This is a genomic window from Micromonospora sp. NPDC003944 (genome assembly GCF_053605225.1).
The window spans coordinates 1-104,180 of the sequence record NZ_JBSGIV010000019.1; the positions used below are offsets into that span (position 1 = coordinate 1).

General features: G+C 72.4%; 100 protein-coding genes, 3 tRNA genes and 1 pseudogene. 73 read left to right on the top strand and 31 right to left on the bottom strand.

Translation table 11 applies throughout. From position 1 onward, the window contains the following. Positions 1 to 143 precede the first annotated feature (143 nt). Positions 144 to 1,121, bottom strand: a complete 978-nt coding sequence (locus ACWER9_RS12095; protein WP_452301937.1) for an endonuclease/exonuclease/phosphatase family protein — start codon at positions 1,119 to 1,121, stop codon at positions 144 to 146. Between the two features lie 341 nt (positions 1,122 to 1,462). Between ACWER9_RS12095 and ACWER9_RS12100 the strand changes: the two genes are divergently transcribed. The 9 genes from ACWER9_RS12100 (at position 1,463) to ACWER9_RS12140 (ending at position 8,413) form a co-directional block, all read left to right on the top strand. Further along, positions 1,463 to 1,969, top strand: coding sequence for a hypothetical protein (locus ACWER9_RS12100; protein ID WP_452301859.1), 507 nt, complete (start codon positions 1,463 to 1,465; stop codon positions 1,967 to 1,969). 197 nt (positions 1,970 to 2,166) lie between these two features. After that, a complete protein-coding gene (locus ACWER9_RS12105) occupies positions 2,167 to 3,216 on the top strand; it encodes an AAA family ATPase (protein WP_452301860.1) in 1,050 nt (349 codons plus the stop codon). Further along, positions 3,213 to 4,238, top strand: a complete 1,026-nt coding sequence (locus ACWER9_RS12110) for a DUF58 domain-containing protein (protein WP_452301861.1) — start codon at positions 3,213 to 3,215, stop codon at positions 4,236 to 4,238. The genes ACWER9_RS12105 and ACWER9_RS12110 overlap by 4 nt, the downstream gene beginning before the upstream one ends. Continuing rightward, positions 4,235 to 5,194, top strand: a complete 960-nt coding sequence (locus ACWER9_RS12115; protein ID WP_452301862.1) for a VWA domain-containing protein — start codon at positions 4,235 to 4,237, stop codon at positions 5,192 to 5,194. The genes ACWER9_RS12110 and ACWER9_RS12115 overlap by 4 nt, the downstream gene beginning before the upstream one ends. 38 nt (positions 5,195 to 5,232) lie before the next feature. Further along, positions 5,233 to 6,087: a S1C family serine protease gene (locus ACWER9_RS12120; RefSeq protein WP_452301863.1), complete on the top strand. Its 855-nt coding sequence runs from the start codon at positions 5,233 to 5,235 to the stop codon at positions 6,085 to 6,087. A 99-nt stretch (positions 6,088 to 6,186) separates the two neighbouring features. Then, positions 6,187 to 6,483: a hypothetical protein gene (locus tag ACWER9_RS12125; RefSeq protein ID WP_452301864.1), complete on the top strand. Its 297-nt coding sequence runs from the start codon at positions 6,187 to 6,189 to the stop codon at positions 6,481 to 6,483. 34 nt (positions 6,484 to 6,517) lie between these two features. Next, positions 6,518 to 6,943, top strand: a complete 426-nt coding sequence (gene arfB / locus ACWER9_RS12130) for an alternative ribosome rescue aminoacyl-tRNA hydrolase ArfB (RefSeq protein WP_452301865.1) — start codon at positions 6,518 to 6,520, stop codon at positions 6,941 to 6,943. Between the two features lie 32 nt (positions 6,944 to 6,975). Then, entirely contained in the window at positions 6,976 to 7,698 is a 723-nt protein-coding gene (locus ACWER9_RS12135; protein ID WP_452301866.1) for a helix-turn-helix domain-containing protein, read from the top strand. A 55-nt stretch (positions 7,699 to 7,753) separates the two neighbouring features. Next, on the top strand, positions 7,754 to 8,413 hold the full coding sequence (locus tag ACWER9_RS12140; protein WP_452301867.1) for a dihydrofolate reductase family protein: 660 nt from the start codon (positions 7,754 to 7,756) through the stop codon (positions 8,411 to 8,413). Positions 8,414 to 8,445: 32 nt separating this feature from the next. Here the strand turns inward: ACWER9_RS12140 and ACWER9_RS12145 are convergent, their stop codons facing one another. Further along, positions 8,446 to 9,312 carry a 3-methyladenine DNA glycosylase gene (locus ACWER9_RS12145; protein ID WP_452301868.1) on the bottom strand — a complete coding sequence of 289 codons (867 nt, stop codon included), beginning with the start codon at positions 9,310 to 9,312 and terminating at the stop codon, positions 8,446 to 8,448. Positions 9,313 to 9,346: 34 nt separating this feature from the next. Next, a complete protein-coding gene (locus tag ACWER9_RS12150; protein ID WP_452301869.1) occupies positions 9,347 to 10,753 on the bottom strand; it encodes a hypothetical protein in 1,407 nt (468 codons plus the stop codon). Positions 10,754 to 10,927: 174 nt separating this feature from the next. Between ACWER9_RS12150 and ACWER9_RS12155 the strand changes: the two genes are divergently transcribed. The 4 genes from ACWER9_RS12155 (at position 10,928) to ACWER9_RS12170 (ending at position 12,355) form a co-directional block, all read left to right on the top strand. Then, positions 10,928 to 11,731: a fumarylacetoacetate hydrolase family protein gene (locus tag ACWER9_RS12155; protein ID WP_357351752.1), complete on the top strand. Its 804-nt coding sequence runs from the start codon at positions 10,928 to 10,930 to the stop codon at positions 11,729 to 11,731. 108 nt (positions 11,732 to 11,839) lie between these two features. Next, a tRNA-Gln gene (locus tag ACWER9_RS12160) sits at positions 11,840 to 11,911 on the top strand. Between the two features lie 134 nt (positions 11,912 to 12,045). After that, positions 12,046 to 12,118, top strand: a tRNA-Glu gene (locus ACWER9_RS12165). Positions 12,119 to 12,282: 164 nt separating this feature from the next. Further along, positions 12,283 to 12,355, top strand: a tRNA-Glu gene (locus ACWER9_RS12170). Positions 12,356 to 12,522: 167 nt separating this feature from the next. On the opposite strand, the gene ACWER9_RS12175 is transcribed toward ACWER9_RS12170, so the two are convergent. Next, a complete protein-coding gene (locus ACWER9_RS12175; protein WP_007456408.1) occupies positions 12,523 to 13,209 on the bottom strand; it encodes an IclR family transcriptional regulator in 687 nt (228 codons plus the stop codon). 49 nt (positions 13,210 to 13,258) lie between these two features. Between ACWER9_RS12175 and leuC the strand changes: the two genes are divergently transcribed. The 4 genes from leuC to ACWER9_RS12195 all read left to right on the top strand — a co-directional run bounded on the left by leuC (position 13,259) and on the right by ACWER9_RS12195 (position 18,306). Continuing rightward, positions 13,259 to 14,704, top strand: a complete 1,446-nt coding sequence (gene leuC, locus ACWER9_RS12180; RefSeq protein WP_452301870.1) for a 3-isopropylmalate dehydratase large subunit — start codon at positions 13,259 to 13,261, stop codon at positions 14,702 to 14,704. A 14-nt stretch (positions 14,705 to 14,718) separates the two neighbouring features. Beyond that, entirely contained in the window at positions 14,719 to 15,306 is a 588-nt protein-coding gene (gene leuD, locus ACWER9_RS12185; protein WP_452301871.1) for a 3-isopropylmalate dehydratase small subunit, read from the top strand. Positions 15,307 to 15,478: 172 nt separating this feature from the next. After that, positions 15,479 to 16,162, top strand: coding sequence for an HU family DNA-binding protein (locus ACWER9_RS12190; protein WP_452301872.1), 684 nt, complete (start codon positions 15,479 to 15,481; stop codon positions 16,160 to 16,162). 161 nt (positions 16,163 to 16,323) lie between these two features. Further along, positions 16,324 to 18,306 (top strand): endonuclease/exonuclease/phosphatase family protein, encoded by a 1,983-nt coding sequence (locus tag ACWER9_RS12195; RefSeq protein ID WP_452301873.1) that lies wholly within the window; start codon positions 16,324 to 16,326, stop codon positions 18,304 to 18,306. Positions 18,307 to 18,334: 28 nt separating this feature from the next. Here the strand turns inward: ACWER9_RS12195 and ACWER9_RS12200 are convergent, their stop codons facing one another. From ACWER9_RS12200 to cofC, 5 genes are read right to left on the bottom strand one after another with little or no spacing between them, the layout of a single operon-like run. After that, complete coding sequence (locus ACWER9_RS12200) at positions 18,335 to 19,213, bottom strand: NUDIX hydrolase (RefSeq protein ID WP_452301874.1); 879 nt, start codon at positions 19,211 to 19,213, stop codon at positions 18,335 to 18,337. After that, a complete protein-coding gene (locus ACWER9_RS12205) occupies positions 19,201 to 20,721 on the bottom strand; it encodes a CYTH and CHAD domain-containing protein (RefSeq protein ID WP_452301875.1) in 1,521 nt (506 codons plus the stop codon). Before ACWER9_RS12205 ends, ACWER9_RS12200 begins: the two co-directional genes overlap by 13 nt. 24 nt (positions 20,722 to 20,745) lie before the next feature. Beyond that, a complete protein-coding gene (locus tag ACWER9_RS12210) occupies positions 20,746 to 23,100 on the bottom strand; it encodes an RNA degradosome polyphosphate kinase (protein ID WP_452301876.1) in 2,355 nt (784 codons plus the stop codon). Between the two features lie 54 nt (positions 23,101 to 23,154). Beyond that, a complete protein-coding gene (locus ACWER9_RS12215) occupies positions 23,155 to 23,352 on the bottom strand; it encodes a cold-shock protein (RefSeq protein WP_030335323.1) in 198 nt (65 codons plus the stop codon). A 59-nt stretch (positions 23,353 to 23,411) separates the two neighbouring features. After that, positions 23,412 to 24,059 carry a 2-phospho-L-lactate guanylyltransferase gene (gene cofC / locus ACWER9_RS12220; protein WP_452301877.1) on the bottom strand — a complete coding sequence of 216 codons (648 nt, stop codon included), beginning with the start codon at positions 24,057 to 24,059 and terminating at the stop codon, positions 23,412 to 23,414. A gap of 128 nt (positions 24,060 to 24,187) precedes the next feature. On the opposite strand from cofC, the gene ACWER9_RS12225 reads away from it, so the two are divergent. From ACWER9_RS12225 to ACWER9_RS12245, 5 genes are all read left to right on the top strand, one after another. Continuing rightward, positions 24,188 to 24,925, top strand: coding sequence for a lysophospholipid acyltransferase family protein (locus ACWER9_RS12225; RefSeq protein ID WP_452301878.1), 738 nt, complete (start codon positions 24,188 to 24,190; stop codon positions 24,923 to 24,925). Continuing rightward, a complete protein-coding gene (locus tag ACWER9_RS12230; protein ID WP_452301879.1) occupies positions 24,922 to 25,929 on the top strand; it encodes an NAD(P)H-dependent glycerol-3-phosphate dehydrogenase in 1,008 nt (335 codons plus the stop codon). The genes ACWER9_RS12225 and ACWER9_RS12230 overlap by 4 nt, the downstream gene beginning before the upstream one ends. Before the next feature lie 8 nt (positions 25,930 to 25,937). After that, the gene (locus tag ACWER9_RS12235; protein ID WP_452301880.1) at positions 25,938 to 27,056 is read left to right on the top strand and encodes a cystathionine gamma-lyase; all 1,119 of its coding nucleotides are present in this window, start codon (positions 25,938 to 25,940) and stop codon (positions 27,054 to 27,056) included. Further along, positions 27,053 to 27,838 (top strand): putative protein N(5)-glutamine methyltransferase, encoded by a 786-nt coding sequence (locus ACWER9_RS12240; RefSeq protein WP_452301881.1) that lies wholly within the window; start codon positions 27,053 to 27,055, stop codon positions 27,836 to 27,838. The genes ACWER9_RS12235 and ACWER9_RS12240 overlap by 4 nt, the downstream gene beginning before the upstream one ends. 257 nt (positions 27,839 to 28,095) lie before the next feature. Further along, a complete protein-coding gene (locus ACWER9_RS12245; RefSeq protein ID WP_452301882.1) occupies positions 28,096 to 29,145 on the top strand; it encodes an ROK family protein in 1,050 nt (349 codons plus the stop codon). 41 nt (positions 29,146 to 29,186) lie between these two features. On the opposite strand, the gene ACWER9_RS12250 is transcribed toward ACWER9_RS12245, so the two are convergent. Beyond that, complete coding sequence (locus ACWER9_RS12250) at positions 29,187 to 29,387, bottom strand: DUF397 domain-containing protein (protein WP_452301883.1); 201 nt, start codon at positions 29,385 to 29,387, stop codon at positions 29,187 to 29,189. Between the two features lie 5 nt (positions 29,388 to 29,392). Next, positions 29,393 to 30,238, bottom strand: a complete 846-nt coding sequence (locus ACWER9_RS12255; protein WP_452301884.1) for a helix-turn-helix domain-containing protein — start codon at positions 30,236 to 30,238, stop codon at positions 29,393 to 29,395. Positions 30,239 to 30,516: 278 nt separating this feature from the next. Between ACWER9_RS12255 and ACWER9_RS12260 the strand changes: the two genes are divergently transcribed. Both ACWER9_RS12260 and ACWER9_RS12265 read left to right on the top strand, forming a co-directional pair. After that, entirely contained in the window at positions 30,517 to 30,735 is a 219-nt protein-coding gene (locus ACWER9_RS12260) for a hypothetical protein (RefSeq protein ID WP_030335309.1), read from the top strand. 197 nt (positions 30,736 to 30,932) lie between these two features. After that, on the top strand, positions 30,933 to 32,033 hold the full coding sequence (locus ACWER9_RS12265; RefSeq protein WP_452301885.1) for a D-alanine--D-alanine ligase family protein: 1,101 nt from the start codon (positions 30,933 to 30,935) through the stop codon (positions 32,031 to 32,033). A gap of 53 nt (positions 32,034 to 32,086) precedes the next feature. Here ACWER9_RS12265 and ACWER9_RS12270 read toward each other — a convergent pair whose 3' ends face one another. Both ACWER9_RS12270 and ACWER9_RS12275 read right to left on the bottom strand, forming a co-directional pair. After that, positions 32,087 to 32,770 (bottom strand): DUF3515 family protein, encoded by a 684-nt coding sequence (locus ACWER9_RS12270; RefSeq protein WP_452301886.1) that lies wholly within the window; start codon positions 32,768 to 32,770, stop codon positions 32,087 to 32,089. Between the two features lie 9 nt (positions 32,771 to 32,779). After that, the gene (locus ACWER9_RS12275; protein WP_030335303.1) at positions 32,780 to 33,013 is read right to left on the bottom strand and encodes an Lrp/AsnC ligand binding domain-containing protein; all 234 of its coding nucleotides are present in this window, start codon (positions 33,011 to 33,013) and stop codon (positions 32,780 to 32,782) included. Between the two features lie 96 nt (positions 33,014 to 33,109). Here ACWER9_RS12275 and ACWER9_RS12280 point away from each other — a divergent pair, with 96 nt between their 5' ends. After that, positions 33,110 to 34,099 (top strand): thiamine-phosphate kinase, encoded by a 990-nt coding sequence (locus ACWER9_RS12280; RefSeq protein ID WP_452301887.1) that lies wholly within the window; start codon positions 33,110 to 33,112, stop codon positions 34,097 to 34,099. Between the two features lie 29 nt (positions 34,100 to 34,128). Next, positions 34,129 to 34,590 carry a GNAT family N-acetyltransferase gene (locus tag ACWER9_RS12285; protein WP_452301888.1) on the top strand — a complete coding sequence of 154 codons (462 nt, stop codon included), beginning with the start codon at positions 34,129 to 34,131 and terminating at the stop codon, positions 34,588 to 34,590. A gap of 115 nt (positions 34,591 to 34,705) precedes the next feature. Here ACWER9_RS12285 and rpmB read toward each other — a convergent pair whose 3' ends face one another. After that, entirely contained in the window at positions 34,706 to 34,897 is a 192-nt protein-coding gene (gene rpmB, locus ACWER9_RS12290) for a 50S ribosomal protein L28 (protein WP_007456456.1), read from the bottom strand. A gap of 287 nt (positions 34,898 to 35,184) precedes the next feature. On the opposite strand from rpmB, the gene ACWER9_RS12295 reads away from it, so the two are divergent. Together ACWER9_RS12295 and recG are read left to right on the top strand one after the other, a co-directional pair. Then, complete coding sequence (locus ACWER9_RS12295) at positions 35,185 to 36,798, top strand: DAK2 domain-containing protein (protein ID WP_452301889.1); 1,614 nt, start codon at positions 35,185 to 35,187, stop codon at positions 36,796 to 36,798. Continuing rightward, positions 36,795 to 38,993 carry an ATP-dependent DNA helicase RecG gene (gene recG / locus ACWER9_RS12300; RefSeq protein ID WP_452301890.1) on the top strand — a complete coding sequence of 733 codons (2,199 nt, stop codon included), beginning with the start codon at positions 36,795 to 36,797 and terminating at the stop codon, positions 38,991 to 38,993. The genes ACWER9_RS12295 and recG overlap by 4 nt, the downstream gene beginning before the upstream one ends. A gap of 78 nt (positions 38,994 to 39,071) precedes the next feature. On the opposite strand, the gene ACWER9_RS12305 is transcribed toward recG, so the two are convergent. After that, positions 39,072 to 40,028 (bottom strand): LPXTG cell wall anchor domain-containing protein, encoded by a 957-nt coding sequence (locus ACWER9_RS12305; protein ID WP_452301891.1) that lies wholly within the window; start codon positions 40,026 to 40,028, stop codon positions 39,072 to 39,074. Between the two features lie 395 nt (positions 40,029 to 40,423). On the opposite strand from ACWER9_RS12305, the gene rsmD reads away from it, so the two are divergent. From rsmD to ACWER9_RS12350, 9 genes are all read left to right on the top strand, one after another. Then, positions 40,424 to 40,987: a 16S rRNA (guanine(966)-N(2))-methyltransferase RsmD gene (rsmD, locus tag ACWER9_RS12310; protein ID WP_452301892.1), complete on the top strand. Its 564-nt coding sequence runs from the start codon at positions 40,424 to 40,426 to the stop codon at positions 40,985 to 40,987. Next, a complete protein-coding gene (gene coaD, locus ACWER9_RS12315) occupies positions 40,984 to 41,466 on the top strand; it encodes a pantetheine-phosphate adenylyltransferase (RefSeq protein WP_452301893.1) in 483 nt (160 codons plus the stop codon). Before rsmD ends, coaD begins: the two co-directional genes overlap by 4 nt. 233 nt (positions 41,467 to 41,699) lie before the next feature. Then, positions 41,700 to 42,197, top strand: coding sequence for an SPFH domain-containing protein (locus tag ACWER9_RS12320; RefSeq protein WP_196921503.1), 498 nt, complete (start codon positions 41,700 to 41,702; stop codon positions 42,195 to 42,197). Positions 42,198 to 42,306: 109 nt separating this feature from the next. Beyond that, complete coding sequence (locus tag ACWER9_RS12325) at positions 42,307 to 42,870, top strand: YceD family protein (protein WP_110562455.1); 564 nt, start codon at positions 42,307 to 42,309, stop codon at positions 42,868 to 42,870. 5 nt (positions 42,871 to 42,875) lie between these two features. Continuing rightward, positions 42,876 to 43,049, top strand: a complete 174-nt coding sequence (gene rpmF, locus ACWER9_RS12330) for a 50S ribosomal protein L32 (RefSeq protein ID WP_030335284.1) — start codon at positions 42,876 to 42,878, stop codon at positions 43,047 to 43,049. 114 nt (positions 43,050 to 43,163) lie between these two features. Beyond that, on the top strand, positions 43,164 to 44,147 hold the full coding sequence (locus tag ACWER9_RS12335) for a phosphate acyltransferase (protein ID WP_452301938.1): 984 nt from the start codon (positions 43,164 to 43,166) through the stop codon (positions 44,145 to 44,147). Beyond that, the gene (rnc, locus tag ACWER9_RS12340) at positions 44,144 to 45,058 is read left to right on the top strand and encodes a ribonuclease III (RefSeq protein ID WP_452301894.1); all 915 of its coding nucleotides are present in this window, start codon (positions 44,144 to 44,146) and stop codon (positions 45,056 to 45,058) included. The genes ACWER9_RS12335 and rnc overlap by 4 nt, the downstream gene beginning before the upstream one ends. After that, entirely contained in the window at positions 45,051 to 45,908 is an 858-nt protein-coding gene (gene mutM / locus ACWER9_RS12345) for a bifunctional DNA-formamidopyrimidine glycosylase/DNA-(apurinic or apyrimidinic site) lyase (RefSeq protein ID WP_452301895.1), read from the top strand. The genes rnc and mutM overlap by 8 nt, the downstream gene beginning before the upstream one ends. Positions 45,909 to 46,128: 220 nt before the next feature. Next, positions 46,129 to 48,348 (top strand): MMPL family transporter, encoded by a 2,220-nt coding sequence (locus ACWER9_RS12350; protein ID WP_452301896.1) that lies wholly within the window; start codon positions 46,129 to 46,131, stop codon positions 48,346 to 48,348. A gap of 264 nt (positions 48,349 to 48,612) precedes the next feature. On the opposite strand, the gene ACWER9_RS12355 is transcribed toward ACWER9_RS12350, so the two are convergent. Both ACWER9_RS12355 and ACWER9_RS12360 read right to left on the bottom strand, forming a co-directional pair. Further along, positions 48,613 to 49,455 carry an endo alpha-1,4 polygalactosaminidase gene (locus tag ACWER9_RS12355; RefSeq protein ID WP_452301897.1) on the bottom strand — a complete coding sequence of 281 codons (843 nt, stop codon included), beginning with the start codon at positions 49,453 to 49,455 and terminating at the stop codon, positions 48,613 to 48,615. 117 nt (positions 49,456 to 49,572) lie between these two features. Beyond that, complete coding sequence (locus ACWER9_RS12360; RefSeq protein WP_452301898.1) at positions 49,573 to 50,736, bottom strand: CAP domain-containing protein; 1,164 nt, start codon at positions 50,734 to 50,736, stop codon at positions 49,573 to 49,575. A gap of 371 nt (positions 50,737 to 51,107) precedes the next feature. On the opposite strand from ACWER9_RS12360, the gene ACWER9_RS12365 reads away from it, so the two are divergent. The 3 genes from ACWER9_RS12365 to ACWER9_RS12375 all read left to right on the top strand — a co-directional run bounded on the left by ACWER9_RS12365 (position 51,108) and on the right by ACWER9_RS12375 (position 55,883). Beyond that, positions 51,108 to 51,302 (top strand): hypothetical protein, encoded by a 195-nt coding sequence (locus ACWER9_RS12365; protein WP_007456482.1) that lies wholly within the window; start codon positions 51,108 to 51,110, stop codon positions 51,300 to 51,302. Positions 51,303 to 51,648: 346 nt separating this feature from the next. Beyond that, positions 51,649 to 55,263: a chromosome segregation protein SMC gene (smc, locus tag ACWER9_RS12370; protein ID WP_452301899.1), complete on the top strand. Its 3,615-nt coding sequence runs from the start codon at positions 51,649 to 51,651 to the stop codon at positions 55,261 to 55,263. Next, on the top strand, positions 55,263 to 55,883 hold the full coding sequence (locus tag ACWER9_RS12375) for an HAD family hydrolase (RefSeq protein WP_452301900.1): 621 nt from the start codon (positions 55,263 to 55,265) through the stop codon (positions 55,881 to 55,883). The genes smc and ACWER9_RS12375 overlap by 1 nt, the downstream gene beginning before the upstream one ends. Positions 55,884 to 55,890: 7 nt before the next feature. Here ACWER9_RS12375 and ACWER9_RS12380 read toward each other — a convergent pair whose 3' ends face one another. From ACWER9_RS12380 to ACWER9_RS12400, 5 genes are all read right to left on the bottom strand, one after another. Beyond that, positions 55,891 to 56,412, bottom strand: coding sequence for a DinB family protein (locus ACWER9_RS12380; RefSeq protein ID WP_452301901.1), 522 nt, complete (start codon positions 56,410 to 56,412; stop codon positions 55,891 to 55,893). Positions 56,413 to 56,455: 43 nt separating this feature from the next. Then, positions 56,456 to 56,950 (bottom strand): universal stress protein, encoded by a 495-nt coding sequence (locus ACWER9_RS12385; RefSeq protein ID WP_452301902.1) that lies wholly within the window; start codon positions 56,948 to 56,950, stop codon positions 56,456 to 56,458. A 9-nt stretch (positions 56,951 to 56,959) separates the two neighbouring features. Continuing rightward, the gene (locus ACWER9_RS12390; protein ID WP_452301903.1) at positions 56,960 to 58,579 is read right to left on the bottom strand and encodes an MDR family MFS transporter; all 1,620 of its coding nucleotides are present in this window, start codon (positions 58,577 to 58,579) and stop codon (positions 56,960 to 56,962) included. 147 nt (positions 58,580 to 58,726) lie between these two features. Next, the gene (locus tag ACWER9_RS12395; protein WP_452301904.1) at positions 58,727 to 59,167 is read right to left on the bottom strand and encodes a MarR family winged helix-turn-helix transcriptional regulator; all 441 of its coding nucleotides are present in this window, start codon (positions 59,165 to 59,167) and stop codon (positions 58,727 to 58,729) included. Between the two features lie 10 nt (positions 59,168 to 59,177). Continuing rightward, positions 59,178 to 60,905 (bottom strand): alkaline phosphatase D family protein, encoded by a 1,728-nt coding sequence (locus ACWER9_RS12400; RefSeq protein ID WP_452301905.1) that lies wholly within the window; start codon positions 60,903 to 60,905, stop codon positions 59,178 to 59,180. 116 nt (positions 60,906 to 61,021) lie between these two features. On the opposite strand from ACWER9_RS12400, the gene ftsY reads away from it, so the two are divergent. The 10 genes from ftsY to ACWER9_RS12450 all read left to right on the top strand — a co-directional run bounded on the left by ftsY (position 61,022) and on the right by ACWER9_RS12450 (position 72,964). Next, the gene (gene ftsY, locus ACWER9_RS12405) at positions 61,022 to 62,203 is read left to right on the top strand and encodes a signal recognition particle-docking protein FtsY (protein ID WP_452301906.1); all 1,182 of its coding nucleotides are present in this window, start codon (positions 61,022 to 61,024) and stop codon (positions 62,201 to 62,203) included. A 6-nt stretch (positions 62,204 to 62,209) separates the two neighbouring features. Beyond that, on the top strand, positions 62,210 to 63,073 hold the full coding sequence (locus ACWER9_RS12410; RefSeq protein WP_354943395.1) for an aminoglycoside phosphotransferase family protein: 864 nt from the start codon (positions 62,210 to 62,212) through the stop codon (positions 63,071 to 63,073). A gap of 276 nt (positions 63,074 to 63,349) precedes the next feature. Then, the gene (locus ACWER9_RS12415; protein WP_452301907.1) at positions 63,350 to 64,762 is read left to right on the top strand and encodes an ammonium transporter; all 1,413 of its coding nucleotides are present in this window, start codon (positions 63,350 to 63,352) and stop codon (positions 64,760 to 64,762) included. 25 nt (positions 64,763 to 64,787) lie between these two features. Continuing rightward, positions 64,788 to 65,126: a P-II family nitrogen regulator gene (locus ACWER9_RS12420; RefSeq protein WP_172862163.1), complete on the top strand. Its 339-nt coding sequence runs from the start codon at positions 64,788 to 64,790 to the stop codon at positions 65,124 to 65,126. A 10-nt stretch (positions 65,127 to 65,136) separates the two neighbouring features. Beyond that, positions 65,137 to 67,467 (top strand): [protein-PII] uridylyltransferase, encoded by a 2,331-nt coding sequence (locus tag ACWER9_RS12425; protein WP_452301908.1) that lies wholly within the window; start codon positions 65,137 to 65,139, stop codon positions 67,465 to 67,467. Between the two features lie 272 nt (positions 67,468 to 67,739). Beyond that, on the top strand, positions 67,740 to 68,903 hold the full coding sequence (locus ACWER9_RS12430; RefSeq protein ID WP_452301909.1) for a sensor histidine kinase: 1,164 nt from the start codon (positions 67,740 to 67,742) through the stop codon (positions 68,901 to 68,903). Then, positions 68,900 to 69,556 carry a response regulator transcription factor gene (locus ACWER9_RS12435; RefSeq protein WP_452301910.1) on the top strand — a complete coding sequence of 219 codons (657 nt, stop codon included), beginning with the start codon at positions 68,900 to 68,902 and terminating at the stop codon, positions 69,554 to 69,556. The genes ACWER9_RS12430 and ACWER9_RS12435 overlap by 4 nt, the downstream gene beginning before the upstream one ends. Positions 69,557 to 69,665: 109 nt before the next feature. Then, on the top strand, positions 69,666 to 71,219 hold the full coding sequence (ffh, locus tag ACWER9_RS12440) for a signal recognition particle protein (RefSeq protein ID WP_452301911.1): 1,554 nt from the start codon (positions 69,666 to 69,668) through the stop codon (positions 71,217 to 71,219). 68 nt (positions 71,220 to 71,287) lie between these two features. Then, positions 71,288 to 71,866, top strand: a complete 579-nt coding sequence (locus ACWER9_RS12445; protein WP_452301912.1) for a Uma2 family endonuclease — start codon at positions 71,288 to 71,290, stop codon at positions 71,864 to 71,866. 18 nt (positions 71,867 to 71,884) lie between these two features. Further along, positions 71,885 to 72,964, top strand: coding sequence for an amidohydrolase family protein (locus tag ACWER9_RS12450; RefSeq protein WP_452301913.1), 1,080 nt, complete (start codon positions 71,885 to 71,887; stop codon positions 72,962 to 72,964). 359 nt (positions 72,965 to 73,323) lie between these two features. Here the strand turns inward: ACWER9_RS12450 and ACWER9_RS12455 are convergent, their stop codons facing one another. After that, complete coding sequence (locus ACWER9_RS12455; protein ID WP_452301914.1) at positions 73,324 to 73,926, bottom strand: TetR family transcriptional regulator; 603 nt, start codon at positions 73,924 to 73,926, stop codon at positions 73,324 to 73,326. A 140-nt stretch (positions 73,927 to 74,066) separates the two neighbouring features. On the opposite strand from ACWER9_RS12455, the gene proS reads away from it, so the two are divergent. The 12 genes from proS (at position 74,067) to ACWER9_RS12515 (ending at position 82,339) form a co-directional block, all read left to right on the top strand. Further along, a complete protein-coding gene (proS, locus tag ACWER9_RS12460) occupies positions 74,067 to 75,473 on the top strand; it encodes a proline--tRNA ligase (RefSeq protein WP_452301915.1) in 1,407 nt (468 codons plus the stop codon). A gap of 14 nt (positions 75,474 to 75,487) precedes the next feature. Continuing rightward, positions 75,488 to 76,135, top strand: coding sequence for a DUF402 domain-containing protein (locus tag ACWER9_RS12465; protein WP_452301916.1), 648 nt, complete (start codon positions 75,488 to 75,490; stop codon positions 76,133 to 76,135). Positions 76,136 to 76,363: 228 nt separating this feature from the next. Continuing rightward, positions 76,364 to 76,855, top strand: a complete 492-nt coding sequence (rpsP, locus tag ACWER9_RS12470) for a 30S ribosomal protein S16 (RefSeq protein WP_452301917.1) — start codon at positions 76,364 to 76,366, stop codon at positions 76,853 to 76,855. Further along, positions 76,830 to 77,090, top strand: coding sequence for an RNA-binding protein (locus ACWER9_RS12475; RefSeq protein WP_172862164.1), 261 nt, complete (start codon positions 76,830 to 76,832; stop codon positions 77,088 to 77,090). The genes rpsP and ACWER9_RS12475 overlap by 26 nt, the downstream gene beginning before the upstream one ends. Then, positions 77,090 to 77,644: a ribosome maturation factor RimM gene (gene rimM / locus ACWER9_RS12480; RefSeq protein WP_452301918.1), complete on the top strand. Its 555-nt coding sequence runs from the start codon at positions 77,090 to 77,092 to the stop codon at positions 77,642 to 77,644. Before ACWER9_RS12475 ends, rimM begins: the two co-directional genes overlap by 1 nt. Positions 77,645 to 77,655: 11 nt before the next feature. Next, positions 77,656 to 78,429, top strand: a complete 774-nt coding sequence (trmD, locus tag ACWER9_RS12485) for a tRNA (guanosine(37)-N1)-methyltransferase TrmD (protein ID WP_452301919.1) — start codon at positions 77,656 to 77,658, stop codon at positions 78,427 to 78,429. A gap of 143 nt (positions 78,430 to 78,572) precedes the next feature. Next, positions 78,573 to 78,929 (top strand): 50S ribosomal protein L19, encoded by a 357-nt coding sequence (rplS, locus tag ACWER9_RS12490; RefSeq protein ID WP_030335223.1) that lies wholly within the window; start codon positions 78,573 to 78,575, stop codon positions 78,927 to 78,929. 181 nt (positions 78,930 to 79,110) lie between these two features. Continuing rightward, the gene (gene lepB / locus ACWER9_RS12495) at positions 79,111 to 79,980 is read left to right on the top strand and encodes a signal peptidase I (RefSeq protein ID WP_452301920.1); all 870 of its coding nucleotides are present in this window, start codon (positions 79,111 to 79,113) and stop codon (positions 79,978 to 79,980) included. A gap of 10 nt (positions 79,981 to 79,990) precedes the next feature. Continuing rightward, positions 79,991 to 80,626, top strand: coding sequence for a signal peptidase I (lepB, locus tag ACWER9_RS12500; protein WP_452301921.1), 636 nt, complete (start codon positions 79,991 to 79,993; stop codon positions 80,624 to 80,626). 53 nt (positions 80,627 to 80,679) lie between these two features. After that, positions 80,680 to 81,213 carry an NUDIX hydrolase gene (locus ACWER9_RS12505; protein ID WP_452301939.1) on the top strand — a complete coding sequence of 178 codons (534 nt, stop codon included), beginning with the start codon at positions 80,680 to 80,682 and terminating at the stop codon, positions 81,211 to 81,213. Continuing rightward, positions 81,207 to 82,019: a ribonuclease HII gene (locus ACWER9_RS12510; protein ID WP_452301922.1), complete on the top strand. Its 813-nt coding sequence runs from the start codon at positions 81,207 to 81,209 to the stop codon at positions 82,017 to 82,019. The genes ACWER9_RS12505 and ACWER9_RS12510 overlap by 7 nt, the downstream gene beginning before the upstream one ends. Next, positions 82,016 to 82,339 (top strand): DUF2469 domain-containing protein, encoded by a 324-nt coding sequence (locus tag ACWER9_RS12515; protein ID WP_007075222.1) that lies wholly within the window; start codon positions 82,016 to 82,018, stop codon positions 82,337 to 82,339. Before ACWER9_RS12510 ends, ACWER9_RS12515 begins: the two co-directional genes overlap by 4 nt. Positions 82,340 to 82,400: 61 nt before the next feature. Here ACWER9_RS12515 and ACWER9_RS12520 read toward each other — a convergent pair whose 3' ends face one another. Then, positions 82,401 to 83,543 carry a sulfite oxidase gene (locus ACWER9_RS12520; protein ID WP_452301923.1) on the bottom strand — a complete coding sequence of 381 codons (1,143 nt, stop codon included), beginning with the start codon at positions 83,541 to 83,543 and terminating at the stop codon, positions 82,401 to 82,403. A 182-nt stretch (positions 83,544 to 83,725) separates the two neighbouring features. Between ACWER9_RS12520 and ACWER9_RS12525 the strand changes: the two are divergent. Continuing rightward, positions 83,726 to 84,208 (top strand): annotated as a pseudogene (locus ACWER9_RS12525) (peptidoglycan DD-metalloendopeptidase family protein); the annotation flags it as partial. 165 nt (positions 84,209 to 84,373) lie between these two features. Here the strand turns inward: ACWER9_RS12525 and ACWER9_RS12530 are convergent. From ACWER9_RS12530 to ACWER9_RS12550, 5 genes are all read right to left on the bottom strand, one after another. Next, positions 84,374 to 85,555: an aminotransferase class V-fold PLP-dependent enzyme gene (locus ACWER9_RS12530; protein ID WP_452301924.1), complete on the bottom strand. Its 1,182-nt coding sequence runs from the start codon at positions 85,553 to 85,555 to the stop codon at positions 84,374 to 84,376. Positions 85,556 to 85,587: 32 nt separating this feature from the next. After that, positions 85,588 to 86,715, bottom strand: coding sequence for a tyrosine-type recombinase/integrase (locus tag ACWER9_RS12535; protein WP_452301925.1), 1,128 nt, complete (start codon positions 86,713 to 86,715; stop codon positions 85,588 to 85,590). 338 nt (positions 86,716 to 87,053) lie between these two features. Beyond that, complete coding sequence (gene dprA, locus ACWER9_RS12540) at positions 87,054 to 88,358, bottom strand: DNA-processing protein DprA (RefSeq protein ID WP_452301940.1); 1,305 nt, start codon at positions 88,356 to 88,358, stop codon at positions 87,054 to 87,056. Beyond that, positions 88,268 to 89,788: a YifB family Mg chelatase-like AAA ATPase gene (locus ACWER9_RS12545; RefSeq protein WP_452301926.1), complete on the bottom strand. Its 1,521-nt coding sequence runs from the start codon at positions 89,786 to 89,788 to the stop codon at positions 88,268 to 88,270. The genes dprA and ACWER9_RS12545 overlap by 91 nt, the downstream gene beginning before the upstream one ends. 30 nt (positions 89,789 to 89,818) lie before the next feature. Then, complete coding sequence (locus ACWER9_RS12550; RefSeq protein WP_452301927.1) at positions 89,819 to 90,178, bottom strand: YraN family protein; 360 nt, start codon at positions 90,176 to 90,178, stop codon at positions 89,819 to 89,821. A gap of 294 nt (positions 90,179 to 90,472) precedes the next feature. On the opposite strand from ACWER9_RS12550, the gene ACWER9_RS12555 reads away from it, so the two are divergent. The 8 genes from ACWER9_RS12555 (at position 90,473) to ACWER9_RS12590 (ending at position 99,552) form a co-directional block, all read left to right on the top strand. Beyond that, positions 90,473 to 91,555: a hypothetical protein gene (locus tag ACWER9_RS12555; RefSeq protein ID WP_452301928.1), complete on the top strand. Its 1,083-nt coding sequence runs from the start codon at positions 90,473 to 90,475 to the stop codon at positions 91,553 to 91,555. A gap of 391 nt (positions 91,556 to 91,946) precedes the next feature. Then, positions 91,947 to 92,828, top strand: coding sequence for a 30S ribosomal protein S2 (rpsB, locus tag ACWER9_RS12560; protein WP_452301929.1), 882 nt, complete (start codon positions 91,947 to 91,949; stop codon positions 92,826 to 92,828). Positions 92,829 to 92,961: 133 nt separating this feature from the next. Beyond that, entirely contained in the window at positions 92,962 to 93,789 is an 828-nt protein-coding gene (tsf, locus tag ACWER9_RS12565) for a translation elongation factor Ts (protein ID WP_452301930.1), read from the top strand. A 161-nt stretch (positions 93,790 to 93,950) separates the two neighbouring features. Then, entirely contained in the window at positions 93,951 to 94,718 is a 768-nt protein-coding gene (pyrH, locus tag ACWER9_RS12570; protein ID WP_030335195.1) for a UMP kinase, read from the top strand. 84 nt (positions 94,719 to 94,802) lie between these two features. Then, positions 94,803 to 95,360, top strand: a complete 558-nt coding sequence (gene frr, locus ACWER9_RS12575; protein WP_452301931.1) for a ribosome recycling factor — start codon at positions 94,803 to 94,805, stop codon at positions 95,358 to 95,360. 292 nt (positions 95,361 to 95,652) lie between these two features. After that, positions 95,653 to 97,068, top strand: coding sequence for a phosphatidate cytidylyltransferase (locus ACWER9_RS12580; RefSeq protein WP_452301932.1), 1,416 nt, complete (start codon positions 95,653 to 95,655; stop codon positions 97,066 to 97,068). Between the two features lie 104 nt (positions 97,069 to 97,172). Continuing rightward, positions 97,173 to 98,330 carry a 23S rRNA (adenine(2503)-C(2))-methyltransferase RlmN gene (rlmN, locus tag ACWER9_RS12585; RefSeq protein ID WP_452301933.1) on the top strand — a complete coding sequence of 386 codons (1,158 nt, stop codon included), beginning with the start codon at positions 97,173 to 97,175 and terminating at the stop codon, positions 98,328 to 98,330. 31 nt (positions 98,331 to 98,361) lie between these two features. Beyond that, the gene (locus tag ACWER9_RS12590) at positions 98,362 to 99,552 is read left to right on the top strand and encodes a DivIVA domain-containing protein (protein WP_452301934.1); all 1,191 of its coding nucleotides are present in this window, start codon (positions 98,362 to 98,364) and stop codon (positions 99,550 to 99,552) included. Positions 99,553 to 99,635: 83 nt separating this feature from the next. Here the strand turns inward: ACWER9_RS12590 and ACWER9_RS12595 are convergent, their stop codons facing one another. Continuing rightward, positions 99,636 to 99,857 (bottom strand): DUF2631 domain-containing protein, encoded by a 222-nt coding sequence (locus tag ACWER9_RS12595; protein WP_278151023.1) that lies wholly within the window; start codon positions 99,855 to 99,857, stop codon positions 99,636 to 99,638. Between the two features lie 198 nt (positions 99,858 to 100,055). Here ACWER9_RS12595 and ACWER9_RS12600 point away from each other — a divergent pair, with 198 nt between their 5' ends. Both ACWER9_RS12600 and ACWER9_RS12605 read left to right on the top strand, forming a co-directional pair. Beyond that, positions 100,056 to 101,636, top strand: a complete 1,581-nt coding sequence (locus ACWER9_RS12600) for a Rieske 2Fe-2S domain-containing protein (protein ID WP_452301935.1) — start codon at positions 100,056 to 100,058, stop codon at positions 101,634 to 101,636. Positions 101,637 to 101,793: 157 nt separating this feature from the next. Then, complete coding sequence (locus tag ACWER9_RS12605) at positions 101,794 to 102,492, top strand: TMEM175 family protein (RefSeq protein ID WP_452301941.1); 699 nt, start codon at positions 101,794 to 101,796, stop codon at positions 102,490 to 102,492. On the opposite strand, the gene ACWER9_RS12610 is transcribed toward ACWER9_RS12605, so the two are convergent. Beyond that, the gene (locus tag ACWER9_RS12610; RefSeq protein WP_452301936.1) at positions 102,481 to 104,076 is read right to left on the bottom strand and encodes a phytoene desaturase family protein; all 1,596 of its coding nucleotides are present in this window, start codon (positions 104,074 to 104,076) and stop codon (positions 102,481 to 102,483) included. The two genes, ACWER9_RS12605 and ACWER9_RS12610, sit on opposite strands and share 12 nt — an antisense overlap. Between the last annotated feature and the right edge of the window lie 104 nt (positions 104,077 to 104,180).

Here is a 104,180-nt window from a genome sequence, read left to right on the forward strand (position 1 = left end):
CCCCTCACCTGCCCGCCCCCCCCCCGCCCCCCGCCCCCCGCCCCCCGCTCTCGCGATCTTGCACTTTGTGTCGACGGTATGCGGCTTCTGTCACTGATGCCGGGACACAAAGTGCAAGATCGGCAGGCGAGGGGCGGGGCGGGTTAGGGGAGGGTGAGGGTGGCTTGGACGGGGCGGTGGTCGCTGCCGGGGAGGGTCAGCACCTGCACGGAGCGGACGGCTATCCGGTGGTCGACCAGGACGTGGTCGATGGTGACGGGTGGGATGAGGTCGCCGTCGTACGGGCCCCAGGTGCCGGTCAGGCCCTGCCCCGCGGCGTCGGCGGCGTCGACGTAACCCGTGCGTAGTAGTGCCCGCAGGGGACCGTGGTCGAGGGTCGCGTTGAAGTCTCCGGCGAGGATCCGCAGGCCACCCTCCGGGGTCGCCGGTGGTTGGGCGGTCAGGTCGGCGCGCCACGCGCCCGTCTGGTCCAGCGCGTACGGCGCCGAGGGGTGGGCCGACTCGACGCGGACCGGGGGCCCGCCGGGAACGGAGACCGTCGCGTACGCCTGGTTGAAGCCCCAACCGTTGAGGTTGCGTCGGACGCCACCGTCGGTGATCGGCCACCGCGCGTAGAGCCCGGAGCCGGCGGTGCCGATCTCCGGGTGGAGCTGCCGGTGCGGCAGCAGCGTGTCGAGGCCGAGTTGGTCCAGGGCGGCCTGCGCGTCCGGGGTGAACTCCTGCACGGTGAGCACGTCCACCTGGTGTCGGCGGACGAGTTCCACAAGCGTTCGCGCGTCACCCGCGCCGGCGAGCAGGTTGGCGGTGAGGAGCCGCACGGTCGGCCCGGTCGCCGGCGGCTGCGGGCTGGCCAGCGCCCGAGGTGTGACGGTGCCGAGCAGCGCCACCGCCGCCAGGGCCGCGAGCGCCGCCGGCCACCAGCGCCGCAGGGCGAGCGCGAGGGCCAGGACCAGCACGCTGACTCCCGCGATGTACGGCGTGAAGGCGAGCGCCTGCACCAACGGCCCCCGGTCCAGGCCGAGCAGTCGGGCGACTGCCCAGAGGGCGCCGGGTACGACGGCGAGCCAGCAGAGCGCCGTGCCGAGCCGCGCGTTCCGGCGCGTGGGCGGAGCGTCGATGATCACGACAATGATCGTAGTCGGGCCCGGCTAAGCCGTTTCGTGAATGACGGTGCGCTCACTTCTCACAATTGTCTGACGGTTGGTTGACACTCCGGAAAAGCGAGATCAACTATTGACTGGCGGCTTTTTTCGGTGCTACGTTCCATCTGGTTTAAACGACGCAACTCTGAGTAGTAATCGCAGCTCAGAGGGGATGCAGATTATTGGGAAATCAGTCTCGTCGGGTGTGAGCGAAGCGGCTTTACCCCCACCCAACTGCCGTCGTACGCCTATTTTTGGCAGTCATCCGTCCCGCCCCGCGGGTCGGCCGAATTCACACGGTCACACAAGGGGGACCTGTCATGAGTACATCCTTCCGACGTAAGGTGGCGGCGGTCACGTTCGCCGTCCTGGGGCTCAGTCTCGCCGGTGGGGGCATCGCTGTCGCCCAGCCGTCGGCGAAGGCGCCGCAGGAAGCCATCCAGCCGGCACGAGGCACGAACGCCCAGCCACCGGTGAGCGCCGAGTCGGCGCGCATCGCGAAAGCCGCGCTGAAGGCGAATGCGGCCACTCCACTGGTGGCCACGAACGTCTTCACCGTCGTCAACGCCAACGGCACCAAGGCGCGCGGCACCGGCACCGTCATCAAGTACGGCGTCGGGGAGTATGAGGTGATCTTCGGCCACAACGTCTCGGCTGGTGCCTTCCTGGCGACCCTCTCCCTGTCCGGCTCCTGCTGCATCCCGCCGGGTGGTGAGGTCTCGGTCGCCCCACGGCTGCTGACACCCAACGCGGTCTTCGTGCAGACCCGCAACTCGGCCGGGACGCCGGCCAACCTGGGCTTCACCCTGCTCACCCACACGCCCTGACCGAACCGACACCGGCCCCCGCGCATCCTGCGCGGGGGCCCTTCGCGTCCGTGAAGCCCGAGTGGTTGTGTGCTTCTTCGGCAGCCTCGCGCCGCTCGTCACCCTTTCGCGCGGTCCATCCCCATCCGGGCCCCTCCGGGCCGCTCCGGGTCGCACAATCCGACGTTTGCCCGGCGTGTGCCCGGGAAGCAAGCACCGTGACGGACATCTCGGACACCCTGGCCAGCATGCCCAGCCCGGTCGATCCGGAGCCGACCGGCATCGAGCTGGAACAGACCCTCTTCGAGGTCAAACGCGTGATCGTCGGGCAGGATCGCCTCGTCGAACGCCTGCTCACCGCCCTGGTCGCGAACGGACACTGCCTCCTGGAGGGGGTCCCTGGCGTGGCCAAGACCCTGGCCGCGCAGACCCTCGCGACAGTGGTCGGCGGCACCTTCTCCCGGATCCAGTTCACCCCCGATCTGGTGCCGTCCGACATCGTGGGCACCCGGATCTACCGGGCGTCCAAGGAGACCTTCGACATCGAGCTGGGCCCGATCATGGCCAATCTCGTGCTGGCCGACGAGATCAACCGGGCTCCCGCGAAGGTCCAGTCGGCGCTGCTGGAGGCGATGGCCGAACGGCAGGTCTCGATCGGTGGTCGCAGCTGGCCCGTCCCGGAGCCGTTCCTGGTGCTGGCCACCCAGAACCCGATCGAGTCCGAGGGGGTCTACCAGCTCCCCGAGGCGCAGCGTGACAGGTTCCTGATGAAGGTGGTCGTCGACTATCCCAGCGACGCCGACGAGCTGGCCATCCTCTACCGGATGAGCACCGACCGGCCGACCCCGCGCCAGGTGCTCGACGCCCAACGGCTGCGGGACCTTCAGGTCCACGCCGAGCGGGTCTTCGTGCACCACGCGTTGGCCGAGTACGTGGTGCGGCTGATCCTCGCCACCCGCGACCCGGGCCGGTTCGGGCTGCCGGAGATCGCCCCGCTGCTGGCGTACGGGGCCAGCCCGCGCGCCACCCTGGGCCTGGTCGCGGCAGCCCGGGCACAGGCCCTGCTGCGGGGTCGGGAGTACGTGCTGCCCGAGGACATCCGTGAGCTGGCCGTCGACGTCCTCGCCCACCGACTGGTGCTCTCCTTCGACGCGGTGGCCGACGGGGTGTCCGCCGAGAGCGTGGTGCGACGGCTCGTCGAGGCGGTGCCGCCGCCCCGGCTGGCCGCCGGGCACCCACAGCAGGCGCCGGACCTGGCGGCGGCATGAGACGCGCCGCCGTCGCGTCGACAGGCACACCCGCCGACCCCGGTCTGGCCGAGCTGGCCCCGGACCAGCGTCTGCGCCGCCTGGAGTTGACCGTCACGCGCCGGCTGAACGGTCTGCTGCACGGTCAGTACCGCGGTCTGCTGCCCGGCCCGGGTAGCGAACCGTCCGGCAGTCGCGAGTACCGGCCGGGCGAGGACGAGGTACGCCGGATGGACTGGGCGGTGACGGCCCGGACCGCCGTGCCGCACGTCCGGCAGGTCGACGCCGACCGGGAACTGACCACCTGGCTCCTCGTCGACGGCAGCGCCAGCATGGAGTTCGGCACCGCCGAGCTGGACAAACGTGAACTGGCGGTGGCCGCCGTCGCGGCGGTCGGCTTCCTGACCGCGGGCGTCGGCAACCGCCTCGGCGCCCAGGTGCTGCGCGCCGACGGGGTACGCCGTTTCCCGGCCCGCAGCGGGCGTACCCATCTGCTTGCCCTGCTCCGCGCGCTGCTCGCCGCCCCGCGGGCGACCGCGCCCACCGACCGGCCGGGGCGCGGGCCGACCCCCCGACCGCCCGACCTCGCGGACGGACTCGACGCGCTGCACCGGATCGCCAATCGACGGGGACTTGTCGTGGTGGTCTCCGACTTCCTCGACGGCCTGCCCGACGAGCCCCACGCGGCAGCGCCCTGGGAGCGGACCCTGCGTCGGCTGGCGGTCCGGCACCAGGTGCTGGCGATCGAGGTGACCGACCCGCGTGAGCTGGAACTACCGGACGTCGGCCTGATCACGCTCGTCGACCCGGAGACCGGTCGGCACCGCGAGGTGTGCACATCGGACCGGAGGCTGCGCGAGCGGTACGCGGAGGCCGCGACCGGCCAGCGCGAACAGGTCCACCAGGCGCTGCGCCGCAGTGGGGCCACCCACCTGCCGCTGCGCACCGACGGCGACTGGAGTGCGGACATCGTCCGACACGTGCACGCCCAGCGCCGGTTGGCCGCCGCGCCGGCCGGCCAACCTCGGGGAGGTGTCGCGTGATCTGGCAGTCCCCGCTGCGACTCTGGCTGCTGCTCGGCGTACTCGCCCTGGTCGTCGCATACCTGGTGGTGCAGCGGCGACGCAGCCGGTACGCGGTCCGCTTCACCAACCTGCGACTGCTGGACCGGGTCGCGCCGCAGCGGCCCGCCTGGCGTCGGCACGTTCCGGCTGGGCTGTTCCTGGCCATGCTGGCGCTGCTGGTGGTCGGCTTCGCCCGCCCGAGCGCCGAGGTCCGGGTGCCCCGGGAACGGGCCACCGTGATGGTGGCGGTGGACGTCTCCACCTCGATGCTCGCCACCGACGTCGAACCGGACCGGTTGGCCGCGGCGAAGCAGGCCGCCCGACGTTTCGTCGAGGGTCTGCCCGACGAGTTCAACGTGGGTCTCGTCGCCTTCGCCGGAAGCGCCGCCGTGCTGGTGCCCCCGGGCACCGACCGGGACGCTCTCGACGAGGGCATCGGTCGGCTCGCCGAGGGCATCACCGGCGTGCAGGGCACCGCGATCGGCGAGGCCATCAACACCTCGCTCGGGGCGGTCAAGGGCCTGGACAGCGAAGCCGCGAAGGAGCCGCCGCCGGCCCGGATCATCCTGCTCTCCGACGGCGCCAACACCTCCGGGATGGACCCGATGGAGGCGGCCGCCGAGGCGGTGAAGGCGGAGGTGCCGGTGCACTCGATCTCGTTCGGCACGCCGTCCGGGTTCGTCGACCGTGGTGGACGGCCCATCCAGGTGCCGGTGGACGGGCAGACCCTCAAGGCGGTCGCCGAGGAGACCGGTGGGATGTTCCACGAGGCCAGCACCACCGACGAGCTGCGTGCCGTCTACGACGACATCGGCAGCTCGGTCGGCTACCGCACCGAACGGCAGGACGTCTCGGCCCGGTTCATCGGCCTCGGGCTGGTGTTCGCGATGGGTGCCGCCGCCGGCTCGATGCGCTGGTTCTCCCGGCTGCCGTGACCGCCGCGCACAACCGACGTCGACAGTGAGGAGCACGCATGGCAGTGCAGACCGGACTTGGCGAACCGCGTGGTCCCTGGTTCATCTCGCCGGAACTCGACCCGGACGGGCGCGGGTGGTGGGACGCGCCCGAACGCGACCCGGGCGGGCGGCGTCCCGGGCGGCTGCTGGCCGTACTGGGCGTGGTGGCGGTCTCGGCCGTCTCCGGTGCTCTCGCCGGTGGCGTGGTGGCCAGCCGGGACGGGGCCGGTGGCCCGGCTGCGGCGTCCGCCGCCCCGGTGCCGGCCGAGCTGGTCACCGCGGCCGAGCGGACCGTACCCGGGGTGGTGTCGGTGCTGGCCGGCGGCGCGACCAGCGGGTCCGCGACCGGGTCCGGCTTCGCCGTGGACGACCAGCAGCACCTCATCACCAACGACCACATCCTGGCCAAGGGCGGTGGCGGGCCGGTGACCGTCGAACTGCCCGACGGCCGCCGGTTCGCCGCCGAGGTGGTCGGACGGGAGCCGCGCAGCGACCTGGCGGTGCTGAAGGTGCCGGCATCGGCAGGCCTCACCCCGCTGCCTCTGGCCAAGCCGGGTGCCACCCGGGTCGGTGAGCCGGTGCTCGCGGTCGGTTCGCCACTCGGCCTGGCCGGGACGGTCACCGCGGGCATCGTCAGCGCGCTGGACCGCGAGGTGCGACTCGGCAACAACCGGCACACGGCGGTGCAGACCGACGCCTCCATCAACCCCGGCAACTCCGGTGGACCACTTGTGAACGCGCGCGGGGAGGTGGTCGGGGTGAACACCGCCATCGCCACCATCGATGGAAACGGGTCGATCGGTATCGGGTTCGCCATCCCGATCGACCAGGTGCAGCAGACCGCCGACACGATCATCGGTAAGGGCGGCTGAGCTGCCCGAACGCCCGCGCAGCGGGTCGCCACTGTCAGATATCCGGCCGGACGGCATCGGATCATGGAAATATGACGCTCGGTGTGAATACTGGCGGAGGTGGAGCGTCCTCTTCTCACGGTCCTCCTGCTGGTGGGCCTGGTCATCGGATGTGCAGTGGGGTCGGCGTACGCCCGGGCACGACGCGGGTGGAACGATTACCAGACCGTCAAGAAATCGGTGCCGGGCGCCCGCCGCGGTGCCTGGTCGCTGATCCGGGGCGTCACCGTGAAGGCCGCGGTGATCGGGCTGCTGCTCTTCGGTGCGGTGGCGTACGCGGCAGTCGGCTCCGACGAGGAGACCGCGGGGCCGGCGCCAAGCCAGTCCCCGACGCGGAGCGAGCCTCCGCACCGGTGACCTCCGACGGGTCGTCGCGGGTTAGCCTCGGGGCGTGGACGACGGACTGCGGGTGACCGATCGGTGGATCGTTCCTGCTGGGGAGCTGCGGGAGCGCTTCTCCCGCTCGTCCGGCCCCGGTGGGCAGGGCGTGAACACCGCGGACTCCCGGGTCGAGCTGAGCTACGACCTGGCAAACTCCCCGGCCGTGCCCGACTGGCTGCGGTCGCGGGTGCTGGCCCGGCTGGCCAACCGCCTGGTCGACGGGGTGCTGACGATCGCCGCCAGCGAGCACCGGGCTCAACTTGCCAATCGGGAGGCGGCCCGGGAACGCCTGACCGCGCTCCTGCGGGAGGCCGCCGCACCCCCGCCGCCACCCCGCCGGGCGACCCGCCCGTCCCGTGGCGCCAAGGAGCGCCGGCTGGCCGAGAAGAAACGCCAGTCCCAGCGCAAACGCGACCGCCGCGCCGAGGACGACTAACCGGGACAGCGCGTGGTGGAGGAGGCGGGGGCGTGCGGTTCGAGCATCGCGACACCGAGACGGATGCCAGCATCGTCGACCGGGTGTGGCGTACCTCCAGCGATGCCGAGGACACCATGACCTCCGCGGCGCGCACCTGCTGCCAACTGATCCTCACGCGCAGGCAGGGGCGCCTGCTCGTCAGCCTGCGCGGGCCGGAGACCAGGGCCACCACTGCGACGGTTCCGTCCGACGCCGAGTTCCTCGGGATCCGGCTCACCCTCGGCACCGTACTGCGGCCGTACCCCGCATCCTCGATCGTCGACGGGTACGTGCCGTTACCCGTGACGGACTCCGGCCGGGTGGTCGTCGGCAGCGAGGACTGGGAAGCGCCGACCTACGAGAACGTCGAGCAGTTCGTCCGGCGCCTGAGCGACGCCGGTCTGCTGGCGCGATCAGCTCTGCGGGTGGACGAGCAACCCGCCGGGCACCCCGAGGGTCACCCCTCTCGACGAACCCTGCAGCGGCGGTACCGCGCGGTCACCGGCCTCTCGCACACCGCCGTGACGCAGATCGACCGCGTGAACACCGCGGCCACGATGCTGCGCGAAGGGCTCGGCTGGCCCGCTGTCGTCGAGGCGCTGGGGTACTTCGACCAGGCTCACCTCGCACACGCGCTGCGGCGCTATGTCGGGCGCACCGCGCGGGGGCTCCAGGGGGGCGACGACGCGGCCATGTCGTTCCTGTACAAGATCTGCCCACGGCCGGGCAGTTAACCTCCGCAGGCCGCTGCCCAGCGGCCGTCCCTGAACCGGTATTCGGAGGAACACCGTGCTGCTCAGCGTCAACGTCTTCGTCAGCCTCGACGGCGTCATGCAAGGACCTGGAGCCCCCGACGAGGACCGCTCTGGCGGCTTCGACCGCGGCGGATGGGTTGTCCCGCACGCGTCGGCGGCCACCGGTGAGGTCGTCGAGGGCTGGTTCCGTGAGGCGGACGCGTTCCTCTTCGGCCGCACCAGCTACGGCCTGCTCGGCGGGTACTGGCCGAAGGTCACCGCCACCGACGATCTGATCGCCACCCAGCTGAACACGCTGCCGAAGTACGTCGTCAGCGAGACGCTGACGGACGACGAGGCCGACTGGAACCCGACCACGGTCCTCCGTGGCGGTGTCGTCGACGACGTGCGCCGGCTCAAGGGGCTGCCCGGCCGGGAACTCCAGGTGCACGGCAGCTGGCAGCTCGTGCAGGCGCTGCACCAGGCCGGACTCGTCGACGTCTACCGGCTGCTCCAGTACCCGGTCGTCGTCGGGGCCGGCAAACGCCTGTTCCCGGATGGATCGCTGCCCGCGACGCTCACCAGCCCCGACGGGGGCAGCCGCGTGCTGGCCGGCGGCATCGTGTCGCTGACACTCACCCCGACGACCCTCGGTGCGATCTCCGCCGGCTCGTACAGCGTGCGGAGCGGGCGGTCGACCGCCGTGCCCAGCTGACCCCGACGCATCTGGTTCGCGGCGGGGCCGGCTCAGGCCGGGACGGCGGCGAGCAGCCGGTCGCGCAGCACCGCGGCGCGCTCGGCGAACGCGCGCTGCGCCGCCGCGTACTCCGCCCGGCCGTCCGGGGTCTCCACCCGCACCGGCGGGTAGCCGAGTGCCGCCAGGTCGTACGGGCTGGCCCGCATGTCCAACGTGCGGACGTCGCGCGCCAGGTCGAACGCGTCGGCCACCAACTCCGACGAGACCAGCGGAGACAACTTGTACGCCCACTTGTACAGGTCCATGTTGGCGTGCAGGCAACCCGGCTGCTCGTGCGCGTGCTGCGTCTCCCGGGTCGGGGTGAGCAGGTTCAACGGGCGGGCCGGTGGAGTGAAGAACCGGAACGCGTCGAAGTGGCTGCACCGCACGCCCCGCTCCTCGACGACCGCCGCGGTGTGCTCCGCGCTCAGCCGCAGCGGCCAGGCGTTGTGCCGCAGCTCCTCCCGGGTCTGCCGGTAGACCATCGCCCACTCGTGCATCCCGAAGCAGCCGAAGTGCGGCGCCCGCTCACGTGTCGCCGACAGCAGGGTGCGGATCCAGGCGATCGACTCGCCGCGCCGGCCGCGTACCCCATCGGTGTCGAGGGTGACCCCGGCGGCGGTGGCGCGGTAGTCGCGGCCGAACTCGGCCGGATCCGCGTCGCGCAGCTCGACGCCGGGGCCCGGATGCCAGCGACGCAGCTGGGCCGGGCGGTGCGAGTAGTAGGTGAACAGGAAGTCGGCCACCGGATGCCGCTCACCGCGTCGTCGCCGGGCCAGGTGCGGTGTCAGCCAGACGTCGACCCGCTCCTCGTGGGCCCGCCGGCGGGCCTGCCACTGCGCCACGTCGAGCACGGCGGGGGCGAGGGCGGCGGTCACGCACCCCAGGGTACGACCGCCGCCCGCACACCGGTCAGGGCATCTGCACCCGGACGCCGGCGGAGAACACCCCGCTGCGCAGCTCCAGCTGTTGGGGCGGGTCCCGCCCGTCGACAGTGAAGACCAGCGGCAGCACCATCCGGGTGCCCGCCGCCATCGGGTCGGCGAAGACGTCCCGACCCAGGTTCGCCGATCGGGTGGCCGACTCGTCGGTGCTCACCCAGCGCCCACCGGGCAGGTACGCCCGTTGCAGCTCGCTGTGCCAGGGCTGGTGGTCGCCGGTGAGGTTGCGCACACCCACGGTCGCCTCGCAGCGTCGGCCGTTGGCCGGTGCCGCACCGCCGCCGGCGGACTTTCCGGCGGTGCCGGGCGCGCCGCAGGTCATCCGGTACACGGTGAACTCGAACGCCGACTCCCGCAGTGGCACGCCAAGCGCCCCGGTGACGCCGGTGCCCCTCCACGCACCGCTCGTGGGCTGCTTCTGCGTGTCGATCGCCGACACCTGTCGGGTCGCCGTCCAACCCGCCGTCCCGACCAACCCGGCCAGGACCACGACGGCGGCGCCCACCAACACCCAGACCGGCGGGGTGCGCCGACGTCGTACCGGACTCGGGGCCGCCGGTCGGGGATAGACCGTCCCGCGGCCACCTTCGGCACCGTCGCCGGTGGAGAGCGCGGCGGCCGTCACCCGACGACCGCGCCGACGCCGCCACACCCACACCAGGGCGGCGCTGACCACCAGCAGGGCCGCCAGTCCGGCGAGCAGCACCGGGTAGCGACGCCAGACCGGCGCCTCGGTCACCTCGGCCGCCGGCGCCGCTGCCGCCTGCCAGGTGGCCGTGGCGCAGTCGTACGGCCTGGTGCCGTCACTTGTGAACGCGCAGGTAGGCGCGCTCAGCGGCCGGCCCGGCGCGGTCGCCGCGAGGGCGGTGCCAAGCGTGGTGGTGCTGTGCGCCGGCAGCCGCAACCGCCAGGTCACCTCGGTGGCCGATCCGCGGGCGGGGGTGGACCGTCCACCACCGCTGATCGCGGTCGTCGACGAGCCGGGCGGCAGTTCCTGACGCACCGTGGTCTCGAGCGGCGAGTTGCTGACGTTGCGCACCTGGATCCGGTACCTCGGTGCCGGGCTGCTCTCCGTCGCCACCGCCACGGTGACCTGTTGCGGGGGCGCCGACGCCGGCGCGCGGGTGGGCGGCGCCATCGCCGGAGGCGCCGAGGGCGGGGTGGGCTCGGTCACCCGCGCGACCATCGCCACGGGTGGCCGGGTGACCGCCGCTGGTGGTTGTGGCGTCGCCGCCGCTGGTTGTGGCGTGGCCGCCGGTGGTCGTGGTGTGGCCGCCGCCTCCGGAGCCGCCGACGGCAGGGCCGGAACGGCGGCGAGGATGCCGAGGCAGTGCACGAACACTGCGAGGGCTCTGTGGTGTCGTGTCGATGCAGGCATACGAACGAACCTCCGGAGCCGACGCTAGGGGCGAGACGCCTCCGAGCGGGTACGAAGTCGGGAAGCCCGGCCCGGTCACCTCCCGCTCCGGTAAGGTGCCGCGCGCTGACGGGTTGAGCACACCCGAGCGCCGGTCCTGGCCGGTCGCGGGGCCGGCGGCGCTAGATTGGCCGGGTGCGTATCGCTCGTTTCGCCCATGCCAAGGGAATGTCGTTCGGTGCCGTCGAAGGCGAGGTGGAGGCCGGGCCGCAGGGCCTGACCATCGCCGAGATCGAGGGCCACCCGTTCGGCAACCTCTCCTTCAGTGGGGCCCGCTGGGCCCTCTCCGACGTCCGGCTGCTCTCGCCGATCCTGCCCAGCAAGGTCGTCTGCGTCGGCCGCAACTACGCCGACCACGCCGCAGAGCTCGGCAACGAGGTGCCCAAGGAGCCGCTGCTCTTCCTCAAGCCGTCCACCTCGGTGATCGGCCCCCGCGACGCCATCCGCCTGCCGATCTTCTCCAAGCAGGTCGAGCACGAGGCCGAGTTGGCGGTCGTGATCGGGGCACCCGGCGCGCGCCGCGCCGACCGGGCCGCCGCCGAACGCGCCATCTTCGGCTACACCTGCGCCAACGACGTCACCGCTCGCGATCTCCAGCGTTCGGACGGGCAGTGGACCAGGGCCAAGGGCTTCGACTCGTTCTGCCCGATCGGCCCGTGGATCACCACCGGGCTGGACGTCTCCGACCTGGAGATCCGGTGTGAGGTGGGTCGCAACCCGGAGGAGATGGAGGTACGCCAGCTCGGCCGGACGAAGGACATGGTCTTCGACGTTCCCGGCCTGGTGTCGTACATCTCGCACGTGATGACTCTGCTGCCCGGCGACGTCGTTCTCACCGGCACTCCGGCCGGGGTTAGCCCGCTTGTCGAGGGGGATACGGTCACCGTGCGGATCGACGGCATCGGCGAGCTCACCAACCCGGTGGTTCCCGTCGCCTGATCCGTCTGATGCCCCTGTTTCCGCAGCTCACGGGTGGTTCGGGGGGATCGGGTTTGGCCTGCCGGCACCGGGAGGGTAAAGTTCACTCCCGGCGCCGCAAGGGGCCAATGGGGTATGGGGTAATTGGCAGCCCGACTGATTCTGGTTCAGTTAGTCTAGGTTCGAGTCCTGGTACCCCAGCGCTGCTGGAATTCGCGAGAATTTCCAGACGCTGGATTCTGACGGAGTTCGACTCCGCCCCCTCGGGGGGCGGAGATGGTCTTCGGTAGAGTGCAGCTCCTCCGCCGTCACGGTGGGGGAGCGAACGTTGTTCTGGCCCCGTCGTCTAGCGGCCCAGGACGCCGCCCTCTCAAGGCGGTAGCGCCGGTTCGAATCCGGTCGGGGCTACATCGTGCACAGTCCGTCTCACCTCGTGAGGCGGGCTGTTTCGTATCTGCCGTCGGGCCCCGTTCCGCTCCACTGGCGACCCCCGCACCCCGCGCTCGTGCCCGAGTACGGTGCCGCTAGACTACAGTCGCACCGCCCGCGAGGGTGGTGAACGGAGAAGTTCTGGCCCCGTCGTCTAGCGGCCCAGGACGCCGCCCTCTCAAGGCGGTAGCGCCGGTTCGAATCCGGTCGGGGCTACAACCAAAGGCTCACCTCGCACCGCGAGGTGAGCCTTTCCCGTACCCCGGCCTCGCCCCCTTCCCGGTGATCAAGAGGTTTGCGTCACGACACGCCGGGAGCGCTGACGCAAACCTCTTGATCACCGGAGGAGATGGGGGAGGGGGCGGGAGGGGTGGGGTGTGGGGTTAGAGGCCGGATAGGCGTTGGCCGGCTCTTACTACGGCCATGGCGTGGCGTTCGCCGGGGCGGCGGCCCAAGCGCTCGATCGGGCCGGAGATGCTCACCGAGGCGATCACCCGGCCGGTGCGGTCTCGGATCGGGGCGGAGACGCTCGCCACACCGGCCTCGCGCTCGGCGACGCTCTGCGCCCAGCCGCGACGGCGTACCTCGGCGAGGGTGCGCCCGGTGAACTTGCTCCGCGGCAGCAGCGGCATCACCGCCTCCGGTGGCTCCCAGGCGAGCAGGATCTGGGCTGCGGAGCCGGCCGTCATCGGCAGCACCGAGCCGACCGGAACGGTGTCCCGTAGACCGCTGGCCCGCTCCGCCGCCGCCACGCAGATCCGCTCGTCGGCGCGGCGCAGGTAGAGCTGCGCGCTCTCACCTGTGGCGTCGCGCAGCGCGGCCAGCAGCGGCTCGGCGGCGGTCAGCAGAACGTCAGGTGCGGCGTTCGCCAGCTCACCCAGGCGGGGCCCGGGTCGCCACCTGCCCTGTGTGTCGCGCACCAGCATCCGGTGGATCTCCAGGGCCTGGGCCAGCCGATGTGCTGTGGCCCGGGGCAGCTTGGTGCGTTCAACGAGTTCGGCCAGGCTGGCGCCGTCCACGCAGGCGGCCAGGATGACCACCGCCTTGTCGAGAACGCCGACACCGCTCATACTGTGTCCCACAAGCCGAAACTTACCTCCCAGAATTTAGGATGTCCAGATGGTGGGAGTCACTCCTGAGCCGAGGACCCTGGCCGAGAAGGTCTGGGACGCGCACGTCGTACGGTCCGCCGCTGGTGAGCCGGACCTGCTCTTCATCGACCTGCACCTGCTGCACGAGGTGACCAGCCCGCAGGCGTTCGACGGGCTGCGGCTCGCCGGGCGTCGGGTGCGACGTACCGACCTGACCCTCGCGACCGAGGACCACAACACCCCGACCGGGTATGCCGACCCGGCGTTCCGCCTCCGCCGTGGTGACCTGCTCACCATCGCGGACCCCACCTCGCGTACGCAGATCGAGACGTTGCGCCGCAACTGCGCCGAGTTCGGGGTGCGGTTGCACCCGCTCGGCGACGACAACCAGGGCATCGTGCACGTGATCGGCCCGCAGCTCGGTCTCACCCAGCCGGGCCTGACGATCGTCTGTGGCGACTCGCACACCGCCACCCACGGCGCCTTCGGCGCGCTCGCCTTCGGCATCGGCACCAGCGAGGTGGAGCACGTGCTGGCCACCCAGACGCTGCCGCAGAGCCGGCCCAAGACGATGGCCGTGAACGTCACCGGCCGCCTCGCGCCCGGCGTGACCGCCAAGGACCTGGTGCTCGCGCTGATCACGCAGGTCGGCACGGGTGGGGGTCGCGGGCACATCGTCGAGTACCGCGGCGAGGCGATCCGCGCCCTCTCCATGGAGGGGCGGATGACCATCGCGAACATGTCCATCGAGTGGGGCGCCAAGGCCGGCATGATCGCGCCGGACGAGACCACCTTCGCGTACCTCAAGGGTCGGCCGAACGCGCCGCAGGGCGCGGACTGGGACGCGGCCGTGCAGTGGTGGCGGACGCTGCCCACCGACGAGGGCGCGCGCTTCGACGCCGAGGTGACGCTTGACGCCAGCCAGATCACCCCGTTCGTCACCTGGGGCACCAACCCCGGGCAGGGCGCGCCGCTGAGCGCGCCGGTGCCGGACCCGGAGGAGTTCGTCACCGACTCGGAGCGCACCGCCGCCCGGCGGGCCCTGGAGTACATGGACCTGCGCCCCGGCACCCCGCTGCGGGAACTGCCCATCGACGTGGTCTTCGTCGGGTCCTGCACCAACGGTCGCCTGGAGGACCTGCGGGCCGCTGCCGACGTGCTGCGGGGTCACCGGGTCGCCGACGGCGTCCGGATGCTCGTGGTGCCCGGCTCCGCCGCCGTGCGGGAGGCCGCCGAGGCCGAGGGGCTGGACAAGGTCTTCGCCGACGCCGGGGCCGAGTGGCGGTTCGCCGGCTGCTCCATGTGTCTGGGGATGAACCCCGACACGCTGAAGCCGGGCGAGCGCTCCGCCTCGACCTCGAACCGTAACTTCGAGGGCCGTCAGGGCCGGGGCGGGCGTACCCACCTGGTCTCCCCGCCGGTGGCCGCCGCCACCGCCGTGGTCGGCCGGCTGGCCGCCCCCGCCGACCTGTAGAAGGGACCGACGAGATGGACAAGTTCACCACCCACACCGGCACCGCCGTGCCGCTGCGCCGGTCCAATGTGGATACCGATCAGATCATTCCCGCCGTGTACCTCAAGCGGGTGACCCGGACCGGGTTCGCCGACGGGTTGTTCAGCGCCTGGCGGGAAGATCCGACATTCGTGCTCAACGATGAAAACTATTCCGGTGCGTCGATCCTCATCGCCGGCCCGGAGTTCGGCACCGGCTCCTCCCGGGAGCACGCCGTCTGGGCGCTACGGGACTGGGGCTTCCGCGCGGTGGTGGCGCCGCGCTTCGGTGACATCTTCCGCGGCAACGCCCTCAAGGAGGGTCTGTTGCCGGTCGAGTTGGAATTGAAAGCCATCGAAGAGTTGTGGGACCTCGTCGAGGCGGATCCGACCACTCCGGTGACCGTCGACCTGACCGCCCGCCAGCTCCGGGCGGGCGACGCGAACTGGTCGTTCCCGCTCGACGACTTCAGCCGCTGGCGTCTCCTGGAGGGCCTCGACGACATTGGACTCACCCTCCGGCACGCCGCCGACATCGACTCCTACGAGGCGCGCCGACTGCCGTTCCTGCCCTCCGTGGCATAGCCGTTAGGCCGCCGGCACAGCGGATTTCACCCCCATCGGTCCGACCGGTGGGGGTGAATCCGTTACGACACAAGGGCTTTTTTCTACCGAATGTTTGTGTCCCGGCAGCACAGGGCATACCGTGCGCGCAGAATGGCTCGCGACGAGTCAGTTGCACAATCGGGAGGAAGTCGTGAACAAGGCCGAGCTCATCGAGGCGCTCGCCGTTCGCCTGGGGGACCGGAAGATGGCGACGGCCGCGCTCGACGCGGTCCTCACCGAGGTCCAGGCGGCGGTCACCAAGGGCGAGAAGGTGGCGATCACCGGATTCGGAGCATTTGAAAAGCGTGTGCGTGGCGCGCGAACAGCGCGCAACCCGCGTACCGGCGAGGCGGTGAAGGTCAAGAAGACGTCAGTCCCGACCTTCCGCCCCGGCGCCGGGTTCAAGGAGATGGTGGCCAGCGGCAAGGTGCCGAAGGCCACGGTGGCGACCAAGAAGGCCACCACCAGCACCGCCACGGCCAAGGCGGCGGGCACGAAGGCGACCGGCACCAAGGCCGCCAGCGCGAAGGCGACCGGCACCAAGGCGACCACGGCCAAGGCGGCAAGCAAGAAGACCGCCCCGGCGAAGGCCAGCAAGACCGCCACGGCGACCAAGACGGCCGCCAGCAAGAAGACCGCCCCGGCCAAGGCGAGCAAGAGCACCACGGCGACCAAGACGGCCGCCAGCAAGAAGACCACCGCGGCGAAGAAGACCACCGCGGCGACCCGGTCGACCGCGGCGAAGAAGACCACCGCGGCGGCGAGCAAGAGCACGGCGGCCAAGAAGGCGCCGGCGAAGAAGGCTCCGGCCAAGAAGGCGGCCAGCAAGCGCTGACCGACCTGCTCCGCAAGGGCGTCCACCCGTGGGTGGGCGCCCTTGCGGCGTACGGGGACGGTCTTTCGGCGTACGGGGACCGTTGACCCGGTTGGCCCGCTCGCGCAGAATCGCCGTGCCGGCCCCCCTCCGCCGGCCCGCCGACGGGAAATGGGGCGCCGGTGCGCTACCGCCAGCTCACCACCGGGACGCTCGCGCTGGGCGTGCTCCTCCTCATCGACGTGCTGCGGGTCTGGCTGCCCGGCATCATCACCATCTTCGGTCAGGCGGCGTCCACCCCCGCCGAGCTGATGGGGGCGTTCGCCCTCGGCTGGTTCGTGCTCGCGTTGGGCGCGCCCGCAGTGGTCCGCCGAGTCGGTGCCCGCCCGGTCACCGTCGTCGCCGCCGTGGCGCTCGCCGTCGCCCGGCTCGCGCTCACCGCCGCACCCGGCGGGCGTACGCAGCTCTGGTTGGCCACCGCCGGGTTGCTCGCCGGGCTGGTCTGGCTTGTCGGCGTCGCCACCGTGACCGACCGCCCGGTCCCGGGGCTGGCGTTGGGCTTCGCGGTCAACGCGGCCCTGCACGCGGTGCTGGACACCGCCGATCTGGTCTGGCGGGGCGACTGGGTGGCCTGGCTGCTCAGCGCCGTCGCGGTGGCGGTGTTCCTGGCCGGCACGGCACGATCCGGCCGGCACGGCGGTGCCGGCAAAGCCCTGGCCGGCCCCGTTGACGGCGTGGACGTCCCCGACAACGCCCTGGACAGCCCCGTTGACGGCACTGACGGGCTCGCTGACGGCGTTGCCGGCCCCGGTGGTGGTCGGGCCTGGCTGCTGGCCGGGCCGGCGCTGCTGCTGGCCGCCATGGTGGCGCTCTCCCCGGCGCTGACCCGGACCGGGATGTCGTACCTGTTCGCCGGGGACGGGGTGGCTCGTTCTCCGCTGTTCGGCCTGGCACCGGTGCCGGTGGCGGTTGCCGGGTTCCTGTGCGCCGCGTCGACCCGACCGCCTCGGGGGCCGGGCCGGGCGTACGGCCCGGTGGCGTTGCTCGGTGGCGCGGTGCTGTTCGCCCTCGACCGGGGCGACCTGCTCCTCGGGGCCGTCCTCCTCGCCGCGGTCGGCCTCGGCGCCTGCCTCGCCCTGACCGACGACGCCGGCCAGCCGGGCGGTGACACCGCGAGCGCCACCCGACGGGGGTACGCGGTCGCCACCGGCATGCTCGTCTTCGCGCTGGGGGCGGTCGGGTACTACTCGGCCTACGACCTCGGCTACCCCAACGCCGCGGTGCCCGTCGTGGTGGCCGTGCTCGTCGCCGCCGTGGCGGTCACCGCGCGTCCCGTCGTCCACCGGGTTCCGCTGCCGTTCCCGCCGTTCCGGGCCGCCGCCACGGTCACCGCGCTGGCCCTGCTGGCGCCGGTGCTCGCCGACGAGGTACCGGTGGCCAGCAACCGGGACGGCCCGCCGGAGCGGCTGACCGTGGTGGCGTACAACATCCGGATGGGCTTCGGGCTGGACGGCCGGTTCGACCTGGACGGCCTCGCCGAGGTCGTCGTCCGGCAACGGCCCGACGTGGTGCTGCTCAGCGAGGTGGACCGGGCCTGGCTGCTCAACGGCGGGCACGACACCCTGGACCTGCTTGCCGACCGGCTCGCGATGCCGTACGTCTTCGGGCCGGCCGCCGACCCCGTCTGGGGCGACGCGGTGCTCAGCCGTTGGCCGGTGAGCGATCCGCGAACCCTGCCACTGCCGGCCGTCGGTGCGCCCACCGGAGCGCAGGCCCTCGCGGTCACGCTCGACCTCTCCGACGGTGTTCGTACCGCGGTGGTCAGCACCCACCTGCAACCGCCGCCAGGTGCGGGCCCGGTGGTCCAGGCCCGCGCGGTCGCCGACTTCGCCACCAGGTACGCGGCCGGCGGGCCGCTGATCGTGGCGGGCGACCTGAACACCGAGCCGGGCGACGAGGCGTTCGGGGAGTTCGCAAACGCCGGTCTGGTCGACGCGTTGGCCGCCGCCCGACCGCTTGCGACAAGCCCGGCGGACGACCCGCGCCAGCAGATCGACCACGTCTTCGTCTCGCCCGGCCTGACCCCGAGCAACCCGGTAGCGCCGCGCAGCACGGCCAGCGACCACCTGCCGGTCGCGGTGACGGTGACCCTGCCGCCCCGCTGACGAGGCCGGGCCGGTGCGGACGCGGGCCCTACAGCCGATCGGCGGCCAGCAGCCGATCGGCGGTGAAGGCGAGGAGCCAGCCGCTGCCCTTCGGCGTGGTGAAGTCCTCGTCGGTGCGGCCGGTCAACTGCTCCAGGGCGCCGGGCAGGACCTTGCCCTGGCTGCATACCGCCGCCTGCCCACCGGCGCCGGCTACCTCAAGCAGTCGGGCGGCGGTGGCCAGGATCTGCTCGTCGCTCTGCTGACCGGGCTGTGGCTCGTCCAGGTCGCCGCAGACCTCGATCGGCAGGTCGAGCAGCGCGGCGGTCGGGTCGAGGGTCTGCACGCACCGTCGCGGCGACGCCGACACCAGCCGGGCCGGCCGGATCAGGGCGAGCAGGCCGGCCAGCGTGCTCGCCTGGGCCCACCCCTCGGCGTCCAGGGGCCTCCCGACGTCCGGGCCGGACCAGGTGGCCCGCTTACCGGCGTGCGCGTGCCGGACCAGCGCGACGGTCGCCGTCACCGACGGCAGCGCGGCGAACGCCGCCAACACCTCGGAGTCGTGCGGGTAGCTGACCAACCTGATCGCGTCGTCGACAGTGAGCCAGCGGATGTCGTCCACCTCGGTGCCCGGTTGGAAACCGCCGCTTGCCACCGCGAGCATCGACCAGTAGTCGACAAGCTTGGGCTGCCCCTCGCTGCGGTACCGCACCGACGGCAGCCGCACCTGCGGCACACCCCGGACGTCGGCCTCCTCGGCCACCTCACGGACCGCCGCGGCAAGCGCGTGCTCGCCCGGCTCCAGCTTGCCCTTCGGCAGCGTCCAGTCACCGTAGCGGGGGCGGTGCACCACGCAGACGCGTACCCCGTCGTCGGTCGGCCGCCAGGCCACCCCGCCGGCCGCCCGGATGCCGGTCACGGCAGCCAACTGGTCCGCCGTGGCCGGGTGGCCCGGTGCCAGGCCGCCGGGAAGAGGCCCCGCATCCGGTGTACCGAACCGCGTTCCCGTTCGGCCAGCCGCCCGGCGGTAACCGCCAGTTCGTGGTCGTCCGGGCGCTCGGCGGCGATCTCCAGCCAGGTGTCCGCCGCCACCGCCGCGTCCTGGTGCTCGCCGAGCACGTCCTGCACCCGGGCCAGGGCGCGGGACAACCGACGGGCGCCCTTGTCGACGGTCGGGGCCACCGCGTTCACCGCGTACCGGGCCTGCTTGGCCTCCTTGCGAACGGCGTGCCAGTTGTCGTCCGGCGACTGCGCGTCGAGCCCGTCGACGCCGCCCGGCCCGGTCAACCGACGCCAGGGGCGCGCCACGAGCGCGGGCAGCGCCTGAGCGGCGGGTGCCGCCGCCCGCCGGGTGAGTCGGGGTGCGCGGGCGGCAAGCACCAGGGCGTCCAGCAGGGCCAGGTAGCGCGCGGAGCGCAGCGCCTCGTCGATTGCGGCCAGCGCCCGCCGCTGCCGTCCGGCGAGTACCTCGTCGAGCCGGTCCACCGCGCCCTGGTCGAGTGGGCTCAACGGGTCGGCGGCGGCGGTACGGCGCAGCCGTGCGCGCAGCACCTCGGCGTCGCGGGCCGCCCCGACAACGCCTGCCAACCAGCGCAGCTCGTCGCGCAGCGGGCGGGACCAGGTCTTGCGCAGCAACGGTTTGAAGGTACGCAGATCACTGCGCAGGCGTCGACAGGCGACCCGCATCTGGTGCACGGCGGTGTCGCCACCGGCGGCCGGGGCGCGTAGCCGCACCAGCGGGTCGTGCGCCAACAGCCGACGGATCTCCTTGCGTAGCGCCTCGGTCACCACGTCACCCGCGCTCGGCTCGGCGGTCAGCCCGGCCGGCGCCACCAGATCCGGATCGGCCTGTGCCGTCGCGCCAAGCGCCCGTACGTGCTTCGGCGTGAACGACCCGCCCCGGGCGCCAGCCTCGCGCAGCACCCCGCCGACCCGGTCGAGCAGCTTCCGGTCGCCGGCCTTCAGCTCCACCTCCACCTCGCGGAACGAGTCGGTGGTGGTGCCGGCGTCGTCGAGCACCGTCACCCGGTCGTCCACCACCTCGGCGAGCACCGTGCCGGCGGCGTCGCACACCTCGTACGCGTGCCGCACGGTGCGGACCACCGTCACCGGGGCCAGCGACGCCCCTCGGTGCAGGACGCTCACCACCTCCACCAGCTCCGGTGGTGGCTGCCCCTTGGACCCGGGACGGGAGACCTCGTGGCGGACGCCGGGCGTCCCGGTGGGCAGCTTCACCGTCCAGGGCAGCTCGTCACCGCGGCGGTGGCGCAGCGAGGCACCGGCCCGGGCCAGCCGCAGGTCGACGGTGTCGAGGTAGCGGGCGACGAGCGTCACCGGTGGCAGCGCCCGGACCCGGCCACCGGCCGGAGCCGTCCCGGCCAGGTCCGGTAGCACGTAGGCGTCGTCCACCTCGTACTTCTGCTCCTCCTCGACCATCAGCTCAGCCTATGCGCTGCGCGGTCAGCTGGCCGTGCCACCGACGCGGCGCAGCAGCAGTTCCTGCAGATGGGCCGGTGCGGCGTCGTCACCGCCGGTACGCCGGGTCCAGGTGCCGTCTCCGGCCAGCTCGAACGCGTCCACGTCCGGGCTCATCGCGGCGGTGAGCACCTGGTCCAGCTCGGCGCGGGCGATCGGGTCACTCACCTGCACCAACGCCTCCACCCGACGGTCCAGGTTGCGGTGCATGAGGTCGGCCGAGCCCATCCAGAACTCGGCCTCGCCGTTGTTGCCGAACCGGAAGACCCGGGAGTGCTCCAGGAAGCGACCGAGGATCGAACGGACCCGGATGTTCTCCGACAGCCCCGGCACGCCGGGGCGCAGCGTGCACATGCCCCGGATGAGCAGGTCGACGTGGACGCCGGCCTGGGAGGCGCGGTACAGCGCGTCGGTCACCCCCTCGTCGACCAGCGAGTTGACCTTGAACTGGACCAGGCCGGGCATGCCCAGACGGACGTGCGAGATCTCCCGCTCGATCCGTTCGATGAGGCCGCTGCGGATGCCCTGCGGGGCGACGAGCAACCGCCGGTACGCGGTCTGCCGGCTGTAGCCGGTGAGCACGTTGAACAGGTCGGTGAGGTCGGCGCCGATCTCCGGGTCGGCGGTCAGCATGCCGAAGTCCTCGTACAGGCGGGCCGTCTTCGGGTGGTAGTTGCCGGTGCCGATGTGGCAGTACCGACGGATCTGGTTGCCCTCCTGCCGAACCACGAGCGCGGTCTTGCAGTGCGTCTTCAGCCCGACCAGGCCGTACACCACGTGGCAGCCGGCGCGTTCGAGCGTGCGGGCCCAGCCGATGTTCGCCACCTCGTCGAAGCGGGCCTTCACCTCCACCAGCACCACCACCTGCTTGCCGGCGGCGGCCGCGTCGACGAGAGCGTCGACGATCGGGGAGTCGCCGCTGGTCCGGTAGAGGGTCTGCTTGATGGCGAGCACGTTCGGGTCGGCGGCGGCCTGCTCGATGAAGCGTTGCACGCTCGTGGCGAACGAGTGGTACGGGTGGTGCACCAGGATGTCCCCGTCGCGCAGGGTGGCGAAGACGCTGCGCGGCACCTCACCCTCGGCGAGCCGGGGATGGGTGGCCGGCACGAACGGCGGGTCCTTCAGGTCCGGCCGGTCCGCCTCCCCGTAGACCTGCCACAGCGCCGACAGGTCCAGCAGGCCGGGCACCCGCAGCACGTCCTGGTCGTCCATGTCCAGCTCGCGGACGAGCAGCTCCAACATGTGGTCGGAGATCGACGCGGCCACCTCCAGGCGGACGGGAGGACCGAACCGCCGCCGGGCCAGTTCCCGCTCCAGGGCCTGGAGCAGGTCCTCGTCGCGGTCCTCGTCGACCTCCACCTCGGCGTTGCGGGTGACCCGGAACAGGTGGCACTCGACCACCTGCATGCCACTGAACAACTGCCCCAGGTGCACCGAGATCAGGTCCTCCACCGGCAGCATCCGGACGCCGGGCTGGTCCCGGTCCACCCGGACGAAGCGGGGAACGTTGTTGGGCACCTTCACCCGGGCGAACAGCTCCGAACCACCGTCCGGGTCGCGAACCGCCACCGCCAGGTTCAACGACCGCCCCGAGATGTACGGGAACGGGTGCGCCGGGTCCACCGCGAGCGGGGTCAGCACCGGGAAGATCTGCTCCCGGAAGTAGGTGCGCAGCCGCTCCCGCTCGCCGTCGCCAAGCTCACCCCAGCGCAGGATCCGGATGCCCTCGTCGGCCAGCTTGGGCAGCACGTCGTCGACGAAGCAGGCGGCGTGCCGGGCGCCGAGCGCGGCGGTCCGCTCGGCGATCAGCTCCAACTGCGTCCGCAGGGGCAGCCGGTCCCCGCCCCGCACCGGCAGGCCGGCGGAGAGCCGCCGCTTCAGCCCGGCGATGCGCACCATGTAGAACTCGTCGAGGTTGCTGGCGAAGATCGCCAGGAACTTGGCCCGTTCGAGCAGCGGGGTGCGCTGGTCCTCGGCCAGGGTGAGCACCCGGGCGTTGAAGTCGAGCCAGGACAGCTCCCGGTTGAGGAACCGGTCCTCCGGCAGCGGCGGGGGCGTCGGCTCGTCGTCCTCCACCACCGAGTTCGGCAGGCCGTCAGACAGGACCGGGTGTACGTCGGCGGGGGTCCGGGGCGTGCTTTCGGTCACCGGCTCGGGTTCGATGACCTCGTCCAGCCCGGAGGAGGCGGCGCCGGGATCGTCGGCGAGGGTGTCGGCGCGGGCGGCACCGGCACGTTCGGCGCGGGACGGGCGGAAGCGCCCATCGGTGCCGCGCGCGCGGGAGCCGTTGCGAAGGTCGGTGGCGGGCGGTCGGGCCGGTTGCTCGCGAGGGGTGCTCACCCGCTCATAATCACCCGATTACGGTTAACGCAAAATGAACTTGGGCTCGCCGGGTCAGATCATCGTCGGCAATGTCACCCGGACAACCTCGCCGTCGGGATCGGTGTCGATGCGGACCCGCTGGCCGAGCCGGAGAAGTCGCAGCCCGGAGGCGTCGAAGGCCCGGGCGGGGAAGCGCATCTCGGTGCCGTCGTCGAGCAGCAGGACACCGCTGCGCGTCGCCGCGTCGTAGCTGGCCACCGTGCCCTGCATGCTGGCACCGTACACCCGGGGTTGCGGCCTGCGGCGCGGGCTCGGCCCACGGGGTCGGCTCAGCCGGCGGCGCGGGCGGGGCGGCCGGCGGCCACAAGCGCGGCCGTGCGCGGCCCCAGCCCGAGGCGGGCGGCGGCGGCCAGGTCCGCGGCGGTGTCCACGTCCCGGCTCAGGCTGGGCCAGTCGCCGTCGAGCGGCAGCGCCCCGCTCGCCGCGTGCGCGACCGCCGAACCCACCCCGAAGCGCGGATCCAACGGAACCCCCGGCGGGGCGGCGAGCAGCACCGTGCCCCCGCCGGGCGCGTCCGGCAGGAACCGGCGTACCCCGGGTCGGCCGTTCTGCGCCGCGAGCAGCGCGCCGGCCAACTCCGCCGGGCGCAGCGCCGGCACGTCCGCGGTGATCCCGGCCACCCACCCGGCGGCGACCCCGGCCGCCCCGTGCCGGAACGCGGCGTTCAAGCCGGCGTCCGGCTCGTCCGGCAACACCCGCGCGCCGGCCGCCCGCGCCGCCGCCGCCACCCGGGCGTCGTCGGTCACCACCAGGGCCTCGGCGACCGCCGGGCAGGCCAGCACCGCGCGGAGCGTGTCGGCCGCCAGGGCCAGCGCCAACTCCTCATGCGGTACGCCGGGCAGCGCGCCCCGCAGCCGGCTCTTGGCCACGGCCAGCCGCTTCACCGGCACCACCACGGCCCACTTCGGCTGACTCACGTCCGCAATCCTGCCAGCCGGACGACGAACCCCTCGCTGGCCGTACCGGGGGCGAGCAGGCATGATTTCCGCTGCGGGTGTCGCGGGCGGTGTTACGCGGCGGGGTTGGGGCGCGACGAGGAGGCACAGTGGCACGGCGGAGGCTGGGGTTCTGGCAACGGTTCGCCGTGGGGCTGGTGAAGCCGGTGATGACCGTCTGGACCCGGCGCACCTGGCGTGGTCAGGAGCATCTCCACCACGACGGCGGGGTGATCATCGTGGCGAACCACATCTCCCACGCCGACCCGCTGGTGTCCGCGCACTTCATCTACGACTCCGGGCGCTGGCCGCAGTACCTGGGCAAGGCCAGCGTGTTCCGGGTGCCGGTGGTCGGCTGGATCCTGCACCGATGCCGCCAGATCCCGGTGGAGCGAGGCAGCGTGGACGCGGTCCGTTCGCTCGACGCCCTCGTCGCCGCGCTCGACGAGGGCGGCGCGGTCGTGATCTACCCTGAGGGCACCACCACGCGACAGCCGGAGCTCTGGCCGATGAAGGCCAAGACCGGTGCGGCCCGGCTGGCACTGGCCACCGGCGCCCCGGTCGTGCCGGTGGTGATGTGGGGGCCGGAACGGATCTTCGACCCGCGGACGACCCGTGTCAGCCTGCGCCCCCGGATCCCGGTGACAGTTGCCGCCGGGGAGCCGATCGACCTGAGCCGGTGGGCGGACGCCCAGCCGACCCGGGCCACCCTCGAGGAGATGACGGACACCATCATGTTGCGGCTGCGGGACATGCTCGCCGAGATCCGCGGCGGTACCCCGCCGCCACTGTGGGAGCGACCGGCCCGGTCCTCCGCCGGCCGCGAGCAGCAAGACGAGGCGGCATGAGCGGTCACGTTGCGGTGCTTGGTGCTGGTTCCTGGGGCACCGCGTTCGCCAAGATCCTCGCGGATGCGGGGCGGGACGTGACGGTGTGGGCGCGCCGCGGGCCGGTCGCCGAGAGCATCCGGGCCGAGCGCCGCAATCCGGAGTACCTGCCCGACCTGCTGCTGCCGGCCCGCGTCACCGCCACCGCCGACGCCGCCGAGGCGATCACCGGCGCCGAGGTGGTGGTGCTTGCCGTGCCGTCGCAGACGCTGCGCGGCAACCTCGCCGAATGGGCCGGGTACCTGCACCCGGACTCCACCCTGGTGTCGCTGATGAAGGGCATCGAGTTGGGCACCACCAAGCGGATGAGCGAGGTCATCGTGGAGACCGCCGGGGTCGCCGCGGACCGGGTGGTGGTCGTGTCCGGCCCGAACCTGGCCCCGGAGATCGCCGCCGAGCAGCCGGCCGCGACAGTCGTCGCGGGGACGAACAACGCCCGCGCCACGCTCGTCCAGTCGTCGATCCGGACGCCGTACCTGCGCCCCTACACCAACGACGACGTGATCGGCTGTGAGCTGGGCGGGGCGGTCAAGAACGTGATCGCGTTGTCGTACGGCATCGCCACCGCGATGGGGTTCGGCGACAACACCCGGGCCATGCTGATGACCCGTGGGCTGGCCGAGACGGCCCGGCTGGGCGTGGCGCTCGGCGCGGACCCGATCACCTTCGCCGGCCTCGCCGGCATGGGTGACCTGGTCGCCTCCTGCTCGTCGCCGCTGGCCCGCAACCGCACCTTCGGCGAGCACCTGGGCCGGGGCGAGACGCTGGAGCAGGCCCAGACCGCCACCCGGCAGACCGCCGAGGGTGTGAAGAGCTGCCTGGCGATCCGCGACCTGGCCCGGGCGCACGGCGTGGAGATGCCGATCACCGAGCACGTCGAGCGGATCTGCCACGAGGGGATGGACCCGCGCCTCGCCGTGGACACCCTGATGAGCCGCACCGCCAAACCCGAGTCGTACGAGTGAGGAACCCGATGGACGAGTGGGGAGACGGCACCCGCTGCGTACGCGCCGGCCTGCCCGAGGCTGCTCCGGGGGACCCGTTCCTACCCGGGCCGGTCTTCGCCGCGCCGTACCACCTCGACCCGTTCCAGGGCCAGGGCACGTCACCGAACGGCTACGGCCGGCCCGACAACCCGACCCGGCGGCTGCTGGAGACGGCGGTCGGCGAGTTGGAGGGCGGTGACTGCCGGGTCTTCGCCACCGGACAGGCGGCCATCACCGGCCTGCTGCTCACCCTGCTGCGGCCGGGGGACACCGTGGTGCTGCCCACCGACGGCTACTTCCCGGTCCGGGCGTTCGCCACCGGCGTGTTGGAGGCCATCGGCGTCCGGGTGCTGTTCGTGCCCACCGTCGGGCCGTACCCGTCGTTCGAGGGTGTCCGGCTGGTGCTCGTGGAGACGCCCGCCAACCCGGGCCTGGACGTGGTCGACGTGGCAGCCCTGGCCGAGCGGGCGCACGCCGCCGGTGCGCTGCTCGCGGTGGACAACACCACGGCCACCCCGCTCGGTCAGCGCCCGCTGGACCTCGGCGCCGACCTGGTGGTGGCCTCCGGCACGAAGGCGCTCACCGGCCACTCCGACCTGCTGCTGGGCTACCTGGCCAGCCGGTCCACCGAGCTGATCGACGCGGTGACCACCTGGCGTACCACCACCGGCGCGGTGCCGGGCGCGTTCGACGCCTGGCTGGCCCACCGGTCACTCGCCACTCTCGACCTGCGGCTGGCCCGGCAGAGCGCGAACGCCGCAGCGGTCGTCGACCTGCTCGCCGGCCGGTCGGACGTGACCGGCCTGCGGTGGCCGGGGCGGCCGGACGACCCCGCGTACCCGGTGGCTTCGGCGCAGATGCGCCGGATTCCGGGGGTGCTCTCGTTCGACCTGGGCGACGCCGACCGGGTGGGCCGGTTCGTCCAGGCCGCCCGGCTGGTGGCGGCGGCGACCTCCTTCGGTGGCCTGCACACCACCGCCGACCGGCGGGCACAGTGGGGCGACGACACCGCCCCCGGCTTCGTCCGGCTCTCCTGCGGCGCGGAGGACACCGCGGACCTGGTGGCCGACATCGCCGCCGCGTTGGATTCGGCCGGGCCGGTGTGACGTCTCCTCCCGCCGTCGACCGGGCCGCTCTCGTGGGCCGGTTGCGGGCCGCCGGTTGCGTCTACGCCGAGGACGAGGCCGAACTGTTGCTGACCGCCGCGCAGAGCCCGGCGGCGTTGGCCGACCTGACCGACCGTCGGGTGGCCGGCGAGCCATTGGAGTACCTGCTCGGCTGGGCGGAGTTCTGCGGCCTGCGGATCGCCGTCGACGCGGGCGTCTTCGTGCCGCGCGCCCGGACCGCCCTGCTGGTCGAGGTGGCGGCCGAGCTGACCGGCGCGGCGCCGGCCGTGGTCGACCTCTGCTGCGGCTCCGGGGCCACCACCGTCGCGCTGGCCCACCGGCTCGCGCCGCGCTGGCTGGCCGCCGCCGACATCGACCCGGCGGCCGTGGCCTGCGCGCGCCGCAACGTCGTCGGGTTGAACGTCGAGGTGTACGAGGGTGACCTCTTCGCGCCGCTGCCCCGACAGTGGCGGGGTCGGCTGGACCTGGTGCTCGCCAACGCTCCGTACGTGCCGACCGACGCGGTCGCGCTGATGCCCCCGGAGGCGCGACTGCACGAGGCCCCGGTGGCGCTCGATGGCGGCCCGGACGGGCTCTCCGTGCTGCGCCGGGTCGGTATCGAGGCCGCCGACTGGCTGGCCCCCGGGGGACACCTCGTGGTCGAAGCCGGCACCACGCAGATAGAAGCGCTCTGCACCACGTTCAGCGCCGCCGGCCTGACCCCCACGGTCCACCACGACGATGACCTGGACGCCACAGCAGTAACGGCCCACCGCCCCTAAACCCCCCGCCCCGCGCCCCGCCCCGCCCCTCGCCCCGCGCCGCCCCTCGCCCGCGTCGATCAAGGAGTTGTGGTGCCTGATTGCTGCTATCTCACGGCATTTGCCCACCACCACAACTCCTTGATCGACGAGGGAGAGCGGTGCCCGAGGTCTGGGGACGGGCTGGGGGCGGGCTGGTCGGGCGGGGTGGGAATGGCGGGGGAGGGGGGTTGGCACTAGCCTCGGCTCACACTCACGACGGGCGGGAGGCGGTTTCGGTGGTCAGCGCAGGGGTGCCGGTGGTCGTCGGGCTGGACAACGGCGGCACCAGCAACAACGCCACCGTGCTGACGGTGGACGGCCGCTTCCTGGTGGACGGGCTGTTGGAGATCCCCAGCGAGGTGCGGTCCGGGCCGGAGGCGGCGATCGAGGCGCTGGCGCAGGCGTTTGACGGCGCCCTGGCGCAGACCGGTGTGCCGCGCGAGCTGGTCCAGGCGGTCGGGCTGGACACTCCCGGCCCGGCCAGCGCCGAGGGGGTCATCTCGTCGCGGGGCTCCACCAACTTCTCCCAGCCGGCCTGGCGCGGCTTCGACGTGCGAGGGGCGCTGGAGCGACGGCTCGGCCTGCCGGTGATCTATCACAACGACGGCAACGCGGCCGCGCTCTACGCCCACCACGTCCACTTCGGCGTCGACGCGATGAGCCGTTCGTCGGTGTCCGCGATCGTCGGCACCGGCCTGGGCGGCGGTGTGGTCGAGAGTGGTCGGGTGATCGCCGGTGCCGCCGGGATGGCGGGGGAGCTCGGCCACGTGCACATTCCGCTCGGCGGGCTGCTCGGCCCGGGCCAGCCGGAGCCCACCTGCGCCTGCGGTTTCACCGGGGACGTCGAGAGCGTCGCCTCGCTGACCGGCATCGAGCGCAACCTACTGCCGTACTGGCTGACCCGCTACCCCGACCACCCGCTCGCCGCCGAGCCGGTGGCCCGGGCGGCCAAGCTGGTCCGGGGGTACGGCGAGCGCGCGGACGCCCTCGCGCGGGACCTCTTCACCCAGCAGGCGATGGCGTTGGGACGGCTGTTCACCGTCGCCGCGAACTTCACCGACCCGCACGCGTACTTCGTCGGCGGCGGTGTGGTGGAGGCGGCGCCGGAGTTCCGCGACTGGTTCCTGGCGACGGTTCGCGAGCACACCGTGCTCCGCGAGGAGCAGGCGGCGGTGGCCACCTTCGCGTTGGTGCCGGACCGGGACATGGCAGGTGCCCGGGGCGTGGCGATCGCCGCACTGGAGGCGCTACGCGCCGCTCCGGAGCCCCGCCCCCTGGTGGCCTGAGCCGGCGCGGGCCTCGACCCGCACCGGCTCGGCACGTCTGGTCAGCGCTGGGGCGGCGCCTGGGCGAAGGCGGCCCAGGCCGCCGGTGGGAACAGCAGGGCCGGGCCGGCCGGGTCCTTGGAGTCGCGGACGGCTACCAGCCGCGGAATCGCGGCCACCTCCACGCAGGCGCCTTCGTCGCCGCTGCGGCTGCTCTTGCGCCACGGCGCCGCGGCCAAGGCCGCTGTGATAATCGGGGTCATCGGTCCTACCGTCCTTTCAGGACTGACAGGAGCATCTCGCGGCTGTCCGCCGGGCTGAGCGCCACGCTTCGGAGATGCTCCATGATCTTGGTGCAGGTACGCGTCTCACCGGCCCGGTCGAGGATCATCTGACCGGCCACGGTCTCCACCGACGCGATGATCGGGTCCTCCGGGTCGGCGAACTCGAGGATGTGCAGGGAACCCCGGGTGCCCCGGTGATAACCGGCGGAGAGCGGGATCACCTGGACGCTGATGTTCGGCAGCTCGGCCATCTTGACCAGGTGGCGCAGTTGTCCGTCCATCACCGACTGGTCACCGACCGGGCGGAGCAGCGCGCCCTCGTCGATGATCGCGTCGAAGATGGGCGGCCGTTCACCGGTGAGTCGCTGTTGCCGGTCGAGCCGGACCTTGACCCGCTGCTCCACCAGGTCGTCGCCGAGGGTGTGCGGCCCACCGCGCATCACGCCCCGGATGTAGTCGGCGGTCTGTAACAGGCCGGGCACCACCGACGGTTCGAAGTTGGCGATGGCGGTCGCCTCGGCCTCCAGGGCGATGAAGTCGATCGTGCGTGGGTCCAGCACGTAGGAGTACGACACCCACCAGCCCGGCTTGCGGGCGTCCTTGGCGAGCTGCACCGCGTCAGCCACCTCCTCGGCGCTCACCCCGTACGACGTGAGCAGGGCGCGCACGGTGGCCGGGGTGATCAGGGTCTGGGCGTTCTCGTAGCGGGAGAGGGTGCTGCGGGTGCTGTTGATCTCATCCGCAGCGGTCTCCAGCGTCAGCCCGGCGGCTTCCCGGTGGTGGCGCAGGGCGATGCCGAGCCGGCGGGCGCGGGCGGTCTTCGGGGCCATGCATCGATGGTCGCACACATTTACGGGAACGTCTGCATGAGAGAACGCCGATGAGAGTTGCATTCACGGCTGTACACGTGTCAATCTGTTATGGCGTCCTCACCGCCGGTTGTCGTGGCGACGGTGGTGGTGAGCGACCGGAGGGGATGGGGCGCGCGGCGATCGGGTTTCTCCCCCGTACCCGATCGTCGCGTGCCGCCCCTCCATCCCGGCCCGCCGGAAGGAGACGACGTGCGAACCCGCCCGGAGCCCCTCGCCGTACCCTCGGGCGGCGCGCGATGACCCGCTTCCTCGTGGTGCTCACCGACGTGCGTCCGGTGGAGGGCGTCAACCGCAACGAGCGGGTCGCGCCGGAGCGCCGCCGGCAGGTCGTCGGCGCCAGCAGTCGAGAGGCCGCCGACCGCATCGCCGGAGCGTTCATGGCGCTGGGCATGGTGCGGGCCGGACGGCAGCGGGTGAAGGTGATCGCGGTCGGCCGCCGGCATTCCCGGGACTGAGCGCGGGCGCAGGTCAGCGGCCGAAGTCGCCGCCACCGTCCGATCACGCACCGTATATCCTCTGATGACCGATTGCCGTGTCGTGCCGTGGCTCGCCGGGTATCGCCTCGCCCTGTCGCCACGCACAGTAAGGTCAACCGGGTGAGCGCCACCGGCGAGCACGACCAGCCGCAGTCGCGTACGAAGAGGTGACCGGAGTGACCACCCCAGGCAAGACCCGCGTGGCGATCGTCTTCGGCGGCCGCAGCCCGGAGCACGGCATCTCCTGCGTCAGCGCCGGCAGCGTGTTCGGCGCCCTCGACCCGGACGAGTTCGAGGTGGTCCCGGTGGGCATCACCCGGGCCGGCCAGTGGGTGCTGACCAACGGAGACCCCGCCCAGCTCGCGATCAACGCCCGTCAGCTGCCGGAGATCACCGCCGACTCCGGCGACGACATCGTGCTGCGCGCCGACCCCACCGGCAACGGCCTGATGGTGCTCGACCCCACCGAAGGCCCCCGGGCGCTCGCCGACGTGGACGTGGTCTTCCCGGTGCTGCACGGCACGTACGGCGAGGACGGCACCATCCAGGGAATGCTGGAGATGGCCGGCATCCCCTACGTCGGGGCGAACGTGTTCGCCTCCGCGGCCGCCATGGACAAGGAGTTCACCAAGAAGCTCTGCGCCGTCGAGGGCATCCCGGTCGGCACGTACGCCGTGCTGCGCAACGGCATGACGCTCGGCGAGCAGGACAAGGAGCGGCTCGGCCTGCCGGTCTTCGTCAAGCCGTCCCGGGCCGGGTCGTCGTTCGGCGTCAGCAAGGTCACCGACTGGGCGCAGCTGGACGCGGCGGTCGCCGCCGCCCGGCAGTTCGACCCGAAGGTCATCATCGAGGCGGCGATCGTCGGCCGTGAGGTCGAGTGCGGTGTGCTCGAGGGCGAGGCCGGTGGCGCGCCCGAGGCGTCCGTGCTGGCCGAGGTGCGGGTCGTCGCCGACCACGACTTCTACGACTTCGAGGCGAAGTACCTCGACGACTCCTGCGAGTACGACATTCCGGCCAACCTGCCGGAGAAGGTGACCCGCCAGGTCCAGGAGTACGCGGTCCGCGCGTTCACCGCGCTCGACTGCGCCGGGCTGGCCCGGGCCGACTTCTTCGTCACCCCCGAGCTGGACGTCTACCTCAACGAGATCAACACCATGCCCGGCTTCACGCCGACGTCGATGTTCCCGCGGATGTGGGCGGCCTCCGGCCTGGAGTACCCGAAGCTCGTCAACCGGCTGATCCGTACCGCCCAGCGGCGCGGCGTCGGCCTGCACTGAGTCGTCCGCCTCCGCCCGCGCGGGTCAGCCGGCGGGCGGGGGCGGGTTCGACTTCAGCGCTGGCAGCCGGACGGGATGGCGCCGCCGGAGGGCACGCTCGCCACGATCGTGCTGGAGATCGCCGGCAACCACTGCAACGGCTGCTCGTACGAGCGCGGCACGCGCACCGTGATCAGCGTCTCCCGGTCGACGGTGGAGAGGACCGCCGCGTCGGCCTGCTCGGCCAGGTGCCAGCAGACCCGGTTGACCGTCCAGACCTCGTCGGTGCTGGGGAAGGTCGGCTCGGTGCCGCCACAGGCCACGGTGAGGGCGGGGTCGCCGTACGCGGCGTTCTGCTCCGGGCCGGCGGTCACCGGCCGCTGGGCCAGGTCGCGGATGCTCGCCGGGAGTTGGGAGAGCAGGGCCCGGCAGACCGTGGCCGGGCGGGCGGCCAGCGCCGGGGCGGCCATCTGCACCGGGGTGGTGGACTGCACCCGGGCGGTGGTCGCGGAGGGTGCCGGCGCGGCAGCGGGCCCGTCCGGGCTGAGCTTGCTGAAGGCCAGCACGGCCACCAGCAGCGTGATCGGCAGCGCGATCACCGTGGCCAGCAGGGCCGCGCCGCGCATGGTCCGGTCGCGTCCGCCCGGCGCGGCGGCGGAGGGATCGGTCGGCTCACGGTTACCGTCAGCCGGCTCGGGCGTCCCGTCGGACGCGTCGCGCCCCGCGTCGTCGTCGAGCGCAGAGGAGGAGGTCGTCATCTCGTCCACTTACAGCCGCACCACCGAACACGTGAGGGTGCGGGTGATGCCGGGCACCATCTGCACCTTGCTGACGATGAGTTTGCCGAGTTCGTCGACGGTGTTCGCCTCGGTGAGGACGACCACGTCGTACGGCCCGGTGACGGCGTCGACGCGTACCACGCCGGAGATGTCCGCGATGAGACCCGCCACGTCACGTGCGCGGCCGACCTCGGTCTGGATGAGGATGTACGCCTGTACCACGACTCGACCTCCGTCCGTCGCCGCCCGGGAGCGGCCCGAAGGGTGAAACTACCTTACGGAGCAGGTCCGATCCCTATCGGTGGTCAAGGAGCAGCAGTGAGCGAGCACGTCGGAGCCGGGCAGCACGGGCGGAACGCCCGCGGTGGCGTCGGTGTGTCCGGGATCGGGGAGTTCGGGCTGATCGGGAAGATCACCGCCCGGCTGTCGTACGGGCCGGCGACCCTGCTCGGCCCGGGCGACGATGCGGCGGTGGTGGCCGCGCCGGACGGTCGGGTGGCAGCCTCCACCGACGTCCTGGTCGACGGACGGCACTTCCGACGGGACTGGTCCTCGGCCCGCGACGTCGGTCACCGGGCGGCAGCGGCCAACCTGGCGGACATCGCCGCGATGGGGGCGACGCCGACCGCACTGCTCGTCGCTCTCTGCATGCCCGCGGACCTCGACACCGGCTGGGCGGAGGAGTTGGCCGACGGGCTCTCCGCGGAGGCGGCGACGGTCGGCGCGAGCGTCGTCGGCGGCGACATGTCCGCAAGCCCCACGCTGACTGTGGCGGTCACCGCGCTTGGCGACCTGGCGGGCCGTCCGCCGGTGCTGCGCTCGGGGGCCCGCCCCGGGGACGTGCTGGCCCTGGCCGGGCGCACCGGGTACGCGGCGGCCGGGCTGACCGTGCTGACCCGGGGCTTCCGTACCCCCCGGCTGCTGGTCGAGGCGTACCGGCGGCCGCAGGTGCCCTACCAGGCCGGCCCGCAGGCCGCCCAGCTCGGCGCCACCTCCATGATCGACGTGTCGGACGGGCTCCTCGCCGACCTCGGGCACGTCTCGGCGGCCAGCGGGGTGGCGATCGACGTCCGCCGGGACGGGTTCGAGGTGCCCCGACAGATGGCCGACGCGGCACAGGCGCTCGGCGTCGACCCGTACACCTGGATCCTCGCCGGTGGCGACGACCACGCGCTGGCCGCGACCTTCCCCCCGGCGGTGGCGCTGCCGCCGGGTTGGCGGCGGATCGGCCTGGTCACGGACGGTGCCGGCGTGACTGTCGACGGCGTCGCCCACGACGGCCCGGTGGGCTGGGACCACTTCCGGTGAGCCCCGCGCGCCGCCGTATTCTGGACACCGTGAGTGAGATCGAGATCCGGGTCGTGCGCTTCGACGCGCCGGTGGCGCAGCGCCTGATCCACGCCGCACTTGCCGACCTCGGTGCCCGCTACGGCGGCTCCGGCGACGACACCCCGGTGGACGCGGCCGAGTTCGAGCCGCCGGACGGCGCGTTCCTCGTCGCCTACCTCGCCGGCGAGCCGGTCGGCTGCGGTGGCTGGCGCAGCCACGGCGCGGACACCGCGGAGCTGAAGCGGATGTACACGGCACCGGCGGCGCGGGGGCGGGGCGTGGCCCGCGCGGTGCTGGCGGCCGTCGAGCGCTCAGCCCGCGAGCAGGGCCGCAAGCGGGTGGTCCTGGAGTGCGGCGACAGGCAGCCGGAGGCGATCGCCATGTACGGCTCCGCCGGGTACGAGCGGATCCCGAACTTCGGCTTCTACAAGGACGCGGAGGGCTGCGTCTCCTTCGGCCGCACCCTCTGACCTGCCGCGCCGCACCCGGGAAGGCAGGTGTGCGGCGTCTGCCCGGAAACACGACATAGCCGGCGGACCCGAAGGTCCGCCGGCTGAGCCGTACGAAGAGGTGGGTGCTACCGCGTCAGGCGCGGGTGACCTTGCCGGCCTTGATGCACGAGGTGCAGACCTGCAACTTCTTGGTGTTGCCGCCACCGGCCGGGGTACGCACCGACTGGATGTTCGGGTTCCAGCGGCGGTTGGTCCGCCGGTGCGAGTGGGACACGTTGTGGCCGAAGCCCGGTCCCTTGCCACAGACGTCGCACACGCTAGCCACGGGATACTCCTGGGATTGATACGTTCATGAGGTCGCCGGCAGGTGCTGCCCGGGCAACCTCGTCAGGTTACCCGATGACGTGCCGACCCGGCCAACCGGCCCGGTCCGGCGCTCGCCCGTGCTCCGGCTCGTGCCTGGTCGCGGGCCCGCTCGCCCGACGGTGGGCCGGCCCGGCGGCAAGGGTACCGGAGGCGCTCGTCCCCGCCCCGGCCAGCGCCGGCCCGGAGCGCGACGGACACGCCGGACGAGTCCGACGGGTGTCGGTGCGCGCCAGTAGGCTTCTGCCCGTGCTGGACACCCTCGACGCCGCCGCGGTCCGCCGCTGGTGCGCGAGCGGGTTGGCCGCACTGAAGCGCCACCAGGGCGAGATCGACGAGCTCAACGTCTACCCGGTGCCCGACGGCGACACCGGCACCAACCTGGTGCTCACCCTCACCTCGGCGCAGCAGGCCCTCGCCATGGATCTGGACACTCTCCCCGACAGCGGGCCGACCGCGCACGGGCACGCGCTGCGGCTGATGGCCCAGGGCGCGCTGCTCGGCGCGCGGGGCAACTCCGGGGTGATCCTCTCGCAGATCCTGCGGGGTTTCGCCGACCAGGCCGCCGGAGTGCCGGCGGTGCGCGGTCGGGGGTTGGCCGCCGCGCTGCGCTCCGGCGCCACCGCCGCGTACACCGCGGTCTCCCGGCCGGTCGAGGGCACCCTGCTCACCGTGGTCGCGGCAGCCGCCGCCGCGGCCGAGGGCGCGGACAGCGACGACCTGGCGATGGTGGCCGGCGTTGCCGCCCGGGCGGCGGCCGACGCGCTCAGCCGGACCCCGGAGCAACTGCCGGCGCTGGCCCGTGCGGGCGTTGTCGACGCGGGTGGCCGAGGGCTCTGCGTGCTGCTCGACGCCCTGGTCGAGGTGCTGACCGGGGAGAGCACGGCCGGGCCCGCGCCGACGCCACGCTCCGCCCGCCCGGCGGCCACCGTCGCGCGCGAGACAGGCTCCGACGAGTACGCGTACGAGGTGCAGTTCCTGCTCGATGCCCGGGCCGAGGCGGTCGCCGGTCTGCGACGGACACTCGACGCCCTGGGCGACTCGCTCGTCGTCGTCGGCGACGGGCGTGAGCCGGACGGCACCTGGAACGTGCACGTGCACGTCAACGACGTGGGCGCGGCGGTCGAGGCCGGTGTCGCCGCCGGCCGGCCGTACCGGATCTCGGTGACCCGCTTCGCCGACCAGCCGGAGCCGCCCCCCGAGCCGGTGGCGGCGGGCCGGGCCGCGGTGGTGGTGGCCACCGGCGGCGGCATCGCCGACCTGTTCGCCGCGGAGGGCGCCACGGTGGTGCCCGGCAACCCGTCCACAGGTGAGTTGCTCGACGCCGTCCGCAGCACCGGCGCGGCCCGGGTGGTGGTGCTGCCCAACGACGCCAACACCGAGGCGGTGGCGAGCGCGGCGGCCCGCGAGGCCCACCGGTTCGGCATCAAGGTGAGCGTGGTGCCGACCCGCTCGCCCGTGCAGGCGCTTGCCGCCCTCGCCGTCCGCGACGGTGACCGCCGTTTCGAGGACGACGTCATCGCGATGGCCGAGGCCGCCGGCGCCTGCCGTTACGCCGAGGTCTGCCACGCCAGCCGGGAGGCGCTGACCGTGGCCGGCCCGTGCCGTCCCGGTGACGTGCTGGCGCTCGTGGAGGGGGAGGTGCACCTGATCGGCACCGACCTCACCGACACCTGCGCGGCAGTTGTCGACCGGATGCTCGGTGGTGGTGGCGAGATGGTCACCCTGCTGGCCGGGGTGGACGCCCCGGCCGGGCTCACCGATGCCGTCCGCGCGCACGTCGCGCGACGCTGGCCGTTCGTCGAGGTGCACGCGTACCCGGGCGGCCAGCCGTTTTATCCGCTCCTGGTAGGGATCGAATGAGCGAACCAGCCACCGTGGACACTCCGCTGAAGAAGCTGGTCGGGGAGAAGACAGCCAAGGCGCTGGCCTCGCACCTCGACCTGCACACGGCGGGTGACCTGGTCTACCACTTCCCGCGTCGCTACGACGAGCGCGGGGAGCACACCGACATCCGCGCACTCGACGTCGGTGAGCAGGTCACCGTGCTGGCCCAGGTGCAGCGCACCACGGTGCGCCCGATGCGTCAGCGGCGGGGCAACCTGCTGGAGGTGACCGTCGGCGACGGCTCGGGCGGGGTGCTGACGTTGACCTTCTTCGGCAACCAGGCGTGGCGCGAGCGCGAGCTGCGCCCGGGCCGGTGGGGCCTGTTCGCCGGCAAGGTCACCGAGTTCCGGAGCAAACGGCAGCTCAACGGCCCGGAGTACGTCCTGCTCGGCGAGGGTGGCGACGGCGAGGCGGCGGTCAGCGAGGACATCGAGGAGTTCGCCGGCGCGCTGATCCCCGTCTACCCGGCCGCCGCGGCCGTGCCTACCTGGGTGATCGCGCGCTGCGTACGCGTCGTGTTGGACACCTTCACCCCGCCGGACGACCCACTGCCGAGCGCCGTACGGGCCAGCCGCAAGCTTGTCGGGCTGGGCGCCGCGCTGACCGAGATCCACCGGCCGTCAAGCAAGGAGGCGCTGCACCAGGCGCGGCGGCGACTCAAGTGGGACGAGGCCTTCGCCGTCCAGGTGACCCTTGTGCAGCGCAAGCACCGGGCGGCCGACTGGCCGGCTCGGCCCCGCCCGCCGCGACCGGGCGGGCTGCTGGAGGCCTTCGACGCCCGACTTCCGTACGAGCTGACGGCCGGTCAGCGTGACGTGGGTGTGGAGATCGCCGCGGACCTGGCCACCCCGCACCCCATGCACCGCCTGTTGCAGGGTGAGGTGGGCTCGGGCAAGACGGTGGTGGCGCTGCGCGCCATGCTCCAGGTTGTCGACGCGGGTGGGCAGGCCGCGCTGCTGGCGCCCACCGAGGTGCTGGCCGCCCAGCACCACCGGGGCATGCTCGATCTGCTCGGGCCGCTCGGGCAGGCCGGTGAGCTGGGCTCCGCCGAGCACGCCACCCGGGTCGAGCTGGTCACCGGCTCGCTTGGAGCGGCGGCCCGCCGGCGGGCGCTCGGCGAGGTGGCGAGCGGCGCCGCCGGCATCGTGCTCGGCACCCACGCCCTGCTTTACGAGGGGGTCGACTTCGCCGACCTCGGCTTGGTGGTCGTCGACGAGCAGCACCGCTTCGGCGTGGAGCAGCGCGACGCCCTGCGGGCCAAGGCCGACCAGCCGCCACACGTGCTGGTGATGACCGCCACCCCGATCCCGCGCACGGTGGCGATGACCGTCTACGGCGACCTGGAGGTCTCCACGCTCTCCCAACTGCCCCGGGGGCGGTCGCCGATCGCCTCGCACGTGGTGCCGGCCGCCGAGAAGCCGGCATACCTGGACCGGGCCTGGCGTCGGCTGCGCGAGGAGGTGGCCGCCGGCCACCAGGCGTACGTGGTCTGTCCCCGGATCGGTGACGGTCCCACGTCCGACGAGGAGCCACCACCCGAGGACGACAACGGCAGACGCCCACCGCTTGCGGTGACCGAGGTGGCCCCACTGCTGGCCGAGGGCCCGCTGCACGGTCTGCGGATCGGCGTGCTGCACGGTCGCCTGCCGGCCGACGAGAAGGACGCGGTGATGCGGTCCTTCGCGGCCGGCGACCTGGACGTGCTGGTGGCGACCACAGTGATCGAGGTCGGCGTGGACGTGCCGAACGCGACCGTGATGATCGTGCTGGACGCCGACAGGTTCGGCGTCTCCCAGCTGCACCAGCTGCGCGGCCGGGTCGGCCGGGGTGCCGCCGCCGGGCTCTGCCTGCTTGTCAGCGAGGCGGCCGAGGGGTCGTCGGCGCGGGAGCGGCTGGACGCGGTGGCGTCCACGAGCGACGGTTTCAAGCTCGCCGAACTGGACTTGGAGCAGCGCCGGGAGGGCGATGTGCTGGGTGCCACCCAGTCCGGGCACCGCTCGCACCTGCGGTTGCTGTCGCTTCGACGCGACGCCGACCTGATCCGGGACGCCCGAGCCGAGGCGATCACCCTGATCGAGGCCGACCCGGAGCTGACCCGCAGCCCGGCGCTCGCCGCCTCGGTGGCCGCACTCGTGGACGAGGACCGCGCGGAGTATCTGGAGAAGGGCTGACCACCGCCGGCTCCTGACATGGCCGAGGGCGCGCCGACCGGGTGGTCGACGCGCCCTCAGGTGTCAGAGCGGGTTGTCTCAGGCGGTGAAGCGAACCCGACGACGACGGGCCACCACGAACAGGGCGGCACCGGCGGCGAGCAGCGCCACGGCGCCGACGATGATGCCACCGGTGGCAGCACCGGTCAGCGGCAGAGCCGGCTCGTCCTTGTCGCAGTCGGCCGGCTGCTCCCAGGCGATCGGCGTGGTGTCGTCGAGGCCCTCGGCGGCCGGCGTGACGACGAGACCCTTGAACGCGTCGAAGGAGACAGAACCGGTCTCGCCCGGCTTGACGACGAGCGTCTTCGCCTCGCCCTTGTTCGGGGTCAGGGTGAGGGTGACGGTCTCACCGTCGGCGGGGTTCTCGATCGTGAAGGTGAGCTTGTCGCAGGTCGACTCGACCGAGCCGACCGGCTCCGCCGGGGCCGGGGTGGCCGTCGGGGTCGGGCTCGGGCTCTCCGCCGGCGGCTGGCTCGGGGACGGCGAGGCGCTGCTCGGGGTCGGCGTGGGGGACGCCGGCGGGCTTGAGGGCGGCGTCGAGACGCTCGGCGAGGGCGAAGGCGAGGCCTCTGCCGCGCAGGCGCCGACCGGAGTGGCGGCGACAGTCCGCTCCTCCTTCAGGATCCGGTCGGAGCGCACCCACCGGGCCTCGACGGTCAGCTCGATCGTCGGCCGCTTCTGGTCGAAGCGGTGCGCCTGGGTGCCGGTGAGGGTTCCCTGGCCCTTCGCCGGGAGCTTGGCGTCCTTCTCCAGGCCACCGGTGAAGTCGCCCGGGACGGTCGACTCGAGCTTGGTGATCGTCGCGTCGATGTTCTCGCTGTTGCCGACCGTCCAGGTCACCTTGACCTGGCCGTCGGCGGTCAGGCAGTACGTGCCGGAGGGCTCGGGGTGGTGGGCACTCGCGGGGGCCGCGAAGGTGCCGACGCCGGCGAGGCCGATCAGCGCACCCGCGGCGATGGCCGCGACGCGCCGGAACGGAGACTTGGGAGGGTTCACGCCTGCTCCTGGTGAGGGGGTACGGATCGCGTGGCGGGAGGCCGGGAGACATCGTGACCGGGGAGTCACCTGCTCACCGAGGCGTCGCGCGACGCGGTGGCGTTCCCGCGGCGAAAGCGGGGACAGGGGGAGACTGTACTGATGGGTGGTTAATGAGGGGAGTTCAGATCATTGCCATCCGGCAATGTCATCGATTCGTGATCTTTGATGCACCGAAGGTGGTCGTCCGGTCACTGGGGACGGTCTGCCCGGCAGCCCTCCACGGTGGATGCCGCGACGTCGGGGCTGCTCAGGCGCGCCGCCTCGGCGTCGGCTGGTCGACTCCTCGGATCCCCGCCGTCCGGACGGGTCCGGGCCGCATCGCGTAGCGTCGCGGGCATGAGCAGGAGGAGACGGTGACCCGGATCGTGGCCGGCACGCTCGGCGGCCGGCGGATCGCCGCGCCCCCCGGCGCCGGCACCCGACCCACCTCGGACCGGGTGCGGGAAGCGCTGTTCAGTGCCGTCCAGGCCGCTGTCGATCTCGACGGTGCCCGCTTCGCCGACCTGTACGCCGGCTCCGGCGCGGTCGGCCTGGAGGCGCTCTCCCGGGGGGCCCGGCACGTGCTGCTCGTCGAGTCCGACCCGCGGGCGGCCCGGGTGATCCGGGAGAACGTGGCGGCGCTGCGCGCCGGTCCGGCGGCCCGTCTGGTCACCGGCAGGGTGGCGACGGTGCTGGCCGCCGGTCCGGACGGCGAGCCGTACGACGTGGTCTTCGCCGACCCGCCGTACGCGGTGCCGGACGAGGAGATCACTGCGCTGTTGGCCGCGCTCGTCGACGGCGACTGGCTGACGCCGGACGCCCTCGTGGTGGTGGAGCGGTCCCGCCGGACCAGGGAGTTCGACTGGGTGGAGGGGATCACCGCCGAGCGCAGTCGCCGTTACGGCGAGACCACCCTTTGGTACGGTCGCCGATCATGAGACGTGCGGTGTGCCCCGGTTCGTTCGATCCGGTCACCAACGGACACCTCGACATCATCGGGCGGGCCAGTCGGCTCTTCGACGAGGTGATCGTCGGTGTGCTGGTGAACCAGTCGAAGAGTGGCCTGTTCACCGTCGAGGAGCGCATCGAGATGCTCCGCGAGGTGACCTCGTCGTACGGCAACGTGCGGGTCGAGTCGTTCCGAGGGCTGCTCGTCGACTTCTGCCGGGCCCAGCAGGCAAGTGTGCTGATCAAGGGTCTGCGGGCGGTCAGCGACTTCGACTACGAGTTGCAGATGGCCCAGATGAACATCGGTCTGGCCGGGGTCGAGACGCTCTTCATGCCGACCAACCCGCTCTACTCGTTCCTCTCGTCGAGCCTGGTCAAGGACGTGGCCAAGTGGGGCGGCGACATCTCCGCCCACGTCCCCGACCCAGTCCGCGAAGCCCTCCAGACCCGCCTGAACCCCCACCCCTGACCCCCCTTTCTGCCCCTTCCGGCATGTTTCGGCGCCGAAGTGCAAGATCGGCGAGGTGGGAGGCGCGGGGCGGCGGGGCGAGGGCGGGGTGCGGGGGGTGACTATGTCGCGACTCGCCGGGTTGGGGTGAGTGGGGCGGCGGTGGGGCGGGCAGGACATGATTGGTGGCGCGGGGAACGGCCGTAGCCCGCATCATGGAGGTCGGCCGACGAACGACAGGGGTGAGGTAGCCGGTGGACCCGCTCGATCGCATCGACGAACTGATCGCCATCCTGGAGCAGGCCCGCTCCGTCCCGATGTCGCGCAACAACTGCATGGTCGACCGGGGCGAGATGATCGCCGCCCTCGATGAGATGCGCGCCGATCTCCCCGCCGACCTGCGGCGCGCCGCCGCGCTGCTGGAGGAGCGCGACAAGATCATGGACGCCGGCAAGCGTGAGGCGGACCGGATCATCAGCGAGGGTGAGGCAGAACACGCCCGCCTGGTCTCGGTGAACGAGATCACCGTGTCGGCCGAGCACGAGGGCGCCCGGATCATCGGCGAGGCCCGGGCCGAGGCGCAGCGCCTTCGTGAGGAGGTCGACGACTACGTCGACACGGCGCTTGCCAACTTCGAGCAGTTCCTCACCCGGGCGCTGGCCTCGATAGAGCGCGGCCGGGACAAGATGCACGCACTGCGGGAGATCGGCACCTTCGCTGGGGATGAGGCGGAACGCCCGCTACCCTTCTGAGCGGCACCTCACCAGCCGACTTCTCAGGCGGGCGTCGCCCCCGGTTCGACGGTCCGGCGGTCGCCCAGGTAACCTTTTTTGTCGGCCTCTCACCGGCCGGAGTCTAACTATGCCCAAGCACTCGCCATCGACACTCAACCCCAGGTCGCCGCTGGTCCTCGACACGAGGGACCTGCCGCGTCGTCCTGGCGCGTTGCGTGAGGTCCAGCGGGTCGTGCCGGCACCGGCGGACCTCGGTGTGGAGTTGATCGGCGTGCCGGAGGGCGCGGACCTCGACCTCGATCTGAGGTTGCAGTCGGTGTCCGAGGGCGTGCTCGTCTCCGGGACCATCACCGGTCCCGTCCGGGGCGAGTGCGGCCGCTGCCTGCGCGAGATCAACGACTCGATGGGCGTGACGATCCAGGAGCTGTACGCGTACGAGGACAGCACCACGGACGCCACGACCGACGAGGACGAGGTGGGCCGGATGCAGGGCGATCTGATCGACCTGGAGCCGGCGCTGCGGGACGCGTTGGTGCTCACGCTGCCGACCAACCCGCTCTGCCGGGAGGACTGCCCAGGACTGTGCCCCGAATGCGGGGCGCACTGGGACGATCTGCCGGCCGACCACAGTCACCAGCAGATCGACCCGCGTTGGGCGGGCCTGTCGCAACTGACCGTTACAGAGGAGTAAGAACCGTGGCCGTCCCGAAGCGCAAGATGTCGCGCAGCAACACCCGGTCCCGCCGGGCGAACTGGAAGGCGACCGTGGTCGCGACCGTTGCGTGCCCGCAGTGCAAGTCCCCGAAGCTGCCGCACGCCGCCTGCTCCGTCTGCGGCACCTACAACGGCCGCCAGGTTCTCGAGGTCTGACCTGGACGCCGAGTGACGCCCCCGACCCCGGGTCGGGCGGCGCGCGCATCCTGGCATTCGCCCGGTGCTCCGGCTCCCTCCGACGCCGGCCGGCCCACTCCGGCCGGCGTTCCGGTGGAGCCGGGCGCCGCGCGGATCGCCGTTGACCTCCTCGGCGGGGACGACGCTCCCGCCGTCGTGGTTGACGGCGCTCTGCGGGCCATGCGCGCCGACCCTGACCTGCATCTGCTTCTCGTCGGTCCGACCGAGGTCGCCGACGGGTTGATTGCCGCCCTCGATCCGGTGCAGCGTTCCCGGATCACGGTGCGGCCGGTCCGCGATGTCGTCGGCATGGCCGACCATCCCAGTGCCGCCCGCGCCGAGAGCACCGTCCGGGCCGCGGTCACCGCCGTCCGGGACGGGACCGCCGACGCCCTGGTCTCCGCCGGTGCCACAGGTGCCACCGTCACCGCCGCCGTGCTCGGGCTCGGCCGTTCGCCGGAGATCCGCCAACCCGCCCTGGCCGCCACCCTGCCCGCCGTCGCCGGGCCGGTGGTGTTGCTCGACGTCGGCGGTTCCCTGGAACCCCGCCCGGCCACCCTCGCCCGCCACGCCGTGCTCGGCGCCGCGTACGCGGCGGTGGCCCACTCGATCGCCGCGCCACGGGTCGGACTGCTCTCGGTGGGCACCGAGGCCGGCAAGGGCGACCGGGTCCGCCGCGCCACCGACCCGCTGCTCGCCGTCGAACCGCTGCCCGGAGGGGCGCGCTACGTCGGTCTGGTCGAGGGGTACGACGTGGCCCTCGGCGCGCGCGCCGATGTGGTCGTCACCGACGGCTTCACCGGTAACGTGCTGCTCAAGGCCATTGAGGGCGCGTACGCGATGGCCGGCGGCCCACCGGCCGAGGGCGGCGCGCCCCGCGCGGCGGCCCTGTTGGGCGTCGCGGGGACGGTGGTCGTCTGTCACGGGTCCGCCCGCGCCGACGACGTCGCCTCCGGCATAGCTCTCGCCGCCCACCTGTGGCGGCGGCGCGCCACCGATCTGGTCTCCGCGTTGCTCGACGGCGACGCCGCGACCGATCGCACCGATCGCTCCACCGACACCGAGGTACGCACATGAGCAACGACAAGCGGCGGCGGGCGTCCGTCGGCCACCTGGAAGCCGCCTTCGGAGTGAGCCTGGAACCCGAGCTGCTCCAGCGCGCGTTGACCCACCGGTCGTACGCGTACGAGAACGGCGGGCTGCCCACCAACGAGCGGCTGGAGTTCCTCGGCGACTCGGTGCTCGGCGTGGTGATCACCACGGCGCTCTTCCACAACCACCCGGACCTGCCCGAGGGGCAGTTGGCCAAGTTGCGGGCCAGCGTGGTCAACATGCGGGCGCTCGCCGACGTGGCCCGCGGTCTGGGCCCGGACGGGCTCGGCGCGTACCTGCTGCTCGGTAAGGGCGAGGAGACCACCGGTGGCCGGGACAAGGCGAGCATCCTCGCCGACACGCTTGAGGCGCTGCTCGGCGCGATCTACCTCCAGTACGGCCTGGACACCACGGGGATCGTCATCCACCGGCTCTTCGACCCGCTGATGGCCGAGTCGGCCGGTCGCGGGGCCGCACTCGACTGGAAGACCAGCCTCCAGGAGTTGACGGCGGCGCTCGGGCTCGGCGTGCCGGAGTACCGCATCGAGGGCACCGGCCCGGACCACCTCAAGACGTTCACCGCCTGGGTGGTGGTGGCCGGCAACAGGTACGGCGGCGCCGAGGGGCGGAGCAAGAAAGAGGCTGAGCAGCGGGCCGCCGAGGCGGCCTGGCGGACGCTCGCCGAGCAGGACGGTCAGAACGGCGACGACGGCCGGAACGGCGTGGCCAGCCAGGACCAGCCGGTCGACCGGGTCGACTCGGCCAACCTGGACGAGCCGTTCGGGCCGCTGGAGCGCGCCGAGCGGGCGGCCGAGGCCGAGCAGGCCGACCACCTGGCGCAGGCGCTGCCGGCCGGGGGTGCGGACGGCCACGAGACGGGGCGGCGGCATGCCTGAGCTGCCGGAGGTGGAGACCGTCCGGCAGGGGCTGGCGCAGTGGGTCGTCGGCCGGCGGATCGCCTCGGTCGAGGTTCGCCACCCGCGAGCGGTCCGTCGGCACGTCCCAGGCGACGTGCACTTCGCCGACGTGCTGGCCGGCCGGACGGTGCTTGACGCCCGCCGCCGCGGCAAGTACCTGTGGCTGCCACTGGACAGCGGTGACGCGATCGTCGGGCACCTCGGCATGTCGGGTCAGATGCTGCTCCAGCCCACCGGCACGACTGACGAGACCCACCTTCGGGTTCGCTTCCGGTTCATTGACGACGGTCCGGAGCTGCGCTTCGTCGACCAGCGCACGTTCGGCGGGCTGGCGGTGAGCGAGGGCGGCGCCGAGCTGCCCGACGAGATCGCGCACATCGCCCGCGACCCGATGGACCCGGAGTTCTCCGACGCGGCGTTCGTCGCGGCGCTGCGCCGCCGGCACACCGAGGTGAAGCGGGCACTGCTCGACCAGACCCTGATCTCCGGGGTGGGCAACATCTACGCCGACGAGGCGCTCTGGCGCGCCAAGCTGCACGGCGGACGACCCACCGACGCGCTGACCGGCCCGGCCGCGCAGCGCCTGCTCGGCCACGTCCGCGACGTGCTTGCCGAGGCGATCAGCGAGGGCGGCACCAGCTTCGACGCCCTCTACGTGAACGTCAACGGCGAGAGCGGCTACTTCGACCGGGCGCTCAACGCCTACGGCCGCGAGGGCGAGCCGTGCCGGCGGTGCGGCGCGGCGATCCGCCGGGAGGCGTTCATGAACCGGTCCTCGTACAGCTGCCCGCACTGTCAGCCGCGACCCCGGGGTTCCCTTCGGGGATGACCCGGAGCCGGCTCGGGGGGACGCCGGCGGGTCGCGGCCTGCCGAGCCGGGCTGAACCCCAGGTGTACGTCCGCAACGCGGCCGACCCCCGACGAACGCACCCCCTTCCCGGGTCCGCTGGTTTCAGGGTGGGCCGGGGTCGATCCCCGATGTGAGCACCTCGTCACGCACCTAGCGTCAGCACCGTTGACAGGGGGTTGACGTGACACGGGGACCCGAGATGGGCAGAAGACCGGTGACGGTGCGGCTGGCGCGGTGGAGCGCCGAGCACCCGTGGCGGGCGATCGCACTGTGGGCGGTGTTCGTCGCGGTGTGCTTCGTCGGCGGCAACGCCGCCGGACTCAACGAGGCCACGAGCGGCGACCAGGCGATCGGCGAGGCGGGGCGGGCCGGCCTGATCGTGGACGCCGGCGACTTCGACGACCCGGCCGTGGACAACGTCCTCATCACCTCCCGGGCGGGCACGTTGGACCAGGCGGCGGCGAAGGCGGCGGCCGACGACGCGGCGGCCCGGTTGCGTACGGTCGCCGGGGTGGCCGGGGTGGGTCAGCCGGTCACCGCGCGGGACGGCTCCGCGTTGCTGCTGCCGATCACGATGTCGGGCGACCCGGAGACGGCCTCGGAGCGGGTGCAGCCGCTGCGGGACGCCACCGCCACCGTGCAGGCCGCGCACCCCGAGCTGCGCGTCGAGCAGGTCGGTGGGCCGTCGATCGGTCAGGCCCTCGACGACACGCTCGGCAAGGACTTCAAGCGCGCCGAGCTGCTCAGCCTGCCGGTCACCCTGGCGATCCTGATCATCGCGTTCGGCGCGCTGATCGCGGCGAGCGTGCCGGTGCTGCTGGCGCTCTCCTCGGTCGCCGCCGCGATGGGTCTGTCCACCCTCGCGTCGCACCTGGTGCCGGCGACCGACACCACGGCGCCGGTGATCCTGCTGATCGGTATGGCGGTCGGCGTCGACTACTCACTGTTCTACATCCGTCGGGAGCGGGAGGAACGCGCCAAGGGTCGGTCCGGTCTGGACGCGGTGGAGACCGCCGCGGAGACCTCCGGGCACGCCGTGGTGGTCTCCGGCTTCGCGGTGATCATCTCGATGGCCGGTTTGCTGCTCGCCGGCGACGTGGTCTTCTCGTCCCTCGCCATCGGTTCGATCCTCGTGGTGGCCGTCGCGGTGACCGGCTCGCTGACCGCCCTGCCCGCCCTGCTGGCCCGGCTCGGCCGCTGGGTGGACCGGCCCCGGGTGCCGCTGCTCTGGCGACTGACCGCGACGCGTACCGGTCGGCACGGCCAGCCCCGCGAACCCCGGCTGTGGCCGGCGGTGCTCCGGCCGGCGCTGCGCGCGCCGGTGGCGACGCTCGTCATCTCGGTCGGGCTGCTGCTCGCGCTTGCCGCGCCGGCGCTCGGGATGAAGCTGAAGTTCCCCGGCATGGAGGATCTGCCCCGCACGACTCCGGCGATGCAGGCGTACGACCGGCTCACCGCCGCCTTCCCGAGCGCGGGCACCAACCACGTGGTGGCCGTCCGGGCGCCCGCCGAGCAGGCCGACCGGGTACGCGCCGCCCTCACCGACCTCTCCACCCGCGCGTCCGGCGATCCGCTGTTCGCCCCGGCCGAGGCGGACGGTCCGAAGATCGAGGTGTCGTCCGACCGGCGGGTCTCGGTGCTTGACGTGCCCACCCCGTACGCCAGTCGGGACGACAGGTCGGTGCAGTCGCTGGAGAAGCTGCGTGGGGACCTGGTCCCGGCCGAGCTGCGCGGCATCCCCGGCATCGAGTACGCGGTGGGCGGGGGCGTGGCCGACAGCGAGGACTACGCACAGCACGTGCGGGACAAGTTGCCACTGGTCATGGGCTTCGTGCTGGTGCTGACCTTCCTGGTCATGGCGGTCACCTTCCGGTCGGTGGTGATCGCGGCAAGCTCGATCGCGCTGAACCTGCTCTCCGCCGGTGCCGCGTACGGCCTGCTGGTGTTGATCTTCCAGGGCGAGTGGGCACAGGGGCTGCTCGGCTTCACGTCGATGGGCGCGATCGTGTCCTGGCTGCCGCTGTTCCTGTTCGTGGTGCTGTTCGGCCTGTCGATGGACTACCACGTCTTCGTGGTCAGTCGGATCCGCGAGGGCGTCCGGTCCGGGATGGCCAACCGCGACGCCGTGTCGTACGGGATCACCTCGTCGGCCGGGGTGGTGACGAGCGCGGCGATCGTGATGGTCGGCGTCTTCTCGATCTTCGCCACGTTGAGCACGATCGACATGAAGCAGCTCGGCATCGGCCTGGCGGCGGCGATCCTGCTGGATGCCACAGTCATCCGGGGGGTGGTGCTGCCGGCGTTGATGACCATGCTCGGCGACGCCAACTGGTGGGCCCCGCGCTTCCTGCGCCCCCGCCCGGCCCCCACCCCCACCGATCCGCCAGCCCTCACCCCCGAACTACTCCCGATCCCCTAACCCCGCCCCGCCCCGCCCCGCCCCGACCCGACCCCGGCACCCGCACCCCGCCCCGCCCCGCCCGCGCCGCACCCCGCCCTGCCCCGCGCCGCACCCCGCCCCCTGCCCCGCGCCGCACCCCGCCCCCTGCCCCCTGCCCCGCGATCTTGCAGTTTCTGTCGTGACTAAGCGGGCTAACCCGACAAACCGGCGACCGAAAGTGCAAGATCGCCGGGGCGGGGCGGGGCGGGGCGGGGCGGGCCGGGGCGGGGCGGGGCGGGTGGGTTAGGGGAGGGGGCAGGCTTCTCTTGAGGCGTCGAGGGTGCGGTCTTTCCGGATCGACGCGAAGCCGTAGCCGACGGTGGTGACACAGAAGTCGTCGGTCGAGCCGGTGTACTCGACGTGGAAGACCGGCTTGCCGGCGTCGCTGAACGGCAACAGCTTGGCGCATTGGCCCAGGCGGACGCACTCCTCGTTGACCGCGAAGTCGAAGTCCGGCGCCAGCGCGGCGAGCTGCGGCACGTCGTTGACAAGCCCGGGAGAGAGGCTCAGCGAGCGGGCCAGCTCGGCCAGCCGGCGGTTGAACAGCAGTTGGTCGTCGAAGTCGAGCGGGAAGCCGGTGCGGGCCGCGTACCCGTCGGCGTCGAAGAGCGCCACCGCGCCGAAGCCCTTGCCCCGGCACAGCCGGAACCGGTCGGCGAGCACCGGCCGGAGCGCGTCCCAACTCCGTACGTCCAGCCACCGGCTGTCGGGTAGGCGCCCGGGCGCACCTCGGACGATCTCCGGGAACCGGCTGGCGTCCGGGTCCGTGGAGCGGACCGATCCGACGTGCACCTGGCAGACCAACCGTCGGTCCCGGGAGCGCAGCTCGGCGGTCTGCGCGGCGGTGGTGGCCACCGGGTCGAGCAGGAAGACGTCGGCGTCGACCCCGGCGTCGAGCGGGCCGCTGAGCTGCCACTGCCACTGCCAGTGTCGAGCCTGGACCGCCGGCCACGCGGTGGGCGCGCCGGGTGGGGTCAGCGCTGGTCGGCACCCGTACGCCGGCACCACCAGGAGCAGAACGACGCCGGCGGACAGGACGCGACGCAGTGGGCGTACGGCGACGCGTCGCCGCGGCCGGATCCGCATCGGCAGCTCCCGGGTCCAGGGCGACCCGTCGCCGCCCTCACCGGTACGCGGCCCCCACGCTCCGACCCGACGTACCTCACCGGGTCAAACGAGCGCGGGGGCGGGAACGACGCGCGGTCAGCGCGGCGCCGCGAAGACCTGCGTCCAGTACGGTCCGTTGCTGCTGGCGATGCCGACGCCGATCTCGGTGAACGCGCAGTTCAGGATGTTTGCCTTGTGGCCGGAGCTGTTCATCCAGGCGTCCATCACCGCGGCCGGGGTCTTCTGGTTCCAGGCCACGTTCTCGCCGTACGTGCGCCAGGCGTAGCCGACCCGGTCCAGCCGGGTGCCGGCGTTGCTGCCGTCGCTGCCGGTGTGCGACATGTTCTGGTGGTCGGCCTGGTCCTGGCTGTGGCGCTGGGCGGCCGTCATCAGCTTGTCGTCGATGCTCAGCGCCTTGCAGCCGGCCTTGGCCCGTTCGGCGTTGACCAGGTCCACCACCTCGCGGGCCTGGGCGCTGACGGAACCGGTGGAACCGCCGGAGCCGGTGGAGCCGCCGGTGTTGCTCGGCGCGCTGCTGCGCGGGACGCTGCGGCGCGACGCGGCGGTGCTCCGCGACGACGCCGGCGTGGGCTTGACGACCTTGCTCGGCGACGGGCTCGGAGACGCCGGGCTGGGGATGGTGGACGGCGAGGGCGCGGCGAGGGTGTCGAGCGTCGGTTCGTCGGTCGGCGCGGCCGAGGTGGCGAAGGTGTCGTCGACGGCCGTCGGCTGGGCGGCCCCGTCGTCACCCCCGGGCAGCGTGAGCGCGCCGACGCCGAGGCTCACCACGAGGGTGGCGGCTGCGGCGGCGCCCCCGATCATCAGCGGCCGGCGCCACCGCCGTGGAGAGCGGTGCCGTCCCTCGCCGGGCCGCCCGGTCTCGGTGGCGCCGCGCCACGCGTCGGTGGTCTCCGGATCGGTGTCGGTGTGCCAGCCGCCGGGCGTCTCGGCGCGCCAGCCGCCGGTGGTGCCCTGCGCCGGGCGGCCGTCGTCCCAGCCGTCAGCTTCGCTGTCCGGCCTGTGGGCCGGCCAGGCGGCGGTGTGCGCGTCGGTCGGCCCGGTGGGGGCTGCCGGCTCCGACCGGGCGTCGCCGGTGGTCTGCTCGCGGTGCCACTCGTCCTGCGGCTGGCCGGGTTCGTCGCCGAACAGATAGGCCGAGCGGGGCTCCGGGCGGTCGTGCAGCCAGGCCGGCTCGTCGGTCGGTCCCTCGGCGCGCCGAGGGGCGCCGTTCGGGTCCATCGGATCGGTCCAGCCGTACACGCCTATGCCTCCAGGGGTCGGTTGCGGGCCGGGCTGACGCTACGGCGCGCCTACGACCTGCGGCAACGTGGCTAAGAAAGAGTTAAGGGGAAGTCGGACGCCAGGGTGCGGACTTCCGCGGATCCGGGCGTACAGTAAAGGCGTCCGGACAGAGAGTGTCCGTGCCTTGCGGCAGCCCCCCGACAAGTGGACAGGTCGACGTGGAGATGATCTACGGCCTGCGAGAACTTGACGAAGGAGGGGTTTGCGGCTCAATATATAGGTGTCGCCAGTCGCGCCCGGTCATGCCCAGATACAGCCTGGAATGACAGCCGCGTACAAATGGGCGCGCGTTGGCCGGCCTTTCCGGCAGCGCATATCAAGGAGTCAGCATGGCGAAGGCCCTCTACGGCCACGTAGGTGCAGCGCCCGACCGGCGTCTGCTCGACGAGGTCACCCGGCTGCGTGCCCGGGTTCAGGCACTGGAGTTCGAGATCACGCGTCTGCGTGCCGACAATGATCGGCTCGCGGCGGCTGCGGCGGAGGCGGACGATCTGCTTCGTCTGGCCGAGCCGGCGCTGACCTGATCTTCAGGTCGTAAAACTGAATCGCACCACCGCAAAAATGCGCGCCGACACCTCTGTGCCGGCGCGCAACACTGTCCGGCACCTTTTCGTCACCGACCATTCATGATCTTGCGGTGGATCGCCCGGGAAGCGCCTCGCAGTTACCGAAAAGCGCGTCGGCGGATAAGCCGATCATGAAAGGCCCTTGTCTTTCTTCTGGCCCGCGGAACAGCAGCGGACCCACTGTCGACGCGACGCCGAGGCGGGTCGCGTGCCGGCCCGCTCCCACCGCCGGGTTAGTCTGCGAGTTCACCCAGGTCCCCACAGCCGGCGACGGTTCGGCGGCCACCGGACGAGGATCGAGTAGGTGTATCTCAAGAGCCTGACGGTGAAGGGCTTCAAGTCCTTCGCCTCCACCACGACGTTGAAGCTGGAGCCCGGGATCACCTGTGTGGTGGGCCCGAACGGCTCGGGCAAGTCCAACGTCGTCGACGCCATCGCCTGGGTCCTCGGCGAGCAGGGGGCCAAGGCCCTGCGTGGCGGCAAGATGGAGGACGTCATCTTCGCCGGCACCGCCGGCCGGGCGCCGCTGGGCCGCGCCGAGGTCACCCTCACCATCGACAACACCGACGGCGCGCTGCCGATCGAGTACACCGAGGTCTCCATCACCCGCCGGATGTTCCGCTCCGGCGAGAGCGAGTACGAGATCAACGGCAACTCCTGCCGGTTGCTCGACATCCAGGAGCTGCTGTCGGACTCCGGCATCGGCCGGGAGATGCACATCATCGTCGGGCAGGGCCGCCTCGACGGCATGCTGCACGCCAAGCCGGAGGACCGCCGCGCGTTCATCGAGGAGGCGGCCGGCGTCCTCAAGCACCGCAAGCGCAAGGAAAAGGCGCTGCGCAAGCTCGACGCGATGCAGGTGAACCTCAACCGCTTGACCGACCTCACGGCCGAACTGCGTCGTCAGCTCAAGCCGCTCGGCCGGCAGGCCGAGGTGGCTCGGCGAGCCGCCGCCATCCAGGCCAACCTGCGCGACGCCCGGTTGCGCCTGCTCGCCGACGACCTGGCCACCCTGCGGACCACCCTGGACCGGGAGATCGCCGACGAGACCGCGCTGCGCGAGCGGCGCGAGCAGATCGAGGGTGAGCACGCCGAGGTGCAGGGCCGGCTCGGCGAGTTGGAAGCCGCCCTCGCGGAGGACGCGCCGCTGCTCGCCGCCGCCCAGGACACCTGGTACAAGCTGTCCGCCCTGCAGGAACGCTTCCGCTCCATCGAGCAGTTGGCTCGGGAGCGGCTGCGGCACCTCAGCGCCAGCGGCGACGACGAGCGGCCCGGCCGCGACCCGGACCAGCTGGAGGCCGAGGCGGAACGCGTCCGCGAGCAGGAGGAGGAGCTGCGCGGCGCGCTCACCGACGACCAGATCCGCCTGGCCGAGGCGGTCGAGCACCGTCAGGAGTTGGAACGGCAGCTGGCCGCCGCCGAGCGCGAGCTTGTCGTCGCGGCGAAGGCCATCGCCGACCGGCGGGAGGGGATGGCCCGGCTGACCGGCCAGGTCAACTCCGCCCGGGCCCGGACCACGAGCGCCAGCGAGGAGATCGAACGTCTCGCGATCGCGCACGCCGACGCGCTGGGCCGTGCCGAGCAGGCGCAGGCCGACCTGGACGCGGTCGCAGCCCAGTCGACCGAGGCCGACCGGGACAACGCGGACCTGGACGCCCGGCATGCCGAGGCGGTCGCCGTGCAGGAGCGGGCGCAGGCAAACGTCCGGTCGCTCAACGACGCCGAGCGGGCGGCGGAGAAGGACGCCGCCACCTGGAAGGCCCGGGAGGAGGCACTCGCCCTGGGGCTGCGGCGCAAGGACGGCGCCGGGGCGCTGCTCGCCCGCGCCGGCGACGTACCCGGCCTGCTCGGCAGCCTCGCCGGGCTGCTCACCGTCGCGCCGGGCCACGAGGCCGCGCTTGCCGCCGCGCTCGGCGGCCTCGCCGACGCGGTTGCCGTCAGCGGGGTGGACGAGGCCGTCGAGGCGATGCGACTGCTGAAGATCTCCGACGCCGGCCGGGCCGGCCTGCTTGTCGGCAGCCCGGCGGGGCCCGGCATGACCGGCTCCGCCGACGCGCTGCGCCCCAAGCTGCCGGACGACGCCCGGTGGGCGCCCGACCTGGTGGAGTGCAGCGCCGAGCTGCGGCCGGCGGTGCACCGGGCCCTGCGGGACGTGGCGCTCGTCGACGATCTCGCCGCCGCTGCCGAGCTGGTCGCCAGCAACCCCGAACTGCGGGCGGTCACCCCCGACGGTGACGTGGTCGGGGCGTACGCGGCGGCCGGCGGGTCGGCCAAGGCCCCCAGCTACATCGAGGTGCAGGCCGCCGTCGAGGAGGCCCGGGCCAACCGGCTCACCGCCGAACGCGCCGGCCTGGAGCTGCGTGACCAGTTGGTCGAGGCGCGCGCCGAGGTGGCCACTGCCAAGGAGGCCGTGCAACACGCCGCGGCCGAGAAGCGCGAGGCGGAGAGCCACCGCAATGCCGCCGCCCGTCGGCTGGCCGAGCTGGGTGCGGCGGCCCGGTCCGCGAAGGCCGAGACCGACCGGCTCGGTGACTCCCGCTCCCGCGCCGAGGCCGCCCGACAGCGGGACCTCACCGCCCTCGCCGAGCTGGAGGAGCGGCTGCGGCTGGCCGAGGAGACTCCGGTCGACGCCGAGCCCTCCACCGAGGAACGCGACCAACTGGCGGCCATGGTGCCGCAGGCCCGGCAGAACGAGATGGAGGTCCGGCTCGCCGTGCGTACCGCCGAGGAGCGGGTCTCCTCGATCGCCGGCCGGGCCGACTCGCTCGCCCGGCAGGCGACCGCGGAGCGGGCTGCCCGGGAGCGCGCGGCTGCCCGGCGGGCCGCCCGCGCCCGGGGCGCGGGCATCGCCAGGGCCGTCGCCGGTGGTGCCCGGGAGGCGCTGACCCGGCTGACCACCTCGATCGCGACGGCCGAGGAGCACCGCGACGCGGTCGCCCTGGAGCGCGCCGCGCGGGAGGCGGAGCTCCAGGAGGTACGCGGGGCGGCCAAGCGGCTCGGCGCCGAGCTGGAGCGGCTGACCAGCCAGGTGCACCGCGACGAGGTGGCCCGCGCGGAGCAGCGGCTGCGCATCGAGCAGTTGGAGGCGAAGGCCGCCGAGGACTTCGGGCTGGACGTGGAGACGCTCGTCGCCGAGTACGGCCCCACGCAGCCGGTCCCGCCGACCGCAGTCGACGTCGCGGCCGCCGAGCGCGACGGTCTGCCGGTGCCCGAGCCGGTGCGCTACGAGCGGCCGGTGCAGGAGAAGCGGGCCGCCAAGGCGGAACGCGAACTCGCCCTGCTCGGCAAGGTCAACCCGCTCGCGCTCGAGGAGTTCGCCGCGCTTGAGGAGCGTTTCAAGTTCCTCTCCGAGCAGTTGGAGGACCTGAAGGCCACGCGCCGGGACCTGCTCACCGTGGTCAAGGACGTGGACGAGCGGATCCTCGAGGTCTTCGCCAGCGCCTTCGAGGACACCGCCCGTGAGTTCGAGCAGGTGTTCACCGTGCTCTTCCCCGGCGGCGAGGGGCGCCTGATCCTCACCGAACCGGACGACCTGCTCACCACCGGCGTCGAGGTGGAGGCCCGCCCGCCGGGCAAGAAGATCAAGCGGTTGTCGCTGCTCTCCGGTGGCGAGCGGTCGCTGACCGCGGTGGCCATGCTGGTGGCGATCTTCCGCGCCCGGCCCAGCCCGTTCTACATCATGGACGAGGTGGAGGCGGCCCTGGACGACGTCAACCTGGGTCGGTTGATCACGTTGATGGCACAGTTGCGGGAGAAGAGTCAGCTGATCGTCATCACCCACCAGAAGCGGACGATGGAGATCGCCGACGCGCTCTACGGCGTGACCATGCGCAGCGGGGTCACCCAGGTGATCAGCCAACGGCTCAACCGGGCCGACGAGGACGACCAGCGGCACGGCCGCGGCGAGGAGAACGGGTAGTGGCTCGGGAACGCGCGACGGCGCTCCTGCTGGATCTGGACGGCGTGCTGCGCCGGTTCGACCCGGCGATCGCCGCCGGGGTGGAGCGGGAGTACGGCCTCGCCGACGGTGTGCTCACCGAGATCGCCATGCAGTGGGGACGGCTTCAGCCGGTGCTCACCGGCCAGCTGAGCCACTCCGACTGGGTGAGCAGTGTGGTGGACGCTCTCGCCGAGCCGGCCGGTGGCCCGGACCGGGCCCGTGCCGCGGTGGAGCAGTGGCAGCGCTACCGGGGCGAGGTGGACACCGAGGTGCTCGACTTCGTCCGTGAGGTGCGCGCGGCCGGGGTCACCGTCGGCCTGGCCACCAACGCCACCGACCTGCTCGACGCCGACCTGGAAGCCCTCGGCCTCGTCGGTGAGCTGGACGTGGTCGTCAACTCGTCGGTCGTGGGTGTGCACAAGCCGGCCCCGGAGTACTTCCAGGCCGCCTGCGTGGCCCTGGCCACCCCGCCGGCCCGGGTCCTCTTCGTCGACGACGAGGACTGGGCCGTGCGGGGTGCCCGCGCCGCCGGGCTGTCGGCGCACCGCTGGGGCGGCCACGCCGACCTGCGGTACCTGCGGGCGGCCCTGGACTACTGACCGCCTGTCACTCGCCGGTGACGCCGTCGATGCGTTCCCGGATCAGGTCCGCGTGGCCGTTGTGCCGGGCGTACTCCTCGATCATGTGCACGTACACCCAGCGCAGGTTGAAGGTGCGCTTCTTCGCGCCGACCTCGGTGAACGTCTCGTCGAGCGAGTGGCCGGCGGCGGCCTCCCGGGCCAGCGCCACCTCGCGGTGGAAGGTGGCGAAGTCGGCCGGCGCGTCGGCGGCGCTGACGTCGTGGTCGGCGTCCGGGTTGTCCGGGGTGAAGTACGGGTAGTCGACAGGCTCGCCGGCGAAGTTCTCCCGGAACCACCAGGCCTCGACCTCGGCCAGGTGCCGGACCAGGCCGAGCAGCGTCAGCCCGGAGGGTTCCACGCTCGGCGTGCGCAACTGCTCCTCGGTCAGGCCGGCGCACTTGAGCAACAGTGTCTGTCGGTGGTAGTCGAGCCAGCCGTCGAGCATGGTGCGCTCGTCGCCGACGTACGGTTCGGGGGTCCGGGTGATCGCCGGTGCGGTCCAGGTCATGCGCGCATCCTGCCCGGCACCCCGGACACACCGCGACGGGTTATCAGGGCACCACGACGACCGGCCAACGGCCGGCGCGGACCAGCCGGGTGGCGACCGAGCCGACCAGGCGGTGCCCGGCCTGCTCGGAGGCGCCGACCACGAGCATGTCGGCCTGGAACTCGTCGGCCGCCGCGCACAGCTCCCCGTACGCGTCGCCGCGCCGCACCAGCAGGGTCACCGGAATGCCCCACTGCTCGGCCCCACGCCGGCACTCCCGGCGCAGCTCGTCGGCCAGCTCGTCGTGGGTGCGCTGGACCGCGCCGGCATCCATTCCAGGGACCAGGGCGGTCAGCCCGCTCGGTGAGCTGACGAAGACCACCACCAGCGCGGCGCTCTGCCGACGGGCCAGGCCGGCGGCGTAGGAGCCGGCCCGTTCGGAGGTGCGGGTGCCGTCGACGCCCACCATGATCACCCGAGGCCCGTCGGTGCCGCGCTCGAAGGGCAGCGGTCGGGTTCGGGGGCCGTACTCCTCGCGGTCCGGTGCTCCCACGCCCATGGCCCTACCTCACCTCTGCTCGCCGGTACGGATCACCGCTGCGCCAGCGCCGGCAGCGACTGTCGATTCCCGCTCGACCTCGTCGGAAACCGGGCTGTCGTTGTGCTGGCGCAGCGGCACCTCCTTGATGAAGGCCACCGCGATCAGCGCGATCAGCGCGAACGGGGCTGCGGCCAGGAAGATGTCACCGGCGCCGTGGCCGTACGCGCTCTCCACCACCGCCCGCAGCGGGCCGGGCAGGGTGTGCACGTCGGGCAGGGCACCGCCGCTGCCGGAGCTGGAGGCGGGGATGCCGAGCTGGGCCAGCCCGTCGGCGGTGTAGTCCTTGACCTTGTGGGCGAGCACCGCGCCGAGGGCGGACACACCGATCGCGCCGCCGAGGCTGCGGAAGAACGCCACCACCGAGCTGGCCGCGCCGAGCTCGTGCGGGCCCACGGTGTTCTGCACGGCGAGCACGAGGTTCTGCATGGTCATGCCCAGGCCGACGCCGATCACCGCCATGTAGACGCTGAGCAGCGCGAAGCTGGTGTCCGCGCGGAGCGTGCCCATCAGCGCGAAGCCGATGGTGAGCAGGGCCGACCCGATCACCAGGTACCGCTTCCAGCGGCCGGTCTTGCTGATGACCCGCCCGATGACCGTGGAGGCGACGAGCAGGCCGAGGATCATCGGCAGGGTCATCAGGCCGGACATGGTCGGGCTCTGACCGCGGCTGATCTGGAAGTACTGGCCCAGGAAGATCGACGCGCCGAACATGCCGACACCGACCGCGATGCTCGCGACGACGGCGAGGGTGATGGTGCGGTTGCGGAACAGCCGCGGCGGGATCATCGGCTCGGTGGCCCGGGTCTCGACCCGGATCGCCAGCGCGCCGAGCACCAGGGCACCGACGACCATGGCGGCGGTCTGCCAGGAGGCCCAGGCGAACTGGTCACCGGCGAGCGAGACCCAGATCAGCAGCAGCGAGACGGCTGCGGTGATCAGGGTGGCGCCCCACCAGTCGATCTGCGCCTTCCGCTTGACCACCGGCAGGTGCAGGGTCTTCTGGAGCACGATCAGCGCGAGGATTGCGAACGGCACGCCGACGTAGAAGCACCAGCGCCAGCCGAGCCAGGAGGTGTCCACGATCACGCCGCCGATCAGCGGGCCGCCGATGGTGCCGACGGCCATCACGGCGCCGAGGTAGCCGCTGTAGCGGCCCCGCTCGCGCGGCGCGATCATCGTCGCCATGATCACCTGGGCCAGCGCGGTGAGGCCGCCGGCGCCGATGCCCTGGAGCACCCGGCAGGCGATCAGCTCGCCGGTGCCCTGGGCGAGGCCGGCCAGCACCGAGCCCAGCACGTAGATGCCCAGCGCGAGCTGGACCAGGGTCTTCTTGCTGGTCAGGTCGGCCAGCTTGCCCCAGATGGGGGTGGTGGCGGTGGTCGCGAGCAGGGCCGAGGTCACCACCCAGGTGTACGCGGACTGGCCGCCGTGCAGTTCGGTGATGATCCGCGGCAGCGCGTTCGAGATGACCGTGGAGGAGAGGATCGCGACGAACAGGCCCAGCAGCAGGCCGGAGAGTGCTTCCAGGATCTGCCGGTGGGTCATGTCGACGGCGGCCGCCCGAGTGGGGACTGTGGCCTGGCTCATCGTGTGTTGCCTCCGAGCGGAGTCGAGGTGGAACGGCGGCGGGCTGGTACGCACGGGCCGCCTGAGAATTGCCTGAGGCAACCGTATGCCTTGGTTGCCTGAAGCAACAACTTGTCGGGCCAGCCCGCTATTCCCCGCCGCCGGGCGCTACTGCCAGGAGTCGTTGAACCGGCCGAGCAGCCGGGCGAACTCCTCGACGTCCCGCTCCGGCCACCCGTCCAGGGCGCGGAGGAACTCGCCCAGACGCGCCGAACGGGCGATGTCGAACCGGCGCTGCCCCTCCTCGGTGAGGCTGATCTGGGCGGCCCGCCGGTCACTCGGGTCGGGGTCGCGGTGGACCAGGCCGAGGACCTCCAAGGCGTTGATCTGCCGGCTCAGCGTCCCCTTGCCCACGCCCAGCCGCGCCGCCAACTCGGTCAACCGGATCGACCCGCTACGCCGCAACCAGAGCAACAAACCGTAGGTGTTCGGCTCCAGGTTCGGGTGCACCTCCCGGGCGATCTCCCAGGAGACCGCCCGGCCACGACGCAGCAGAGCGGTCAACTCGTGCTCGACCGCCCGGATCGGCTCCGGCAGGTGCTCGTCCACGGCGTAGAGACTACGGCGCGGTCGGCTCGTCGCCGCCGGAGAGTCGGCGCCGCATCACCGGGCGTAGGTGCCCGTCCTTCGTGGTGCCCTCGATGACCACGTCGGCCCCGCGCCCGTCGTGGGTCAGGGTGGCGACCGCGTTACCGAAGTACGGGCCGGCCAGCTTGCGCCAGCGCACCCCCGGCCGGCGGACGCCCGCCGAACGGGCCAGCGCCCGGGTGGCCCCGGCCGGACCGGCCGACCAGCCCATCTTCATCAGCGGGCGGATGCCCGCCGGCACCTGGTTGTGGATCGGTGAACAGGTGAGCTGGTGCACCGGGGTGACCACCGCCGGGTCGGCGAACCGGGCCCGCGCCACGTACGAGTGGTGCACGTCACCGGAGAGCACGCTTATCGACGCCGGTGGGGCGTACGCCGGGCCGGCCCCGATCCGGGCACCGGACTGCCGTGGCGTGCCGGTGCCGATCCGGGCGAACGTCTCCGCCAGGGCCTCGAAGGAGCGCCGGAACGCCGCCCAGTGCTCCAGGTCCAGGGCGCGGCGCAGCTTCTCCGCCCCGCGCGCCACCCACGGCCGGCGCGAGTCGGCAAGCTTCTCGTTCCACGCCTCGATGTGGTGGATGCCCTGCGGCAGCAGCCAGGGCAGCGAGGCACCCACCACCAGGTGGTCGTAGACCCCGTGCGCCTGGTCGAGGAACCAGGACCACTCGCCGGGCGGCAGCATCGCCCGGCTGCTGGGCTCGAGCACCCGGCTGCACCTGTTGTCCAGCATCACCAGCCGGGTCCGGCCCAGGTCCAGGGCGTAACTCCACTGGTACTGCACCGCGCGCCAGCGCTCGGTGTCGTGCGCCAGGTCGGACTCCTGGTCGACCCGGTGGCCGAACTCGCGCAGCACACCCGTGGCGTCCTCGGCGGCGGCGACCTTCGCGAAGACCGGGTCGGCGACGATCTCGTCCGGGGAGAGGTTGCCCAGGTGCTGGTAGACCCAGTAGGAGGCGAGCCCACTGCCGATCCGCTCCTGCCACCACGGCTGCTCGCGCACCTCGGCGCGCCAGGCCGCCGAGGTGTTCCAGTCGTCGATGATCTCGTGATCGTCGAAGATCATCACGCTCGGCACGGTGGAGAGCAGCCAGCGGATCTCCGGATCACGCCAGGACTCCAGGTAGAGCTTGGTGTACTCGTCGAAGCTGACCACCTGGTCGGCCGGCGCGCCCTTCGGCCGCCGCCGACGTCGACGCAGCAGCCGGCGCACCGTGGGCGAGGTGACATCGGCGTAGACCTGGTCACCGAGCAGCACCAGCAGGTCGGGCAGCGGGTTCGACTCCGGGTCCGCCATCAACCGCCGGGCGTACGCGTCGAGCGCGTCCGGGGGCAGCTTGCGGGTGGTGGCGTGCTGGGTGGTCTCCCGGCAGGAACCGAAGATCAGACTGACCGGCTGGTCCTTGTCGTCGGCGGCCCGGGTGCGGATCACGCTCGGCGGGAACCCGCTGCTCGGCACCGGCCAGACCAGCTCGTCGTCGACAAGCACCTCGTAGGTGGTCTCGCTGTCCGGAGTGAGCCCCTCCACCACCACGAGGGCGTAGTGGTGGTCGTACGCCGAGAAGGTGGGCGCGGTGCCGGTGGCGCCGCCGGCGGTGCGGACGGTGACCACGGCGGGCGCTGCGGTCTCCACCCAGATCGTGGCCCGGGTGTCCACCACTCGTCGCAGGAGTGGGCCGATGAGGAGGTGTGCGGCGGACATGGCGCGAGCCTACCGCCGGTTTCCGGGCATCTGCCGGGTGCGGTCGCGGAGACTCCGGGCACCGCTCGGGGTGCGGTGGCTGGGACGCCGTCGCCCGCATCTGACAGGATTCCGGCATGGCCGAATATCTCGTCCTCGCTCTGGTCCTGCTCGGTGTGCTGATCGCCGGCACAGTCGGGCTGGTCGTGCCGCGCTTGCGGCGGCGGCCCGAGCCCCCGCTGCCGCGCACCGAGGTCGACACCAGGGCCGAGGAGGATCTCGCCGGCCCGCCGGTCGAGGCACCGGAGTCCGATCTGTCCACCGGCGTCCTGGTCGAGCCGCCACCGGTGCTCGAACCGCAGGTGGAGGTCCCCGAGCCGACCGCCGGGCGGCTGGTGCGGCTCCGCTCACGGCTGTCCCGCTCACAGAACGTGTTCGGTAAGGGGCTGCTCGGCCTGCTCGCCCGCGACCACCTCGACGAGGACGTCTGGGAGGAGATCGAGGACAGCCTGATCACCGCCGACGTCGGCGTCGACGCCACCCGCGACATCGTCGACCGGCTCCGCGAGCGCACCCGGGTGCTCGGCACCCGGTCCGCCTCCGAGCTGCGGGCACTGCTCGCCGCCGAGCTGGTCAACGCGCTCGACCCGAGCCTGGACCGCTCGCTGCGGACCGCCCCCAAGGACGGCGCGCCGGCGGTTGTCCTGGTCGTCGGCGTCAACGGCGCCGGCAAGACCACCACCTGCGGCAAGATCGCCCGGGTGCTGGTGGCCGACGGTCGCAGCGTGCTGCTCGGCGCGGCCGACACCTTCCGGGCCGCGGCGGCCGACCAACTGGAGACCTGGGGCTCGCGCGTCGGCGCGGAGACCGTCCGGGGGCCGGAGGCCGCCGACCCGGCAAGCGTCGCCTTCGACGCGGTCAAGCGTGGCATCGACACCGGCGTGGACACCGTGCTCATCGACACCGCCGGCCGCCTGCAGAACAAGGTCGGCCTGATGGACGAGCTGGGCAAGGTCAAGCGCGTGGTGGAGAAGCAGGGCCCGATCGACGAGACGCTGCTCATCCTGGACGCCACCACCGGGCAGAACGGCCTGGAGCAGGCCCGGGTCTTCACCGAGGTGGTCAACGTGACAGGTGTGGTGCTGACCAAGCTCGACGGCACCGCCAAGGGCGGCATCGTGATCGCCGTACAGCGCAAGCTCGGCATTCCGGTGAAGCTGATCGGGCTCGGCGAAGGCAAGGACGACCTTGCCCCGTTCGACCCGGCGCAGTTCGTCGACGCGTTGCTCGGGACCGAGGCCACCGGCCGGGACGCGTAGTCTCGGGTGACCACTGACGATCGCGCGTACGCGGGCTGGCGCGACCCCGGCCACGCCTCGCAGCGCCTCGGGAGACCGTACGTGACTTCGCAGGAGATCCCGCTGCACGGCGGCAACGTGAGCACCGTTGTCCGCGTGGGTGACACGGTCCGGCGTAACGCCGGACCGTGGACCCCGTCGGTGCACGCGCTGCTGCGCCACCTGGAGTACGTGGGGTTCACCGGCGCGCCCCGGGCGCTCGGGATGGACGAGCGCAACCGCGAGGTGCTGTCGTACCTGGAGGGGGAGTGCGGGGAGTACCCGCTCGCCCCGCACTGGGTCACCGACGAGGCCCTGGTCACCGTCGCCACCATGCTGCGGATGTTCCACGACGCGCAGTACGGCTTCACCCCTCCGCAGGCGGCGGTCTGGCGTTCGTTCGGGCCACCACCACCGGACACCGAGGTGATCTGCCACCACGACGCCGCGCCGCACAACGTGATCTGGCGTCCGGACGGCACCCTCGGGCTGATCGACTTCGACCTCGCCTCACCCGGAGCGCGGATCTACGACGTGGCGTACGCGGCCTGGACGTGGGTGCCGATCTTCGCGGACCGCGACTCGATCACGCTCGGCTGGAAGCACCCGGACCGGCCCCGCCGACTCCGGCTCTTCGCCGACGCGTACGGGCTGATCCCGCGGGACCGGCACCGGCTGATCCGGACCATCCGCAAGCGGATCGTGGACCACGTGGAGGGCATCCGGCGGATGGCCGCCGCCGGTGAGCCGGCGTTCGTCCGGATCGTGCACAAGGGTCACCTGCGTCGACCGATGCGCGATCTGCGGCTGCTCGACTACGAGCGGCACACCCTGGAGAACGCCCTCCGCTGAGCGCGGGTCGATCGATGCCCGGCCAGGCCCGTCCGGCGCACCGGTCGATGCGTCTGACCGGTCAGCCATCGACGTCCGCTGTCCGGTCGATCCACGGTCGTCCATGCTGCTGACTGTGCGGAGTTCGTGACACGTCCGAAACAACCTGTCACGAAACGGAAACCCGCACGGGACCCAAAGTGAAACAGCCGGCCGCGAAGCTTCCGCGCAACCGGCCTACGGGCGACGCTGCCCCGGAAAGCCGCGAAGGAGGACTTCACCCTTTAGGAGGCCAGCGTGCCTGAAGCACCGACGATCGACGGCGCCAATACCACGTGGCTGCTGGTTTCGACCGCGCTCGTGCTGCTCATGACCCCCGGACTGGCGCTGTTCTACGGCGGCCTCAACCGGGCCAAGGGCGTACTCAACATGATGATGATGAGCTTCTCGGCTATCGGGCTCATCTCCATTCTCTGGTGGTTCTACGGTTTCAGCGTCGCCTTCGGGGCCGACGTGAACGGTTTCTGGGGCGACCCGGCCGCGTACCTCGGCACCAAGACCTTCCTCGCCGAGACCGACCTGTGGGGTGCCACGGCGGAGAACCCCAGCGGCATCGGGGTCCCGCTCTACGTGTTCATGGCCTTCCAGATGGTCTTCGCGGTGATCACCGTCGCGCTGATCAGCGGCGCCATCGCCGACCGGGCCAAGTTCGCCGGTTGGCTGCTGTTCGCCTTCGGCTGGGCGACCCTTGTCTACTTCCCGGTCGCGCACTGGGTGTGGGGCGGCGGCATCATCGGCGGCGACATCCACGCGCTGGACTTCGCCGGCGGCACCGCGGTGCACATCAACGCCGGTGCGGCGGCCCTGGCCGTGGCGCTGGTGCTCGGCAAGCGGCTCGGTTGGCCGCGGGAGGGCATGAAGCCGCACAACATCCCGCTTGTCGCGCTCGGTGCGGGTCTGCTGTGGTTCGGCTGGTTCGGGTTCAACGCCGGCTCGGAGCTGACCGTCGACTCGGTCGCCGGCCTGGCCTTCATCAACACCCAGCTCGCCACGGCGGCGGCGGTGCTCGGCTGGATCGCTGTCGAGTGGGTCAAGACCCGTAAGCCGACGATGGTCGGTGCCTCGTCCGGCGCCGTCGCCGGCCTGGTCGCCATCACCCCGGCCTGTGGTTTCATCGCCCCCTGGGCGGCGGTCCTGCTCGGCATCGTGGCCGGTGCGGTCTGCGCGCTCGCGGTCAGCCTCAAGTACAAGCTCGGCTACGACGACTCGCTCGACGTGGTCGGCGTGCACTTCGTCGGTGGGTGGATCGGCTCGCTCTGGCTCGGCCTCTTCGCCACCAACTCGGTCAACGCCGCGATCACCGACGTGGTGGGTGGCTCCGACGGCCTCTTCTACGGCGGCGGGCTGACCCAGCTCGGCCGGCAGGCCCTCGCCGGTCTGATCGTCACCGTCTGGTCGTTCGGCATCGCCTGGGTGCTCGCGTTCGTCATCGAGAAGACGATCGGCTTCCGGGTCAAGGCCGAGGCCGAGGTCGACGGCATCGACATCGGCGAGCACGCCGAGAGCAGCTACGACCTGTCCCCGGCCGGTGGCGGCGCGGGCAGCGCGTTCGCGATGGCCGGCATCGGCACCCCCGGTGGCAGCGCCACGAGTGGTGCCAAGCCGGAGGCGGAGCCCGCCGAGCCGGTAAGCGAGAAGGTCGCCGGTTAACGTTCCTGGGATGGAGGGGTTGGACATGAAGCTGGTGACCGCAGTCATCAAGCCGTACCAACTGGACGCGGTGAAGGAGGCCCTGCACGCCCTCGGGGTGGCCGGGCTGACCGTCAGCGAGGTTCAGGGGTACGGGCGGCAGAAGGGGCACACCGAGGTCTACCGGGGTGCCGAGTACACGGTCGAGTTCCTGCCCAAGATCCGGGTCGAGGTGCTCACCGACGAGATCGACGTCGACAAGGTGGTGGACGCCATCGTCGGAGCGGCCCGTACGGGCAAGATCGGTGACGGGAAGGTCTGGGTCACCGGTGTCGAAGAGGTCGTCCGGGTACGTACCGGCGAACGCGGCCTCGACGCGCTCTGACCACGACGACATGACCTCGTTGATCAAGAAGGACGCGTCCGGGCACGGCGACGACGGCGGCGCGAAGCTCTTGATCAACGAGGTCGTCGGTGTCCCGGGGGGAATCGGGGAGGCGGCCCGGCAGGAACGGGCAGCCGCGTACGACACCTTTCTCCGCGGGCTGTTGCCGGCCCGGGCGGGTGTGGCGCTGCTGGCCGTCGGGGGGCTCGGGCGGCGGCAGTGCGCTCCGTACAGCGACCTCGACCTGGTGCTGGTGCACGCCGGGGTGCCCGGCACCGACGAGCTGGCCGCCTCGGTCTGGTACCCGGTCTGGGACGCGGGCCTTCGGCTCGACCACTCGGTACGCACCGTCGCCGAGGCGCTCTCGGTAGCCCAGGACGACGTCAAGGTGGCCCTCGGGTTGCTCGACGCCCGGCTGGTCGTGGGGGACCAGGCGCTTGCCGACGCGCTGATCCGCACCGCCGCCGACCACTGGCGGCGCACCGCCGTCCGGCACCTGCCCGGCCTGCGGGAGGTCACCGAAGCCCGTTGGCAGGCCCACGGTGAGCTGGCGTTCCTGCTGGAGGGCGACCTCAAGGAGGCCGCCGGTGGTCTGCGCGACGTGGGGCTGCTGCGAGCGATCTCCGCCGCCGGAATCACCGACGCGCTGCGTCCCGCCGTACGCGCCGCCCACCTGCGCCTGCTGGACACCCGCGACGCCCTGCACCAGCAGGTCGGCCGACGGGTCGACCGGCTGGTCGCCCAGGAGCGTGACGGGGTGGCCGGCCTCCTCGGGCTGCGACAACTCCAACCCGGGCCGCCGGAGGCCGCACGGCGTCCCGGCACCGTCGTGGAGGACGGCGACGCGCTGCTGCGCCGGGTCGCCGGTGACGCCCGCACGGTCAGCCACGCCCTGGACGACGCCTTCCGGGCCGCCGACCGGCTGCGCTCCGGCCGCTCCCGGGGCGGGAACGGCCGCCCGGCTCGCCGCCCGGTCGCCCGCGACGTGGTGGAACACGACGGCGAGCTGGTGCTCGCCCGCACGGCGATCGGGGCGCGCCCCGACCCGAGCCTCTCGCTGCGGGTGGCCGCCGCGTCGGCCACCACCCGAATCCCCATCGCGCGGGCCACCTGCGAGTGGCTGGCCGCGTACTGCCCGCCGCTGCCCGCCCCCTGGCCAGCGGAGGCCCGGGCCGCGCTGGTCACCCTGCTCGGCGCCGGTGCCGGCCTGGTGCCGGCCTGGGAGACCTGCGACAGGTACGGGCTGGTGGACGGCTGGCTGCCCGAGTGGACCCGGCTGCGCAGCCTGCCCCAGCACAACCCGGTGCACCGCTTCACGCTCGACCGGCACCTCGTGCAGACCGCGCACGAGGCCAGCCGGCACGCCCGCGAGGTGGAACGGCCGGACCTGCTGCTCCTCGGCGCGCTCCTGCACGACATCGGCAAGGGGCTCCCCGGCGACCACAGCACCGTCGGTGTGCCGGTCGCCCAGGCGGTGGCCACCAGGGCCGGTCTGCCCGCCCCGGAGGTCGAGCTGATCGGCAAGCTGGTCCGGCTGCACCTGCTGCTGCCCGACGTGGCCACCCGCCGGGACCTGGCCGACCCGGTCACCATCGCCTCGGTGGCCGAGGCGGTCGGTGACACCGGCACCCTCGACCTGCTGCACGCGTTGGTCCGCGCCGACGCGGCGGCGACCGGGCCGGCGGCCTGGTCGGACTGGAAGGGCCGACTCGTCGCCGAGCTGGTCGCCCGGGTCCGCACCGCGCTCGACACCGGCGTGCTCCCCGAGCCGCCCGCCCCGGACCCGGAGCTGCTGGCCGGGCCGCTGCCGGTCGTCCACCTGACCGGCGACCGGGTGTCGGTCGCGGCGGCCGACAGGCGTGGTCTGCTCGCCACGGTGGCCGGCTGCCTGGCGCTGCACCGGCTGGAGGTGATCTCCGCGGATGCCTCCGCCGTCGACGGCCGGGCCCTGGTCGAGTGCCGGGTGCAGCCCCGCTACGGCCTACCGCCGGACCCGGTCCCCCTCCGCGCCGACCTGCGTCGGGCGGTCGCCGGTGACGTGTCGGTCACCCAACGGCTGCGCGGCCGCGCGCTCGCCAGCCGTGCCGGCGGCGCGGCTCCACGCGTGGTCTGGCACCGCGAGGCGGCCACCGACGCCGTCCTGCTGGAACTGCGCGCCGCCGACGCCGCCGGGCTGCTCTACCGGGTCGCCTGCGCGCTCGACGAGGCCGGCGCCCTGGTCCGCGCGGCCCGCATCTCCACTCTCGGCGCCGACGTGGTCGACGCCTTCTACCTGGTCGGCGGCTGGCCGGACGACGCCACCCGCGCCTGCCTGGAAGCAGCGGTCCTAGCCGCCGTCTAACCCCTCCCACCCGTCCCCCTCCCGCTCTTCCGCTCTGCACCCGCCCCCTCCTCGCCCCCTTTCACGCGTTCCCGCCCCACAACCGCGTCGATCTTGCACTTTGTGTCCCTGCAAACCGCGCAGAAGCCGTACCTCGCCAACACAAAGTGCAAGATCGGCGCGGCGAGGGCGAGGCGCGGGGGCGGGGTGCGGGTGGGTACGTCCGGGGGCGTACGGGCGGTGCCGCTCGTCGACGCACGTCGGGCGGCGTGGGCGCGGGCAGAATGACGGCCATGCGACGAGGCGGGCAGTGGCGGTGGCCGGAGGCGGCGGCGGATGCCGCGCTCGCCCTGGTGCTGCTCGGGTTCGGGCTGCTCGCCACAGGTCTGGCCGGGGACAACCAGCCGGGGTCGAGGCCGGTCGACGCCGCCAGTCGGCTGCTGATCGCCGTCGCCGCGCTGGCCCTGCTGGTCCGGCGGCGCGTCCCGGTCGTCACCCTCGCCGTGGTCACCGTGGCCACCTCGACGTACCTGCTGGCCGGCTACCCGTACGGGCCGATCCTGGTCACGTTCCTGATCGCGGTGTACACGGTCGCGGTGTGGCTGCCGGCGCGCCCGGCGGCGGTCGCCACGGGTGGCGCGTTCGTCCTGTTGTCGGCGCACGTGTTCTTCGGTCGGGGGCCCGCGCCGGGTTGGACCGGAGTGCTGCCCGCGTCGGCCTGGGTGGTCGTACCGTTCGCGGTGGGGGTGGTGGCGCGGGTGAGTCGCGAGGCGGCCGCGCGTACCCGTGCCGAAGCAGCCCGCAGCCGTGCCGAACAGGCGCGGCGGCAGGCCGACGAGGAGCGGCTGCGCATCGCGCAGGAGGTGCACGACGTGGTGGGGCACGGGCTCGCCGCGATCAGCATGCAGGCGGAGATCGCCCTGCACCTGCTGCCGAAGCGGCCGGAGCAGGCGGAGGTGGCGTTGACCGCGATCAGCCGGACCAGCCGCGAGGCGCTGGACGAGCTGCGGGTCACCCTGGGGGCGGTACGGCGGGGTGCCGAGCGTGAGCCGGTCCCTGGTCTGGCCCGGCTCCCCGCCCTGCGCGACCGGCTCGCCGGGGCGGGGCTCACGGTCGAGGTGCGCGTGGACGGTGAGCCCCGGGAGCTGCCCGCCTCGGTGGATCTGGCCGCGTACCGGGTGGTGCAGGAGGCGTTGACGAACGTGCTGCGCCACGCGGGGGTGGCGAGCGCGGAGGTGACCGTGGGTTACCACGCGGACGAGGTGACAGTCGAGGTCACCGACCGGGGGGTGGGGGCGGTGCACACCGGGGCGGGTCCGGCCGGCGACGAGGGTGGGCACGGTCTGGCCGGGATGCGGGAGCGGGTCGCCGCGCTCGGCGGCCGGTTGACCACCGGGCCGCGCGCCGGCGGTGGGTTCCGGGTGTACGCCGGGCTGCCCGTGGAGCCGACGACGTGATCCGGGTGCTGATCGCCGACGACCAGGATCTGGTCCGACTGGGGCTGCGCGCGCTCGTGGAGAGCGAGGACGACCTGGCGCTTGCCGGCGAGGCGTCCGACGGGCTGCGGGCGGTCGAGCTGGCTCGCCGGGAACGGCCGGACGTGGTGCTGATGGACATCCGGATGCCCGGTGTCGACGGCATCGAGGCGACCCGCCGTATCGTCGCCGACCCCGACCTGACCGGTACGCGGGTGGTGGTGCTCACGACCTTCGAGCTGGACGAGTACGTCTTCGACGCGCTGCGGCACGGCGCGAGCGGGTTCCTCACCAAGGACACCAGACCGGCCGAGCTGCTGCGCGCGATCCGGCTGGTCGCCGAGGGGGAGGCGCTGCTGTCACCGTCGGTGACCCGACGGGTGGTGCGGGAGTTCGCCACCCGGCCGTCCCGGGTGCTCCGCCCGCACCCCCGGCTGGACGCGCTTACCGACCGGGAGCGCCAGGTCGTCGGCCTGGTCGGCGAGGGCCTGAACAACGAGGAGATCGCCGCACAGCTCGTGGTGAGCCCGGCGACCGCGCGGACCCACGTCAGCCGGGCGATGGGCAAACTGGGAGCCCGGGACCGGGCCCAGCTCGTCGTCTTCGCGTACCAATCGGGGTTGGTTGCGGGGTGAGGCCGGGCCGCCAGCGGCCTTGCGGCCGGGCGGCTACCCTAGCGGTGGCCGGACTCCGCAGTGCCGGCCGCGTTGTGCCCGCCGGAACACTGACAAACGGGATGTTCGCGTGTTTGACACCTTGAGTGACCGCCTGTCCGGGATCTTCACCAAGCTCCGCGGCAAGGGGCGGCTCACCGACGCCGACATCGACGCCACCGCGCGCGAGATCCGCCTCGCGCTGCTGGAGGCGGACGTCGCGCTGCCGGTGGTCAAGGGCTTCATCGCGGCCGTGAAGGAGCGCGCCCGCAGCGCCGAGGTCTCCCAGGCGCTGAACCCGGCCCAGCAGATCATCAAGATCGTCAACGAAGAGCTGATCAACGTGCTCGGCGGCGAGGGGCGACGGCTCCAGTTCGCCAAGCAGCCGCCCACGGTGATCATGCTGGCCGGCCTCCAGGGTTCCGGTAAGACCACCCTCGCCGGCAAGCTGGCCCGCTGGCTCAAGGGCCAGGGTCACCAGCCGCTGCTCGTCGCCGCCGACCTCCAGCGCCCCAACGCCGTCGGGCAGCTCCAGGTGCTCGGTGGCCGCGCCGGCGTCGAGGTGTACGCCCCGGAGCCCGGCAACGGCACCGGTGACCCGGTGCAGGTGGCCCGCGCGTCGATCGAGCACGCGAAGCGCACCGCCCGCGACATCGTCATCGTCGACACCGCAGGCCGGCTCGGCATCGACACCGAGATGATGCAGCAGGCCGCCGACATCCGTGACGCCGTCTCGCCGGACGAGGTCATCTTCGTCATCGACGCCATGGTCGGTCAGGACGCAGTCCGCACCGCCGAGGCGTTCCGCGACGGCGTCGGCATCACCGGTGTGGTCCTCTCGAAGCTCGACGGCGACGCCCGTGGTGGTGCCGCGCTGTCGGTCCGCGAGGTCACCGGGCAGCCGATCCTGTTCGCCTCCACCGGTGAGAAGCTGGAGGACTTCGACGTCTTCCACCCCGACCGGATGGCCAGCCGCATCCTCGGCATGGGCGACGTCCTCACTCTGATCGAGCAGGCCGAACAGGCCTTCGACTCCGATCAGAAGGAGAAGATGACCGCCAAGCTCATGGGCGGCGAGCAGTTCACCCTCGACGACTTCCTCGACCAGCTCATCGCGGTGCGGCGGATGGGCCCGATCGCCAACGTGCTGGCCATGATGCCCGGCATGGGGCAGATGAAGGACCAGCTCGCCGACCTGGACGACAGCCACTTCGACCGGGTCACCGCGATCATCCGGTCGATGACCCCGGGCGAGCGGACCAACCCGAAGATCATCAACGGCTCCCGCCGGGCGCGCATCGCCAACGGCTCCGGGGTCACCGTGATGGACGTCAACCAACTGCTCAACCGCTTCGCCGACGCGCAGAAGATGATGAAGCAGATGGGCGGCATGATGGGCCTGCCCGGCGGCGGCCGGCGCAAGGCGACCAAGTCGCCGAAGAACAAGCGCAAGGGCACCAAGGGCGGCGGTCGTCCGCGTACCGGCGCCGGGATGCCGGCCGGTTTCCCTGGTGGCATGCCGCAGCTTCCGCCGGGCATGGACCCGAACGACCTCGCCGCCGGGCAGGGCCTGCCGCCCGGCTTCAAGCTGCCGAAGATCGACTTCAACAAGCTCGGCAAGGGCGGCGACAAGGGCCCGCGCTGACGCGTGTCGGTGACGGCGGGCGACTGATCCGGCGCTTAGGGTGATGTCGCCCCCTGGAAGGAGATGTCATGACCGCGGCCCCGATCCTGCCCGAACGGCACGAGTGGACGGTCGACGACCTCGGTGACCTGCCGAAGGACCTTCCGTACGAACTGATCAACGGAAGGTTGATCGTGCCGTCGCCGACTGCCGTGCACCAAGAGTTCTGTGTCGAGCTGCTGCTCACCCTTCGCGTCAACTGCCCACCGGAATACCTGGTCAGCATCGACCTGTCCATGCGGGTCGACCGGCGCAACGAGCCACGCCCGGACGTGGTGGTCATCCGCCGCAAGCACGCCGGCCGGTCGCCCGTCCCGGTAGAGGACGCCTTGCTCGCCGTGGAGGTCGTCTCGCCGACCTCCAGCTTCCGCGACATGTACGACAAGGCGAAGGTCTACGCGCACGCCGGTGTCCAGTCCTACTGGGTGGTGGACCCGCTCCAGGACCACGTGACGCTCACCGAGTACGCGCTCGGCGCCAACCGGGAGTATGAGCAGGTCGCGCACACCGAGGATCTGTTCGTCACCGAGCGGCCGTGGAAGGTCTCCGTGGACCTGCCCGCCCTCACCGTGCGGAAGAACGACCTGCTCGCCCCCGACGAGGAGTGATCGGGTAGGACTGTGCGCATGGCTCTTCACGTGCGCGGTGTGCTGCTCCCGGACGACGAGGTCCGCGATCTCTGGTTGGTCGGCGACCGGGTGACCTTCACACCGGTGCCCGGCGCGGAGACGGTCGTCGACGGCGGTTTCCTGCTTCCGGGGCTGGTCGACGCGCACTGCCACATCGGCATCGCCCGAGGTGGCGCCCCGATCACCTCGCTGGACCAGGCCCGCGAACTGGCCCACACCGACCGGGACGCCGGGGTGCTGGCGATCCGCGACGCCGGCTCGCCGTACCCGTACCCCGAACTCGACGACGAGCCGGGCCTGCCGCGACTGGCCCGCGCAGGCCGGCACGTCGCCCCGCCGAAGCGCTACCTGCGCGACATCGGCGTCGAGGTTGACGCCACCGACGTGGCCGCGACGGTGGCGGAGCAGGCGCGGGCCGGCAACGGCTGGGTCAAGCTTGTCGGCGACTGGATCGACCGGGGCGTCGGCGACCTGGCCCCGGCCTGGGACGCGGACACCCTCACCGCCGCCGTGCGGGCGGCGCACGACGCCGGGGTACGCGCCGCCGTGCACACCTTCTCCGAGTCGGCGGTCGAGATCATGGTCCGGGCCGGGGTGGACTCGGTGGAGCACGGCACCGGGCTCAGCCTCAACCTCATCGACGAGATGGCCCGACAGGGCACCGCGCTGGTCCCCACAATGATCAACATTGCCACCTTCGGCGGGATCGCCGAACAGGCGCGCGGCAAGTTCCCCGGGTACGCCGACCACATGCTCGCCCTCCGCGACGGCTTCCCCGAGGTGGTGCGTGCCGCGCACGAGGCGGGCGTACCGATCTACGTGGGCACCGACGCCGGCGGCGGCATCGACCACGGGCTCGCCGCAGAGGAGATGCTGCTGCTGCACGACCAGGCCGGCATGGCACCCATCGACGTACTTGCCGCCGCCTCCTGGGGCGCCCGCGAGTGGCTCGGCTTCCCCGGCCTGGTCGAGGGCGGCCTCGCCGACCTGACCGTCTACCCCGAAGACCCCCGCGACGACCTGCGCGTCGTCCGTGCCCCGTCCCGCACGATCCTCCGCGGACGAGTCATCCGCTGACCGCCCCCCGGCGAACTCCGCGCCCGTCGAGCGCCCCGCGTGCCGTGCCCCGTGCCCCCGCGTGCCGTGCCCCGTGCCCCGCGCGCCGTGCCCCGCACCCCCGCACGCCGCAGCAAGATCGTGCTCGAACCAGGATGGAGGGGCCTCGGCGTCGCGGGATGCCACTACATCCAGGATCGAGCGCGATCTTGGCGGGGCATCGAGATCATGGCGGGCCCAAGAAGATCCGCACAACATCAGGGATGTTGCTGCCTCCCGCGCGCCTGAGGCAGCAACATCCGGGAAGTTGCTCGGATCTTGGTGCGGGGTGCGGGGTGCGGGGTGCGGGGTGCGGGGTGCGGGGTGCGGGGTGCGGGGGGTCAGGGAGCTGGGCGGGCGGCGGCGCTGAAGAGGTGTACGGCAAGGTCGGCGAGGGCCGTCGCGGTCTGCTCGATGGGTTCGCGGGGGAGCACGATGTGGCTGACCACCAGGCGGACGATGGTGTCCGCGGCGAAGGCCAGCGTGGCCTGGTCCGCCCCGGGCAGGTGGTCGCCGGCCCAGTCGATAAGCGCGCCGGACGCCTCGGTGAGCACCACTTCGGCACGGGTGGTGAGGTACGGCAGTAGCTCGTCCGACCCGCCCCGGGCGCTTGTCAGGATCGCCTTGACCAGGGGGTTGTCCGCCGCCGTGGAGAGAGTGTGTGCGATGGCGGCGTACGCGCCGGCCCGTACGTCGCCGCCGTGTGCGAGCAGCGCGTCGCGAACGTCGCCGACGAAGCGGTCCACCTCGGCGCGGGCGAGTGCTTCGGCGAGGCCCGCCTTGCTGCCGAACTCGTTGTAGACGGTCTGCCGGCTCACCCCGGCCGTGGTGGCCACCCCACCCATCCGGACCGCGTCCCACCCGACGGCGATGGTCCGCGCGCGGGCGGCGTCCACGATCGTGTCCCGCAGCCGCTGGCGCGGGGGGTCCGTCGGGGTAGCCATGGTTGTCGAATTCTACGGGTGCGCTCCCCGCCCGCCCAGCGCCGCGCGGGCTGCTGAGCGTCTACGCGGAGGACGGCACGGTGCGGGGTGGCGACTCCCGGACGCGGTGTCCGCGCGCGCGGCGCATAGGATGTGCGGTCATGGCACGCGTGCTCACTCCCCGTGCGGAGGATTTCCCCCGCTGGTACCAGGACCTGATCGCCAAGGCGAAGCTGGCCGACAACGGCCCGGTTCGCGGCACCATGGTCATCCGACCGGCCGGCTACGCGATCTGGGAGCGTATGCAGGCGGAGATGGACGCCCGGATCAAGGCGGCGGGTGCGGAGAACGCGTACTTCCCGTTGTTCATCCCGGAGAACTACCTCAAGCGCGAGGCGGAGCACGTCGAGGGCTTCTCGCCGGAGCTGGCAGTCGTCACTCACGGTGGTGGCAAGCCCCTGGCCGAGCCGGTGGTGGTGCGTCCCACCAGCGAGACGGTCATCGGCGAGTTCATGGCCAAGTGGATCGACTCGTACCGGGACCTGCCGCTGCTGTTGAACCAGTGGGCGAACGTGGTCCGGTGGGAGCTTCGCCCCCGGATCTTCCTGCGTACCAGCGAGTTCCTCTGGCAGGAGGGGCACACCGCGCACGCCACCCGTGAGGACGCCCGGGCGTACGCGCGGCGGATCCTGCACGAGGCGTACGAGGACCTGATGGTCAACGTGATCGGCATTCCGGTGGTGGTGGGCCTGAAGACGGCGCGCGAGCGCTTCGCCGGCGCGACGGCCACGTACACCTGCGAAGGCATGATGGGAGACGGCAAGGCGTTGCAGCTGGGCACCAGCCACGAGCTGGGCCAGAACTTCGCCAAGGCGTTCGACATCAGCTACTCCTCCAGGGAGGGCGGCCGGGAGCACGCCTGGACTACCTCCTGGGGCACGTCCACCCGCATGCTCGGCGGGCTGATCATGGCGCACGGCGACGACAACGGCCTGCGCGTGCCGCCGAGGCTGGCGCCGATCCAGGCGTACATCATGATCGTCAAGGACGGTGACGGCGTCGGCGAGGCGGCGGCCAAGCTGCGCGACGGCCTGCGCGACGCCGGTGTCCGGGTCGCGCTCGACGACCGGACCGACACCGCGTTCGGCCGCCGGGCCGTCGACGCCGAGCTGCGCGGTTATCCGGTACGCGTCGAGGTCGGCCCCCGTGACCTGGCTGTCGGTAACGCGACGGTGGTGCGTCGGGCCGACGGTTCGAAGGCGCCGACGCCGGTTGCCGACGTGGTCGCCGCGGTGCTGGCCGCCCTCGAGGCCGACCAGCAGTTGCTGCACGACCAGGCGCTGGCCAACCGCGAGTCGCGCACGGTGGAGGTGGCCACCCTGGCCGAGGCGATCGAGGCGGCCGCGACCGGCTGGGCGCGGGTGCCGTGGTCGGCGGTCGGCGTGGCGGGCGAGGCGGAGGCGAACGGTCAGGGCGTCACGGTGCGCTGCCTGCTGCGGGCCGACGGTTCGGTGCCGGACTCGGAGGACGAGCCGGACCTGGTCGCCATCCTCGCCCGCGCCTACTGAGGCGTCGGACGGTAGTGCGCTTCGCGCCCGGCCGGCTGATCATGCACCGGAACGTGCGGCACGGCCGGATCGGGTGGGTCCGGCCGGCCCGCGTGGTCAGCGACGACGATCGCGGGTTGCTGGTCTGGGTCGCCCGGGACTCGCCGGTGGCGCACGAGGTGACCGAGGCCGGGCTGGGGATGCGGGCGATGCCGTTCGCCGAGTGGGTCTCTTCGACGTACCGGCTGGCGCAGGGCCGCTGGAACGGTCCGCCGCTGCTGAAGTTCCTGCCCACCGGGGCGGCGCACTCCGTCTGGTGGTTCTCCGACGCCCAGGGCCGGTTCGCCCACTGGTACGTCAACCTGGAGGAGCACGGTGTCCGCTGGGACGACGGGCCGGTAGCCGGTGTCGACGTGGTGGACCAGGACCTGGACGTGGTGGTGTGGCCGGACCGCAGCTGGGAGTGGAAGGACGAGGGTGAGTTCGTCGAGCGGCTCGCCTTCGGCGCCGACTACTGGGTGACCGACGAGAAGGCGGTCCGCGCCGAGGGGGAGCGGGTGATCGCGCTCGCCGAGGCCGGGGAGTTCCCGTTCGACGGCACCTGGCGTGACTTCACTCCGCCCCCGGAATGGGGCGTACCGGACAAGTTTCCCCCGGGGTGGGACCGCCCGCCGGTGCGCTGAGCGGTGTTCCAGGTCACCGACGCCGCGCTGTCCGGGTCCGATGCGGAAGATCGGCATCGGATCTGGCAGAATGGGTCGCTGGTATCCGGCGCGCGTCCGGCGCCCTCTAACCCGGGCACGTCGCCAGTCCACCGAGTAGTCTCCGGCCCAACCCCACTGTGCCGTCGGCGCTCACCCATGCACACCGCCCGCCTGGGCCGGTGAGATCGCAACAGGAGCGAAACAACTGTGGCCGTAAAGATCCGGCTCCTGCGGATGGGCAAGATCCGCAACCCGCAGTACCGCATCGTCATCGCCGACTCGCGCACCAAGCGCGACGGCCGGGCGATCGAGTTCGTCGGGGTGTACCAGCCGAAGGAGGACCCTTCGGTCATCGAGGTCAAGTCGGAGCGTGTCCAGTACTGGCTGTCCGTCGGCGCTCAGCCCAGCGAGGCGGTGCAGCGGCTGCTGGAGCTGACCGGTGACTGGCAGAAGTACAAGGGCCTGCCGGCCCCGCCGCCGCTGAAGGTCGCCGCGGAGCGGGCCGACCGCAAGGCGGCGTACGAAGCCGAGGCGAAGGCCGCTGCCGGGCTCGCCCCGGAGACCCCGGCCAAGCCGGCCAAGAAGGCCGCCAAGGCTGCCGAGGCCCCGAAGGCCGAGGCTCCGGCCGAGACCGACGCGCCGAAGACCGAGGCTCCGGCCGAGGCTCCGGCCGCTGCCGACGCCGGTGAGCAGGCCTGACATGCCACTGCGTCCGGCGTTGGAGCACCTGGTCAAGGGCATCGTCGACCACCCGGATGACGTCCGGGTGCGGATGGTCGATTCCCGTCGGGGCAAGCGGCTCGAAGTCCGCGTGCACCCCGAGGACCTCGGCACCGTGATCGGGCGGTCCGGCCGGACCGCCAAGGCGCTGCGCCAGGTGATCGGCTCCATCGGCGGGCGCGGGGTTCGCGTCGACATCGTCGACTCGTACTGATGCAGCTCGTCGTCGGCAGGATCGGCAAGCCGCACGGTGTCCGTGGTGAGGTCACCGTGGAAGTGCGGACCGACGAGCCCGAGGCACGGTTCGCCCCCGGGACGGTGCTGCGCACCGAACCGGGGGCGACGCCCCCTCCCTCCACCGATCAGCCCGGGGTTCCGTTCCGGGTCCCGGCCGAGCTGACCATCGAGGAAGCCCGCTTCCACCAGGGCCGCATGCTCGTCGCCTTCGACGGCATCCTGGACCGCAACACCGCCGAGGCGCTGCGCGGGACGCTGCTCGTGGTGGACAGCGCCGACGTGGCCCCGCCGGACGACCCGGAGGAGTTCCACGACCACCAGCTTGTCGGGCTGGCCGTGGTGACCCCGGCCGGCGAACGCCTCGGCGAGGTCGCCCGCATCGACCACGCGCCCTCGTCCGACCTGCTGGTGCTGCGGCGGCCTGAGGGGCGTACCGCGTTGATCCCGTTCGTCCGGGCGATCGTTCCGGAGGTCGACCTGGCCGGCGGACGTGTGATCGTCGACCCGCCAGCCGGACTGCTCGACCTCTAGGACCAGCCCGTATGCGCGTCGACGTCGTGTCGATCTTTCCGGAGTACTTCGCCCCGCTGGACCTGTCGCTGATCGGACGGGCGCGGGCCAACGGCGTACTCCAGCTCGCCGTGCACGACCTGCGGACCTGGACGCACGACGTGCACCGCACGGTCGACGACACCCCCTACGGTGGCGGGCCGGGCATGGTGATGCGCCCGGAGCCCTGGGGTGAGGCGCTCGACGCCCTCGCGCCGGTCGCCGCCCCGCCGCCCCGGCTGCTGGTGCCGTCGCCCGCCGGAGCCCCGTTCACCCAGGCCATGGCGTACGAGTTGGCCGCCGAGTCGCATCTGCTCTTCGCCTGTGGCCGCTACGAGGGGATCGACCAGCGGGTCCTGGCGCACGCCGCCACCCGGATGCCGGTCACCGAGGTCTCGCTCGGCGACTACGTGCTCTTCGGCGGTGAGGTCGCGGTCCTGGTGATGCTCGAGGCGGTCACCCGGCTGCTGCCCGGGGTGCTCGGCAACGCGGGTTCGCTGGACGAGGAGTCGCACGCGCACGGGCTGCTGGAGGCGCCGATCTACACCAAGCCGCCGAGTTGGCGCGGGCACGACGTGCCGGAGGTGCTCCGCTCCGGTGACCACGGCAAGATCGCCCGCTGGCGGCGCGAGGAGGGTCTGCTGCGGACCGCCGCCCGCCGTCCGGACCTGTTGGCGGCGCTGCCCGCCGATCGGCTCGACAAACGGGACATCGCGGCCCTGGACCAGGCCGGATTTCAACCTCCGCCGGGGGATGTGGCAAAGTAGGGGGGTTGCCGCATCCGCCCGCGCCCGCGGTCGGCTGCGAGGATCCCCGACCGGGGTCGGTCCGCCGACCACCACCCGGGGATCAGAATCACCCACCCGCGCACCGAGTGACGGTGCGCCGTGAGCCTTACGAGGACGCAGCGATGAACATCCTGGACGCCCTTGACGCCCAGTCGAAGCGGACCGACCTTCCCGACTTCCGGGCCGGTGACACCGTCAAGGTGCACGCCCGCGTCGTCGAGGGCAACCGGTCCCGTGTCCAGATCTTCCAGGGCGTCGTGATCCGCCGCCAGGGTGACGGTCTGCGCGAGACCTTCTCGGTCCGCAAGGTCAGCTTCGGTGTCGGCGTCGAGCGGACCTACCCGCTCAACGGTCCCGGCATCGACCGGATCGAGGTCGTGACCCGCGGTGACGTGCGTCGCGCCAAGCTCTACTACCTGCGTGAGCTGCGCGGCAAGAAGGCCAAGATCAAGGAGAAGCGGGAGAAGCAGCCCAGCTGACTTCCCGCTCGCCACGCCGCCCGAGCTGCGCGTATGCCGTACCGACCAGAGCGCACTACCCTGGTCGTACGGGCGCAGCGAGGCGGCGGCCCCGCCCACGTGGCGGGCAGTTGTCCACTACCGCCCGTGGAGCCTCGACGAGGCTCCCGGGCGGTGGTGTTTCTGCGGACCGGGGAGTGGCGTGGTGCAGACGCTTGACGAGGACGGCACCGTCGATCCGTGGCGCCGGCGGGCTCGCCGCACCCGCCGGCAGATGCCCCTCTGGCAGGAGTTGCCGCTGCTGCTCGTGGTCGCGTTCTGCCTCGCGGTCCTGATCCGCACCTTCCTGCTCCAGGCGTTCTTCATCCCGTCCGGCTCGATGGAGGACACCCTCCTCATCGGTGACCGGGTGCTGGTCAACAAGGTCGTCTACGACGTTCGTGACCCGCTGCGCGGCGAGGTGGTGGTCTTCCGGGGCACCGACCGCTGGGCGCCGCAGGTCGACGAGCAGCCGAAGCCCGGCGTCGGCGGTCGGCTCGCCCGCACGGTCGGCGATCTGGTCGGGGTGAGCCGTCCCGGTGAGAAGGACTTCATCAAGCGGGTGATCGGTCTCCCCGGTGACCGGGTCAAGTGCTGCGACAGCCAGGGCCGGGTGACTGTCAACGGCACCCCGCTCAACGAACCGTACGTCCTGCGGGACTCACCACTGGACCTGCCGCCGAACCCGGCGGAGTGCCGCTCCCGACGCTTCGACGAGGTCGTCGTGCCGCCCGGCCAGATCTTCGTGATGGGCGACCACCGCGAGGTCTCCCAGGACGCGCGGTGCCAGGGGCCGGTGCCGATCGACAACGTGGTCGGCCGGGCCTTCATGGTGGTCTGGCCCTCGTCGCGCTGGAGTGCGCTGTCGGTGCCGTCGACGTTCGAGGACGTGTCCGGGCCGGCCACGGCCTCCTCGACCGCACCTCCGGCACGACCAACTCCGCAGGGCGGTGTGCTGCTGATGCTTCCGTTGGCTGCCGCGCTCCGTGGTTCCCGCGCGTTCCGGACGGTGACGTCCAGCCGGGCAACGTAGGCTCCTTGGCGTGATTGACGAGCAGACCGACAAGCCGCGCAGCTCCTTCTGGAAGGAGCTGCCGATCCTGCTGGGTGTGGCGATCCTGGTCGCGGTGCTGGTCCGCGCCTTCGTGCTGCAGACCTTCTTCATCCCCTCCCCGTCCATGGAGAACACTCTCAAGATCGATGACCGGGTGTTGGTCAACAAGCTGGTCTACGACTTCCGGTCACCGCACCGCGGTGAGGTGATCGTGTTCAAGGCTCCGACCGCGTGGAGCGGTAATCCCGACGGTGAGGACTTCATCAAGCGGGTCATCGGCGTCCCCGGCGACCACGTGGTCTGCTGCGACCCGGAAGAACGGCTGATGATCAACGGCAAGTCGCTCGACGAGCCGTACATCTTCTCCATGGACGGCATCCGCGACAAGCCCGCGGACCAGGAGTTCGACATCACCGTGCCGGAGGGTCGGCTGTGGGTGATGGGTGACCACCGTTCGGCCTCCGGTGACTCGCTGGAGCACTGGCAGCAGTCCGGGCAGAACATCACCGAGGCGACGATCCCCGAGAAGGATGTGGTGGGGCGGGCGTTCACGGTCTTCTGGCCGGTCAGCCGGGCCACCTGGCTGACGGTGCCCGACGGGTTCGACGGCATTCCCAAGCCGTAGGCCGACGGGGCGTGGGCGATCCGTCCTCGGTCTGGCAGGCTGGTGCGGTGACCGTGAGCGCGAGGAGTGAGGGTGCGAGCCCCGCAGTCGCGAACAGCGACGACCGTGCCTACACCCTTCGACGCGCGGCCCGGGTGCTGCTCGTCGACGCGGCCGGCCGGGTCCTGCTGTTCGAGGGCTTCGACCCGGCCCGGCCCGGGCACCGATACTGGTTCACTCCCGGCGGCGGGCTCGATCCGCTGGAGTCCCCGGCGTCGGCCGCGGCCCGTGAGCTCGCCGAGGAGACCGGCCTGCGGGTCGATCCGGCCGAGTTGGGCGAGTCGGTCTGGTCCGACGCGACCGAGTTCTCCTTCGACGGCACCTGGTACCGCCAGGAACAGGATTTCTTCCTCCTCCGGGTGGACTCCTGGCGGGTGGACACCACGGGCTTCAACGACATCGAGCGACGCAGCATCGCCGACCACCGCTGGTGGGTTCCCGGCGAGTTGGCGGCAAGCGGTGACCGGTTCTACCCGCCCGAGCTGCCCGCCCTGCTGACTCGGCTGGAGCAGTCGGCCACCGCCGGCCCGGACGAGGCGTCGTGCTGACCCCACCGCGCACCGTGGTGCGTCGAGAGGCCGGCCTGTACGCCCTGGAGCGGGCGTTGCAGCGACGTGGCTTCCGGCACGTCGCCGGTGCCGACGAGGCGGGCCGGGGGGCGTGCGCCGGCCCGCTCGTCGCCGCCGCGGCGGTGCTGCCCGAGGGGCGGCGGGGCGAGATCGAGGGGCTGGCCGACTCGAAGCTGCTCACCCCGGCCAGCCGGGAACGGGTGTACGCCGAGGTCGTGGACCGCGCCCTCGCGTACGCCGTGGTGGTCATCCCGGCCGAGGAGGTCGACGCCCGGGGTCTGCACGTGTGCAACCTGGCGGCGATGCGGCGCGCCCTCGCCTCGCTCACCACCCGCCCGGAGTACGTGCTGACCGACGGTTTCGGCGTGGACGGCCTGGGGGTGCCCGGGTTGGCGGTGTGGAAGGGTGACCGGGTGGCCGCGTGCGTGGCGGCGGCGAGCGTGCTCGCCAAGGTCACCCGGGACCGGCTCATGGTGGAGCTGGACGGGGTGTTCCCGGCGTACGGCTTCGCCGAGCACAAGGGCTACATCACCCCGGAGCACTCGGCGGCGCTGCGGGAGCACGGGCCGTGCCGGGAGCACCGGTTCTCGTACGTCAATGTCGCCGCGGTCTCCGGCCGCGACGGTCGGCCGCCGCGCGCCCGACGGCCCGGCGGCCACGCCTCGGATGAGCCGATGGAGCGCTCACGGGCGTCAGGGGGTACCGTCGGCGTGGCGTTGGGCGAGCAGCCTCGGCCTCCGACGCCGGTGGGGGAAGATGTGGCCATGGAAGGCGGAGTGCGATGAGCGCGGAAGATCTCGAGAAGTACGAGACCGAGATGGAGCTGCAGCTCTACCGGGAGTACCGCGACATCGTCCGCCAATTCTCCTACGTGGTGGAGACGGAGCGCCGGTTCTACCTGGCCAACCAGGTCGACCTGCACGTGCGCAACTCCGACGGCGAGGTCTACTTCGAGGTCGAGATGCACGACGCCTGGGTGTGGGACATGTACCGTCCTGCCCGCTTCGTGAAGAACGTCCGGGTGATGACCTTCAAGGACGTCAACGTCGAGGAGCTGGAGAAGCCCGACATCTCGCTGCCCGCCGACTCCGGCTTCGGCGGCTGACCGCACCCGAGCCGCCCGGCCGCGCCACGGGCCCCCCACCCGTGGCGTGACCCGCCGTCGGTCACTCGGCCGGCACCACGACCTCGACCCGCTGCATCATGTTGTTGGCGAAGCCACCACGGTTCCACGGTTGCTCGATCGGCTGGGTCCGCCCGGACGCGTCGGTCGCCCGCGCGCCGAGCACGTACCGGCCGGGCGTGGCGACCCACTCGTGCCGCCACCGTCGCCAGGCGAAGTCCCCCGCGTCCGCCGGGTCCAGCCCGGCCGGTGCCCAGCTCTGCCCACCGTCGGTGGTCACCTCCACGCCCACCACCGGCGCGTGCCCCGACCAGGCCCGACCGTCCAGGGTGCACGGCCCGGGGCGCAGCACCCGACGGCGGGACATGAAGTCGGGGAAGCCGGGCGGGCGGACCAGCGCCCGCGGCTCGATCCGGGTGACCGGCACGCCCGGGTCGTCGGCGTCGCGGCGTACCCGGTAGGCCACCGCGTTCTGGTACCCCTCGAACGGCTCGGTCCGCAGCTCGATCGAGTGGAGCCACTTCACATGCGCCATGCCGTACCAGCCCGGCACGATCAGCCGCAGCGGCGCGCCGTGCTGCGGCAGCAGGGGAGCGCCGTTCATCTCGTACGCCAGCAGCACCTCTTCGCGCAGCGCGTCGGCGACCGGAAGCGCCCGCTGGTAGTCCTGCTCGATCCCGCGCTCCACGCCGTGGTCGGCGCCGGTGAAGACCACGTCCACCGCCTCCGGGTCGATGCCCGCCTCGCGCAGCAGCGGAGCGAGAGGGGTGCCGGTCCACTCGGCGTTGCCGACCGCCTCGACCAGCCAGGGCTGGCTGACCGGCCGGGGGTGCAGCAGGGCCCGCCCGTTGCCGGCGCACTCCAGGGTCACCTGCCGGGTGACCCGGGGCCGCTCGCGCAGGTCGGCGAGGCTGACTGTCAGCGGCCGGTCCACCGCCCCACCGACGGTCACTGTATGCGTCGCCGAGTCGACCGCCGGGATGTCGTAATGGATCAGCAGGTAGTGCAGCCCGGCCGGGGTGACGTCGTAGCGCAGCGCCTCCAACGGGATGCCGTGGTTGCGGGCCGCGAGCTGCAACTCCTCGGCGCTGATCGCCTCCTCCGGCTCCGCGAGCCGGGACGGGTCGCTCACGTCGGCCACCGCCGGCCCGGTGGAGGACGACGTCAGGTCATCGAGAGTGGTCATGCGGGCCTCCCCGGTGCAGACGGCGGCACCCGCCGTACGCCGCCCAGCCTAGGCCCTGGGCGGCGACGTCGCGCATAGCAGATCACCGAGAGCATCGGGTGGTCGTCCACAGGGCCGTCGGTTGTCCACAGGTCCGACGACCGGGCTGGTGTCCCACCCGAACATGACCGGAGGCTGCCGTCATGCGACAACCATCGGTCCGTTCGATCGGCCGTACCGTGCTGCTCTGCGCCGCCGTGCCACTGGCGCTTGCCGCGCTGTTCTGCGGCCTGGCGGTGCTTGTCGCGGCGGTGCCCGGCCAGCCACCGACGCCGAGGGTGCCGATCGCGTTCCAGGCGTCCGCGTCCGCGCCCGCTGCCGCCGAGCGCTTCCGCTGGCCGCTCGACGGGCCGCCGCAGCCGGTGCGCCGCTTCGACCCGCCACCTGAGCCGTGGCTCTCCGGCCATCGGGGCGTCGACCTGGCCGCCCCGGCCGGAACCGTGGTCCGCAGCGCCGGGCCGGGCACCGTCCTCTTCGCCGGCCTGGTGGCCGGCCGACCGGTGGTCACCGTGGGGCACGTCGACGGGCTGCGAACCACCCACGAGCCCGTGCAACCCGGGGTACGCCCCGGTCAGACGGTCACCGCCGGCGCACCGCTTGGCGAACTGCTGCCCGGCCACCCGGGTTGCCCGGCGGACGCGTGCCTGCACTGGGGCCTGCGCCGGGGCGAGGAGTATCTCGACCCGCTCGCCCTGCTCGGCCTCGGCCCGGTGCGCCTGCTCCCGGTCGGCCCGGTCCCGGTTGGCCCGGTCCCGGTCGGTCCGGTCCCGGTTTCCGCTTCCGGCGTCCGGTCAGCGCTGCGCGAGCAGGGCCGGCAGCCGCGCGCCGAGCCGTTCGTACTCGTCGGCGGCGTTGTAGACCTGCCCGGTGAGCCGCAGCCACCCCCGGCCGTCCCAGCTCATCACCGCCACCTCGGCGGCGAGCCGCTCACCGATGCGCGCCTGCAACGCCCGCGCGGCGTCGATGGTGGTGCCCGTGCCGGGCGGCAGCGGGACGAGGCGCAGAGACACCCCCGGCCCGCCCGGGTCGGGCAGGTCGGCGGGGGTCACCCCCAGAGCGTCCCCCACCACCCTCTGGCCGTACGCGGCGAGCGCGGCGTTGTGCGCCCGCACCCGGTCGACACCGAGGCTGCGCATCGTGAACAGGCCCGCCGGGGCGGCCAGCCAGGAGGTGTAGTCGAGCGTGGCCTGCCACTCGAGCCGGGCCGGGAAACCCGACTCCTGCTCCCAGGACACCACGAGCGGCTCGATCCGGTCCCGCCACCGTGCCGCCACCGTCAGCAGGGCGGTCCCGCGCGGGGCGTACGCCCACTTGTGCAGGTTGCCCACCCAGAAGTCCGCGCCGATGCCGGCCACCGGGGTGGGCAGCATGCCCGGGGCGTGCGCGGCGTCCACCAGGACCGGCACGTCGTGTTCGTGGGCAACCCCGACGATGGCGGCCGTCGGGAAGAGCTTCGCGGTGGCCGAGGTGAGCTGGTCGACGACGAGCAGTTTGGTCCGCCCGGGGCGCAGGCCGGCGCGGATGATCTGCACGATCTGCTCGTCGGTGGCGGCCAGCGGGATCGGCAGGACCCGGCTGACCGCCCCGGTGCGCCGGCACTCGCGCTGAATGGCCAGGCTCACCGCCCCGTACCCGTGGTCGGTGCTGAGCACCTCGTCACCGGGCTGAAGGCCTACCGACTGGAGCACCACGGCGACGCCCGTGGTCGTGTTGCCCACCAGGGCGCTGCTGTCCGGGTCGGCACCGAGGAACCCGGCGAGGTGCCGGCGGGTGTGCGCGATCCGGTCGACCACGCCCTGGGTGAAGAAGCGCAGCGGGTTGCTCTCCATCTCGTCGCGCAGTCGTTGCTGGGCGCGCTGCACCGTGATCGGCACCGCCCCGAACGAGCCGTGGTTGAGGTGGCTGACCGCCGGGTCCAGGGAGAAGAGCAGGCGGGCGCCCGGGATCGGCTCAGGGGGCTGCGGGTCGCTCACGTGATGATCGTAACCATGTCCTCGGTCCTTGATCAGGCGCGCGGATGGGCCTGCCGGTACGCGGCCCGCAGCCGCTCGACCGAGACGTGGGTGTAGATCTGGGTGCTCGCCAACGACGAGTGACCGAGCAGCTCCTGCACGGCGCGTAGGTCGGCGCCGCCCTCCAGGAGGTGGGTGGCGGCGGAGTGGCGTAGATCGTGCGGACTGGTGCGGGGTAGGCCGGCGGTCTCGGCGTACGCACCGACGATCTGACGCGCGGTCGTCGGGTTGAGCCGACCACCCCGGGCACCCAGCAGCAGCGCGTCGCCGGAGCGGGGTCCCGCCATCGCCGGGCGGCCACGGCGCAGCCAGTCGTCCAACGCCCGCTGGGCCGGCACCCCGTACGGCACCGAGCGCTCCCGCCGGCCCTTGCCGAACACCCGGATCACCCGCCGTCCGTGGTCGACGTCGCCGACGTCCAACCCGCACGCCTCGCTGACCCGTACGCCGGTGGCGTAGAGCAGCTCCAGCACCACCCGGTCCCGCAGCGGCACCGCGTCGGTCTCGTCCGTCGTGCTTGAGGGCGGCCCGGCAGCTGGGTCGGATTCCGCGTTCGTGCGCGCTGGGCCGGTGGAGGCTGGGTCCGTGTGGGTTGGGTCCGCGGGCTCGGTGTCCCTGTCGGCTGTGTGCGTGCGCGCCTGGTCCGTGCGGGCTGCGTTCGTGCGCTCTGCCGGGTTGGTGGGCGGTGCCTGCCGGGTCGGTGCCTCGACCAGGGCCGCGGCCTGGTCCGCGCGCAGCACGGTGGGCAACTCCCGGTGGGCGCGGGGACTGGCCAGCGCGGCACCCACGTCGGCGGGAAGCAGCCCGGCCCGGTGCGCCCAGGCGCTGAACGCCCGCGCCGACGCGGCCCTGCGGGCCAACGACGTGCGGGCCGCACCCGTGGTGCGCTGCCGTGCCAGCCAACTGCGCAGCACCGACAGGTCCAGCTCGGCGAGGTCGACGCAGCCCATCCGGACGGCGTGGTCGAGCAGCGAGACCAGATCGGTGACGTACGCGCGGACGGTGTGCGCCGAGCGGTTACGGACCCGCGACAGGTGCTCGGCGAAGTCGTCGACCGCGTCGCGCAGCGCTGGCGGCAGTGCCTGGTGCATGGCCTGGGTGCCCCGGTCCTGCCGGCTCATCGTGGCCGCGCCCGCGTGCCGACCGGTCCAACGGCCCCGGCACCCTCACTCACAGCTGGCACCGCACCAGCCTACGGCCGGTCGGGGTGCGCCACCGGACACGACGGTGTCGCGTGGTCGACCGGACTAGCGGCGGTTGTTCTTCTTGACCAGGAACACGACCAGGCCGACAGCGAGCACGGCGGTCACGACGAGACAGCAGAGCACGCTGATGTGCCACGGCTTGATTGCACCCATGACCGGGCACGGTACCGGCAGTAGCGGCCGGCCGGGGTCCCGAACCCGAGGGGGTGCGGGCAGCTCGACAACCCACCCCTGCCGGCCGGTGACGCATCCGCTCAGGTGCCCGGCCGGCCGGATGCCCCCGCCTCCGCGGCACGCTTGGTCTTGGCGGGCGGGGCGAGGGCGTAGCCGTCATCGCGACGGACCACCATGGACAGCTCCTCAAGCAGCGACAGCTTGCGCAACGCCGTCCGTACGTCGACACCCGCCCTGGCGCACAGCCGGTCCACGCCCATCGCGGCTCGGCGGGGCAGCGCCTCCAACAGTGACCGCGCGTCGTCGTCCAGGGCGTCGGAGGCCCGCTGTGGTCCACGCGTCGGGGGAGCCAGGTCCGCGCCGATCCGACCCACCTCCTCCAGCACGTGCGCCACGCCGGTGACCAACCGGGCCTTGGCGTGCTCGCGCAGGAACTCGTGGGCACCGACGGACATCGCCGAGGTCACCGGCCCCGGCACCACCATGGCCACCCGATTGCCGTGGATGGCACGCCGTGCGGTCTGCGTCGCGCCACTGCGCGCCGACGCCTCCACCACCACGGTGCCCCGGGTGCCCGCGGCGATCACCCGGTTGCGGATCAGGAACCGGGGTCGCAGCGGCTCGGCGCCGGGCGGCCACTCGCTGACCAGCAGCCCCGTCTCGGCGATCCGGTCGAAGAGCGCGGCGTTGCCCATCGGGTACGGGCGGTCGAGCCCGCAGGCGAGCACCGCGACGGTCAGACCGCCAGCGGTGAGGGCGCCCCGGTGCGCGGCGGCGTCGATGCCGAACGCGCCACCGGACACGACGGTCCAGTCCCGTTCCGCAAGCCCGTACCCCAACTCTGTCGCGACGTGCTGCCCGTAGCCGGTGGCCGCCCGCGCGCCCACCACGGCCACCGAGCGGTCCAGAGCCTCGCCGAGCGGCCAGCCCCCGCGTACCCAGAAGCAGAGCGGCGGGGCGGTCTCACCGTCCACCCGGCGGCTGACGTCCGGCAGGCGCAACGCGGCCAGGCTGGCAACCTGGCTCGGCCACTCCTCGTCGTCAGGTGTGACGAGTCGGGCACCCAGTCGGTCCGCCCGCTCCAGGGCCTCAGCCGCCACCGCCCGCGCGTCACCGGCCGCCGAGCGTGCGGCGACAGTGGTGTGCAGCCGGCCGCCCGGGCTGCCGCCGTCGAGCAGCAGGTCCAGGGTCGCCACCGGGCCGTGCCGCTCGACCAGGTGATGCACCGCGCGCGTGCCCGGCTCCGCCAGCCAGGTCAGCGCGACCCGGGCCAGCCTGCTGTCGTCCTCGGCGCTCACGCCGCCTCCCCCGTCCGTAGTTGAAGCGCTTCCCGAACGTCGTCGCGGTCCGGCCGGTCGCGGCCGTCCAGATCGGCGATGGTCCAGGCCATCCGGATCACCCGGTCGAAGCCGCGCGCCGACAGCGAGCCGGAGTCGAGCCGGCCACGCAGCTCGACCGTGACCCGGCCCGGAAGTCGCCACGGCGGTCGGCGCAGGTGCGGGCCTTCGACCTCGGCGTTGAGCCGCCGGCCGAGGTCCGCCCAGCGGGTGGTCGCCGCCTGCCGGGCCACCGCCACCCGGGCGGCGACCGTCGCCGATGGCTCGACGTCGCCGTCGGTCGCCATCAGCTCGGCCGCCCGTACCGGCATCAGCCGCACCTGGACGTCGATCCGGTCGAGCAGCGGCCCGGAGAGCCTCCCCAGGTACCGTCGGCGAACCAGTGGGCTGCACTCGCAGTGCGCGTCGCCCGCCGGCTTCGCGCACGGACACGGATTGGCCGCCAACACCAGCTGGGTACGGGCCGGGTAGACGGTGCCGCCCCCGCTGCGGTTCAGCTGGACGTGGCCGTGTTCCAGTGGTTGGCGCAGCGCCTCAAGCGCGCCCTTGCTGAACTCGGGAGCCTCGTCCAGGAACAGCACCCCGCGGTGTGCCAGCGAGACCGCGCCGGGTCGGGCCAGCCCGGAGCCGCCACCGACCAACGACGGCACGGTCGCGGTGTGGTGCGGCGCCTGGAACGGCGGGCGGCGCAGCAACCGACCGCCCGGCGGCAGCAGCCCGGCGACCGAGTGCAGCGCGGTGACCTCAAGCGCCGCGTCGTCGTCCAACTCGGGCAGGATCGACGGCAGTCGTTCGGCGAGCATCGTCTTGCCGGCGCCCGGGGGGCCCAGCAGTGCCACGTGGTGCCCGCCGGCCGCGGCGACCTCCAGGGCGCGCCGACCCATCCGCTGCCCGGCGACCTCGGCGAGATCCGGCCCGCCGAGCACCGGCGTCGGGACGTCCGCCGGAGGCTCGATCAGCGGGGTCCCGTCCCGGACGAAGGCGACCAGCCGGTGCAGGGTGTCCACCGCTCGTACCCGTACGCCGGGGATGACGGCGGCCTCGGCGGCGTTGCCGACCGGGACGATCACCCGCGCGACGCCGGCCTGGGCCGCGGCGGCGACCATCGGGAGCACGCCCCGCACCGGCCGGACCGTCCCGTCGAGCCCCAACTCGCCGAGGACCACCACCCCCTCCAGGGGGAGCAGCGGCAGCTCGCCCGAGCCACCGAGCAGCGCCGCGGCGATGGCCAGATCGAAGGCCGACCCGAACTTCGGCAGCGTGGCGGGCAGCAGGTTGAGGGTGATCCGCCGGTTCGGCCAACGCTGGCCGGAGTTGACGACCGCGGCCCGGACCCGGTCGCGGGCCTCGTGCAGGGCGGTGTCCGGCAGGCCGGAGATCACCACCGCTGGCAGGCCGGCGGCCAGGTCGGCCTCCACCTCGACGAGGTGGCCGGTCACCCCGACCAGCCCCACGCAGAGCACCTTCGCGTAGCTCACCGTGCGTCACCGATGTTTCGGGTACGCATGTCAGAACGCGCCCTTGAGATGGTCTACCTGCGCCGGGCCGGTGTCGGGCAGCAGCACCGACAGCACGTCGAAGCGCACCTCCTCGGCGGTCGTACCGGTCTCGGTCAGCCATCGTGCGGCGAGCCCGCGCAGCCGGCGGGCCTTGGCTGGCACGACCGCCTCGGCCGGGGTGCCGAAGCCCGTACCCCGGCGGGTCTTCACCTCGCAGAAGGCGAGCACGGGCCCGTCCCACGCGATGATGTCGATCTCCCCGGCCGGACAGCGCCAGTTCGTGGCGATGGGGCGCAGCCCCGCCTCGGTCAGGTGCCGGGCCGCACACCGCTCGCCGTACGCGCCAACCGCCTGGTTCCGCTTCGTCATGCACGGCACGGTGCCCGCCGCAGCACGATCGCCGCGACCCGGCGGCGGCCCAGCTGTGGACAACGGGGCTGCTGTGGACAACCGGCCGATCATGCCCGAGCTGTGCTAGCGGCGTTGGGCCCACTCAGAGCGCGGCTCGCCGCTCTCAGGTGACGTCTCCTTGATCAGGTGATGAGAAGTAGGTCGGCGAGCGGTCCTGAGACCTACTTCTCATCACTTGATCAAGGTGGTGGGTGCGGGTGCGGGGTGCGGGTGCGGGGGCTGAAATGGCGCGGGGGTGGCGGGTCGCATACGGTGCCTGACGTGGACGGACGACGGAGTTTTCCGGAAGATCAGGAGTCGCGCTGGTACCCCGACGAGCGGGGTCGAGGTTACGGCGAGTCGGAGTGGCGCGGCGCGGGTGAACCCCGGTACCGGGACACCGAGATTCCCGAGCAGCGTGGCGCGGAGGACGGCCGCTCCGTCGAGGACACCGGCGTCGGCCGCCGCCGCGAGCCGGACCCGGGACGCTTCGGCGCCGTCGACGCGAGCCGCTTCGGTGGTACGCCGGAGTCGGACTCGGGTCGTCTGAGTGCGGTGGACGCGGGTCGTTTCGGTGCGCCGGAGCCGGACTCGGGTCGCTTCGGTGCCGTGGATGACCAGAACGGTCGGTTCGGGGTCGGTGAGGCTGATTCGGGGCGCTTCGGCGCGGTGGACCCGTTGGGCGCCGCCCGGCCGGAGGTGGACGGTTACCGGGCCACCCGCTCGCGGAGGGCGGACCGGGACCCCTCCGAGACCTCCGGTGAGCTGCCCGGTCGCCGGGCCGCCCGCGAGGCGACCGCAGCGGGGTCTCCGCTGACCGACGTCGCGCCGGAGACTGCCCGGGACGCCACAGCGACACCGGTCGCGCCGGCCAGTGTGCTGGCTGAGCAGGCTCGTCCCGCTTCGCTCGGTGGGTACCCGATCGTCGAGCCGACCCGTGGTGCCAGCGACACGCCGCACCCGCTGGAGATGCCGACCGGTCCGATGCCGGGGATCGGGCCTCGCCCTGACCTGCCCAGCGGCGAGCCAGCGGTGTACCCGCCGGCCGTCGACGGCGTCTATCGGACCCGTCGACCGGTGCTGGCCGTACTCTTCGCGCTGTTGGTTCTGATCTTCGAGGTCCCCGCGCTGCGCGTGCTGCTGGCGGGCGTGACCGGCGACCCGGTGAACGCCGGGAACGTGGTGGTGGGCATCGCCCTGGTCGCCGGCCTCCCGATCTTCGCGATCGGGCTGTACGGGCTACGGACCGGCGGCCTGTCGCTCGCCGACAACGGTCGGGGCTGGCTGCGCCCGCCGACGGCCTACCTGACCGTCGGCCTGGTGCTCTTCGTGGCAGCCGCGCTCGCCGCCGGCTGACCCGGCCCGACCCGGCGCGCCGCCACCCCGGCGCGCCACCGGCCCGGCGCGCGCTGACGATCGGGCAGTAACCAGGAAATAGTGGCCTCCGGTGACGCGGAGGCCACTATTTCCATGAACGAGCGCGATCTTTCCCGCAACAACGGCGGAAGCGGCGGAGCGGCACCCCGCGCGCACCCCGGGGCGGCTGAACGGGTGAGGGGCGTACACTGGCCAACTGGCGACCGCCTCGTGCGGTCGACCTCGCGTGCCCTCTTCACGAATCGTCGTGGAGCGACGGCCTCCCTGGTCCCGATCTTGGTCGGGTCCACCATGGGTCGGCGACCAGGCACCAGGACGCCCGGCCACCGGCCGGGCGTGACAACCAGGGACCTTGAGGAGTACCCCCACCATGGCCGTCGTGACCATGCGTCAGCTGCTGGAGAGCGGTGTCCACTTCGGGCACCAGACCCGGCGCTGGAACCCGAAGATGAAGCGCTTCATCATGACCGAGCGCAACGGCATCTACATCATCGACCTGCGCCAGACCCTCGACTACATCGAGAAGGCGTACGAGTTCGTGCGTGGAACCGTTGCCGAGGGTGGCAGCATCCTGTTCGTCGGCACCAAGAAGCAGGCCCAGGAGGCCATCGCCGAGCAGGCGACCCGGGTCGGCCAGCCGTACGTCAACCACCGCTGGCTCGGTGGCATGCTGACCAACTTCCAGACCGTGTACAAGCGGCTCCAGCGGATGAAGGAGCTGGAGGGCCTGGGTGACCTGAGCGGCACCGCCGCCGGTTACACCAAGAAGGAGACCCTGCAGCTCTCCCGCGAGAAGATCAAGCTGACCCGCACCCTCGGTGGTCTGCGGGACATGCAGAAGCTTCCCGCCGCGGTCTGGATCGTCGACACCAAGAAGGAGCACATCGCCGTCGACGAGGCCCGCAAGCTGGGCATCCCGGTCATCGCGGTGCTGGACACCAACTGTGACCCGGACGAGGTCGACTTCCCGATCCCGGGTAACGACGACGCGATCCGCTCGGCCGAGCTGCTGACCAAGGTCGTCGCCGCCGCCGTCGCGGATGGCCTGATCGCGCGTTCCGGCCGTCGCCGGGGCAACGACGAGAAGCCCGAGGGTGTCGCCAGCGACGAGCCGCTGACCGAGTGGGAGCGCGAGCTGCTCGAGCCGAAGAAGGCCGACGAGTCGGCCGCCCCGGCCGAGCAGGCCGCCACCACCCCGGAGCAGCCGGCGCAGGCCACCACCGAGCAGCCGGCGGCCGCCACCGCGGAGTGATCGCACCGCCGCTGCCCGCCGTCCGTTTTCACGAACGGTGGGCAGCGGCGGTACGCCGGGCACGATCCGCCCGGATCCGGGTAACCGGCACCTCTGACCATCCACACGCCGTCTCAACACCGAAGAGAGAGCCATGTCCCAAATCACCGCCGCGGACGTCAAGAAGCTCCGCGACCTCACCGGCGCCGGCATGATGGACAGCAAGAAGGCGCTGACCGAGGCCGAGGGCGACTTCGACAAGGCCGTCGAGATCCTGCGCGTCAAGGGCGCCAAGGACGTCGGCAAGCGGGCCGGCCGCACGGCCGCGAACGGCCTGGTCGCCCACTCCGGCAAGTCGCTGCTGGAGCTGAACTGCGAGACCGACTTCGTCGCCAAGACCGACTCGTTCATCGCGCTGGCCCAGCAGTTGGTCGAGCACGGTGACCGCTCCGGCGTGAACTCCGCCGAGGAGCTGCTCGCCACCGAGCTCGACGGCAAGGTCGTCGCGGACCTGATCCAGGAGCAGTCTGCCAAGATCGGCGAGAAGCTGGTGCTCAACCGGTTCGCCCGGGTCGAGGGCACCATCGCCATCTACCTGCACCGCAAGGCCCAGGACCTGCCGCCGGCCGTCGGCGTGCTGGTGTCGTACACCGGCAAGAGCGACGAGGCCGGCGACGCCGACGCCCGTGGTGTGGCCATGCAGATCGCCGCGATGCGGCCGAAGTACCTCACCCGGGACGAGGTTCCGGCTGAGGTCGTCGAGTCCGAGCGGCGCATCGCCGAGCAGACCGCCCGCGAGGAGAACAAGCCCGAGGCGGCCCTGCCGAAGATCATCGAGGGTCGGGTGAACTCCTTCTTCAAGGACTTCGTCCTGATCGAGCAGTCGTCGGTGGCCGACAACAAGAAGTCGGTGAAGCAGCTGCTGGCCGAGGCCGGCATCGAGGTCACCCGCTTCGTGCGGTTCGAGGTCGGCCAGGCCTGAGCCGCCATCGGGCGCCCCGCGTGCCCGTGGGCAGAAGACGTCAACGAGGAGGCCGCCGGTGTACGTGACAGGCACCGCGGCCTCCTCGTCACATAGGGTCAGCAGCGGCAGGTTCGCGGTACGCGCCGCACGGGGCGTGCGCGTGGGGAAGGGCGGGGCGGATGACGCAGGTTGTGAGTGACCGGACGCTGGAGCTGGACGACCCGACGGCACCGCCGCCGGGGCGTGCCCGCCGGGTGGTGCTGAAGCTCTCCGGTGAGGTCTTCGGTGGCGGCGCGATCGGCGTCGACCCGGACGTCGTCCAGGCCATCGCCCGGCAGATCGCCACCGTGGTCCGCCGCGGCGTGCAGGTTTCCGTGGTGGTCGGCGGCGGCAACTTCTTCCGCGGCGCGGAGTTGCAGAAGCGTGGGATGGACCGGGCCCGCGCCGACTACATGGGCATGCTCGGCACCGTGATGAACTGCCTCGCGCTCCAGGACTTCCTGGAGAAGGAGGGCATCGAGACCCGGGTGCAGAGCGCCATCACGATGGCCCAGGTCGCCGAGCCGTACATTCCGCTGCGTGCCATCCGGCACCTGGAGAAGGGCCGCGTGGTCATCTTCGGCGCCGGCGCCGGGATGCCGTACTTCTCCACCGACACGGTGGCCGCCCAGCGGGCGCTGGAGATCCGGGCCGACGTGGTGCTGATGAGCAAGAACGGCGTGGACGGCGTCTACACCGCCGACCCCCGGATCGACCCCACCGCCAGCAAGCTCGACTCGATCACCTTCTCCGAGGTGCTGCGCCGCAACCTGCGGGTGGCCGACGCGGCGGCGTTCAGCCTCTGCATGGAGAACGGCCTGCCGATGCTGGTCTTTGGCGCGCAGGGTGACGACACCATCATCCGCGCGGTGGGTGGCGACAAGATCGGCACCCTGATCACCGCCTGAGTCCCGCCGACGGCGACGACGGCAGCGCGGTCTGACGACTTTCAGCAGAGCCCACGACGAGCACAGAAGGAGGCGAGGAGACCGGTGATCGACGACACCCTCCTCGAGGCCGAGGAGAAGATGGAGCGTGCGGTCGAGCACGCCAAGGAGGAGTTCGGCGCCATCCGTACCGGGCGCGCCAACCCCGCCATGTTCTCCAAGGTCATCATTGACTACTACGGCACGCCCACGCCGCTGACGCAGATGGCGTCCATCGCGATCCCCGAGCCGCGGATGGCCATCATCAAGCCGTACGACAACTCGCAGATCAACGCCATGGAGAAGGCGATCCGCGACTCGGACCTCGGGGTGAACCCGAACAACGAGGGCACGCAGCTGCGCATCCTGCTCCCGCAGATGACCGAGGAGCGCCGCCGCGACATGATCAAGGTGGCGCGACACAAGGGCGAGGAGGCCAAGGTGGCGGTCCGCAACGTCCGCCGCCGTGGCAAGGAGGAGCTGGACCGGATCGTTAAGGACGGCGAGGCCGGCGAGGACGACGGTCGCCGCGCCGAGAAGGAACTCGACGACCTGACCCAGCGGTACGTGGCCAGCATCGACGATCTGGTGAAGCACAAGGAAACCGAGCTGCTCGAGGTGTGATCGTCCGCCACGTGGCGGGTGAGCTGCTCCGAGGCCCGTTCCCCGACGTGGGGACGGGCCTCGTGCCGTATCTCGGGTCGGGCCGGCGGCGGGGGTGCCGTCCGTCGGCGTGCCTCGTCCGCCGTGCCGGTGCGGTGTGTGCAGTAGGCTCGGCAGGATTCCCGGCCACCGGGCGGTGAACACCGGGGATCGACCGACCGTCGGGGCGGTCAATCGGAGGAACATCGCACGTGTAGGGGATGCTTGTGGTCTTGCGTCATGTGGTGGTTCTCGTGCCGCGTCGCGGTGCGTGATGTCCCACCCCGACCCCTACGGCAGTGAGCCTCGCAACTGGGACCGGCCGGAGCGCCCGGTGGCGCTGCCCTGGCCGGACCAGGAGTTGGAGGCGGGCCGCTGGAGCCGCCGTCCGGCCGCCGGCCCCGAGCTGTACGCCGACCCGCAGGCCCGGCCGTATGCGGACCCGCACCCGATGGACCCGTACGACGAGCGTGGCCGCCCGGTCCGGCCGGACGACCGTTTCGACGACCGTGACCGGCATGACCGTTTCGACGGTCGTGACCGGCACGTGGACGACCGCAACCAGCCCGACAGGTACGACGACCGGGGTCGCGGTGACCGCTACGGTGACCGCGCGCCGGACGGTGCTCCACCTCCCTACGGCAGCCGCCCCCGTCCCGACGGGCCCGGCCGGTTCGACGGCCCAGGGCCGTTCGACGGGCCGGTACGCCGTGACGACGACGCCGACTACCCGACCGCGCAGTTGGCGCCCATCGGGGCCGAGATCGGGCCGGATCCGGCGGTCGAGCCGGAGCCGGAGCCGACGGCCGGTCGACGGCCGAAGGGGCGACGGCGGGCCAGCCTCGACCGACCGGCCACCCAGCAGGTGGGCACCGGGCGGGCCGGGCGCAACCTTCCGGCGGCGATCGGGGTGGGGCTCGGCCTCGGCGCGCTGATCGTGGTGCCGCTCGTCGTCTACCCGCTGGCGTTCCTGCCGGTGATCGCCGCCGCGGTGGCCGTCGGCATCTGGGAGATGGCCCGCGCGGTGCGACGCAGTGGGGCGCACCCGCCGCTGGTGCCGTTGATCGCCGGTGGCGTGTTGACCGTGGGCCTGGCCTGGTTCGCGGGCCCGGACGCGCTCAGCCTGGGCCTGCTGGTGACGGTGCTGGGCACCATGATCTGGCGGTTGGGTGACGGGCCGGCCGGCTTCCAGCGGGATCTCACCGCGGCCACCCTGATCGCCGTCTACGTGCCGTTCCTCGCCGGTTTCGCGGCGTTGTTGGCGGCGGCCCCCGACGACGGGCCGCTGCGCATCCTTGCCACCCTGGTCGGGGTGGTCCTCTCCGACACCGGCGGGTACGCGGCCGGCGTCTCGTTCGGCAAGCACCCGATGGCCCCGTCGATCAGCCCGAAGAAGTCCTGGGAGGGCTTCGCCGGTTCGGTCACCGCGGCGGCCCTGGGCAGCGCGTTGCTGCTGTGGCTGATGTTCGACGTGGCCCCCTGGTGGGGTGCGCTGTTCGGGGTGGCTGTCTCCTGCGCGGCGGTCCTCGGCGACCTGGCCGAGTCGATGATCAAGCGGGACCTCGGCGTGAAGGACATGAGCAACCTGCTGCCCGGCCACGGCGGTCTGATGGACCGCCTGGACTCCATCCTGTTCGCGGTGCCGACGGCCTACCTGCTGTTGGCGGTCCTCGTGCCGGTGGTGAGCTGAGGGATGAGTCACGTCAACCTGGCCGTCCAGCTCCGGCGGTCGCGGCCCGTTCGACACCTCCGGAGCGGCACCCGACGCCGGCGGCGTGACACACTGGACCAGCCATGACGAGCCTGCCCCTGATTCCCGCCATCTCGGTCGCCCCCGCCGCGCGCCGGGCCTCGATGCCCCCTCAGCACCTCGCTGACCTGGACCTGGCCGGCCGCCAGGCGTTGGTCACCGGGTTGGGGGAGCCGGCCTTCCGCGCCAAGCAGGTCTCCAACCACTACTTCGGGCGGTTGGTCCGCGACCCGCAGGCGATGACCGATCTGCCCGCGGCGACCCGGGAGCGACTGGCTGACCAGTTGCTGCCGACGCTGCTCCACCCGGTGCGCGAGTTGGCCTGCGACGACGGCGCGACCCGCAAGGCGCTCTGGCGGCTGCACGACGGTGCGCTCGTGGAGAGCGTGCTGATGGGCTATCCGGACCGGGTGACCGTCTGCATCTCCAGCCAGGCGGGATGCGGCATGGCCTGCCCGTTCTGCGCGACCGGCCAGGCCGGATTGACCCGCAACCTGTCGACGGCGGAGATCGTCGACCAGGCGGTGTACATGGCCGGGGTGGCGGCGTCCGGCGTGGTCGCGGGTTCCCCGCCGAGGCTGTCGCGCGTCGTCTTCATGGGCATGGGCGAGCCGCTTGCCAACTACAACCGGGTGATCGCGGCGATCCGTCGGCTGGTCAGCCCGGCCCCGGAGGGGCTCGGCCTGTCCCAGCGGCACATCACCGTTTCCACGGTCGGCCTGGTTCCGGCCATCCACCGACTGGCCAGCGAAGACCTCTCTGTGACCCTTGCGCTGTCGTTGCACGCGCCTGATGATGATCTGCGCGACGAACTCGTGCCGGTAAACCAGCGCTGGAAGGTAGCCGAGGTGCTGGACGCAGCGTGGGACTACGCCGCCCGGACGGGCCGTCGCGTGTCTATCGAGTACGCGATGATCAAGGACGTGAACGACCAGCCGTGGCGAGCCGACCTGCTCGGGCGGCTGCTGGCCGGCAAGTTGGCCCACGTGAACCTCATTCCGCTCAATCCGACGCCGGGCAGCCGCTGGGACGCGAGCCCGAAGCCGGTCGAGCGGGAGTTCGTCCGGCGGTTGCGCGACGCCGGGGTGTCCACCACAGTTCGGGACACCCGAGGTCGCGAGATCGACGGCGCGTGTGGCCAGCTCGCCGCCGCCGAGGACAACGACACCAACACCGACCGCGCCGGAGAGGCACCGGCGTGACCGGGCGTGGCGAACGAGACCAGGAGACATAGTGGCGAGTCAGGGTCAGCGTTTCCGGCGCAAGGCGCTCCGCCGGGGATACAAGGTCGACGAGGTGGATGCCTTCCTCGACCGGGTCGAGGCGACGCTCGACGGCCGACAGGTCGGCGCCCCGGTGGCCTCCCAGGAGGTTCATGACGTCGTCTTCCGGGTCCGCTTCAACGGCTACGACGAGTGGCAGGTCGACCTTCACCTGGACCGGGTCGAGCGGCAGCTGGCCGAGCTGGAGGAGCGCAACAGCGCCGGGCGCGGTGGCGACCCCCGGATGGGTGACCGGATGGGCCCACCGGACCGAATGGGTCCGCCGATGCGTGACGACCGGGGCATGGTCCCGCAGCCGATGCCGCCCCGGCCGATGCCCGCGCAGGCCGGCCCGCCCTACGGCCGTTACGACGAGCCGACAGGTGCCTTCGCCGGTGGGTACGACGCCCCGCGCGGCGGTGGTTACGACGCGCCCCGTGGCCCGGCCGGTCCCCCGATGGGCCCCGGTGGTCCGATGGGTCCCGGCCCGATGGGCGGCCACGGCATGCCGCAGCGTGGCCTGCCCGCCGGCCCCAGTGGGTACGGCCCGGACGACCAGCGCGCGCCCGGTGGTTACGGCCCGGACGACAAGCGTGGCGGTTACGGCCCCGACGACCAGCGTGCGCCCGGCGGTTATCCGCCGCCGCCGGAGGAGCCGCGTTTCGACGGCTTCGAGGCCGGCCGGCACGGCCGCACCGACATGACGGCGGAGATCCGGATGCCGGAACGGGACCTGCGCGACATGCGCCGTGGTCCGGGCGGTCCGCCTCCGCTGCCGCAGCAGGGCATGGGCGGCCCGCCGATGGCCGGCCCGCCCGCGGTTGCCGGTCCGCCGATGGGTGGCCCCCCGATGGGCGGCCCTCCGATGGCCGGTCCGCCGATGGGTGGCCCTCCGATGGCCGGTCCGCCCGGCAGTGACCTGTACCGGGTGGACCAGATCCGCCGCAGCTTCCAGGTGCGCCGGTTCGGCAGCGGGTACGACCCCGACCAGGTGGACCGCTTCTTCGACACCCTGCTCGGTGGCATGCAGCGCCGCAACCCGATGCCGGTCGACCCGAAGGACCTGGACACGCTGCGGTTCGGCCTGGTGCCGGGTGGCTACTTCGAGGCCGAGGTCGACGCCGCGCTCAAGGACGTGCAGGACATCCTCTTCGGGCGCTGACCCGAGCGTACGGACGAGGGCCCGTCCCCCGGTGGGGGCGGGCCCTCGGCGTACGTCGGCCGGTCGTCCGGCGGTGGGTCGGGTCAGGAACGCAGACCGCTGCGCCGCAGCACCACATCGCCGATCACGATGATCAGCAGCAGCGCGGCCAGGCCGATCAGCCAGATGTCCTCGACCCTGCCCTCGTGGTTGCCGCAGATCATCGCCAGCAGCGCCAGTGCGGACAGCACGGCGCCGATCTGCCCGGCCCTGCGGTGCCCGGGCTTGTGCTGGTCTGGCGACGTTACCGGCTCGCTTCCTGCCACTGTCGGTCCTTCCCTCGCGATCGGATCTTTGGTTAGTCTGGCACGCCTCGTGCGCGGTGCGGTGGGGTGGGGGTTTCCTGGCCATCGGCCCCTGCCCAGCTCGGCTGGACGGCACTACCGGCGTCGCGGGGTGGCGGTCAGACTCGCTCCGGTAGCGTTTGGCGTACACCTGATTGTCTGTTTGAGGGGGACTGTGCGGTGCGAGTGACCGGAACCGGGCACGCCAGCATGCGGATCGACACGGCTGCGGGCAGCATCCTGTGCGACCCGTGGGTCAACCCGGCCTACTTCGCGTCGTGGTTCCCCTTCCCGGACAATTCTCTGCTGGACTGGGAGACCCTGGGGCAGGTCGACTACCTGTACGTCTCCCACCTGCACCGGGACCACTTCGACGCGAAGCACCTGCGCGACTTCGTCTCGAAGGACGCCACGGTTTTGCTCCCCGAGTTCCCCACCTCGGAGATGGAGGACGAGTTCCGGGCGCTGGGCTTCACCACGTTCCTCAAGGCGCCCAACGAGCAGGTGGTGGAGCTGCCCGGCGGCCTGAAGATCATGATCCAGGCGTTGACCAGCCCGACCGACGGGCCGATCGGCGACTCCTCGCTCTGGGTCGAGTACGACGGGGTGCGGTTGCTCAACCAGAACGACGCCCGCCCCACCGACCTGAGCGTCTTCGCCGAGTTGGGGCACGTGCACGCGCACCTGCTCCAGTTCTCCGGGGCCATCTGGTACCCGATGGTCTACGAGCTGCCGCAGGCGGCGAAGACCGCGTTCGGCAAGCAGAAGCGGGACCGGCAGTTCGACCGGACCTGGCGCTACATCGACGACCTGAAGGCGTCGCACGTCTTCCCGATCGCCGGCCCGCCGTGTTTCCTCGACGACGAGTTGTGGCAGTTCAACGACATCCACGGCGACGAGGGCAACATCTTCCCGGACCAGTCCGTGTTCCTGTCGGAGTACGCGAAGGTCGGCGGCACCAACGGGATCGTGCTGCTGCCGGGCAGCGTCGCCGAGGTCACCACCGAGGGCGCGAGCACCACCCACCCGGTGCCGGTGGAGGAGTTCTTCGCCAACAAGGTCGCCCACCTGGAGGAGATGCGGGAGCGCAAGCGCCCGGTCATCGAGGCGGAGAAGGCGTCCTGGCGGCACCCCGAGGTGGATGTGCTCGGTGAGATGAAGCGTCGGATCGAGCCGCTGCTCGACGAGTCGATCTACCTGGCCAAGGGTGTCGGCGGCCCGGTCCGTTTCGACCTGGTCGGCTACGACGCTGAGAGCGTCGAATCCATCGTGGTGGACTTCCCGGGCAAGGAGGTCCGACCGTACGCGGACGAGAAGGTCCGCTACCGCTTCCGGATGGAGCGGTCCTTGGTCGAGCACCTGCTCTTCATCGACGAGGTGGACTGGGTCAACTCGCTCTTCCTGTCCTGCCGGTTCTCGGCGGCCCGGATCGGCCAGTACAACGAGTTCGTCTACGCGTTCTTCAAGTGCCTCTCCGAGGAGCGCCTCCAGTACGCCGAGGGCTGGTACGACGAGCACGAGCGCAGCACCGACGCCGAGGACATCACGTTGGGCGACTGGGTGGTGCAGCGGCGCTGCCCGCACCTGAAGGCGGACCTGACCCGCTTCGGCATCGTCGACGGTGACCAGCTCACCTGCCAACTCCACGGCTGGCGCTTCGACCTGCCCAGCGGCCGCTGCCTGACCAGCGTCGGCCACAAGGTGCGAGCCCACCGGGTGGACGCGGAAACCCCCGCCCCCGCCGGCGAAGCGGTCATCTGATCCCACTCCACCTTCGCGATCATGCACTTTCCGTGGCAGCAAAGCGCGCCAATCGCCCCATGACGGCGACGGAAAGTGCACGATCGCGGGTGGGGTGCTCGTGACGGCCGCACCCGGCGGGCCGGCGGCGCACCCCGCGGGCCGGCGGCAACCGGGCATGGGGGCGTGGGTGGCGGGGGAGATCGCGTACCGGTACGGGCGCGGCCGGGAGAAGATCCGGGACGCTGGCCGGGTGGAGACGTTCAGCGACGGCGTCTTCGGGGTCGTGCTGACGGTGATGGCCGTCGAACTGCTCCAGACCGGTCCGGCCAGGGAGAGCGGGCGAGAGCTCCCGGACGCCCTGGCCCACGCCTGGCCGTCCTACCTGGCGTACGTGATCACCTTCGCGATCGCCGGGCAGGTGTGGCTCGCCCACCACAACCTGTGGCGGTACGTGGCCCGGGTCGACCAGATGCTGCTGGTCTTCAACCTGCTCGTCCTGCTCTTCATCGCCACGATCCCGTTCACCGCCGATCTGCTGTCGGACAATCTGCGCGGCAGTCCGACCGAGCAGCGGCTGACCGCCGCCCTCTACGTCGGCACCGTGCTCGGTGAGGCGATCTCCGTCAACCTGACGTGGTGGTGGGCCCGTCGGCACGGACTCCTCCACCCGGACCTGGACCCCCGGCTGGCCAGGACCATCGCACGGCGGATAGCGCTGAAGCCCCTGTTCTACCTGGTCGCCTTCGCCATCGTCTTCGTCGACCCCATCCTCAGCCTGTGCGCGTACCTGCTGCTCGTCGGCTTCTACCTGATCGGGGGGCCGGGTGACCTCCGGCCCTCCGACCGCCCCAGCCGGGGCCGGTCAGCGACCTAGGTCGCTGAGGATGCGGCGGGCGGCGTTGTGGCCGGCCGCGCCGATGACGCTGCCGGCCGGGTGGCAGCCGGCGCTGCCGGCGTACACGCCGTCGACGCCGGTGGCGTACGGCATCCGGTCGGTGAACGAGACGGTGTTGTCGACGTGGTGGATGTGGCCGCCGCTGATGCCGAAGTGCGCCTCGATACCGGGCGGCGGCAGGGGCACCGCGTCGGCGATCAGGTCGCCGGTGCCGGGCGCGTACCGCTCGACGATCCCGATGAGCCGGTCGACGTAACCGGGCAGCTCCGCGTCCCAGGTGGTGCCGGCCAGCTCGTAGGGGACGGACTGGACGAAGAGCGCCGACGAGTGGTGCCCGGCGGCGTCGGAGAGCGACGGGTCGACGGTGGTGTGCAGGTACCACTCGATGGTGGGCTCCGCCGGCAGCAACCCGGCCTGCACGTCCGCCCACATGGCCCGCAGCGCGGTCATCGGCGAGGTCGCCTCGCCGCCGACAAGCGACGCCGGCCCGGGCAGCAGGTGGATGGTCGAGCCGAACGGGCTCGGCGTCCCGTCCGGCAGACAGGAGAACCGGGGCAGCCCGGTGAGCGCCAGGTTGAGCTTGAGGGTGGTGCCGGGCCGGCGGACCGCCGCCATCCGTTCGCCGAGACGCGCCGGGAGCGCGCCGTCGGGCAACAGGCCCATCAGGGTGTACGGGTCACACGCGCCGAGCACCACCCGGGCGGCGACCTCTCGACCGTCGGCCAGCACCACTCCGTTCGCCGCGCCGCCGTCCAGGGTCACCGCGTGCACAGGCGTACCGGTGCGGATGGTCGCTCCGGCGGCACGCGCCGCGTCGGCGAACGTCCGGGAGACGGTGCCCATCCCACCTTCGGCGATCATCCAGGTGCCACCGGATCCGGGCAGTCGGCACATGTTGTGGACGAGGAAGTTGTGGCCCGTCCCGGGGTCGTCCGGGCCGGCGTTGAGCCCGGACAGGCCGTCGGTGACCGCGTACATGCTGACCAGCAGCTCGGAGCGGAACTCGAAGCGGGCCAGGTAGTCGGCGACCGAGCCCCGCACGAGGTCGACGAAGACCTGACGCAGCTCCGGGCGGACGTGCCGCTCGGCGGTCTCCTCGACGGTCAGCGGCTCCGCCAGCCAGGCCGGGGCGAGGTCTTCCCGCAGCGCGGCCAGCTCGGCCTGCATCGCGTCGTCGGCGGCCACGTCGGCGGGGGAGAAGAACTCGGCGAGCTGCGCCCGGGTGGCGGTGGTGTCACTGCCGAAGAGGAGGTACGGCGAGCCGAGCCCACCCGGGGTGGGGAGGAAGTAGTGCGGGTCCCGACGCAGCACCGGGATCCGGACGTCGAGCGTGGCGAGCAGCTCCGGAGGCATCAGCCCGAGCAGGTACGAGCCGGTGGAGTGGCGCAGCCCCGGCACCCTGGGGAACGGGTTCTCGGTACGGGTGGCGCCGCCGATGACCGTGGCGGCCTCCAACACGAGGACGTCCAGACCGGCGCGGGCCAGCAGGATCGCGGAGACCAGACCGTTGTGCCCGGCACCGACGATGACCACGTCCGCGCGGGCCGGAATCTCACTGCTCATGCCACCGCACCCTAGCCCGCCCACCCACCCCACCCCAATCCCCCACCCCACCCCGCACCCCTCCGGCCCCCGGCAGCCCGCGGTGATCAAGAGGTTTGCGTCAA

What these genes read in the sequence shown, in the direction of transcription:
- ACWER9_RS12100 (WP_452301859.1), top strand. Translation starts at nt 1,463, where the DNA reads ATGAGTACATCCTTCCGACGTAAGGTGGCGGCGGTCACGTTCGCCGTC.
- ACWER9_RS12110 (WP_452301861.1), top strand. Translation starts at nt 3,213, where the DNA reads ATGAGACGCGCCGCCGTCGCGTCGACAGGCACACCCGCCGACCCCGGT.
- ACWER9_RS12120 (WP_452301863.1), top strand. Translation starts at nt 5,233, where the DNA reads ATGGCAGTGCAGACCGGACTTGGCGAACCGCGTGGTCCCTGGTTCATC.
- ACWER9_RS12150 (WP_452301869.1), bottom strand. Translation starts at nt 10,753, where the DNA reads ATGCCTGCATCGACACGACACCACAGAGCCCTCGCAGTGTTCGTGCAC.
- ACWER9_RS12175 (WP_007456408.1), bottom strand. Translation starts at nt 13,209, where the DNA reads ATGAGCGGTGTCGGCGTTCTCGACAAGGCGGTGGTCATCCTGGCCGCC.
- leuC (WP_452301870.1), top strand. Translation starts at nt 13,259, where the DNA reads ATGGTGGGAGTCACTCCTGAGCCGAGGACCCTGGCCGAGAAGGTCTGG.
- leuD (WP_452301871.1), top strand. Translation starts at nt 14,719, where the DNA reads ATGGACAAGTTCACCACCCACACCGGCACCGCCGTGCCGCTGCGCCGG.
- ACWER9_RS12205 (WP_452301875.1), bottom strand. Translation starts at nt 20,721, where the DNA reads ATGGTCGAGGAGGAGCAGAAGTACGAGGTGGACGACGCCTACGTGCTA.
- ACWER9_RS12215 (WP_030335323.1), bottom strand. Translation starts at nt 23,352, where the DNA reads ATGCAGGGCACGGTGGCCAGCTACGACGCGGCGACGCGCAGCGGTGTC.
- ACWER9_RS12230 (WP_452301879.1), top strand. Translation starts at nt 24,922, where the DNA reads ATGAGCGGTCACGTTGCGGTGCTTGGTGCTGGTTCCTGGGGCACCGCG.
- ACWER9_RS12235 (WP_452301880.1), top strand. Translation starts at nt 25,938, where the DNA reads ATGGACGAGTGGGGAGACGGCACCCGCTGCGTACGCGCCGGCCTGCCC.
- ACWER9_RS12250 (WP_452301883.1), bottom strand. Translation starts at nt 29,387, where the DNA reads ATGACCCCGATTATCACAGCGGCCTTGGCCGCGGCGCCGTGGCGCAAG.
- ACWER9_RS12255 (WP_452301884.1), bottom strand. Translation starts at nt 30,238, where the DNA reads ATGGCCCCGAAGACCGCCCGCGCCCGCCGGCTCGGCATCGCCCTGCGC.
- ACWER9_RS12260 (WP_030335309.1), top strand. Translation starts at nt 30,517, where the DNA reads ATGACCCGCTTCCTCGTGGTGCTCACCGACGTGCGTCCGGTGGAGGGC.
- ACWER9_RS12270 (WP_452301886.1), bottom strand. Translation starts at nt 32,770, where the DNA reads ATGACGACCTCCTCCTCTGCGCTCGACGACGACGCGGGGCGCGACGCG.
- recG (WP_452301890.1), top strand. Translation starts at nt 36,795, where the DNA reads ATGAGCGAACCAGCCACCGTGGACACTCCGCTGAAGAAGCTGGTCGGG.
- coaD (WP_452301893.1), top strand. Translation starts at nt 40,984, where the DNA reads ATGAGACGTGCGGTGTGCCCCGGTTCGTTCGATCCGGTCACCAACGGA.
- ACWER9_RS12325 (WP_110562455.1), top strand. Translation starts at nt 42,307, where the DNA reads ATGCCCAAGCACTCGCCATCGACACTCAACCCCAGGTCGCCGCTGGTC.
- rnc (WP_452301894.1), top strand. Translation starts at nt 44,144, where the DNA reads ATGAGCAACGACAAGCGGCGGCGGGCGTCCGTCGGCCACCTGGAAGCC.
- mutM (WP_452301895.1), top strand. Translation starts at nt 45,051, where the DNA reads ATGCCTGAGCTGCCGGAGGTGGAGACCGTCCGGCAGGGGCTGGCGCAG.
- ACWER9_RS12350 (WP_452301896.1), top strand. Translation starts at nt 46,129, where the DNA reads ATGGGCAGAAGACCGGTGACGGTGCGGCTGGCGCGGTGGAGCGCCGAG.
- ACWER9_RS12355 (WP_452301897.1), bottom strand. Translation starts at nt 49,455, where the DNA reads ATGCGGATCCGGCCGCGGCGACGCGTCGCCGTACGCCCACTGCGTCGC.
- ACWER9_RS12365 (WP_007456482.1), top strand. Translation starts at nt 51,108, where the DNA reads ATGGCGAAGGCCCTCTACGGCCACGTAGGTGCAGCGCCCGACCGGCGT.
- ACWER9_RS12380 (WP_452301901.1), bottom strand. Translation starts at nt 56,412, where the DNA reads ATGACCTGGACCGCACCGGCGATCACCCGGACCCCCGAACCGTACGTC.
- ACWER9_RS12385 (WP_452301902.1), bottom strand. Translation starts at nt 56,950, where the DNA reads ATGGGCGTGGGAGCACCGGACCGCGAGGAGTACGGCCCCCGAACCCGA.
- ACWER9_RS12390 (WP_452301903.1), bottom strand. Translation starts at nt 58,579, where the DNA reads ATGAGCCAGGCCACAGTCCCCACTCGGGCGGCCGCCGTCGACATGACC.
- ACWER9_RS12400 (WP_452301905.1), bottom strand. Translation starts at nt 60,905, where the DNA reads ATGTCCGCCGCACACCTCCTCATCGGCCCACTCCTGCGACGAGTGGTG.
- ftsY (WP_452301906.1), top strand. Translation starts at nt 61,022, where the DNA reads ATGGCCGAATATCTCGTCCTCGCTCTGGTCCTGCTCGGTGTGCTGATC.
- ACWER9_RS12420 (WP_172862163.1), top strand. Translation starts at nt 64,788, where the DNA reads ATGAAGCTGGTGACCGCAGTCATCAAGCCGTACCAACTGGACGCGGTG.
- ACWER9_RS12425 (WP_452301908.1), top strand. Translation starts at nt 65,137, where the DNA reads ATGACCTCGTTGATCAAGAAGGACGCGTCCGGGCACGGCGACGACGGC.
- ACWER9_RS12430 (WP_452301909.1), top strand. Translation starts at nt 67,740, where the DNA reads ATGCGACGAGGCGGGCAGTGGCGGTGGCCGGAGGCGGCGGCGGATGCC.
- ACWER9_RS12445 (WP_452301912.1), top strand. Translation starts at nt 71,288, where the DNA reads ATGACCGCGGCCCCGATCCTGCCCGAACGGCACGAGTGGACGGTCGAC.
- ACWER9_RS12450 (WP_452301913.1), top strand. Translation starts at nt 71,885, where the DNA reads ATGGCTCTTCACGTGCGCGGTGTGCTGCTCCCGGACGACGAGGTCCGC.
- ACWER9_RS12455 (WP_452301914.1), bottom strand. Translation starts at nt 73,926, where the DNA reads ATGGCTACCCCGACGGACCCCCCGCGCCAGCGGCTGCGGGACACGATC.
- proS (WP_452301915.1), top strand. Translation starts at nt 74,067, where the DNA reads ATGGCACGCGTGCTCACTCCCCGTGCGGAGGATTTCCCCCGCTGGTAC.
- rimM (WP_452301918.1), top strand. Translation starts at nt 77,090, where the DNA reads ATGCAGCTCGTCGTCGGCAGGATCGGCAAGCCGCACGGTGTCCGTGGT.
- trmD (WP_452301919.1), top strand. Translation starts at nt 77,656, where the DNA reads ATGCGCGTCGACGTCGTGTCGATCTTTCCGGAGTACTTCGCCCCGCTG.
- rplS (WP_030335223.1), top strand. Translation starts at nt 78,573, where the DNA reads ATGAACATCCTGGACGCCCTTGACGCCCAGTCGAAGCGGACCGACCTT.
- ACWER9_RS12515 (WP_007075222.1), top strand. Translation starts at nt 82,016, where the DNA reads ATGAGCGCGGAAGATCTCGAGAAGTACGAGACCGAGATGGAGCTGCAG.
- ACWER9_RS12520 (WP_452301923.1), bottom strand. Translation starts at nt 83,543, where the DNA reads ATGACCACTCTCGATGACCTGACGTCGTCCTCCACCGGGCCGGCGGTG.
- ACWER9_RS12535 (WP_452301925.1), bottom strand. Translation starts at nt 86,715, where the DNA reads ATGAGCCGGCAGGACCGGGGCACCCAGGCCATGCACCAGGCACTGCCG.
- ACWER9_RS12550 (WP_452301927.1), bottom strand. Translation starts at nt 90,178, where the DNA reads ATGACGAAGCGGAACCAGGCGGTTGGCGCGTACGGCGAGCGGTGTGCG.
- rpsB (WP_452301929.1), top strand. Translation starts at nt 91,947, where the DNA reads ATGGCCGTCGTGACCATGCGTCAGCTGCTGGAGAGCGGTGTCCACTTC.
- tsf (WP_452301930.1), top strand. Translation starts at nt 92,962, where the DNA reads ATGTCCCAAATCACCGCCGCGGACGTCAAGAAGCTCCGCGACCTCACC.
- pyrH (WP_030335195.1), top strand. Translation starts at nt 93,951, where the DNA reads ATGACGCAGGTTGTGAGTGACCGGACGCTGGAGCTGGACGACCCGACG.
- ACWER9_RS12580 (WP_452301932.1), top strand. Translation starts at nt 95,653, where the DNA reads ATGTCCCACCCCGACCCCTACGGCAGTGAGCCTCGCAACTGGGACCGG.
- rlmN (WP_452301933.1), top strand. Translation starts at nt 97,173, where the DNA reads ATGACGAGCCTGCCCCTGATTCCCGCCATCTCGGTCGCCCCCGCCGCG.
- ACWER9_RS12605 (WP_452301941.1), top strand. Translation starts at nt 101,794, where the DNA reads ATGGGGGCGTGGGTGGCGGGGGAGATCGCGTACCGGTACGGGCGCGGC.
- ACWER9_RS12610 (WP_452301936.1), bottom strand. Translation starts at nt 104,076, where the DNA reads ATGAGCAGTGAGATTCCGGCCCGCGCGGACGTGGTCATCGTCGGTGCC.